92 protein-coding genes are annotated in these 86,616 nt (G+C 41.5%); 21 read left to right on the forward strand and 71 right to left on the reverse strand.

What is annotated here, in order from left to right; translation table 11 throughout:
* Nucleotides 1-186: 186 nt before the first annotated feature.
* From C5N92_RS10445 to C5N92_RS10535, 19 genes are all read right to left on the reverse strand, one after another.
* Complete coding sequence (locus C5N92_RS10445) at nt 187-1,680, reverse strand: PTS transporter subunit EIIC (RefSeq protein WP_111750788.1); 1,494 nt, start codon at nt 1,678-1,680, stop codon at nt 187-189.
* Nucleotides 1,681-1,790: 110 nt separating this feature from the next.
* Nucleotides 1,791-2,711 carry a ribokinase gene (rbsK, locus tag C5N92_RS10450; RefSeq protein ID WP_111750789.1) on the reverse strand — a complete coding sequence of 307 codons (921 nt, stop codon included), beginning with the start codon at nt 2,709-2,711 and terminating at the stop codon, nt 1,791-1,793.
* Between the two features lie 72 nt (nt 2,712-2,783).
* Nucleotides 2,784-3,656, reverse strand: coding sequence for a ribose ABC transporter substrate-binding protein RbsB (gene rbsB / locus C5N92_RS10455; RefSeq protein WP_111750790.1), 873 nt, complete (start codon nt 3,654-3,656; stop codon nt 2,784-2,786).
* A 40-nt stretch (nt 3,657-3,696) separates the two neighbouring features.
* A complete protein-coding gene (gene rbsC / locus C5N92_RS10460; protein WP_111750791.1) occupies nt 3,697-4,656 on the reverse strand; it encodes a ribose ABC transporter permease in 960 nt (319 codons plus the stop codon).
* A 20-nt stretch (nt 4,657-4,676) separates the two neighbouring features.
* Nucleotides 4,677-6,167, reverse strand: a complete 1,491-nt coding sequence (rbsA, locus tag C5N92_RS10465; RefSeq protein WP_111750792.1) for a ribose ABC transporter ATP-binding protein RbsA — start codon at nt 6,165-6,167, stop codon at nt 4,677-4,679.
* 8 nt (nt 6,168-6,175) lie between these two features.
* The gene (gene rbsD, locus C5N92_RS10470) at nt 6,176-6,595 is read right to left on the reverse strand and encodes a D-ribose pyranase (RefSeq protein WP_111750793.1); all 420 of its coding nucleotides are present in this window, start codon (nt 6,593-6,595) and stop codon (nt 6,176-6,178) included.
* Nucleotides 6,596-6,706: 111 nt separating this feature from the next.
* The gene (locus tag C5N92_RS10475; protein WP_111750794.1) at nt 6,707-7,696 is read right to left on the reverse strand and encodes a substrate-binding domain-containing protein; all 990 of its coding nucleotides are present in this window, start codon (nt 7,694-7,696) and stop codon (nt 6,707-6,709) included.
* Nucleotides 7,697-7,792: 96 nt separating this feature from the next.
* The gene (locus tag C5N92_RS10480) at nt 7,793-8,209 is read right to left on the reverse strand and encodes a F0F1 ATP synthase subunit epsilon (protein ID WP_111750795.1); all 417 of its coding nucleotides are present in this window, start codon (nt 8,207-8,209) and stop codon (nt 7,793-7,795) included.
* 26 nt (nt 8,210-8,235) lie between these two features.
* The gene (gene atpD, locus C5N92_RS10485; protein WP_111750796.1) at nt 8,236-9,609 is read right to left on the reverse strand and encodes a F0F1 ATP synthase subunit beta; all 1,374 of its coding nucleotides are present in this window, start codon (nt 9,607-9,609) and stop codon (nt 8,236-8,238) included.
* A gap of 20 nt (nt 9,610-9,629) precedes the next feature.
* Entirely contained in the window at nt 9,630-10,496 is an 867-nt protein-coding gene (gene atpG / locus C5N92_RS10490) for a F0F1 ATP synthase subunit gamma (RefSeq protein WP_111750797.1), read from the reverse strand.
* Nucleotides 10,497-10,518: 22 nt separating this feature from the next.
* On the reverse strand, nt 10,519-12,060 hold the full coding sequence (gene atpA / locus C5N92_RS10495; protein ID WP_111750798.1) for a F0F1 ATP synthase subunit alpha: 1,542 nt from the start codon (nt 12,058-12,060) through the stop codon (nt 10,519-10,521).
* Nucleotides 12,061-12,072: 12 nt separating this feature from the next.
* Complete coding sequence (gene atpH / locus C5N92_RS10500) at nt 12,073-12,606, reverse strand: F0F1 ATP synthase subunit delta (protein ID WP_111750799.1); 534 nt, start codon at nt 12,604-12,606, stop codon at nt 12,073-12,075.
* 13 nt (nt 12,607-12,619) lie between these two features.
* The gene (atpF, locus tag C5N92_RS10505) at nt 12,620-13,090 is read right to left on the reverse strand and encodes a F0F1 ATP synthase subunit B (RefSeq protein ID WP_005713636.1); all 471 of its coding nucleotides are present in this window, start codon (nt 13,088-13,090) and stop codon (nt 12,620-12,622) included.
* A 60-nt stretch (nt 13,091-13,150) separates the two neighbouring features.
* Nucleotides 13,151-13,405 carry a F0F1 ATP synthase subunit C gene (gene atpE / locus C5N92_RS10510; protein ID WP_005713637.1) on the reverse strand — a complete coding sequence of 85 codons (255 nt, stop codon included), beginning with the start codon at nt 13,403-13,405 and terminating at the stop codon, nt 13,151-13,153.
* A 138-nt stretch (nt 13,406-13,543) separates the two neighbouring features.
* Nucleotides 13,544-14,335 carry a F0F1 ATP synthase subunit A gene (gene atpB, locus C5N92_RS10515; protein WP_111750800.1) on the reverse strand — a complete coding sequence of 264 codons (792 nt, stop codon included), beginning with the start codon at nt 14,333-14,335 and terminating at the stop codon, nt 13,544-13,546.
* A 28-nt stretch (nt 14,336-14,363) separates the two neighbouring features.
* Complete coding sequence (locus C5N92_RS10520; RefSeq protein ID WP_111750801.1) at nt 14,364-14,750, reverse strand: ATP synthase subunit I; 387 nt, start codon at nt 14,748-14,750, stop codon at nt 14,364-14,366.
* 236 nt (nt 14,751-14,986) lie between these two features.
* Nucleotides 14,987-15,598, reverse strand: a complete 612-nt coding sequence (gene rsmG, locus C5N92_RS10525; protein WP_111750802.1) for a 16S rRNA (guanine(527)-N(7))-methyltransferase RsmG — start codon at nt 15,596-15,598, stop codon at nt 14,987-14,989.
* 1 nt (nt 15,599) lies between these two features.
* The gene (gene mnmG, locus C5N92_RS10530; protein WP_111750803.1) at nt 15,600-17,492 is read right to left on the reverse strand and encodes a tRNA uridine-5-carboxymethylaminomethyl(34) synthesis enzyme MnmG; all 1,893 of its coding nucleotides are present in this window, start codon (nt 17,490-17,492) and stop codon (nt 15,600-15,602) included.
* 388 nt (nt 17,493-17,880) lie between these two features.
* Nucleotides 17,881-18,120 carry a PTS sugar transporter subunit IIB gene (locus tag C5N92_RS10535; RefSeq protein ID WP_111750804.1) on the reverse strand — a complete coding sequence of 80 codons (240 nt, stop codon included), beginning with the start codon at nt 18,118-18,120 and terminating at the stop codon, nt 17,881-17,883.
* Between the two features lie 183 nt (nt 18,121-18,303).
* Between C5N92_RS10535 and C5N92_RS10540 the strand changes: the two genes are divergently transcribed.
* From C5N92_RS10540 to C5N92_RS10585, 10 genes are all read left to right on the forward strand, one after another.
* Entirely contained in the window at nt 18,304-19,050 is a 747-nt protein-coding gene (locus C5N92_RS10540; RefSeq protein ID WP_111750805.1) for a DeoR/GlpR family DNA-binding transcription regulator, read from the forward strand.
* 206 nt (nt 19,051-19,256) lie between these two features.
* Nucleotides 19,257-21,023: an L-fucose isomerase gene (gene fucI, locus C5N92_RS10545; RefSeq protein ID WP_111750806.1), complete on the forward strand. Its 1,767-nt coding sequence runs from the start codon at nt 19,257-19,259 to the stop codon at nt 21,021-21,023.
* A 141-nt stretch (nt 21,024-21,164) separates the two neighbouring features.
* Nucleotides 21,165-22,598 carry an L-fuculokinase gene (fucK, locus tag C5N92_RS10550; protein ID WP_111750807.1) on the forward strand — a complete coding sequence of 478 codons (1,434 nt, stop codon included), beginning with the start codon at nt 21,165-21,167 and terminating at the stop codon, nt 22,596-22,598.
* Nucleotides 22,599-22,737: 139 nt separating this feature from the next.
* The gene (fucU, locus tag C5N92_RS10555) at nt 22,738-23,178 is read left to right on the forward strand and encodes an L-fucose mutarotase (protein ID WP_111750808.1); all 441 of its coding nucleotides are present in this window, start codon (nt 22,738-22,740) and stop codon (nt 23,176-23,178) included.
* 9 nt (nt 23,179-23,187) lie between these two features.
* Nucleotides 23,188-23,841, forward strand: coding sequence for an L-fuculose-phosphate aldolase (gene fucA, locus C5N92_RS10560; protein ID WP_111750809.1), 654 nt, complete (start codon nt 23,188-23,190; stop codon nt 23,839-23,841).
* 307 nt (nt 23,842-24,148) lie between these two features.
* The gene (locus C5N92_RS10565) at nt 24,149-24,358 is read left to right on the forward strand and encodes a hypothetical protein (protein ID WP_133254063.1); all 210 of its coding nucleotides are present in this window, start codon (nt 24,149-24,151) and stop codon (nt 24,356-24,358) included.
* A gap of 35 nt (nt 24,359-24,393) precedes the next feature.
* Nucleotides 24,394-25,374, forward strand: a complete 981-nt coding sequence (locus tag C5N92_RS10570; protein ID WP_219819293.1) for a PD-(D/E)XK nuclease family protein — start codon at nt 24,394-24,396, stop codon at nt 25,372-25,374.
* 158 nt (nt 25,375-25,532) lie between these two features.
* Entirely contained in the window at nt 25,533-25,937 is a 405-nt protein-coding gene (locus C5N92_RS10575) for a hypothetical protein (RefSeq protein WP_119863512.1), read from the forward strand.
* Nucleotides 25,938-26,189: 252 nt separating this feature from the next.
* Complete coding sequence (locus tag C5N92_RS10580; protein WP_238138407.1) at nt 26,190-27,599, forward strand: sugar ABC transporter ATP-binding protein; 1,410 nt, start codon at nt 26,190-26,192, stop codon at nt 27,597-27,599.
* Nucleotides 27,600-27,750: 151 nt separating this feature from the next.
* Nucleotides 27,751-28,002, forward strand: coding sequence for a DinI-like family protein (locus C5N92_RS10585; RefSeq protein ID WP_111750813.1), 252 nt, complete (start codon nt 27,751-27,753; stop codon nt 28,000-28,002).
* Between the two features lie 39 nt (nt 28,003-28,041).
* On the opposite strand, the gene C5N92_RS10590 is transcribed toward C5N92_RS10585, so the two are convergent.
* The 47 genes from C5N92_RS10590 to C5N92_RS10810 all read right to left on the reverse strand — a co-directional run bounded on the left by C5N92_RS10590 (nt 28,042) and on the right by C5N92_RS10810 (nt 63,005).
* On the reverse strand, nt 28,042-28,869 hold the full coding sequence (locus C5N92_RS10590; RefSeq protein ID WP_111750814.1) for a DNA adenine methylase: 828 nt from the start codon (nt 28,867-28,869) through the stop codon (nt 28,042-28,044).
* A gap of 115 nt (nt 28,870-28,984) precedes the next feature.
* The gene (locus C5N92_RS10595) at nt 28,985-29,464 is read right to left on the reverse strand and encodes an enoyl-CoA hydratase (RefSeq protein WP_111750815.1); all 480 of its coding nucleotides are present in this window, start codon (nt 29,462-29,464) and stop codon (nt 28,985-28,987) included.
* The gene (locus C5N92_RS10600) at nt 29,457-29,942 is read right to left on the reverse strand and encodes a DUF4376 domain-containing protein (protein ID WP_245898320.1); all 486 of its coding nucleotides are present in this window, start codon (nt 29,940-29,942) and stop codon (nt 29,457-29,459) included. Before C5N92_RS10600 ends, C5N92_RS10595 begins: the two co-directional genes overlap by 8 nt.
* A 142-nt stretch (nt 29,943-30,084) precedes the next feature.
* Nucleotides 30,085-32,157 carry a gp53-like domain-containing protein gene (locus C5N92_RS11390; protein ID WP_238138405.1) on the reverse strand — a complete coding sequence of 691 codons (2,073 nt, stop codon included), beginning with the start codon at nt 32,155-32,157 and terminating at the stop codon, nt 30,085-30,087.
* Between the two features lie 6 nt (nt 32,158-32,163).
* Nucleotides 32,164-32,745 carry a YmfQ family protein gene (locus C5N92_RS10610; protein WP_111750817.1) on the reverse strand — a complete coding sequence of 194 codons (582 nt, stop codon included), beginning with the start codon at nt 32,743-32,745 and terminating at the stop codon, nt 32,164-32,166.
* A complete protein-coding gene (locus C5N92_RS10615; RefSeq protein ID WP_111750818.1) occupies nt 32,745-33,809 on the reverse strand; it encodes a baseplate J/gp47 family protein in 1,065 nt (354 codons plus the stop codon). The genes C5N92_RS10610 and C5N92_RS10615 overlap by 1 nt, the downstream gene beginning before the upstream one ends.
* An 11-nt stretch (nt 33,810-33,820) precedes the next feature.
* Entirely contained in the window at nt 33,821-34,171 is a 351-nt protein-coding gene (locus C5N92_RS10620; RefSeq protein ID WP_111750819.1) for a phage GP46 family protein, read from the reverse strand.
* A gap of 102 nt (nt 34,172-34,273) precedes the next feature.
* Nucleotides 34,274-34,924, reverse strand: coding sequence for a phage baseplate assembly protein V (locus C5N92_RS10625; protein ID WP_111750820.1), 651 nt, complete (start codon nt 34,922-34,924; stop codon nt 34,274-34,276).
* Nucleotides 34,917-36,044: a phage baseplate assembly protein gene (locus C5N92_RS10630; protein WP_111750821.1), complete on the reverse strand. Its 1,128-nt coding sequence runs from the start codon at nt 36,042-36,044 to the stop codon at nt 34,917-34,919. Before C5N92_RS10630 ends, C5N92_RS10625 begins: the two co-directional genes overlap by 8 nt.
* A gap of 6 nt (nt 36,045-36,050) precedes the next feature.
* A complete protein-coding gene (locus C5N92_RS10635) occupies nt 36,051-37,406 on the reverse strand; it encodes a DNA circularization protein (RefSeq protein WP_111750822.1) in 1,356 nt (451 codons plus the stop codon).
* A gap of 2 nt (nt 37,407-37,408) precedes the next feature.
* Nucleotides 37,409-39,958 carry a phage tail tape measure protein gene (locus C5N92_RS10640; protein ID WP_238138404.1) on the reverse strand — a complete coding sequence of 850 codons (2,550 nt, stop codon included), beginning with the start codon at nt 39,956-39,958 and terminating at the stop codon, nt 37,409-37,411.
* Nucleotides 39,959-40,004: 46 nt separating this feature from the next.
* Nucleotides 40,005-40,199: a hypothetical protein gene (locus C5N92_RS10645; protein WP_111750823.1), complete on the reverse strand. Its 195-nt coding sequence runs from the start codon at nt 40,197-40,199 to the stop codon at nt 40,005-40,007.
* Between the two features lie 29 nt (nt 40,200-40,228).
* Complete coding sequence (locus C5N92_RS10650; protein WP_111750824.1) at nt 40,229-40,588, reverse strand: hypothetical protein; 360 nt, start codon at nt 40,586-40,588, stop codon at nt 40,229-40,231.
* Nucleotides 40,588-40,962, reverse strand: coding sequence for a phage tail protein (locus C5N92_RS10655; RefSeq protein ID WP_111750825.1), 375 nt, complete (start codon nt 40,960-40,962; stop codon nt 40,588-40,590). Before C5N92_RS10655 ends, C5N92_RS10650 begins: the two co-directional genes overlap by 1 nt.
* Before the next feature lie 10 nt (nt 40,963-40,972).
* Entirely contained in the window at nt 40,973-42,388 is a 1,416-nt protein-coding gene (locus C5N92_RS10660; protein WP_111750826.1) for a phage tail sheath subtilisin-like domain-containing protein, read from the reverse strand.
* A complete protein-coding gene (locus tag C5N92_RS10665; RefSeq protein WP_111750827.1) occupies nt 42,381-42,569 on the reverse strand; it encodes a DUF2635 domain-containing protein in 189 nt (62 codons plus the stop codon). The genes C5N92_RS10660 and C5N92_RS10665 overlap by 8 nt, the downstream gene beginning before the upstream one ends.
* Complete coding sequence (locus C5N92_RS10670) at nt 42,553-43,206, reverse strand: DUF1834 family protein (protein ID WP_111750828.1); 654 nt, start codon at nt 43,204-43,206, stop codon at nt 42,553-42,555. Before C5N92_RS10670 ends, C5N92_RS10665 begins: the two co-directional genes overlap by 17 nt.
* Nucleotides 43,203-43,679, reverse strand: coding sequence for a gp436 family protein (locus tag C5N92_RS10675; protein WP_111750829.1), 477 nt, complete (start codon nt 43,677-43,679; stop codon nt 43,203-43,205). The genes C5N92_RS10670 and C5N92_RS10675 overlap by 4 nt, the downstream gene beginning before the upstream one ends.
* Before the next feature lie 2 nt (nt 43,680-43,681).
* Entirely contained in the window at nt 43,682-44,035 is a 354-nt protein-coding gene (locus C5N92_RS10680) for a transcriptional regulator (RefSeq protein ID WP_111750830.1), read from the reverse strand.
* A 55-nt stretch (nt 44,036-44,090) separates the two neighbouring features.
* Nucleotides 44,091-45,014 (reverse strand): Mu-like prophage major head subunit gpT family protein, encoded by a 924-nt coding sequence (locus C5N92_RS10685; RefSeq protein WP_111750831.1) that lies wholly within the window; start codon nt 45,012-45,014, stop codon nt 44,091-44,093.
* A complete protein-coding gene (locus C5N92_RS10690) occupies nt 45,014-46,090 on the reverse strand; it encodes a phage protease (RefSeq protein WP_111750832.1) in 1,077 nt (358 codons plus the stop codon). Before C5N92_RS10690 ends, C5N92_RS10685 begins: the two co-directional genes overlap by 1 nt.
* 288 nt (nt 46,091-46,378) lie before the next feature.
* Nucleotides 46,379-46,795 (reverse strand): phage virion morphogenesis protein, encoded by a 417-nt coding sequence (locus C5N92_RS10695; RefSeq protein WP_111750833.1) that lies wholly within the window; start codon nt 46,793-46,795, stop codon nt 46,379-46,381.
* A gap of 151 nt (nt 46,796-46,946) precedes the next feature.
* Nucleotides 46,947-48,215 carry a phage minor head protein gene (locus C5N92_RS10700; protein ID WP_111750834.1) on the reverse strand — a complete coding sequence of 423 codons (1,269 nt, stop codon included), beginning with the start codon at nt 48,213-48,215 and terminating at the stop codon, nt 46,947-46,949.
* On the reverse strand, nt 48,202-49,857 hold the full coding sequence (locus tag C5N92_RS10705; protein ID WP_111750835.1) for a DUF935 domain-containing protein: 1,656 nt from the start codon (nt 49,855-49,857) through the stop codon (nt 48,202-48,204). Before C5N92_RS10705 ends, C5N92_RS10700 begins: the two co-directional genes overlap by 14 nt.
* A 68-nt stretch (nt 49,858-49,925) precedes the next feature.
* A complete protein-coding gene (terL, locus tag C5N92_RS10710; RefSeq protein WP_111750836.1) occupies nt 49,926-51,551 on the reverse strand; it encodes a phage terminase large subunit in 1,626 nt (541 codons plus the stop codon).
* A 3-nt stretch (nt 51,552-51,554) separates the two neighbouring features.
* Nucleotides 51,555-51,701, reverse strand: a complete 147-nt coding sequence (locus tag C5N92_RS11275) for a hypothetical protein (protein ID WP_165827758.1) — start codon at nt 51,699-51,701, stop codon at nt 51,555-51,557.
* Entirely contained in the window at nt 51,701-52,201 is a 501-nt protein-coding gene (locus C5N92_RS10715; RefSeq protein WP_111750837.1) for a DUF1804 family protein, read from the reverse strand. The genes C5N92_RS11275 and C5N92_RS10715 overlap by 1 nt, the downstream gene beginning before the upstream one ends.
* Before the next feature lie 7 nt (nt 52,202-52,208).
* On the reverse strand, nt 52,209-52,463 hold the full coding sequence (locus tag C5N92_RS10720; RefSeq protein ID WP_111750838.1) for a hypothetical protein: 255 nt from the start codon (nt 52,461-52,463) through the stop codon (nt 52,209-52,211).
* Complete coding sequence (locus C5N92_RS10725) at nt 52,460-52,720, reverse strand: hypothetical protein (protein WP_016057764.1); 261 nt, start codon at nt 52,718-52,720, stop codon at nt 52,460-52,462. The genes C5N92_RS10720 and C5N92_RS10725 overlap by 4 nt, the downstream gene beginning before the upstream one ends.
* Nucleotides 52,713-52,871, reverse strand: a complete 159-nt coding sequence (locus C5N92_RS11280; RefSeq protein ID WP_165827757.1) for a hypothetical protein — start codon at nt 52,869-52,871, stop codon at nt 52,713-52,715. The genes C5N92_RS10725 and C5N92_RS11280 overlap by 8 nt, the downstream gene beginning before the upstream one ends.
* A gap of 11 nt (nt 52,872-52,882) precedes the next feature.
* Nucleotides 52,883-53,242 (reverse strand): DUF2681 domain-containing protein, encoded by a 360-nt coding sequence (locus C5N92_RS11450; protein ID WP_111750839.1) that lies wholly within the window; start codon nt 53,240-53,242, stop codon nt 52,883-52,885.
* On the reverse strand, nt 53,239-53,460 hold the full coding sequence (locus tag C5N92_RS10735) for a DUF2644 domain-containing protein (protein WP_111750840.1): 222 nt from the start codon (nt 53,458-53,460) through the stop codon (nt 53,239-53,241). Before C5N92_RS10735 ends, C5N92_RS11450 begins: the two co-directional genes overlap by 4 nt.
* Nucleotides 53,461-53,462: 2 nt before the next feature.
* On the reverse strand, nt 53,463-54,008 hold the full coding sequence (locus C5N92_RS10740; protein WP_111750841.1) for an N-acetylmuramoyl-L-alanine amidase: 546 nt from the start codon (nt 54,006-54,008) through the stop codon (nt 53,463-53,465).
* 78 nt (nt 54,009-54,086) lie between these two features.
* Complete coding sequence (locus C5N92_RS10745) at nt 54,087-54,515, reverse strand: Mor transcription activator family protein (RefSeq protein WP_161494264.1); 429 nt, start codon at nt 54,513-54,515, stop codon at nt 54,087-54,089.
* Nucleotides 54,516-55,320: 805 nt separating this feature from the next.
* Entirely contained in the window at nt 55,321-55,866 is a 546-nt protein-coding gene (locus tag C5N92_RS10750) for a hypothetical protein (protein WP_161494263.1), read from the reverse strand.
* 88 nt (nt 55,867-55,954) lie between these two features.
* Nucleotides 55,955-56,377, reverse strand: coding sequence for a gp16 family protein (locus C5N92_RS10755; RefSeq protein WP_038514644.1), 423 nt, complete (start codon nt 56,375-56,377; stop codon nt 55,955-55,957).
* Nucleotides 56,358-56,921, reverse strand: coding sequence for a hypothetical protein (locus C5N92_RS10760; RefSeq protein WP_111750844.1), 564 nt, complete (start codon nt 56,919-56,921; stop codon nt 56,358-56,360). The genes C5N92_RS10755 and C5N92_RS10760 overlap by 20 nt, the downstream gene beginning before the upstream one ends.
* Nucleotides 56,922-57,061: 140 nt before the next feature.
* The gene (locus C5N92_RS10765) at nt 57,062-57,382 is read right to left on the reverse strand and encodes a hypothetical protein (RefSeq protein ID WP_111750845.1); all 321 of its coding nucleotides are present in this window, start codon (nt 57,380-57,382) and stop codon (nt 57,062-57,064) included.
* A 16-nt stretch (nt 57,383-57,398) separates the two neighbouring features.
* Nucleotides 57,399-58,355 (reverse strand): hypothetical protein, encoded by a 957-nt coding sequence (locus C5N92_RS10770; protein WP_111750846.1) that lies wholly within the window; start codon nt 58,353-58,355, stop codon nt 57,399-57,401.
* 1 nt (nt 58,356) lies between these two features.
* On the reverse strand, nt 58,357-58,542 hold the full coding sequence (locus C5N92_RS10775) for a hypothetical protein (protein WP_111750847.1): 186 nt from the start codon (nt 58,540-58,542) through the stop codon (nt 58,357-58,359).
* 7 nt (nt 58,543-58,549) lie between these two features.
* Complete coding sequence (locus tag C5N92_RS10780; RefSeq protein ID WP_119863517.1) at nt 58,550-58,741, reverse strand: ANR family transcriptional regulator; 192 nt, start codon at nt 58,739-58,741, stop codon at nt 58,550-58,552.
* 73 nt (nt 58,742-58,814) lie between these two features.
* Nucleotides 58,815-59,336, reverse strand: coding sequence for a host-nuclease inhibitor Gam family protein (locus tag C5N92_RS10785; protein WP_111750849.1), 522 nt, complete (start codon nt 59,334-59,336; stop codon nt 58,815-58,817).
* 11 nt (nt 59,337-59,347) lie between these two features.
* A complete protein-coding gene (locus C5N92_RS10790) occupies nt 59,348-59,641 on the reverse strand; it encodes a hypothetical protein (protein WP_035494506.1) in 294 nt (97 codons plus the stop codon).
* Between the two features lies 1 nt (nt 59,642).
* Complete coding sequence (locus tag C5N92_RS10795; protein WP_005711959.1) at nt 59,643-59,834, reverse strand: hypothetical protein; 192 nt, start codon at nt 59,832-59,834, stop codon at nt 59,643-59,645.
* A 7-nt stretch (nt 59,835-59,841) separates the two neighbouring features.
* Nucleotides 59,842-60,723 (reverse strand): AAA family ATPase, encoded by an 882-nt coding sequence (locus tag C5N92_RS10800; protein ID WP_111750850.1) that lies wholly within the window; start codon nt 60,721-60,723, stop codon nt 59,842-59,844.
* A 3-nt stretch (nt 60,724-60,726) separates the two neighbouring features.
* Complete coding sequence (locus C5N92_RS10805; RefSeq protein ID WP_111750851.1) at nt 60,727-62,682, reverse strand: Mu transposase C-terminal domain-containing protein; 1,956 nt, start codon at nt 62,680-62,682, stop codon at nt 60,727-60,729.
* A 44-nt stretch (nt 62,683-62,726) separates the two neighbouring features.
* Nucleotides 62,727-63,005: a helix-turn-helix domain-containing protein gene (locus tag C5N92_RS10810; protein WP_021115413.1), complete on the reverse strand. Its 279-nt coding sequence runs from the start codon at nt 63,003-63,005 to the stop codon at nt 62,727-62,729.
* Nucleotides 63,006-63,181: 176 nt separating this feature from the next.
* On the opposite strand from C5N92_RS10810, the gene C5N92_RS10815 reads away from it, so the two are divergent.
* From C5N92_RS10815 to C5N92_RS10840, 6 genes are all read left to right on the forward strand, one after another.
* A complete protein-coding gene (locus tag C5N92_RS10815) occupies nt 63,182-63,892 on the forward strand; it encodes a LexA family transcriptional regulator (protein ID WP_111750852.1) in 711 nt (236 codons plus the stop codon).
* Between the two features lie 385 nt (nt 63,893-64,277).
* The gene (locus tag C5N92_RS10820) at nt 64,278-65,276 is read left to right on the forward strand and encodes an ABC transporter permease (protein ID WP_111750853.1); all 999 of its coding nucleotides are present in this window, start codon (nt 64,278-64,280) and stop codon (nt 65,274-65,276) included.
* A 20-nt stretch (nt 65,277-65,296) separates the two neighbouring features.
* A complete protein-coding gene (locus C5N92_RS10825) occupies nt 65,297-66,244 on the forward strand; it encodes an ABC transporter substrate-binding protein (RefSeq protein ID WP_111750854.1) in 948 nt (315 codons plus the stop codon).
* Between the two features lie 212 nt (nt 66,245-66,456).
* On the forward strand, nt 66,457-67,608 hold the full coding sequence (gene fucO, locus C5N92_RS10830; RefSeq protein ID WP_111750855.1) for a lactaldehyde reductase: 1,152 nt from the start codon (nt 66,457-66,459) through the stop codon (nt 67,606-67,608).
* 258 nt (nt 67,609-67,866) lie between these two features.
* Nucleotides 67,867-69,309, forward strand: coding sequence for an aldehyde dehydrogenase (aldA, locus tag C5N92_RS10835; protein WP_111750856.1), 1,443 nt, complete (start codon nt 67,867-67,869; stop codon nt 69,307-69,309).
* Between the two features lie 113 nt (nt 69,310-69,422).
* A complete protein-coding gene (locus tag C5N92_RS10840) occupies nt 69,423-70,868 on the forward strand; it encodes an NAD-dependent succinate-semialdehyde dehydrogenase (protein WP_111750857.1) in 1,446 nt (481 codons plus the stop codon).
* A gap of 66 nt (nt 70,869-70,934) precedes the next feature.
* On the opposite strand, the gene glpC is transcribed toward C5N92_RS10840, so the two are convergent.
* From glpC to glpA, 3 genes are read right to left on the reverse strand one after another with little or no spacing between them, the layout of a single operon-like run.
* Entirely contained in the window at nt 70,935-72,212 is a 1,278-nt protein-coding gene (gene glpC, locus C5N92_RS10845; protein ID WP_111750858.1) for an anaerobic glycerol-3-phosphate dehydrogenase subunit GlpC, read from the reverse strand.
* 4 nt (nt 72,213-72,216) lie between these two features.
* Nucleotides 72,217-73,497, reverse strand: a complete 1,281-nt coding sequence (gene glpB / locus C5N92_RS10850) for a glycerol-3-phosphate dehydrogenase subunit GlpB (RefSeq protein ID WP_111750859.1) — start codon at nt 73,495-73,497, stop codon at nt 72,217-72,219.
* Complete coding sequence (gene glpA / locus C5N92_RS10855) at nt 73,487-75,178, reverse strand: anaerobic glycerol-3-phosphate dehydrogenase subunit A (RefSeq protein ID WP_111750860.1); 1,692 nt, start codon at nt 75,176-75,178, stop codon at nt 73,487-73,489. The genes glpB and glpA overlap by 11 nt, the downstream gene beginning before the upstream one ends.
* A gap of 286 nt (nt 75,179-75,464) precedes the next feature.
* Between glpA and glpT the strand changes: the two genes are divergently transcribed.
* The 3 genes from glpT to glpQ all read left to right on the forward strand — a co-directional run bounded on the left by glpT (nt 75,465) and on the right by glpQ (nt 78,991).
* Nucleotides 75,465-76,910: a glycerol-3-phosphate transporter gene (gene glpT, locus C5N92_RS10860; RefSeq protein ID WP_111750861.1), complete on the forward strand. Its 1,446-nt coding sequence runs from the start codon at nt 75,465-75,467 to the stop codon at nt 76,908-76,910.
* A gap of 63 nt (nt 76,911-76,973) precedes the next feature.
* Nucleotides 76,974-77,885 carry a YncE family protein gene (locus tag C5N92_RS10865; RefSeq protein ID WP_111750862.1) on the forward strand — a complete coding sequence of 304 codons (912 nt, stop codon included), beginning with the start codon at nt 76,974-76,976 and terminating at the stop codon, nt 77,883-77,885.
* A 26-nt stretch (nt 77,886-77,911) separates the two neighbouring features.
* The gene (glpQ, locus tag C5N92_RS10870; protein WP_111750863.1) at nt 77,912-78,991 is read left to right on the forward strand and encodes a glycerophosphodiester phosphodiesterase; all 1,080 of its coding nucleotides are present in this window, start codon (nt 77,912-77,914) and stop codon (nt 78,989-78,991) included.
* A gap of 214 nt (nt 78,992-79,205) precedes the next feature.
* Here glpQ and C5N92_RS10875 read toward each other — a convergent pair whose 3' ends face one another.
* On the reverse strand, nt 79,206-79,949 hold the full coding sequence (locus tag C5N92_RS10875; protein WP_111750864.1) for an MIP/aquaporin family protein: 744 nt from the start codon (nt 79,947-79,949) through the stop codon (nt 79,206-79,208).
* A gap of 316 nt (nt 79,950-80,265) precedes the next feature.
* Here C5N92_RS10875 and glpK point away from each other — a divergent pair, with 316 nt between their 5' ends.
* Nucleotides 80,266-81,777, forward strand: a complete 1,512-nt coding sequence (glpK, locus tag C5N92_RS10880; protein WP_111750865.1) for a glycerol kinase GlpK — start codon at nt 80,266-80,268, stop codon at nt 81,775-81,777.
* 67 nt (nt 81,778-81,844) lie between these two features.
* Here glpK and C5N92_RS10885 read toward each other — a convergent pair whose 3' ends face one another.
* Entirely contained in the window at nt 81,845-82,798 is a 954-nt protein-coding gene (locus C5N92_RS10885) for a hypothetical protein (protein ID WP_133254065.1), read from the reverse strand.
* A gap of 453 nt (nt 82,799-83,251) precedes the next feature.
* Between C5N92_RS10885 and C5N92_RS10890 the strand changes: the two genes are divergently transcribed.
* Nucleotides 83,252-86,616: ESPR-type extended signal peptide-containing protein (locus tag C5N92_RS10890; protein WP_111750867.1), on the forward strand; the 3,365-nt coding region annotated here is incomplete at its 3' end.

Consider the following 86,616-nt stretch of genomic DNA (forward strand, 5'->3'; position numbering starts at 1 on the left):
AAAAAGAACGACGCACTGTAATCTTAACTGCTTCACAACAGTGCGTCGTTGTGTGGTGCGCATTATAGAGATTTTAGAAATACGTGCAAGTGTTTTTTGTAAAAAATTTGAAAAATCTTTCCGCTTGCTAATTTTTAAATCAAATTGTCTATTTCAGAAACCACTTTTGATTATCTTGTATCAGTTTTAGTCTTCTTTTCCTAAAATCTGATTTATCTCACTTTTATACAGTACTGCTTTAGCACCAAAAACGGCTTGAACACCGCCACCAACTTCTAACACATCAATGGCACCTAATGCTTTTAATTGTGATTTATTGACTTCTTTCACCGCTTTAACCGCCACACGCAATCGGGTGATACATGCATCAACGATTTCAATATTGCTTGCAGAACCTAACGCTTCAATAATTTTATGTGCATTTTCGGTTAATGATGTTGTTTGTTGTTCTACCACTTCTTCTTGATCGTCCCCCCGTCCTGGTGTCATTACATTAAACTTGCGGATTAAGAACAAGAAAGAGAAATAGTAGAGCATCGCCCACGGTATGCCAACGAATACTACACGGATCCAATGCGTATTTTCATTGCCTTGTAGGATACCGAATAATAAGAAATCAATGAAACCACCAGAGAAAGTATTACCAATAGACACATTAAGGAAATCAGCAATATAGAATGACACACCGTCTAAGAAGGCATGGAATACATAGAGCCACGGTGCAACGAATAAGAACATAAATTCAATCGGTTCAGTGATACCCGTAATAAACGAAGTCAATGCAGCGCCAAGGAACAAACCACCTATTGCTTTACGGCGATCTTTCGGTGCTGCATGATACATTGCCAAACAGGCTGCTGGTAAGCCAAACATCATCGTATCAAAACGACCAGCAAAGAAACGAGTTCCCTCAGTAAATAATCCTTGATGATTCGGATCGGCTAATTGTGCAAAAAAGATTTTTTGCGCACCAATAATGGTTTCACCATTCACAACTTCCGTTCCCCCCAATTCTGTATACCAGAAAAGCGGATAAATCATATGGTGTAAACCCACAGCGCCACTCAAACGCATTAAGAAACCGTAGAAGAATGTGCCGATTTCACCCATTGAAGATATACCTTCACCGGCTGAAACCAACCAATTTTGGAAGGTCGGCCAAATTAAAAAGAATACGGCACCAACAAAGATTGCCGCAAATGCCGTTACAATTGGCACAAAACGTGAACCGCCAAAGAACCCTAAAATCTGTGGCAATTGAATATTATGATATTTATTGTGCAGTTTAACCGTGATCAACCCCATCACTAATGAACCAATCACCCCAGTATCAATACCTTTGGTTTCTGGCGAGAAAATAGGGATTAATGCCGCAATCGTCCCGGTCATAATCAAATAACCAACTACAGCAGCTAGTGCCGCCACGCCTTTATCTCGCTTGGCTAAACCAATCCCCAAACCGATACAGAGCAACAACGCAAGATTGGCAAATACCACACTTCCGGCTGCCGCCATAATTTGAAAGATACCTTGCAACGTTGGATTATCCAACATTGGATAAGCTTGCACCGTTGCTTTGTTTGACAACGCACCGCCTATCCCCAATAACAAACCTGCCGCAGGTAATATTGCGATCGGAAGCATAAATGCTTTACCAACCTGTTGAAGTTGTTTAAACATAGTTTTTCTCCTTTTCCTTTTAAGAATAAGATAAGGATAAAACTATTTACTGTTTAAAAATGTGACTTTACTCGCAAAACTTTGTAAAGAGCGGAGTATAAATTCAATATTTACAATCCACATGACAAAAATTCTTCAATTTCAGACCTTTTAGGAATCGCCGTCTGCGCTCCCATTCTCGTTACCGAAATCGCTGCAGCCGCGTGAGCAAAGCGAATAGCATCAAAAGCGGATTTTCCTTCCAATAAGGCTGTAACAAAAGCACCATTAAAGGTATCACCTGCTGCAGTAGTATCTACTGCTTCGACTCTAAAGCCTTGAATAATTTCCCCCTGCCCTTGCTCGCTGTAATAGACGCCTTTTGAACCTAAGGTAATTAACACCGTACTGATTCCAAGCTGATGAAAATGGTTTGCTGCCAATGCGGCACTTTGCTCGTCAGTGACTTTAATACCCGTGAGAATTTCCGCTTCGGTTTCATTTGGGGTGATAATGTCTATTTGTGATAGCAAGGTTTCGGGCAAGGTTTGAGCCGGTGCGGGATTTAGCACAACTTTTACCCCTGCTGCTTTTGCTAATTTTGTGGCTAAAGTGACCGCTTGTAACGGGCTTTCCAACTGCATTAGCAAAATATCTGCTTGTTCGATATAGGCTTTATGCTGTTCAACCAACGCTTCCGACAAATCCGCATTAGCTCCTGCGGAAATCACAATGCTGTTTTCCCCTGAATCTGCCACCTGAATCATCGCCAAACCTGTTGATTGATTAGGAATTGTGCTGATCGCTGATGTATCAATCCCGTCTTGCTCAAAGGCTTGTTTCATTGTTTGACCGATTTGATCCGCCCCTATTACCCCAATAAAAGAAACATTCGCTCCCGCACGTGCCGCTGCTACCGCTTGATTCGCCCCTTTACCGCCATAGGCGATTTGATAGCCATAGCCACTTAATGTTTCGCCTGCTTTTGGAAAATAAGGAACTCGAATCACGTGATCGACATTGATACTGCCAAGTACACAAAGTTTTTTCATCTTTACCACCTATAAAAAAACAAGCGGTTAGTTTTTGCAAATTTTTTGCAAAAAACGACCGCTTGTTTAACATTATTTTGTAATCACTTTTAACGGCACAGGAATTTGTGCATCAACTTTTTCGCCTTTAAGCACTTTATCTGCAATTTCCACACCTAATTCACCGATTTTTTCTGGTTGTTGTGCAATGGTTGCGGCAAGTTGTCCGCCATTGACCGCTTTCACAGCATCATCGGTACCATCAAAGCCGACTACCAAGATATTTTTGCCTGAGGCTTTAATTGCACGCAATGCCCCTAATGCCATTTCATCGTTTTGAGCAAATACTGCTTTAGCTGAACCGTGGCTGGCAAGTAGATTTTCCATAACGTTTAAGCCTTTGGTACGGTCAAAATCAGCAGGTTGGCTAGCAAGTAATTCAAATTGATTTGCTTCCACCGCTTGTTTGAAACCTTCGCCGCGCTCACGGGCAGCGGACGTTCCTGCAATGCCTTCTAATTGAATCACTTTGGCATTTTTACCCACTTTTTCCGCAATAAAATCCCCAGCCATTTTACCGCCAGCGACGTTGTCTGATGCAATATGGCTGACAACAGTGCCTTTATTTGCACCACGGTCTAAAGTGATGACAGGAATGTTTTTCTTATTTGCAACTGCAACAGCTGTACCAACCGCTTCTGAATCCGTTGGGTTGATCAGCAGTACTTTTGCACCACGCACCGTCACATCTTCCACATTAGAAAGCTCTTTGGCAGGATCGTTTTGTGAATCCAATACCACCAAGTTATAACCCAATTCTTTTGCTTTTTGCTCCGCTCCCTCTTTTAAGGTCACGAAAAACGGGTTATCTAATGTTGAGATTGCCAGTGCAATCGTCTCTTTTGCCATTGCTGATGTGCTAAATGCCAAACCTAACGCAATTGCTAACGACGTTAATTTTTTCATAAGAGTCTCCTATGTGATGAAGAATGTTGAGAAAGAACTACTACACTTTTTTACGACCAATAAAGTTATCTAAGATAACCGCTGCTAAAATCACCAGTGCTTTTGCCACTAGCTGATAGTAAGAGTCAATGTCTAATAAATTCAAGGCATTACTCAAGAAACCGATAATCAAAGCACCAATTAACGTGCCGATAATTCGCCCTTTGCCGCCCATTAAGCTGGTTCCACCCACGACAACGGCGGCGATAGCGTCTAGCTCGTAGCCTGTTCCTGCGGTTGGTTGAGCTGAACCTAAACGAGAAGTCACAATCAACCCTGCGAGTGCGGCTAAAACGCCACTGACCGCAAACACGAACAGCTTCACTTTGTTTACATTAATGCCTGACAACGCCGTTGCTGATTCATTGCCGCCTAAAGCATAAATGTAACGACCGATTCGAGTTTGGGTGAGAATAAACCAGCCTAATGCAAATAAGCTGAACATCAACCACACTGGCACAGGAATACCGAGCCAAATTCCCGTACCGATTTCCGCAAAGGCATCAGCACTTTCAGAAAATCCCGTACTAATCGGGCGACCGCCCATATAAATCATCGTTACGCCACGTAATAACAACATCATAATCAACGTTGCCATAAAAGCCTGAACTTTGCCGAAAGCCACCAACGAACCATTCATCAAACCGATCAGTCCGCCGAAGATCAACACCAGCGGAACCACTAGATACACAGGCAGATCCATTCCAATCAATGTTGCCGCCACTGCCCCCGTGAGAGCCAATACCGAGCCGACCGACAAATCAATGCCAGCAATTAAAATCACAAAGGTCATTCCAATGGCAATAATCGCATTCACCGACGTTTGACGCAGAATATTGAGCAGGTTATCGGCGGTAAAAAAATCGGGATTTAAAAATGAGACCACCACAATCAACACTATCAACGCAATAATTGAACGTTGATCGATTAAAAATTTGGTTAAGTTAAATGATTTATTCATTTGCAAATTTCCTCTTAAATCTAACCGCTTGTTTTGCCAATGGCAGCCGCTAATAACTTCTCTTGTGTGGCTTCTTGACGAGAAAACTCACCGCTAATTTGCCCCTCTCGCATCACTAAAATGCGATCAGACATTCCCAACACTTCAGGCATATCGGACGACACCAAAATAATGCTCAACCCTTCGGCTTTAAATTTATTGATAAGTTGATAAATCTCTTTTTTTGCCCCCACATCAACGCCACGAGTTGGTTCATCTAAAATCAATACTGTTGGGCGAGTCATTAAGCCTTTGGCTATCGCGACTTTTTGTTGATTACCGCCCGACAATTCACCAATCACTTTATCGGCATTCGGCGTTTTGATATTGAACAGCTCGATAAAATCGTTGACCACCATTTGCTCTCGAATTTTGTCGATTCGTCCATAGTGGGAGAGATGTTCTAAAGCGGTGAGCGACATATTCTCTTTTACCGACATTCCCAGCACTAAACCATCGCCTTTACGATCTTCGGAAATATAGACAATGCCGTTGTCCAAGCCTTGCTGTGCTGTATGGTTATGAATCGGCTTGCCGTTTAACTTAACTTCGCCAGACGTTCTTGGCAAAGCACCATAAAGCACTTTCATCAATTCCGTTCGCCCTGCCCCCATTAGGCCCGACACCCCAAGAATTTCACCTTTTTTCAAGTTAAAAGAGACTTGCTGTACGCCACTGCCTGATAAATGATTCACTTCAAGGCAAACATCGCCTTGAGCCGTGTCGATATGCGGATATTGCTCTTCCAATTTCCGACCAACCATCATTTCAATCAGTTCATCTTCGGTTAAATCTGCCACCGCTTTTTCACCGATAAATTGCCCATCACGCAACACGGTTACATCATCACAAATTTGGAAAATTTCTTTAATACGGTGGGAAATATAGACAATGCCACGCCCTTCGGCTTTGAGCTCACGGATCACGGCAAACAGAGCTTCGGTTTCTGTATCGGTAAGTGCGTCGGTTGGCTCATCCATCACGATGACCTGCGATTCAAAACTCAAGGCTTTCGCAATTTCAACCATTTGCCGTTCACCAATCGAAAGCTCACTGGCAGGCAGTTTACTCGAATGGCGAACACCAAGACGAGCTAACAAGCGGTCGGATTCCGCATACATTTTACGCCAGTCAATGCCACCCCACGCATTAGTAAATTCACGCCCCAAAAAGATATTTTCCGCAATCGACAAATTCCCCAAGATATTTAGCTCTTGGTGAATAATGCTCAAGCCAGCCTCTTGCGAAGCCTTGGGGTTGGCAAATTTTACCGCTTTGCCGAGATATTCAATCGTGCCTGCATCTCGCTGATAAATGCCTGTTAGAATTTTCATTAAGGTCGATTTGCCTGCCCCATTTTCCCCCATTAACGCCATCGCTCTACCCGCATAAACTTTCAAACAAGCATTTTTCAAGGCTTGCACACCGGGGAAAGCTTTATCTATACCGCGAATATCAAGTAAGGTTTTCATTATTTCACCTAAAACGGAACGCCAGAATAGAGAATCACATTTGCATAAGGGCTACATTCGCCTGTTCGCACCACGCCTTTTGCTTGGTTGCTCTGTTGCTTAAATTCGCTGTGGGGGAGATAAACAATCTCAATGCTATTTTGTTGCTGTTCAGCCGTTTGCTGAATAATGGCGAGCAACTGCTGTTCAACCTGTGGATTAATAGTTTTGATCTCTTCGGCTAATACGATTTTTTCAACAAACAGCTCACTTAACACCGCTTGTAAGGTCGTTAGAAAATCAGGCACGCCTTTCGTGAGAGCAAGATCAACGCAATGCTGCTCGGTCGGAATCGGCAAGCCAGCATCGCAAATGGTTAACCCGTCTGTATGCCCCATTGTTGCAATCAAATGAGAAAGTTGAGCATTTAAAATTGTTGTCTTTTTCATCGCACACCGCCTTTTAAAATCATCGAAACGTTTCGATAGCAAAACAATAGATAAAAAATAACCAAAAGGCAATTAAGTTATATTAAAAATGTGAAGTGCTTCAAAAAATTGTTAGAAAGAGTCTCGTACGACTAATTCAGGCGTTAATTTGATCGTTTCAATCGCCGTTTCAGGCTGATGAATCCGCTGAATTAATTTTTCTACCGCCGCTTTCGCCAAGCGTGCTTTGGGCTGATGAATGGTAGAAAGGGGAGGATAGAGATATTGAGCCAACTCGATATTATCGTAGCCAATCAGGGCGATATCTTGCGGAATGCGTAAACCTGCACGGTAAATGGCTTGATATGCACCGATAGCGATGCTGTCGCTCATTGCAAATACGGCTTTTGGGAGATGATTTAACGCCAGTAGCTGATTCATTGCTTCTACACCTCCATCATAATGGAAATGGCTCTCAATAATCCATTCAGGGTGGATTGGCAAATTTTTCTCTAAAAGCGATCGCTTGTAGCCAGCTAATCGATTTGCGGCTAAAGGTTTGGTGAGTTCGCCAGTGATAACTGCAATATCGGTATAACCAGCTTCAATTAATGCATTTGTAGCAAGATAACCACCTAATTCTGAATTTTCATGAATAATATCGGCATTTAATAGTTGCTGCCACCAGTCGATTACAACCATAGGCAAAGTTAAGTCTGATATTACACTTAAATCAAAATCTTGCGGTTCAGCACACATCAGCAATAAACCATCGACTTGTTTAAGTAATAGCCGTTCTAAATGTTTCTGTAAATTTTGACTGTTACCATCAGTATTGACCAAAATAAGATGATAGTTGTGTCGTTCACAATAACGCTCTACGTGATGTACTACTTCTGCAAAAAAGGGATTATTACTCGTGGTAACAATCATTCCTATGGTGTTGGTTTCCTTTATTTTAAGGCTACGTGCAACTAACGATGGACGGTAATTGAGTTCTTCGATCACCTTTTTGACTTTCTGTGTAATCTCTTCACTCACAAAGCGTGAATTATTTACCACGTGAGAAACGGTGGAAAGTGAGACTCCAGCAATACGGGCAATATCCTTCATTGTTGCCATAACAAATACCTTTTACAAAAAAGAGACTAAATCTAACTGCTTGTAAAAAACAAAACGCCTTAATACCGAACATATTAAGGCGTTTTTAACTATGAATTAACGTCTATTCGCTAATTTTGTTTTCGTAAGTTCGTAAACACGCAGTTTTGCAATTTCTCTGGACAATTTAGCAGTTAAATCTGCTTCATTTGTCTTACTCATTGTTTCTTCTGCTTTGCGTTTTGCGGCAAGAATACGTTGTTCATCGAGTTCTTCACCACGAATTGCTACATCCGCAAGGACAGTAACAACCGTTGGTTGTACTTCAAGGAATCCGCCAGAAACATAGATATATTCTTCTTTGTTATCTTCCAAAGTGAATTTAACCATTCCTGGTTTAATCGCTGTTAATAGTGGAGTGTGTCCTGCATAGACACCTAACTCCCCATCTACCCCTGAAACGCGAACACTCGTGACTTGACCTTCAAAAATTTTACGCTCTGCACTTACGACAGTGAGTTCAAATGATGCCATTTTGTTCTCCTTTGTTCAAAGAACAATTACATCTTATTGGCTCTTTCAACCACTTCGTCAATTGAACCAGCCATATAGAACGCTTGTTCTGGAATATGGTCGTATTCGCCTGCTAAAATGCCTTTAAAGCCACGGATGGTTTCTTTTAATGGAACATATTTGCCTGGTGTACTGTTGAATACCTCTGCCACAAAGAATGGCTGAGATAGGAAGCGTTCAATTTTACGCGCACGAGCAACCACTAATTTGTCATCTTCTGATAACTCATCCATACCAAGAATTGCGATAATATCTTTCAACTCTTTGTAACGTTGAAGCGTTTTTTGTACGCCACGTGCAACATCATAATGCTCTTGACCAACAACGAGTGGGTCTAATTGACGTGATGTTGAATCAAGCGGGTCGATCGCAGGGTAAATACCTAAAGATGCGATGTTACGGCTTAATACAACCGTTGAGTCTAAGTGAGCAAAGGTTGTTGCTGGAGATGGGTCAGTTAAGTCATCCGCAGGAACGTAAACCGCTTGTACAGAGGTGATAGAACCTGTTTTGGTTGAAGTGATACGCTCTTGTAACACACCCATCTCTTCTGCAAGGGTTGGTTGATAACCTACCGCAGACGGCATACGACCTAATAACGCTGACACTTCCGTACCTGCAAGGGTATAACGGTAGATGTTATCTACGAAGAATAATACGTCACGACCTTCGTCACGGAATTTTTCTGCCATGGTTAAGCCAGTTAATGCCACACGTAAACGGTTACCCGGTGGCTCATTCATCTGACCATAAACCAGTGATACTTTGTCTAATACGTTAGAGTCTTTCATCTCGTGGTAGAAGTCGTTACCTTCACGGGTACGCTCACCAACGCCCGCAAACACTGAGTAACCTGAGTGTTCGATTGCGATGTTACGGATTAACTCCATCATATTTACGGTTTTACCTACGCCCGCACCACCGAACAAGCCAACTTTACCCCCTTTAGCAAACGGTGCAATCAAGTCGATAACTTTGATCCCTGTTTCTAAAAGTTCTGTACTGTTTGCTTGATCTTCGTAGCTTGGTGCTGCACGGTGAATCGTCCAACGCTCTTCTTCACCGATAGGACCCGCTTCGTCAATTGGCTCACCTAATACGTTCATAATACGACCAAGTGTTTTTGTACCAACTGGCACTTCAATCGCTTTGTTCGTATTTTCAACTTTTAAGCCACGTTTTAAACCATCAGATGTACCAAGAGCGATACAGCGTACTACGCCACCGCCTAATTGTTGTTGAACTTCAAGGGTTAATCCTGATTCAACTTTTAATGCATCATAAACTTTTGGTACTGCATCTTGTGGAAACTCAACATCGATTACCGCACCGATGATTTGTACAATTTTTCCCGTTGCCATTACCGTTCCTCTATTCTATGTTAAATTGCTGCGGCACCCGCGACAATTTCATTTAATTCATTCGTAATACTTGCTTGACGAGCTTTGTTATACACCAACTGTAACTCATTAATTAAATTACCTGCGTTATCTGTTGCTGCTTTCATCGCTACCATTCGAGCCGCCTGTTCAGAAGCGAGATTATCTACGATCGCTTGGTAAACTTGAGATTCTAAATAGCGTACAAGTAGGCTATCTAGCAAGACTTTTGGATTTGGCTCATAGAGATAATCCCACGAACCTTTGCTGTCCAAGTCATCATTTTCAAGTTCTGGCAATGGAAGTAATTTCTGCATTGTCGGTTTTTGAGACATTGTATTGACAAAACGGTTATAGACGATATGAACTTCATCCACCTCACCATTTCGATATGCCTCAACCATACCGTTGACAATACCAACTAAATCTTCCATTGCTGGGGTATCGCCTAAGCCTGTAACTTGCGCTTTGACATCAAGCCCCATTGATTGGAAAAATGATACAGCTTTATTTCCAACTAACCCTAAGCGAGCATCAATTCCTTTATCTTTGCGTGATTTTAATTCATTTAAAACTGTTTTAAACAAATTGATGTTTAAACCACCACATAAGCCACGATCCGTTGAAACTACTAAAAGCCCAACTTTTTTGACTTCACGCTCAGTTAAAAAAGGATGTTTATAATCAATACTTCCTTTGGCAATATGGCTAATTACCTTACGAATGGCATCTGAATAAGGACGTGATGCAGACATTCTTTCTTGCGTTTTACGCATTTTAGATGCCGCAACCATTTCCATCGCTTTGGTAATTTTCTGTGTATTACGAACACTTGCAATTTTGGTTCTTATCTCTTTAGCACCTGCCATATTTTTTCTCCGCTAAAGTAGATTACCAAGCACTATTCTTTTTGAAACTATCTAAAATTTCGATCAATTTTGCTTTGATAGTGTCATTGAAATCGCCTGATTTACTTAAATCTTTCATAAACTCTGCATAATTGCTGTTTGCATAAGCTAAAAGATTTGATTCAAACGAACCTACACGTTCAACTTCAACATCATCTAAGTAACCAAATTCTGCAGCCGCAAGAGATAAACCTAATTGCGCGACCGACATTGGTTCAAATTGTTTCTGTTTAAGTAATTCAGTTACTTTTTGACCGTGTGAAAGTTGTTTACGTGTTGCATCATCAAGATCAGATGCAAATTGCGCGAATGCAGCAAGTTCACGATACTGAGCTAGTGCAGTACGGATACCACCCGCTAATTTTTTAACCAGTTTAGTTTGCGCAGAACCACCTACACGAGAAACCGAAATACCTGGGTTTACCGCTGGACGAATACCGGCATTAAAGAAACTCGTTTCTAAGAAGATCTGACCATCAGTAATCGAAATTACGTTGGTTGGAACGAATGCAGAAACATCACCTGCTTGGGTTTCGATGATTGGTAATGCGGTTAATGAGCCTGTTTGACCTTTTACTGCACCGTTAGTGAAACGTTCAACATAGTCTGCATTTACACGCGCTGCACGTTCAAGTAAGCGAGAGTGTAGGTAGAACACATCACCTGGATACGCTTCACGACCTGGTGGACGACGTAATAACAATGAAATTTGACGGTAAGCAACTGCTTGCTTAGATAAATCATCATAAACGATTAGCGCATCTTCACCACGATCACGGAAGTATTCACCCATCGCACAACCTGCGTAAGGTGCAAGGTATTGTAATGCTGCAGACTCAGATGCAGAAGCAACAACCACAATAGTGTTCGCTAACGCACCGTGCTCTTCTAATTTACGCACAACGTTAGAGATTGTTGATGCTTTTTGACCAATCGCCACGTAGATACATTTAATACCTGAATCACGTTGGTTGATGATCGCATCGATTGCTAATGCCGTTTTACCAGTTTGACGGTCACCGATGATCAACTCACGCTGACCACGACCGATTGGCACCATTGAGTCAACCGCTTTATAACCAGTTTGAACTGGTTGATCAACAGATTGACGGTCGATAACGCCTGGCGCAATCACTTCGATTGGCGAGAAGCCATCGTTTTCGATTTCGCCTTTACCATCAATTGGCTGACCTAAGGTATTTACCACACGACCTAATAAACCACGGCCTACTGGCACTTCTAAAATACGCCCCGTGCATTTAACTTCCATACCTTCCGCTAAATCTGCGTACGGACCCATTACCACGGCACCAACTGAATCTCTTTCTAAGTTAAGAGCAATCGCATAACGATTACCCGGTAATGCAATCATTTCACCTTGCATTACATCAGCAAGCCCGTGGATACGAATAACCCCGTCGCTTACTGAAACGATTGTACCAGTGCTTTGTGCTTCACTCACCACATTGAACTGTGCAATACGTTTTTTAATCAATTCACTAATTTCTGTAGAATTTAGTTGCATTTTCTATTCCTCTTACAAGCACAACTCTTGGCTCAAACGATTTAACTGACCACGGCTACTACCATCAATCACAATATCATCATAACGGATGATCACACCTGCAATTAACGAAGCATCCACATTCGCCGTAATTCGCACTTCACTATTTAGCTTCTGTTTCATCGCCTTAGCGATTTTCTCTTCCTGTGCTTTGGTTAATTGTGTTGCAGATGTAACAAACACATCTTTAACTGATTCATATTCTGCACGGATTTGATTAAAACTAGCTAAAACTGAAGGTAACGCCGAAAGACGCTTATTCTCAGCCATAACTCGAATGAAATTTTGCCCATATTGATCGAGTTGATCACCACAAATTGCGATAAACGTATCGGCAATTTGAGTGGCTGCAGAAGATGAATGAATAAAGTGTTGTACATCTTCATTTTCAGCAACCAATGCAGAAAACTGTAACATTTCCTGCCATTTATCTAACTGACCTTGTTCTAAAGCAAAATCAAAAGCTGCTTTAGCATAGGGGCGAGCTACTGTTGTTAATTGTGACATCTGCCCCCCTCAATTATAATTCTGCAACTAGCTTATCAATGATGTCATTGTTTGCCGCTGCATCAACAGAACGACCCACAATTTTCTCTGCACCCGCAACTGCCAATGCAGCGACTTTCTGACGAAGCTCTTCTTGAACACGTCTGCGTTCGTTTTCCACTTCAGCATAACCTTGTTCAATAATTTTCGCTTTTTCTGCTTCAGCTTCTGCTTGTACAGATTCTAAAATTTCATTGCGACGTTTTGTTGCTAAATCAATGATATGTTGCGCTTCCTCACGAGCTTTAGCGAGCTCTTGCTCAACTAAAACTTTAGTATCCGCTTGTTCTTGTTTCGCTTTTTCAGCGCTTGCAAGCGCATCTGCAATGTTAGCTTGACGCGTTTCAATCGCTTTGATAAGCGGTGGCCACACAAACTTCATACAGAACCACACAAACAGTGCGAATGCAATCAGTTGGCCTATTAGTGTTGCATTTAAGTTCACAACGCCCTCCTTAAGTCGGCTAAGTTACATAAAAGTAACTACGGTTAAAACAAATCCGACTTATTTCAATAAATCAATGAACGGGTTTGCGAAGATGAAAAGTAAAGAGATACCTACTGCAATCATTGCAATCGCATCTAAAAGACCTGCAACGATAAACATTTTAGTTTGTAAGCTGCTTGCTAATTCAGGCTGACGAGCAGAAGATTCTAAGAATTTACCACCTAAAATCGCAAAGCCGATTGCTGTACCAAGTGCAGCAAAAGCAAGTAGGATTGATGCGCCAATAATAGTTGCTGTAATTACAGTTTCCATAATGTTCTCCATAAAGTAAGGAAGTTAGCCTAACGGCTAGGGTTAATAAAAAAGTTAAATTAATATGATCGGGCTTCACAAGCGGTCAGATTTTTGTAAAATTTTACAAGAAAGCAACCGCTTACTAATCCAATTTGTTTAGTGGTCTGCTTTATTATAAGCAATACTCAAGTAAACAATCGTTAGCATCATAAAGATAAATGCCTGTAGCGTAATCACAAGAATATGGAAAATCGCCCAAGCTAAATGTAACGGCAAACCTAATGCTTGAAGCAAGAAGTTATCCGCCATATACATCACGGCAATCAGGATAAAGATTAACTCACCTGCATACATATTACCGAATAAACGGAATGCCAAAGAAATCGGTTTCGCCAATAACGTCACGATCTCAAGCACAAAGTTTACAGGAATAAACGCCCAATGATTAAATGGGTGAAGCGTGTACTCTTTAACGAAACCAGAAAAACCTTTCGATTTAATCGTATAAAAAATGATTAAACAGAAAACACAAATTGCCATACCTAAGGTTGCACTAATGTCTGCTGTTGGCACAGCGCGCAAATAGTCAATGCCTAAAAGTGAAGCAAATTGTGGTGGATAATCCACAGGAATTAAGTCGATAGCATTCATCACGAACACCCAGCAGAAGACCGTCAAAGCTAAAGGAGCAACCACTTCACGACTACCGTGAAAGTTCTCTTTAACCAAACCATCAACCCACTCGACAATCATTTCAACAAAACATTGAAACTTACCTGGTACGCCATCGGTCGCATTCTTCGCCACACGAGAGAAGAAAAACAGGAAAATTGCACCCGCTACTAAGGAAAAAAACAAAGTATCTAAATGCACATTCCAAAAACCGTCCCCTGTTTTCAAGAACGATAAGTGGTGACCAATATAGTCAGCCGTTGTTTGACCAGCCATAGTTTATCCTTTTGAAATTAAAAGAAATTTATTTTGAAAGCGATTTCAATATAATAGGCAAAAGACTATTACAAAGCAGTATAAAAAAGAACCCACAAAAAAACGAAAAATAGTGCATCGCACCATAACTTTTCAACGCCACCACAATCACCACGATTGCCGTAAGCCATTTCAGCCCTTCCCCACGATAAAAAGCGGTCATTTTATGGGGATAATTTACCGATTGGCGAAAAAAGACCCAATAAACAAACACACAATGTGGAAGCAACGCCGCCACTTCCCCCAACAACACCGAAATCGAACGCTCGATCCCCAACCCTACACCGACAACAGCGGTAACTGCAACCAGCAAAATACACTCTATTACAAGCGTTTTTTTATAAAGTTGTTTCGTTTGTTTAAGAACTGCAGACATTGTTTAGCCAAAACCAAATTAAAAAGTAAACGATTTTTTTGTGTAAACTAATCTAAAGTTACGCAATCAAAATCTTTTGAATTATACGCAGATTGACGAAAATTTCCAACCTGTTAACCAAGTAAAAATGTGTGTTAGTTAACATTTTTTATAAAAAAATTAACATTTCATTATTAAAAAATAAAAAGACATCCCTAAGCAGAGATGTCTAAAAAACATATGTTACAAAAGAATAACTAAGGTCTTAACACAACTAAATGTCTCTCGCCCACTAACTCTGGCACATTTAGTTTAATTACTTCAACTAACTTAATCGACTTACTCACTTCCGCCAGCTCTTCTTGTTGATATTGCCCTTTTAACGCATAAAAATGACCGCTTGCATTCGGCAAGTGATAGCACCAATTAACCATATCATTCAGCGATGCAAAGGCTCGGCTTAATACGCCGTCAAATTGTTGCTCTTGATACTCTTCCACACGGCTTAACACTGGGGTAACGTTAGTCAGTTTTAGCTCTCGCACGGCGTTTTTGATAAAAGTAATACGTTTACCCAAGCTATCCAACAGCACAAACTGCTTATCAGGATTTGCAATCGCAAGGGGAATGCCCGGCAACCCCGGACCTGTTCCCACATCAATAAACTGCTTCCCTTGTAAATGCTGACTAACCACAAGGCTGTCCATAATATGTTTCACCAACATTTCATCAGGATTACGCACTGAAGTCAGGTTATATGCCTTATTCCATTTATCTAACAATTTCACAAAATCAACCAGCTGTTGTTTTTGTTGATCGGTCAAAGAAATCTCCGCTTGGGTGAGCAAGCGGTCTAATTTGGCTAACATTTTACAACTCGCCCCTTTTCAACATTCCCTGTTTTTTCAAATTTACGAGCAAAATTGAAATCGCCGCTGGTGTGATACCTGAAATGCGGCTGGCTTGTCCGATTGATACAGGGCGGTGTTGCATTAACTTCGCACGTACTTCATTGGACAGGCTTTCCACTTTGTCGTAATCAAATTCTGCTGGAATTTGGGTGTTTTCGTGGCGTTTGTGGCGTTCAATCTCTTGTTGTTGATGTTCGATATAGCCTTGATATTTAATCGAAATTTCCACTTGCTCAGCAGCTTCTTTGTCTTCAATCGCTGGAGCAAAAGGCTCAATTTGCGTTAAGGCTTGGTAAGTTACTTCAGGACGGCGGATCAGATCTTCACCACAGGCTTCACGAGCTAATGGGCTGTTGAGCAATGCATTCACTTCTGCCAAGTTTGCCATTTGTAAGTGAGCCCATGTCTGTTTTAAGCGCGCTTTCTCTTTTTCGATGTTTTCCATTTTCTCGTTAAAACGAGCCCAACGTGCTTCGTCAATTAAGCCAAATTGCTGAGCAATCGGGGTTAAACGAGCGTCTGCGTTGTCTTCACGCAATAACAAGCGGTATTCGGCACGAGATGTGAAGACACGGTACGGCTCTTTCGTTCCAAGAGTGCAAAGATCGTCCACCAACACGCCGGTGTAAGCTAAATCACGGGTTGGGAACCAAGCGTCTTTACCCTGCACTTGCAAGCCAGCGTTAATCCCTGCTAATAAACCTTGAGCAGCCGCTTCTTCGTAGCCTGTGGTACCGTTGATCTGCCCAGCAAAGAACAAGCCGTCAATGGCTTTGGTTTCTAAGGTTGGTTTTAAATCACGCGGATCGAAATAATCATACTCAATAGCATAGCCCGGTTTGATAATGCGGGTGTTTTCCAAACCTTTCATTGAGTTCACAATCCCCATTTGCACATCAAACGGCAAACTGGTTGAAATACCGTTCGGATAGACTTCAATGGTGGTCAAGCCTTCTGGCTCAAGGTAGATCTGATGGCTGTTACGATCACTAAAACGCATTACTTTATCTTCAATTGACGGGCAGTAGCGTGGACCGATCCCTTCGATAATCCCCGTGTACATCGGGCTACGATCTAAACTATTGCGGATCAAATCGTGAGTTTGTTCGTTAGTGTGCGTGATATAGCACGGAATTTGACGTGGATGCTGCTCGACCGATCCCATAAAGGACATCACAGGTAACACATCATCACCGTGCTGTTTGGCTAACACATCGAAATTGATGGTACGAGCGTCTAAACGTGGTGGCGTACCTGTTTTAAGGCGATCCACACACAAATTGAGATCACGCAAGCGATCAGCAAGCATTGTAGCCGCTGGATCACCTGCACGTCCACCTGCATAGTTATCCAAACCAATATGGATCTTGCCCGCTAAGAAGGTTCCCGCAGTTAAAATCACCGCTTTGGCTTTAAAGGTTAAACCCATTTTGGTCACTGCACCGACCGCACGGTTATTTTCAACCAAAATATCCACCACTTCTTGTTGGAAAATATCTAAATTCGGTTGATTTTCTAATGCAGTACGCACAGCTTGACGATAAAGTACGCGGTCTGCTTGAGCTCGAGTTGCGCGTACCGCTGGGCCTTTAGAACTGTTTAAGGTACGGAATTGGATCCCTGCTTTATCGGTTGCCGTTGCCATTAAACCGCCCATTGCATCGATCTCTTTGACCAAATGCCCTTTGCCGATCCCACCAATCGCTGGGTTGCAAGACATTTGCCCTAATGTATCTACATTATGGGTAAGAAGTAAAGTTTTAATCCCCATACGAGCAGGGGCAAGTGCCGCTTCGGTGCCAGCGTGTCCGCCACCGACCACAATCACATCGTATATTTCACGATAAATCATTTTATTGCCTTGAATACTGTTTGAAAAAAGTTATCTATTCTACCTGAAAAAAGAGCGATCTGAAAAAAGGTTTTGTGGATCTCAAAAAAGATCGAGAAGAAAGTCGAAGATCCTTAAAAGAAAAGATCTATTTATATAAAGATCTTTATTGTTGTTTTTATTAAGGCTTATGTATAAAGTGAATAAGTTAAAAAAACACAATAAGATCAATAAAATAGGAAAGATCAAAAGTTGTCATGATCCTGAAAAGAATAGGGATCTTAATTGTGGATAAGTAGTTAAGTTATCCACAATTTAACTTTTTTTAGAAGTTATTCAAGAATAGATCTCAAGATAAATACAAGAAAAAAGAAAGTTATCCACAGAACGGAGTGGGTTGCAAAATAATCTATTTGACCAAAATTTGGTTGATTTCATCACGGTATTGAGATGCTTTGGTTCCCAAAATAATATGAATATTTTGGTTGACTTCTAATACATCTAATGCACCTAACTCAATAAGAGTCGATTTATTAATCTGGTTAAGATCTTTTACTGCAACACGTAAACGTGTCATACAAGCTTCCGCAGAAATGATGTTTTCAATAGAACCTAAAGCGTTAACGATTTTATTGATATGTTCTGACATAAATTAATCTCCTATAGATATAAAATTAAACATAGATAGTCTAATCACTCTTAGTTAAAGCGCTAGATGATTTTGATAGATTTACATAATCTGTGATTTAATTCACAAATCTAAAGGAGATCTGTTTCTTTTTATGAAGAATGCCATACAATTTTATATAGCATATTACAAGGAAGAACGAGCATGCAACATCGGCAAAAACTAATATTACAGTATATAGAAACTTATCATGAAGCTTCGGTTCAAGAGCTATCTGACCATCTTAATGTTTCCTTAGAGACGATTCGCCGTGATCTCAATAAAATGGCAAAAGCAGGTTTACTATACCGTACCCATGGAGGGGCGGTGAGTCATAAAAATCGGGATATTGGACGCTCTTTTGATGCTCGCCGCCGAATGAATAGTGTGGTGAAAAAATCCATTGCGGAAAATGCATTAGATCACTTTTTTGAAGGGGCGGTAATTGGTTTAGATGCTAGCTCAAGCAGTTGGAACTTCGCCCAATTATTGCCCGATGTGCCTTGTACGGTAGTTACAAGCTCAATGCACAATATCCGTGCCTTAGCCAATAAAACCAGCATTGAAATTATCGCAACAGGCGGTGTTTATTCCGCCAAATATGATGCCTTTTATGGCTCGTTGTCAGGGCATTTACTCTCCCGTTTAAATATCGATATGGCAATTTTCTCTTGTACAGGCATTGCAGACGGAGTGGTTTGGGAATCCAATGAAATGAATGCGATTGCCAAACGAAAAATGTTGGCGGCAAGTAAAAAGGTTTTTTTATTGGCGGATCATACTAAATTTGATCGTAAAGATCTGATTCAACTTTGTGATCTTTCAACCATTCATCATCTATTTACAGATAGAACGCCCCCTGCATCAATTCAACAAATTTGTCAGCAACATCAAATTAGCATCACGCTTTAATGGCTTTTGCCCGATTTTCCTTTTTCCCTACTAAATCGGGCAAATAATTTGCAAAAAAATCATACAATCTCACCGCTTGTTGCTCGCTTTTTGTGAGCAAATTCACAAAATCCACACAAACTTCGTAAATAATCTTTTTTCACTGTTAATTAACGGCAAAATATTCTCGTCAGTTATATTTCAACCAATCAGTCAAGGGGATTTTTATGACACAGCTTAAATCAACTCCAGTAAAAATTGGTATCCGCCCAACCATTGATGGTCGCCGTCTTGGTGTGCGTGAATCGTTAGAAGATCAAACAATGAATATGGCGAAAGCCGTTGCGAAACTTATTAGCCAAGAAGTTCGCCACACCAACGGGGATTTTGTTGAGTGTGTGATTGCCGATACTTGTATCGGTGGCGTGTTTGAAGCGGCGGCGTGTGCTGAAAAATTCAAACGTGAAAATGTCGGTGCGGTGATTACTGTGACACCTTGCTGGTGCTACGGTTCTGAAACTATCGATATGGATCCGCATATGCCAAAAGCGATTTGGGGCTTTAACGGTACAGAGCGTCCGGGAGCAGTTTATTTGGCGGCTTCCCTTGCAGGACACAACCAAATGGGCTTGCCGGCGTTCTCTATTTACGGCACCGAAGTGCAAGAAGCCAGCGATCAATCTATCCCTGCTGACGTGCGTGAAAAATTATTGCGTTTTGCCCGTGCAGGTTTAGCGGTAGCGACCTTGCGTGGTAAGTCTTATCTCTCTATCGGCTCAGTTTCAATGGGGATTGCAGGCTCTATCGTCAATCAAGAGTTCTTCCAAGACTACTTGGGTATGCGTAACGAATATGTGGATATGTCTGAACTCACACGCCGTATGGAACGTGGCATTTACGACAAAGAAGAGTATGAATTAGCACTCAAATGGGCAAATGAGTTCTGCATTGAAGGCGTGGACGTGAACGCACCTGAAAACCAAATGAATGCCGAAGAAAAAGCCAAATTGCGTGAAACCTTAGTGAAAATGACCATTATCACCCGTGATTTGATGGTTGGTAATCCAAAATTAGCGAAACTGAACTTTGGCGAAGAAGCACTCGGACACAATGCGATTGCCGCTGGTTTCCAAGGACAACGCCACTGGACCGATCACAGCCCGAACGGCGACTTTATGGAAGCATTGCTCAACTCCACTTACGACTGGAACGGCGTGCGTCCTCCATACATTCTTGCCACCGAAAACGACTCGCTCAATGCGGTCAATATGTTGTTCGGTAATCTCTTAACGGGACAAGCTCAAATCTTTGCTGACGTGCGTACCTACTGGAGCCAAGACTCTGTTGAACGTGTAACAGGCTGGCGACCAGAAAGTGGCTTTATCCACTTAATCAACTCAGGTTCAGCAGCGTTAGACGGCACAGGTCAGCACACCGACAAAGACGGCAACCCAGTGATTAAACCAGCTTGGGAAGTCACCGAAGCGGACGGCAAACGTTGCTTAGAAAACACCCGTTGGTGTCCAGCGGTGTACGAATACTTCCGTGGCGGCGGTTTATCATCTCAATACTTAACCAAAGGCGGAATGCCGTTCACTATGCACCGCATTAACTTAGTGAAAGGCGTTGGCCCTGTGTTACAAATTGCAGAAGGTTGGTCTATCGACTTACCAGAGAATGTTCACGATATTCTCAATAAACGCACCAATGAAACTTGGCCAACCACGTGGTTCGTGCCACGTTTAACCGGCGAAGGTGCATTCACGGACGTTTACTCTGTGATGGCAAACTGGGGTGCAAACCACTGTGTCGCCACTTACGGACACGTTGGTGCAGACTTAATCACTCTTGCGTCAATGTTGCGTATTCCAGTCAATATGCACAACGTGGCGGATAAAGACGTGTTCCGCCCAAGTGCGTGGAGTATGTTCGGACAAGACAAAGAAGGTCAAGATTACCGTGCTTGTGCGAACTTCGGGCCACTTTATCGTTAATTCATTCTTTCCAACAAACACTTCCCCCTTTGAAAAAGGGGGATTGAGGGGGATTTAAAGATCGTTGCGTTTCATCGCTCTATTTAACCCCCCCCAGCCCCCCTTTTTCAAAGGGGGGAACAAAGATAAAAAGGAGGCTCTATGCCAATCGCATTTATCTTCGATTGTGGTGCGACCAACTTACGCACCGTGGCAATGGATCATCACGGCAAATTGCTGGCGGTACATCATATTGCCAACAACACCCAACAGGGTGAAGAAGCTGACGATTATCACATTTGGGATATTGATGAAATCTGGTCAAAATTGATGACCTGTGCCAAACAGACCCTTGCTCAACTAACAGATGCACAACGGCAAGATATTGTCGGTATTTCTGTTACCACCTTTGGCGTGGACGGGGCGATTTTCGACAAACAGGGCAAACAGCTCTACCCGATTATCTCGTGGAAATGCCCACGCACCCAGCCGATTATGCAATCGCTCGGCGACTATCTCGATGTGGAAAAACTCTACCAACGCAACGGCGTAGGGCATTACAGCTTTAATACCTTGTTCAAACTACTTTGGTTGAAACAACACAAACCTGAACTTTACGCACAAGCGGACAGTTTCTTGTTTATTTCTTCCATTCTCACCTACCGCTTAACTGGCGTACAAAGTACCGATAGAACAATGGCTGGCACATCAATGATGACCAACATTGCAAGCGACTCGTGGGATAGCGAAGTGTTGCAACTGTTAGGCTTGAGCGAAAACCACTTCCCACCAATGAAAAGTGCAGGGGAGAAAATCGGTACACTCTTGCCACAACTTGCTCAAGAGTTAGGTTTATCGGCAAACATTCCCGTGCTTTCTTGTGGACACGATACCCAATTTGCCATTTTCGGCTCGGGAGCAGGTTACAACCAACCTGTTTTAAGCTCAGGCACTTGGGAAATTCTAATGGCTCGCACCCAACAGGCAAAACCAGAATGGCAATATGTCAAAGACGGCTTAACCATTGAGTTCGACAGTCAGGCAGGTTATTTCAACCCGGGTGTGCAATGGGTTAGTTCAGGCATTATGGAATGGTTCGGAAAACGCTTCTTTAGCGATGTGGCGGGCACAAAAGATTACTACCCAACAATGATCGGCGAAGGTTCTACCGTTCCAGCTGGTTGTAACGGCGTGAAACTGGTCGGCAATTTTGACGGCACTAGCCAACAAACAGGCTCAATCGAAGGGCTTTCAATGCACACCCAACGGGGAGAAATCTACCGTGCAGGTTTGGAATATATGGCTCACCGCCTAAAAGCAGGGCTAGATGTATTACAAAAAGTCGGTAACTTCAACGCCGAAAGCATTATCTGCGTTGGCGGCGGCTCGAAAAACGGCTTATGGAACCAAATCCGTGCCGATGTGTTAAACCGCCCGATTGATGTAGTCGATATGTCCGAAACCACCGTATTAGGTGCAGCAATGTTTACGCTCACTGGTGCTGGTGTATTTGACAGTGTCGAACAAGCCCAACAAGCGATGAAACCTGCATTTAAACGGGTTGAGCCGAGTAGAAATGTGGAATTTTATCAATAACACCGAAAAATAAGTAGGGACGCCACGCTTGGCGTCCGCAACAAGCGGTTGTATTTCGATAAAAATTTGCAAATTGCGAATGATTGAAACGGGCGCCAGCGTGGCGTCCCTACAAAGAAATATAGGAGATACCGATTATATGTTAAAAGGCATTCACCCTGCACTTTCCCCTGAATTGCTGAAAGTGCTGGCAGAAATGGGACACGGCGATGAAATCGTGCTGTCTGATGCCCATTTTCCTGCACATCAACTACATCACAAGGTGATCCGTGCTGATGGCATTCAAATTGCCACCTTACTTGAAGCGATCACCCCATTATTTGAATATGACCAATATGTCGAACGTCCTTTAGCGATGATGCAAGCAGTTCCGGGCGACAGCCTTGATCCTGAGGTAGAAGAGCGTTATCTCGCCGCCATTGCAAAAATCAACGGCAAAGCACCGCTTGTTGAGCGTGTTGAACGCTTTGCGTTTTATGACAGAGCCAAAACCGCTTACGCCGTAGTGATCACCGGCGAACTTGCCAAATATGGCAACATCATCTTGAAAAAAGGCGTAACCCCAGTTTTAACAGATTAGGAGGAGTGTATGAACCGTCAAACTTTAGCTAGAAAAATTATCGACACCTGTTTAGAAATGACCCGTTTGGGCTTAAATCAAGGCACCGCAGGCAACATCAGCGTCCGTTATCAAGACGGAATGTTGATCACCCCGTCTGGTATGCCTTATGAAAAAATGACCGAAGATGACATCGTTTATGTGGATAACGAAGGTAACTTTGAAGCAGGCAAATTGCCGTCAAGCGAATGGCAGTTCCACCTTGCCGTCTATCAAACTCGCCCAGAGTTAAATGCGGTGGTGCATAACCACGCCATTAACTGCACCGGCGTATCTATCCTAAACAAAGATATTCCAGCCATTCACTATATGATTGCCGTTGGCGGCACAAACCATATCCCGTGTGTTCCTTATGCCACATTCGGTACTTGGCAGTTGGCGGAATATGTCAAACAAGGCATTGCGAAAAGTAAGGCGATTTTGTTGCAACATCACGGAATGATCGCCGCCGAAGTCAATCTCGACAAAGCATTATGGGTTGCCCACGAAGTAGAAGTGTTAGCCGCACTTTATCTCAAACTGCTTGCCACAACGCCAAATGTGCCAGTTCTTTCTGATGAAGAAATCAAAGTAGTGCTAGGCAAGTTCTCTACTTATGGGTTGAGAGTGGAAGAGAAGCATTAATCAAAAATATACACAAGCGGTCACATTTGTAAACCTTGTTACAAATGTGACCGCTTTTTTTGTAAGCATAATAAATATATTTTCTAACTATAAATATACTCTTCAATTAGTATATGTTTATACGCAGTCTACGGTTATATTTTTTACTGTAGTTATTGTATTAACTTGTTTGAATAATCACCATTTAGCTTGCTTGTAAGGTTATGTTTTGTTGATAAAATAGACAAAGAAAGAATAGGGTTATTTTCTATATGATATATTATAAGAAAATAGATAAATTATATTTAAATGATTAATGATGGGTTATATGACTATTAATGATGGATTATCTGTGTTACTTAAAGAGTGGCAACAATTTAATATTGATATTGAAAATAAAACGATAGAGCAAGATAGTAAAATAGCACTTAATTTCACGCCATTTAAATTTATTTGGACAAATGAAGATGGTATCTCTGAGATTATTGCTTATTTATTAGATCCAAGAGAAAAACATTCTCAAAAAACTTATTTTTAAATCAATTTCTTAAGGTAGTTGGAAAGCAACCTATATTGGATACGGATAGAGTTTATGTTGATATTCATAAAGCAACTTATCAAAACCGTTATCACGATATTTTTATTCAGATTTATGGTGACAATGCACCTAATCCAAAACTGATTATTTCTATTGAAAGTAAATTAAGATGGGCAAGTGATCAACCCAGACAAGTTAGTCATTATATTGATGATATAAAGAAATATAATCCAGATGATTACTTAATGCTTTATCTCATTCCTAAAGGAAATACCCCCCCAACAGAAAATTCCATTTCTAGAATAGAATGGGATAAAGAAGCTAAAATAGAAAAAGCAAAAGTAATTTGTATTGCGAATTTAATTGAATGGTTAGAAGAAAGTAAACCTAAAGCAAATAATGTTCAAGTTTTTGTAGAACATTTTATTCATTTTTTTAAACAGGAATATATTATGACAGAGAAACAAGATAAAAAAATTGATGTGATTGCTGAATTTTTAACAAATCAACAAACGTCAGAACTTGAATCTTTATTCAATATTATTGAATCAAAAGAGATGATTTATTCAGTAGCAAAAGAGAGAATTATTAATAAATTCAACGACAAACTTAATGAATTTTATAAAAAAACAGATATAGCATTGGATGATCAGTGGAGTATTGATGATAGTAAATCAATTTCATCAAAGGGGTATATTTCTCCTATATACTTTACTAATAAGATTGTTAACTTCGTGATTTGTATTGAAGGTACTAAAAATAGTGCCTATTGGGGAATTAAAAGAGAAGATCAAAATAGCGATGAAGAAATATTAAATATCCTTAAAACAGGAATAAAATCTTCATCGCCAACAGATAAATACCCTCTATGGAACTATATTAACTCAGATTTTGATAGTCCAAGATGTTGGGCTGATTTTGTGACGAAAGACAGTTATATTTTTGAATCTATTTGGAATAATATAGAAAAAATACTAAATGTATATCATGGTTTATCAGTAGCTATCGAAACATAACTAAAAATTTATATTAGTATATAAATTATATTTAAAATCAATGAGCCCTTAATTTAATTATTAAGGGCTTTATTTTTATGCGATACAATTTATCGAAATGAGTGTTAAAGTTACCATTGTAGAATAAATTTTTTATGAAGTGGAGAAGTGTTATACCAATGATTATCTGGAATATCAGCGATTATTTTTATCATAAAAAACGTGATCTATATTTTATTCGTTTTCACAATACAAATATTGAAAATGATTATGAGCAACTACCAGAAAGGGAAATGCTTTTAACATGGTTTAAAGATCATTTACCGAACGTGGAAGTAAGACCTATTGCTCTTTTTTATATGGACAGTGGGATCTTATCTGGATTCTATGATGGATCAATTAGTATAGATTTTGATGAAGAATCACTAAAAAAATTCTGTGATCATTGGGAAGATGGTAATAATAAATCACTAGATGACCGCTTTCAATGTCACTGGATTACTTTGGAATTTTATAAACAGCAGAATAATGGGAAAATTCCAAACCCTAATGAGTACTATGATTCCTGCTGGGCAGATGAGTAATATTAGAAATAGAATCTCTTAAAAAGGGTTACATCCTATATGCGATATTTGCTGTTCTGCCCGATTTTCTTAAAAAATCCACAAAATCGGGCAAATCAAATTGTTCTAAATTTCATCATTTACTGTTTTTTTTGTGACAACTCTCACAAAATTAAAAGTTCAATGTAAATCCACTTTGAAAACAGTCAGCTTTGTACAAATATGATTTCCGTTACTTAGGTAAACCATTTTTATATCCTAATGGAGGCAGAGATGACCGCAGTCAATAGCAATACGCCGTTACTCTCAATGAAGAACATCAGTAAATCCTTTGTGGGGGTTCAAGCGTTGAAAAATGTTCAACTTGAGCTACATAAAGGAGAAGCTCATGCTTTAATGGGAGAGAACGGAGCTGGCAAATCAACCTTAATGAAATGCTTGATCGGGGTTCATCAAGCAGATGAAGGGGAGATCATCTATAAAGGAAAAGCCGTTAAGTACAGTTCTGTGTTAGAAGCGCAGAAAGAAGGCATTAGTATGATTTTCCAAGAGTTGAACCTCATACCTCATTTAACCGTGGCAGAAAATATCTTCTTTGCCCGTGAGCCTCATAAATTTGGCATTGTCGATAAAGCCAAAATGAACAAAGATGCGGCGGACTTGCTCAATATGTTTGATATTGATGTAAAACCGACCGACCTAGTTAAAGACCTTTCCGTTGCTCGTCAGCAAATGGTGGAAATCGCCAAAGCTCTTTCTTTTGATGTGGAAGTGTTGATTATGGACGAACCCACTTCTGCTCTGACCGAAAAAGAGATCGAAAAACTGTTTGAACTTGTTCGCCGTTTAAAAGAAAAAGGGGTATGTATCGTTTACATCTCTCACCGTATGGACGAACTCAAACAGATCTGCGACCGCATTACCATTTTCCGTGATGGTACCTATGTGTCTAGCCACCGTTTTGATGAAATTACGATGGACGAAATCATTACCAAAATGGTTGGTCGTACCCTTGATAACCACTTCCCACCGAAAACTGCTCAAATCAGCGATGAGCTACTGCTTTCAGTCATGAATGCTGAACGTAAAGGGGTGTTTGAGCCGTTGAACTTTGACCTGTTAAAAGGCGAAGTGTTAGGCATTACTGGCTTAGTGGGAGCGAAACGTACCGAACTTGCCCGTGCGATTTTCGGGGCTGACCCACTTGACGGCGGTGAGATTTATGTTCGCAATAAGAAAGTGGTCATTCGTGACCCAAGCGACTCAATCAAAGCAGGGATTGCCTATCTGTCTGAAGACCGCAAGCTTAACGGTGTTGCGGTGCGAATGAGTATTCGTGAAAACATCACGATGGCATCAATGGATAAAGTCTGCGATCAGCTTGGCATTATTTCTCACAATGAAGAAGTTAAAGCCAGCGACACTTTCATTAAGAAAATGGAAATTAAAACGCCAACCCCAGAGCAGTTAGTCAATAACTTAAGCGGTGGTAACCAACAGAAAGTGGTTATTGGTAAATGGTTGTTCCGTGATGCAAACGTGATGATTTTCGATGAGCCAACTCGTGGTATTGATGTGGGGGCAAAATATGCGATTTATCAGCTAATTGATGAACTTGCCGCAAATGGTGTAGGTGTAATTGTGATTTCATCAGAACTCCCTGAAATTCTTGGTATTATGTAAAGGCGTAATTTTTTTTGCATAGTTTAACAGAATTATTTGCACAACCTAGCAATTAAAAACTATGCAAATAATTTTGTAATACTGTATATATTGACATTTCTGCAATAGATTTATTATACTGGGTTTATGAACAGTAAAATAAGGAGTCTATATGAAAGTTGTTGATATACGCTTTGTCAAAGAAAGAGATAGCAAAAAACTTGCTGAGCAAGAGAAAACTATGCAGAAATTAGCTCGTCGAATCCCTGAAAGAATAGCAGCAAAATTCAGTGATATTGAAGTTAAAGTTAGGTTTTCAAGCTCTTCTGGGATTGATGTATCGGGCTTTAAGGGTAATGAAAAAGAAAAATTTATGTCATTCTTGGAAGAATTATGGGAAGACCCTTTTTTGCTTGATGACTGATTTAAACGCCCTTTAAACTAATTTTAAAGGGCGTTTTTCTTAGAATTTATACACCATATTATCTTCGTATTTTTTGTCACAACTTACAGAAGCACTCACCACAATCCGTTCCACCCCATCAAAAGCCTGCCAATTATCCACTTTATCTTCCTGCATATATTCAATAAATCGAATAAACTCCGATTCCTTTGAGCTGAAGAAGATATAAGGTGGTTTGGTAATATTGATTAGGCGTAGAAAATCAATTAAATCAAAATACTTCTCTTGCCTATAACTCTCTTGTCTTGTACAAAGATATGGCGGGTCAAGGACAAGTAACACTTTTTCTTTCCCTGAGAAGCGTGGCACTAATTGATGGAACGACTCACAAACAATTTCCACGCCATCAAGATAACCCTCCGCACTTGGATAGTTACTCTGACGTAAACAATGCCAGAAATTATGTTTATACAAATCTTCAATGTTTTTTACTTGTTCTCCGCTAAATAATAACCATGAGCATAAAACATGAAGGTCTTTATATCCCTTAAACGCCTCAATAATCCCAATTAGTTGCAATTTTTTCGCCTTATCCAATCGTTTACCTTTGGGATAATCAGCAAGAGCAACCGCTAATTGTTGGCGTAGTTGATTAATGTCAGGGATATGTCGTAAACGCTCAGCATAGTTGTCAAAATCATTGTAAATCACCCTTGCCTGTGGCTTGAGTTGTTTGGCGGTATGAGATAATAAACCGCTACCACCAAACACATCTACAATCGTCCACCCTTCGCCGTCACCGTCGATATTATCATTTAAGATCTGACTAAAATGTTTCAAAAACATTCTTTTTTGCCCAATAAATGGGAGTGGAGCTTGCTTAAACATAGCACACTCCTTTACACTCACTTTGCTTGCTTGCTTGCTTGCTTGCTTGCTTGCTTGCTTGCTTGCTTGCTTGCTTGCTTGCTTGCTTGCTTACCAGTATTTTGCTCTTTTTCCATTATCGCAACATCTCCTTTTTATTTAAAATCACAGCCAACTGATTCGGACTAAACCGCCAGCCTTGCTTACTATTAAACATCGCATTAAAGCACCATTCGGAACAAAAGAACCGCTCTCCACGTTGCTTAAATCCAAGCACTACACCCAATGCTCCCCAAAGGTCATATTTCTTGCCTTTGGTCTGCTCAAAATAGGCTTTCACTTGTGTTTCTGTCACATTTTGTAACTCAACCAAATCCCACTTAGAGCGGTCAGATACATTGATAATTTTGCAACGCACACCACCATCACGGGGGCTTGAGCTATAACACTCAAACCACTCGTGATAGCTGTAATGTCCTACAACACGAGCTTTACTTACTGCAATCTCGCAATGCGAGTATTGCCCTTTGGTTACTTTTCTAATCAACCAATCTTCAAGCCGTTCACGCCAGTTTTTTGCGTTGCCTTTATATAAAGCAAGGTAGATTTTATTCATTCGCAGCTCCTGCAAAATCCTCATAAGTCTGCGTCCACCCACCCGAATAATCATACTCCAACGGGTTTTCTACTTGCTCCACCATCGCCTTATGCTTCAAGGCATTAGCGTGATTGCCAGTCTTGGCTTCCATCAACACCTGCCAAATAACCAACAATTTTTCTTTATTGATCATCGCAACGGAATTATCCGCAAAAGTCCAAGGGATTTCCTGGTCGCCAAACAGGTCAAAAGTCGCTTTGACTGACAAGATATTGCGTTCTGCGGTGGCGTCTGTGTCAATCCACTTATCAATCGCTGGCACATAAACACCGCCGTTGATTTTCTTATCTCGCAGGGCGTTGATGGCTTCACGAACTCGTTGGCGTTGTGACCCTAATAAGACAAGATGTTTTTCTGGTGAAAGTATCCATTCTTGTCCATTCCATTCATGAGCTGATGTTGGTCGTCGAGATGTCAAAGTAAGAGTTCCATTCATTACAATAATCTCTTTTCCTTTGTTTCGACCATCAATAAAAAAGTTAAATTCTGATTCTTTAACTGGGATAGCATTTTCAGGGATGTGATTGTGCACCCCTTCAACTAAAAATACTTGATTGTCAATATCGTAAAAATACATTTTAAATTCCTATAGCTACATAATATGTGCGACCAACATCACCTGTTGCAAAAGACGAGAATCCTGTACTGGAGACATTTGCGACTCTTGTGTCTCTACCTGCCCCTGTTTTAGAATGAGAAAGCATAAAAATCTTAGATGGAAATGCTATTGGAAACTTAACAGTTTGCGAGTCCGACCATCCCCATTGTAGAATCAGTCCATTCGGCAATTTAGTCCAACCGTTATCAGACAACGACTGTGTATAACCTTGCTCACCAGCATTCGGCCATCTAGTCGCTGTTGCAGGAACCCCTGTCACCTGACTCCATGGATGACTGTGCGTTGATGGTGTAAAGGTTGCTGGCTTATTTCTCACTTCACTCCAATCTGCCCCGTCAATGCGTTTCCAAGCAGTCCACGCACTATTCAAACGTCCCCGCACATACTTATTTTTACTTCCGTAAGTTGTATATTCTTGTTGTACCCCATAGGCAGACAGAGACACAATTAGAGAACCAGATTGTGCTTCTGGATAATTCCTTGCAGATGTCGCATTAATATCAGCGTTTTGCCCATAAATCCCTGGAATCATGACATCATTTAGATTAGATGTAGCTAATAATTTCTGGCAGAAATTTTCAACGCCTTCTTTCAATCCCAACCAAGTTCTAATAGCAGCTGGATTGTTACAATATCGAGTATAATTGTCATTTGAGTTATTCACCCTAAAGGCAATTGCCCCTTGAATACGTGTTTCGTCTTGATAAGTTGCTCGAAATAATCGTCCAAGAACATCACCTGCAGCATCACGTTTAACGTACGTATTTGCCGTTGCATCAACTGCACCATCTGTATCAAGTACCACTGTGCCCGCTTTTGCAGGGATATACACATCAAATGCACCTTGCGTCCAAAACTTCCATCTTTTATCAGGTAAAGCTTCAAGGCGGCTGTCCCAGTTACCCGCACTACCTTGACGTTTAATGTTAATACCCCCATAACCATTGTTAGAAACGGACACGCCTAAATATTGACCATTGAACGTTAAAATAGAACCTGCTAAGGTTAAAGGGTTGTTTCTAATATCTTGCCAATCTGCTCCGTCAATCCGAATCCAAGGTTTAATGGAATTACCACTATAATAGTTACGCAAATACATCTGATTAGCGTGCGTAAAGATTAATTGAGCATGAGCATGATGCGATTTAAGCGATAAAACTGTACCATAAGAATATGCACCAGCAGGTAGCTGTTCCCCTGTTTTATTATGATAAGAGGCGACACTGTTTCCTGTTGTCAACAGGCTATCAATCTGGTCAGCATTTTTACCAACATTATCCACAACGATGCTGTCGTTATCTAATAATAGAGTTCCGTCTTTTCTAGGTACTAAAACACGACGTACAACTCTCTCACCAGTATCAGCTAAAACAATAGCTGCCATGTGGTTTTCTGACGTTGGAGCGGTCTCCCAGCGTACACTTTCACCCGTGTTGTTGTATGTTCGAACGCTAGAATAACCACCACTTTTAATTAAGAGATTACCCGTCATCGTATCGCCTGACTTCGATACACGACTATTTGCGTTATCATTCGCTTGATTAGCCGTCCGTTGAGCCGCATCTGCTGCACTCTTTGCTTCAACGCCTTTGTCGTAGGCTGTTTTTGCTGCTTTTGAAGATGCTACGGTCGTCTGCGAAGTAGAATCAACGGCATCGCTAATACTGGTTTTATCAACTTTTTTGTTTAGACCATTTGTGATATCTAACTTATTTTGAGCAACCTGCTGAGCAAGAACCTTAGCACCAGCCGCACTAAATGCTAAATTAGCCGAACCAATGCCAGTATCTGCGGTCAACCGAGATTGGAAGTAAGCCTTTATCGCTTCAGACAATTGATTTGTTGCAGATGGATTAGGTTGCATATTTGCCAATGCAAGTATCTGTTTATGCTCTTCAAATGTTGATTGCAATATATCTTGCACATCATTTAACCATACAGCGGTGACAACAGTTCCTAAAGTACCTGTTGCAGGATTACCGTCTTGGAATCGTCCGCTATTGGACGCAATATTTGGTAGTTTTTGTCTCATATCTTTCTACTTATAAGCAAAATAACAATAAGTGTGGGCTGGTTTTAAATCTTTAAAAAATTCTTCAAGAATACGATCACCGAAGTCCGTTAACCGCTCTCCAGCACATGATTGCCCAGCGCGAAAACGAGTGATATTGTCATCGGCATTTGTGACAGTTACACGCCACATATACCCCAAATGTTCTCTAGGGGAATTTTGAATAGGAATATCACCCGCATTCGGAAGGTCATTTTGAAGATGGGAAAATTCTTTAATTTCAATGCGATAGCCAATAGATTCAGCAATTTGTTTAAAATAAGGAATAGAAAGTCCGCCTATTGCATTGAGCTGTATAATCACTTTTCTAACTCTATCGCTGTAACTTTTGCTCAAGTCAGTGGTTATGCCACAGATTCTCTCCCAATCTGCAAGCATACTTCCTGATTTTTCAGGTTCAATCACATTTAACACTTGCTCTGCACTGCGTTGTAATACTTCAAAGACATTCCCATCTACTTCACATTGCGCTACAAAACGTTCACCATTGCGGTCATACGAAATAGGTGGATATAAATTCTTTAAAACATCAGAATAAGATTTATTCATTATGGCATTTCCGTGACATTCACATTCCCTAAACGAAACCACTCAATATTACGAACAATATCAGCTTGCAGATTAGTACTTGGGGATAAAATATTTCTATCAACAACACCAATAAGGTCACTGACAATAGCTTCACATTGAGAAATAATTAAAGGATCTGCTGGTGAAATCTGATTAAAGTAATGTGTCAATGCAGCTTTAATTTCTGTGGTGATTGAACTTAAACTTGCACCCCTAAGCTTTACTTTTATTTCAAAATCAACTCGTCGAGCAGTTGGTTTCACTACCTTAGCTTCTCTTGCTGTGACAGGTCTCACATCATCAATATATGCTTGAGCTCTAGCTACCGTCTCATCACTAGGCAAATCACCATTACTTGTTACTGCAATATCAACTGTTCCTAATCCACGACGCAAGGGATAAACAAATGCGGCTTCAACGCCATCAACATCTAATGCCCATTCTTTATAATCATACCTATTCCCACCTGCTGGCGGTCGTCGAATACGATTTAGTAGTCTCTCCAATAGAGAAGCATCCGTCTCCGCATCAGTTCCACCAACAATATCCCTTAAAACACAACTCGTTTTAACACCCACAGGTGCAGACATAAAGTTGGCATTTTGTGGCTGAATAATATTATATTTTGCCCCTGTCGATAGCGCTTTTACTCGTAAAACAAGGCTATCATTGCTTGAAATACGACCTTCATTGATTATCTCGTAGAAGCGACCATCATCAGTAACAACTTGAGCTCCGCTTTTAATCACAGAACCGACTTGTCCAAAAATCTGCAATCCCAAACCACTTGCGTAAGTTGCTTGGCGACGTCGAATACCTCGTAACGCCGCGTGCTTCTCTAAAAATTCTGTATCTGCAGTATCTGGGAAAAATTGCTTAATAATCCATTTTTGATGTGCATATAACCCTTCGGCAGCAGCAGCTAAACTACTGGCTCGGGCATAGTTATCAGAATCGACAGAAATGTCCGCATCAGGTTGAAATGACACAACATCCCTTAAAATAGCTTGCCTGATCTCATTTAATGATGGTGTTAAAAACATTTAAACCCCTTTTAAATCACTTTTACCGCATGTTCAAACGAGAATGTCTCTCCCCGAGCATCTGTAACATGAATATGTAAAATAAGAGAGCCATTTTTAGGTTGTGTATACTCAACGCGAATGGATTCAGCTCGTCCATCGTCAACTAGGGGTTGTAACGCTTCTTCTGCATACTGCTGAGCCAAAAAACCTACACGGCTTAAATCTTTCTCACGTGTAATAAGATGGAGTAGAGAGCCTACACGCCCGTCTGCCCACCACGAGCCTAAAGGAGTTGTAAGTCTGATATACACCGCATTTTGCAAGGTGTGAATGTGTTCACTTGTGTAGTCCCGAGTGAGCGGGCTGATCTCTCTATCCATAATCCAATAATAGAGAGAAAAGAGAAAGGAATAGAGTGGCAAGACTTCAACGTTGCGAGCGGTTCAATAAGACAATTTTTTGTCATATCTCACCGCTATTTATTAAACATTCGGCATCCCGCGTCCATCATTTTGATGTGTATGATTTTTCAGTGATACAGTACCTGCTTTCACATCACCATCAGTCGAAAAACTCCCACCAGATTGAATAACAGAGCCACTAAAACTTGCACCATCACCGCCTTGAACAGCCATACCGCCATTACCATTGATTTTCCCTTGAGCAGTAAAGACTTGATCGGTTTCAAGTTTTGGCGTCTTAAAACTTGCTCCATGACTTGCCGAAACTTCATAGGTTTGACAGTTTATTTTAAGGGTATCACAGTCAATTTCAACTAAACGACCATTTTTTAAAATAATGGTTGAGCCACTTGAATCATAAATTGCGACTTCACCATCGTTCAGCCCTTTAACTCTAAAAGTCCCATTCTCTGTCGCAATAACAATAGCATGGCTTGTTTTACCCCCTAAAGGCAAAATAACCGCTTGAGTGCCACTAGGTGGGACAGAAGTGTAGCCAAATTGCTGTATTAATTCCGCATCTTGTAGGGTTTCATCAGCCAACCCAGAAACCTGAACAAGCTGAATGTTTGGTGTACTTTTCACCAGATTTAATACCCCCCTAAATGCTGAACGAGCACTTTGTTGAGCATTCTCAATAACCTGTTTAGTTTGTTTAGCTAATTTACGCATCATCTAACTCCCAAGAACCTACAATTTCAGCTTCCTGTTTACGCCCTTTACTTTTTTTACCTTTTCGCTTACGTGCTTTTTCTGCTTTTGCTTTATAAGCATCAGGTGTCCAGATACCATCTTGTTTAAGTCGTAATTCTGTTTGCGTACCACCATGGCGACTTAACATAAATCGACGCCCCATTAAAAAGAAAATGGCATCAATATCATACTCTTCGCAAATCACATGTATACGTTGCCCTGGTTGCCATAAGATACCATCTCGCGTTTTATGGTCGGGCACAGTAATTGACAAATCAAAGGACTCCAACTGCCAATCGGAGATCTGCTTCTTCGCTTGCTTTTTCAAGGACGCCAAATCATCAACATCACTTAACACTACCGTTTTTGGCTTATAAAGATTTAACTCAGGATTTTTATAAACCCACTTAAAATCATGTTTAGCATCATCAATATCTCTTCCATGTTTTTGAGCTAAGAAAGTGACTTCAGAATAACTTTGTGATACATCAAAAGACAAAGATGCTTCAGTAAAATTATTTCGACTATCATCACTAACTTGCACGCATAATGTCGCCACAGGTGGGCTAGAATAATCTGCACCACCTACAATTAATGTGCCATTAGGTTCAAACCAACAATGCAACCCAGCAGAGTTTGCGCAACGAATAATGGCATCCCAAGCTGTTTCCCCCACATCAATATCAACTTTATCTAGTTTAGGATTATTTTCGGCTTTGAGTGTGATCTCTTTTATGCCTAAAGGTGTGGCGATTTTCTTAACAGCATCTAATACCGAAAGCCCCTTAACATTTGTAATAGGCGCAGAGCAATCTAATAATACAGATGCTAAATCTCGCCCGTTTAAAGTATAAGAACGCCCACCCTTACTGATTCTATGCTGAGTTGTATCCACAATGCCTGTTAAGACAACTTGTCCATTGATTTTCACCAAGGCTTTTTTTCCCGAAAAGTTAGGTAAGACTTGCATTTCACTTGATTTACCTAAATCAAATGAAAAGCTATCCGCAGGAATTAAAAAATCGCTATCAATATCGTAGCTTTTCCAGTTTTTATGCTGTTTCCCATCAATTTCAACGATAATCTCATTTTCAATCATAGCTGCTTATCTCGAATAACAGTTTAGTAAAGTGCCCGAAGCAATAAAATTGCTATTACGGATTTGTGGATTTAACCGCAGCAACTCATCATAGCGAGTATGATCGCCATAGAAATCATGCGCAATTTGCTGAAGCGTTCCGTTAAAGCCAACTTCTTTAATAATTAATGGTGGTTTTTGATTGATTGCAGTAATTGCAATCTGCATGAGTTCTCCTGCCATATTTCGTAGACTTTCGCCTAATTGATAGGTTGCAGTATAAAGCCCGTTATTTGGAGCACTCACTAACGCTTCTAACTGTTCAGCGTTTTCCAAGGCTCGAATCTCATTTAAACTCTCAACAATCATTAAACGAGACTGTTGTGTGATAAATTCAATTTCATTTGGCGTTAAATCGTGCGAGAACGATTCAATAATATCCACCGCGACTTTAGTAATAGTAGCGCACGCAAGCAGATGTAAGACACACTTAAGACTTTGTACATCTCTTGTAGATAAACGAGTCGCAATAGCAGAGCCTTGTCTCTCTTTAACCGCAAAAAACTGAGACGCAGATTTAATCCGCTGAGCTTGACCCGTAGTCAGCATTTTCGGAATGCTTAAGACCTGTTGGAGCTCACGTTTAATTTCACTGAATTCGGCTTTAATACCCAGTACGGAGTGAAATCTTTTTTTTGTCACATAATCATCAATTAAAGACTTAAATAAATTTAATGCAGATAAATTTTGAGATTTAAAATCATCCAGCGTAACACCAAGTGGTAAGTAATGGTTTTGCGGATCAAATTCAAAAATCGCGCCTAATTGCTCAAAACAACCAAAGACAGCGCCCCATTGAGCCAAAATACGTGATTTTTTATGACGAGATGCCGCAATAACATCCATAATTTGCCCCCACCAATCCAGCATATTGGCAATAAATGAGTCCAGCAAAATAAAAAATTGGTCCAGTTTTGACAATAAACTATGCTCAAACACAAAAATAGGCTGCATAGGCGTTGATTCTGAAAATGTTAAATCTAAGGTAACGTAATTCACATTTTCTGCATCATGGCGCAAATTTGCCGAAACTAACAACATATTCGGCATACGCCCGCGAATAGGATGAACTAATACATCAGCCCCTTTTTGCTGAATGACCGCCAGTAATTTCTGATAATCCGCGTAATAATTTCGACCAAAACAAATCGCTTGTAACTTAACCGACTGGGCATTAATACCCATATCTTCTAAATCTGCACCATTCACAAAAGGATAGTCATGTTGGACAATGGCACGATCAAAGACATCATCCACACTAATCACATCAAAGAGAACGCCTTTGTACATAGCTTGCTGTACAGGTATAGCCCAATTATTCATGATCACCCCATTCTTTTATTAAAACTAAATAATCTCTCAGAAACCTGCTCGGTTAACATCCTGCCATCAACTTCGACGACTATATGATTCGCAATCGTATGAGATTGAGATGCAAGCCCCATCTCTAATGCACTAGAAATGGATTGCCCAAACGCCGCAAAATCTGCTTGATAAGTCGCAAGCACATTTTCTACCGCATTCACCTTAGGTTTTAATTCACCTGAAATAACACCTTGCAAATTCATCCCCATATCCATAACCGACTTCATTGCTTGGCTTGCAAAACTATGCTGCTTAGATGTCTCTGTACTAGGTGGCAAAGGTTGTCTGAATTCAGATGCATACTTAGGTGGTAAGACATTAGGTAGTAACGGTTGCTTAATTTGAGGTACACGCTTAGAAGCAATATCAGGTCTTGAAGCTTCTTGAATAAGCGTTTCATTCCTGCTTATACGCTGCTGAGCTTGGGAAGGGCTTAATGTCCCTTGCTTTTCTCTTTCCTGTGCAATCTTGTTGTCATTCAAACGATCTGCAATCACATAAGCACCATGATAATTATGCTGTGGCTTAATCCCACCCATTGCTGTATTGCCGTAGGTAAATACCGAAGGCTTATAACTATGTTGCTGCTCTCTAAATTTTTTCTCTGCATCCGCTCGCTTTTCTTTCTCAGCTTCCTGCCTTGCCATATAAGGCACAAAACCTTCTGCTGCACCGTATAAACCTAAACCGACACTCGCTAAAGAACCAAAACTCAATGCTCTAGCAGCAACACTTCCCCCTGTGGATACACCAGCAGCACTTGTCGTTGCAGTGGTTGTTGTTTTAAAGATATTCTTAGCGAAATTCCCAAGCCCTTTTGGATTTTTACCTGCCAACAAATCAAGCACGCTTGAAGCAGCCAATGCAGCTCCAAAAGCAAAAACAGCATCTTTTGCACCGACTAAAAATTGGGTTAAATTTGGATATTCGTTTCCATATTTAACAAGCTGTTCGCTTAATGCCCCTAACACATCATTGACTTTCTCAAAATTCTGCATTTGAGCAAACTCAGTAGTATTTTTTAGTGATTCAACTTTATGAGCCGCCGTATCTCGTACGACAGCATGGGATGTTTCTGTTGCACCTTCACTTTCGTCAATACTTTTTTCTACCTTGTCTCCAAGCGCAATATTATTGCGCATAGCAACAAGAGCCATCACGGCTTGTCTATCGGAAATAACTTGCCCAATAGCAGATGCTTCAATTAAATCTGTCATCTGATTTAATAGCTTTTGTTGCTCTTCGCCTTTAGCATTTTTGATACGCTCTTGCAACCCTTTGTACTTGTCATTGTTGCCCACCGTATCTTCAATTACCGACATGAACGCTTCAAGCGAGTTTTGTCCCTTACCCTTGTAATGCTCCATGGACTTCATATAGTCAATTTTACGGGTCTTACCATCTTTGCCTTTATATTCAAGCCCTTCTATCCGTTTGGTTGTTTCGGTAGCAGTAATTTTACCCAACAGGTTAACAAGGTTATTTCCTGCTTCATCACTTGTTCCAGCAGTAACTCGCGCCTGTTGGTTAGCGACAAGTAAAGTCTTAAAACCGTCTAATCCAGTCAAACCGATAGACTTTGCCGCAGCCATTTGTTGTGGTAACCAACGAGCCATATCTGCAAGTTCAAAATTTCCCGCTTGCCCTGCGGCAACAGCCATATCTAATACTCGACCAATATCGCCTTCTGCAATGCCAAACTGTTGCATGGCAGAAATCGCAATTTGTGCCATATCTTCAGGCGTTGCGCCTGTTGCGACAGAGCCTTTTTGCAATGTAGGTAAGAGATTCATCGCGGTTTCTGTCGAGACTGCTCCAGATGCAAGCAATTTGTCCAAGGATGCAAGGGCATCTTCTTTTGTTCCACCACCAACTGTCACCGCTTTTTGCACCGCGTCGAACAACTCTTTTTTGCCCGAAATTCGACCTTGAACATCACGATCCGAAAACGCTGTATTTGACACCATAGCTAGACGACGGTCGAAATCCATTTGATTACGAGCAGGTTCTCTCACCACCATTGCCCCAGCAGCAACACCAGCCCCAACGCTCATCAAACCACGACCAACACTTGCAGCCTTATCCCCAAAGCTAGATTTTCCAAGCTCCGCATTTAACTCTTTGATACGTTGTTTTGTTTGCTCAGAGGCACGACGTAGCTCATTTTGTGATGCCACACCAGACCGTTTCAACTGCTCATAAGCCGCACGAGTTTGACCAATTTCCTGCTGTATCGCATTTTCCGAACGAACCCCCAAGGTTTCTCTTGCTCTTGCTACATCAGTTGCAGTCTTCCTTGCATTGCGGTAAGCCTGTTCGATTCGTTTTTGTGAGGATTGTGTAGCCGTTGCGACTTTTTCAGCCGCATTAACCTGAGCTTGACTGCTACTTTGCGCAGATTGCTCAGCATCTTTAAACGCCTTCTCGGTTGCTTTTCCAACCTTACTAATCACTTGACTTGCATTATCTTTCGCATTGAGTTCAAGCTGAACCTTCATCTCTTTTGCCATATTTAAACTCGTTTTAAACCTTATTTAATACCAATAAAAAAGGGGCTTACGCCCCAATTTTTCCACGTCGAGTAAAAATAAAACTCTCTTGTTTTACACTATTATCAGGGCTATGGCTGGATTTTTGTGGTTGTTTTACCCCTTCAAACTCCAAATAACTCTCAATCCAAGCCGATAACTCAATCAGCGACATTTGCCACACACGATCTGCAGAGATTGCAAATTTTGCGAACAAAATCACCGCTTGTCGGTACTGTTTAAAGGCATCCGCTACGCCAAACCGTCCTGACTGTTGCTTAGATTGTCTTGGCTCACCCCACTTTCGATACGCTTTTTTTTAAGCATTAACGTCGCTTCAATTAACTGCCAATAGTCATCCGTGGTTAAATGCTCAAATAAAAATTGTGCATCAACGTTTTCCTCGGGAATACCGTCAATAGTGATTTGCTGAGAAAGATAAGCCATATCCACTAAAGTTTTCTCTTTGTGACTGGCGTTATCTTCATCAATCCCTAATACATCAATCATCTCAAGGGCAGAGCATTGTCCACCCATAGTAAGTAAACGTACGTGTACTTGCTTATAAAGCTGATGATTAAATTCAATGCCCAAACCCAGTTCAATTCTCATTATTCATACACCTTACGTAATGCACCAAGCTGAATGTCACGTACAGACTCATTATCGACCGTATATGAGCTACCTACTTCCGTAGAGAAACAACCTAGGTAAGAAGTGCGTTTATCTGACTTATTGAGAGGATAGAGCGTTAATTTCGCATTTTTAATGTTATCCCAATCAACGAAAGTGCCATCTTCAGGTTCAACCGCAGTCACGCTAATCGTATATTCTGCAATGCCTTGCATATAACCTTTAGCTCGCCCCTGACTATTCATTGTTTTAACAACTTTTCGCCCTGTTACCGTTTTGGTATCAATTTTAGTAATATCAATTTCAACACCATCTACTTCCAATACACAGGAGCCTTCATAAACTTGAGCCATTATTTACCCCCTATAAAATTAATGTGATTTTATTGCGAATGACATGTAAACCATTCACAACATCCGCAGGAATATCTAAATCTAAATAAGTCGGATCTAACGCATTTTTGACAACCACTAAACGATCTTTCCAACCATCTACATTTTCGATAATCTCTTGCCCTTCGAGCTGATAAAGCACATCAAGCACTTCAGAACGAACCTTCGCAGGCATCCGTGGCGAGTTTTTCGCACGTGGAAAACGCAAGCGTTGACGTGTTTGAATTGCTTTGCGCACATAATCTAAGGTTCTTGGTGTTGTCAAATCCAAATAGCTAGGATCATCTGTGTTTGTGACTGACTTGGTATACGTCGTAATTGCGCGTGTAATCTGGACACGATTTACAACCACTTCAAGCGGGCTCAAACCATTGAATAACGCTTGGTTAACTTCCGAGAATAACGGTTTTTCAGAATCATCGACCAACGTTAATCCTTTCACTTCCAACGTATTCAACGGACGAGCAGGATCTTCTTCAGCAGCAATCACCGCGCCATAGCCCGCTGCAATAATGGCATTTGGCTCAACCGCCCCCTTATACCAACCGACTGTGATACGTTCAGAATTAAGATTAGATGTAAAAGTAGTACCCGTTGAGAACGTACCACGCCACCCCATGACACCAATACCTGGTTTATCTTCAATAGGGCTTGCCATAGTTTCCAAATGCTCACGTAACGCTGTTGCATTTTCATCGTCCGAAAAAGCAGAAATAATCACGTTATAATGCGTACCTGCAACACTTGCCAGAGCATCGGCAATTTGTGCATTTCGTTGCCCACCCGAAATAGCAGTAACCTGAGCATTTAACCCCTGAGCGTTATTTTTAACAGACAAGGCAATTTCATTACCAATTTCGCCTTTACCTTTCGCCGTCAGTTTTAATTTGCCACTTTCTTCTGTACTGGCAATTACAGGGCTATAACGAGATCTATTAATAACAGCGGCAAGACGATTATTCACCACACTTGCTTCTTCGCCTTTAGCAACAGACGTGTCATAAACTTGTCCTGCAATAACAACGCTAATCACACCATTACTACTTGCTGTGCCTGATAAGGTGACATTCCCAACAGCAGCAACGCCAGATAAATGGTCTTTCAAACCAATCACAGTTAAACGAATGGTAGGGTTATTTTTAATCGCTTGTCTTACCATGAGATGAGCTAACGAACCTTCACCAAAATATTTCTCGGCTTCCACATCGCTGAATAATTTAATCGGTTTGGTAAAAGCTTGGTTATATTCTGCGGTCATTGGAGCAATAATTAAGACTTCCTGCTCATTCGTTGGCAAGGTAGTTACTGCATCTTTATTGTTATACTCGGTATAAACCCCAGGTTTACGTAAACTATTAGGAATTTGCTCAAAATCAACCTTAGTCATGATTCACCACCTTTTCTTTTTTAGTATTAACTTGCGTAACCACAATCAGGTCACCATCAGCAATACGACGTTGATAATAAATAGAGCTCTCAATCTCTACCGACTCTTGCTCAATATAACGATGCGGATAACCTTCAACAGGCACTCGCACCCCTTTAGCTGCTTTAACTTTTAACTTCATCTTTATCCTCCGCTTCGACTTTAAATGCTGTTTTGGCATTATTTGTCGGATCAAAAATTACACCTTGTACACCATTAAAATCCCCAAAAGGCTCATCTAATTTGCCACGGTATTGTTTAAAAACCTTCTCAAGACCATCAACACCGACAGGGAATCGCCCATCTTCTAAAAAGCCGTTTTCGGCATAGCTCATTTCAAACTCAATCGCAAAAGCAGAGATTTTCTCTTTTTTCACTTCCGCATTATTCCAAATAGTGCGGATTCGCTTGGGTTGGATAGGTGACACCAATCCCCCTAAAGTTTGATTAATCAGCAAATACTTCACCGCACCAAGCAACAGATTTACACCGACTTCTTGAGATGTTACGCCACCCACACGCCCCGCAACGGCGGAACGCATAGAGCGAGCCATCACCAACACAACAAAGGTCTCTGTCGCAACATACCGTTTTCCACGAGCGTTAAGAGAACGTGAATCAAAATCAGAGCCAGCGTAAGAAACTAAACAAGCAGGCAAACGGCGTACATCAAGCTGACTATCGTCAATTTCGCCAGAATAACTCCCGACCGAATACACCATCTTGCCAAGCCCAAGTCGCAACCGCTCAATCAATGCTTGCTCAATTTTAGTAATCATCGTTGGTCACGCCCCCAAATACGATTACCGCCATTAAAAAACTGCACACTATTGTCGCCATTAGATAAATCTTCAACAGAAGACTCATCAAGCCCAAGTGACACAATCCCTTTTGAGATACTCTCAAGCTCTTTTAAGCAAAATTTATAGCGATTTTCGACTTCTTCGGTCATTGTTACCGATGATTTACTGGTCAGATGATAACGAGCCAAATCACAACAAATGCGTCTCAGATTTTGTGGTACAGACCCCAAAGGCAAGCGATAACGCCCACTCAAATAACCGTCAATTTGACTAGATGAATCTTTTAGAGCAACAACCAATAAGGCTTCATCAACAACGCCAAGCCCATCACGATCAGTCAGCTCTATTGATTCCCGTTCACCAATACGGACGACAAAATCTTCAACATCAGCATAAAGTGATGTTTTATCGCCAAGCGCAGAAACCACACTTTTAATGTCGGCATACATCGCTAGTTCTCACAAATTGGCACAAGCTCAAGATAAGGATCTTGCGAAAGTGCAATAATCTGCTCACCCGTTAAGGCATCAAACGGAATTTCCACCGCTTTATCTTTGGTAAAGCGATAACCGCAACGCCCATAGCTTGCTTGTGGGTGAATCGCCTTTAAGGTGATTTCAAAGGCAATTGGCTGAATTACCGCACCATCTGCTTTTGCATCTGCCACTTTTTCATCTGTTGCATTAGCTGAATCCGCAGAATCTGACTGTAACGAGTTCCCCGCTGTATCTTTGGTTTCATCTGCACCGCCTTTTTCTAACTCAGCGGTTAGCTTTTCTTTTTTTGCTTTTGCTTTTTTAGCCATACTTACCTCAGATTTAAGATTTATAAAGGGTGGGAAGCTCCCCACCCCACAATAACTACTCAACAATTTGAGCGCTCACGGCTACTTTTAATACGCCTTTTAACGGATTGCTTGTACCATTAATCACATCGGCTTCAAATAGCTGACGAGCTTTGTACTCAAGTGACGGCGGAACAAGGATCACACTTGGACGGATATTCAAGAGCTTGTCACCATCGCCTTTTAACATACGCATCTTCGCCAACACATCCATCACCACATCAGCGGTTAAGTCAGACGATTCCACACGGTGAATCAGTTGCCAGAAACCAAAGCCAGCATTACCACGAGCACGCACACCCCACAAATACACATCTTCCATAAAGACTTTGTCGGATTTAGACGGATCAAACTTCGCTTCAATTTCAGGCTTAGTGCGTTCTTGCCAAATCAACGGCTTAATCGCATTAGTATCATCTAAAATATAAAATGCAGGTTTGCCTGATGCTGAGCCAGTGGTGACATTACTTTGCTGTTTCGCCACGCCAGTACCGTCCACATTCGGATAAACAGGGTGGTCAGTGTCAAAAAAGTTCTGCCCGTCATAACAAAGGGTAGATTTACCTTTTTTAAGCAACCCAAACACCAAATCATCAGGTAACTCCGCAGCACTTTGTCCAGCTTGTTGCACCACTGGCGTAAATAATCCCACTTGATCGTCTTCGATATCTGTGCGTTTAATGCCAACCGTCGATTCAAATAACTTGTTTTCAATGGTCATACCTTGAGCTTGCATCTTCTGGATTTGACGCTCACCCACCCATTCACGCATTTTCGGGAACGCACCTAACCAAGCATAAGTATTGGTCGCAGTTGATGATGCAATACGCATTGCAAGCATTTCCCACTGCGGTTTAATTAGACTTAAACCTGCTTTAAATTCTGTTTTAAATGCCGTATCTAATGCATTTAACAACTCTGATTTTTTAAATTTATCCATTACGCACCTGCCTTTTTATATTTTTCAATGTACTCTTCAGGAGTTAAACCTAACGCTTTTGCCCCAGCCATTTCCGCATCCGACAACGCAACTTGCTTCGTCTGCTCGTTCGGGTCTTTACCCCCAGTCTGCGTCCCCGCAAGAGCAGGGTTAGGCGATACCGTTGCCAAATAATCTGATAACGCCACCAGATTTTCTTTACCTAATTTTTCCGCCCACGCTTTCTGTGCAGGCAACAAACGTCCATCAGATAATGCAGATTGAATTAACGCATCACGTTCTTTATCGTTCATTTGCTGCTTAATCTGGTTAAGCTCAGTTTGCACCGCTTGCAAATCGCTTAACGCCACAAATTTTGCAGGATCGGGATTGTTTACCTTCGCAGTCAAAGCCACGACTTGCCCTTGCTCTTTGGCAAGTTCGGCATACACATCGCTTAATGCCACTGAGCTATCGCCTTTCGCTGCCGACAATGCCGTCAGCTTAGTTGTAATTTCATCGTCCGTTGCTTGAGCCGACAAGCCAAACAACTTAATCAAAAGTTCTTTCATTTTGGTTTTATCCTCGTTAGGTTCTAAAAAGTGAGAAAACTGAGCAGACATTGCGACCGCTTCCGCCAAATTGTGTAATGCAGGGCGGTTGGTTAAAGCAGCATTTAACACCTTAATCACCGTACCCGACGCATCAGCCAAGAACAGCGGTGAAATATAGCGATAAATCCCATCTTTAATTTCAGCCACCGCCTTAGATGTCCAACGCACATCAGCAAACAAGCCTTCGCCTGAAATATATTCCGCTCTCACAATCCAGCCTGCCGCAGGATTGCCTTTACCGTTTTCTGCAATAAAGAGAGTTTGATGCTCATAATCAATCATCAGCTCAATGCTTAACTGATTGATCTCATCTGCTAATTGATAGCCGTTAGAATCTCCTACATAAAACGCCCCCTCACGTCCATCTTGCGGATGAAACCAACCAAACGGAAAAAGCTGAATACGCCCATTGACCGCGTTAGCAAGTTCAAAACTGCAAGCTATCGGATTAAGTTTGAATTTACGCTTCACAACGCACCTCATACAAAATAATGAGACTAGAGAATAAGAGATTGATTAAAAGGAATAGAGTGGCAAGACTTCAACGTTTAACGTTTTTTTCAGAAATTATCTTGCAAGAGAATAAAGTAAGAAAGGAAACCCATTTTAAAACGTTTTAAAACCGTTTTAAATTGTTTTAAAAATTTTTGAACGATAAATCATACCAATAAAAATAAAATCGCCACTACGGGCGATTTAGAGCGTTTTCACAGCCCCAGCAGGGCTGACCTATGCTTAACCTAGTACGGCTTTGCCGTGCTAGGCAGAAAACTAACGTAAAATCTTCTGCCAATAGTCCTGAACATCTTGCAAAATATCTTTCTCGTCCTGCGGTGTAAGCATTAAAAACGGACGAGCAGGAATATCCACCTTACGCCCACGACCAGCCCTTCCGCCAAATTGATGAATAGCCGCATAGGCTTCATTTGTGCCGACAATCGCAACATCTTTGTCATAATCACTGGTAATACTGCTCATCAAATTTTCAGTATCAACAAGCGGAGAACCATCACGATATTTAATACCCAACCAACGAGGACGACCACCAACATCAAAGTTAGTTAATACCGCAGACTCCATTGTGCCAGCGATATTTCGCATTAAACTCGCATTATTTTCCGTTTTGGAAGCTAATAGTTTTAAAGTTTTGATAATCTCGTCAATACCGTTGATTTGGATCTCAATCATTTTTTAATCTCAATTCTGTTGCTTTATAAAGCAAAGGGGTATATATTCGCCTAAGTACGCTATGTGTCGCAGGAAATCTTGGAAACTGCTAAACGAAGGCTATTGGAGCTGGGAAACATTCGTGGGGACACCGAGTCCCACCCATAGCGTATTAATCCATTCTAAAGGATTGCATATATATCTCTTTAAATTCTTCTAAAACCTTAATCACCGCCATATAACGCCGACCATTAATTGTCTTATACAATTCAAAATGTTTGCCTTTTTTACTCTTAATCTCTTCAGGTGAATGTAAAATTTCAGGTAATAAATTATATTCTTCTACACCAAATTGACCTTCACGATGAGCAATTTGTTTTATCAATGAATCGTCAGATAGCCAAACAGTTTTTAATTCTGTACCTAATACTGCTCTTGTTTCAGCGGTTAATACTCCAGCTGCAAATTTAAAATTCTGCTCTAGACCGTCTCTTAAGCGTTGCAAATAAGCTTCTCGTTCCGTTCTATTAAGAGCTTTATACTCAGACAATACAGGTTTAATTTGCTTTTCTAATCGATTAAAAGCCTGCCTAAACTCTCCCCCCACCATCTCCGCTTTCGCAAACTGATGTGCCAACTTTTCAGGGTACAAATCCAAATTTGGCTTATAACTCAAACGCCCCACATTATAGTCAAAACCTTTATCAGCGACTCGCACAGTACCATCAGGTAGTTTAAAACCAATGGTTTCTTCTTGATTACCTAATTTATCTTTCGGGCGTTTAGCTTTTACTAACAACGCTTCACTAGAGCCTACCTGTTCAATGCCTTTCCGTTTTAAATCACGCTCACTTAACGCAATCACCGTACAACGACAATTAAAACCATTTGGCGGATAAAATGTCGCCCAAAACGGATCGTCATAACGATAAATTTTCCCATTTAACGCTTGATGTGCAGGGCGAGTACGTTTATCACCCACAGCGGAATACTGCCAATATGGTCGATTATCCACATTATCCATATACCGCTGATAGCGAGCTGCAGAATATGCCTGTTGCATATTCGTGCGATAAATCGTATTTAAACGACGGGGTGTACCAAAATGTTCACCCGTTTTCGGATCAGCCAATAATTTACCATCAACACCACGACTAATCGCTTTATCGTGACCATAAACCCAGCCTTTCCGCTCTAAGTCGTCCACAAGCGTTTTTTTCCACGCGTTAAATGATTTACCTTCACGCCGAGCCTTTTCCATTGAACCATAAATATCACGAGTAATATCCAACTCCGTCAATTTGCTGATTGTCACCGCACGAGCCAACGCACTGTCATACAACTCTTTTTTAAACACCTTTGAAGCCAATAACTTCTTTTGGTGTAAATACTCAATCGCCGCTTTTGGTTCAAGCCCTAGCAGAAAACTAGCCTTCGGCATTTGCTGCCCCCAATAAATCTGCTAAAAAGAGTGCATTTGCTAAATATCGCTCTTGCTCTCCGCTTGTTAAATTCGGATAGGCTTCCGCTAATTTTTCCGCAGCTTCATCATAAGAGCTACACGCCATCACCACCGCAACTGCTTTCTTCACCACAGCATCTAATTGTCGATTAAAATCAGGTTCTACTAAGGCTTCATCCACCATTTCATCTAATGCATCTTGCTCTTTGATCCCTGTTTTAAACTGAGCTGAAAAGGAATGCACTCGCCCCCCACACCCACAAGGACAATCATCTTCCCCCCTTTGAAAAAGGGGGGCTAGGGGAGATTTTACAACCCTATCCGACAATCCGACCGCTTGTGTCGGCTGTGCTGCACGCCCCAACACCGCTTCACCCTCTTGAGCTTCAGGAATACCTAACTTATCCCTTGCCCAATTTGCAGGGATTTGTAGCCCAATATCCACCAACTTCGGTAAACTCTCGGCAAACAACGCCAAATCTGCAGGTTCTTTGGTGTCAAATTCAAACGTCGGAATACGAGTAGGATCGACATTCGGGAAATTAATCAACAAATACGGCAAAATAATTTGCTGAGTAAATGTCTGCCCCAATTGCTTCACATCTGAAACTAACAAATCTCGTCGCACTTCATTGTGTACATTACCAAGGGCATTCGTTGAGCTTTTACCGTCCGCCCCACTGGTTAAGGTTTGCCCCAAAATCAAACGAGCGATAGATTTTTCACACCAATCCACCATTTGCAAAAACGGATTATTGCCCGATGCTCCCCCAGCATTTGCCGCATTATGCAACTCAATACTCATCGACTCAGGCATAATGCCTGCCGCATTATGTCCGATTTCAGCTAACGCACGCTTGAGCGTTTGCTTCTCGTCTTTGGTTGCCCCTGCACCATATTTACCAATGCGAATCGGCATTCCATATAACTCTAAAAACTCTGCAAAGTCGTGGATAGAGTAGTGCTTAAACATATACAGCCACGCAAGCGTACGGAACAAGTTATTGCGTGCCGACTGTGTCGAGCGAGATTTGTGCGTATGAACCACCCACCCATAAGGGCGTAATGGTTCGCCAGTTTGATTTTGTGGGGTTTTAAGCAGTAAATTGTCTAACTTATCCCATTTAAACCACGACTGCGGACGGTGTATAAATGCATTCGGATACCACACCTTGCCATTAAATGCCCATTCAATTTCCAAAGCAGAAAAACCGTGACCGACAGCGTCCATACAGTCAATAATCAAGTCTTCAAGATTGCCGATCTGATAAAACAACTCATCAACTTCATCACGCAGTTTTTCTTCCGCAGGTGTCGCATTGCGTGGAGCTTGAATAAACCAATCTACCCCCAACGCCGCACGCTTACGAGTTTGAATATTCGCAAAAATTGCCGAGTCACGCTCTTCAATATCCATAAATAACTCGTGCTGGGCAGTAATATCCCCATTTTCCGCATCATCAAAAATCTGCTTCATCTTCGCAGGGGTAATAAAATTGCTAGGGTGATCAGACAACACCCGCCCTGTCGCTGTAATTTCGGCTAAATTGGTTTGTAATATCTCATTTTTAACGTGATTTAACTCTGTTTTAACTGGTTTATTTTTCTTACGCTTTGCCATATTCGCTACCTTCAAAAACAGCCCCGACGGGGCTGACTTATGCTTAACCTAGGGTGTAAGCCCTAGGATCAATGTCGCCACTTACTCCGATATTCCCAATCTTCATCATCTATCGACTCCCACTCAATCGGGGCAGACGCTGTTACCGCATTACGCCACAACATCTCTAAAGCATCAGGGCCGTCATCGTGATCCGCTTTTGGAAAATGTCTAAGCTGGCTCTCAAGGGTAGAGTGCGAGCGGTGGATTAAAATCAAACCGTTAGCGATATGCGGTTGTAAGCTCTCAATCCGCAACATTTTGTCGGTGTTAGGCTTAACCGCCATAGCTGGCACAGGTTTTCCACGTTGTGCCGAGCGTTTAACCAGCTCCGTCTGTAAAAATTCCTGAAACTGCACCGTTTCTACAAACCATTTATGGCAGTGGTATTGCGTATGTAGCCTAATCACATCTTCGATAATCAAATCAGGCAAACGCTTTTTAATTTGGGCTTCGACCACATATAACTTACCGCTTGCACGGTGATACCCCCCAACCAAAATCGCCGACGGGTCACGGCTTGCCCCTGCTTTCCCCATAGACGGGTCTAACGCCCCAAAATAAATCAAGTCATCAGGCAACTCCGTCCAGTATTGCAAGCTGTTGGCAAAAATCGCATCATCACCGCTTACAGGGTCGTTTTGATATTCCGAGTCAAATGCCGAGTGACCGTCTGATGCACGGATTTTCATCAATGCCAAAATCGGTCGAGCAAGCCACGAGACGACAGCACCTTTATCCATTTCCGCTTTATGTTGCTGGTAAAATAAGTCAGATAATGTGTCATCATCGCCCTCTTCTGAGAGGTAGATGTTCTCCCACTCGTCCCATAAAACCATATTATCTGGGTAACGCAAGATGGCTTTAAATCGGGCTTTACGCCAGCCTTTGGTACTTAAAACCCTATTTAATACGCTGTCGTAATGGAGGATGGTACCAACATAGATAACGTCAAACTTTTCGCCTGCAGCTCCAAGTTTTAACACTGCTTTTAAAATCCAATCGTGTAATTTATTGCGTTGCTCTGGCGTTTGTACTGACTCATCATTCTCAATATCGTCTAAAACAACCAAATCAGGGCGATAAGCACCATGACGACGACCACGGAGTTTTTGCCCCGCACCGACAGCCTCAACCTTTTGATTTTTACTGGTCAGAATAGCACCTGCACGCCACACCTTGCCCGCACTAAGTTCTGGGAAATCAATGCGTAAGCGTGGATTTGATTCAATCTCAACCTTAATCGCCTCAAGCATGCCATAAGCCTGTTCTTTTGTGTCCATGGCAATGATAATGTATCGTTTTTGGTCGGTGACCATGCACCAAAGCGGGAATAATTGAGTACAAATAGTGGATTTCGCCTCACCACGGGGAGCAGCAATGGCTTGGCGAACAGATTTATCCAAATCTACTACGGAGTCAGGTAACTGCTTAAACAGGTAGTCGTGTAGCTGAGATTTATGCTTAGATCGTACATAGTGTGGAAAATAGGCTTGTACAAAGTATTCAAACCCATAAATAGGATCTAAAACCTTTTGACGACGTTCGCAAATAGATTGTGGTTTATCGTCCCACCCTTCAAAACTAGCTTCTATGTTTTGTTGTAACTGTCGTCGTAACTCTTCTAGCTCTTTTTCAAATTCTTTAATTTTCATGGGCTATACACAAATTGCGATAAATAATAACCAACCCCAACCGTCTGCACCGCTGAGCATTAGTTTTATTGCACCAACAATACAAGCAAGTTGCACAATCCAACGGAAATAGTAATGTTTATGCACGATAACTTGTTTTTCTTCGCTCATTACTTAAACTCCTTTTTAAACTGTATTTCTAGCTCGTCTAACATTTCTAAAAAGTCTGGCAATAAATGTGGCTTCTTGGTCTTGACGATATTTGCCATCATCTCAATCGCACGCATAGCGGTTGCTATCGCACTCGTTTCAGGCAATAACTTTTTACTCGATGCCGTCATTTTGGCAAACGAATCAGCCAGAGCAGATAATGCTTCAACCTTTTCAGCTGTTGTCATCTCTTGATTTTGCTCAAGCTCAGTCATCAAGGCTCGGTACTTAATCAAAAAACCAGCTAACAAGCCTTGAGCGATACTCTCAATGCCACCACTTGCCATAACTTGCACATCACGGGCTTTATCCCAATTGTCTCCGTTCTTCTCGGCATTGGCTTTCCAGCGGCGAGCCGTTCCGAACGACACACCAGCACGCTCTGCAGCCATTTCAAGGCTTAATCGGTCAAATACATAAGCCTGTCTAACCGTTTTTTGTACTTCAACATCGTGTGCCATACACCCTCTACATACCAAATTTCAAGCGTAGTAACTCAAAACCAACAGCGATAATGCCACCACCCACACCGCCAGCAATCACTGCATCACGGCGATTTTTACGAGCCATATCATCAACTAACTTTTTCGTAGCGTGGACTTCTTTCTGCAAGGCATCAATTCGCTCATTTTGCGAGTCAATCTTCTCATTTGCTGACGTAACCGCTTCTAAAATCAGGTCTAATTTTTCAGAATCTGTCTGTTTTTGCTTTCTGCGACTCATTGTTTGTCCGCCTTTTTATCTAATTTTTGATTAACTTCTTTTAGCCCTTCCAAAATATCATCCAGCTTCTCTTTTAAGCCCTTATTGACTTCTTGAGCCAGCTCCTTAGATTGATATTTCTGCTCAATTTCTTGCTTCAACTCTTTAATGTTTTGTTCATTGCGGCTAATTCTGTCAAAAATCACCTTGGCACTAAAAGCAACAAGGGGAGCAACCACAAAAGAGACCAACATCTGAAACAGCTTCTCATCAATCATAACGCCCCCGTTTTGCTCGACCGACAGGGGACTGATTGCCTTGCTTAACTGCCATTTTTAACAAATCACGACGAGTAGCAACGGCTGGTTTCTGTTTTCTAAAAACACGCTCACACCACCAGCTACGGAGCTTTTTGAATAGTTTTACCATTACAAATCTCCTCATAGGTCAGATTGTGAGCCAGCACTTGACGCTTCGTCTCCGTCGTATCTTGACGACTTGGGTAAATCAGCCCGAATGCCGTGCAACCTGTCGTCGTCACGGAAGTAACCGTGGGCGTGCAACCGCTGATCAACAGTGGAAGCATTGCTACGCTTAACATCATCTTGATTTTTCTGCTTAATTTGTACATTTTTGATCTCCGTTTTTTGAGCCTGAATTTCTGCCTGTTTTTGGGCGTTTTCTGCGGTGAGTTGCGCATTTTTCTTACGCTCTCTCGACACTTGCCAACTTTTATAACCAACAAAAGAGACAACTGAGCCTGCAAGTACGGCTAACGGAATAATCTGGTCAACAATCATTCTTTACCTCCACGATTTAACGCATTGGCAAAGCCTTTTGTCGCCACGCCACCACCGCAAAATAAAGCAAATACTGTAAACAGCTCCGCCACATTGGCACGGTCTAAATAAACCGAATAAGCCAAAATCCCTGCCATGAGCAACGCCCCGAAAAACTGGATAAACGCCGTTGTGGATAAGCGTCCGTTATCGTTTGTGATTAATTCTTTAAATTTCATCTTTACCCCTTAAATAAATGTTCTATATTCACAACTTCTTCACTATCCAACCACGCCCACACATCAAAGCAAGGGCAATCTTTCACCCACTCATTCGGGGCAATAGTGCCATCACCATTACGATCAGGACTTAAATCCCGATGTCCATAAATCTTCGCATTCGGGTATTTCGCTTCAAGATCACGCAGTAAACGGTGTAATGCGTGCCATTGTGCTTCGGTAAATTCAGCGTGATTTTTGCCACTTGCCGTAATACCACCTACCACACAAATCCCGATAGAGTGGAGATTGTGACCTTTAACGTGAGCGCCCATTTCGCCAACTTGACGACCTGTTTCAACAGTTCCGTCCACATCAATCACAAAGTGATAACCAAGGTGTTCAAGGTGAGAATTAAAGGTTTTCACCGCCCCCGCCAATCGTTTAAAGCCTCGTGGCTTATGCCAACTGTCAATCACTTCAGCAGATGATTTGCCCGATTGATTTAAACTTTTACCATTACGAGTAGCTGAACAATGGATTACGATTTTTCTAATAGGAAAGGTCATAAAAAAAGCCTCTTTAAGCGATACTTAAAGAGACTTTAAAGGATTTATCCTTGTGTTGAGAGTGGCAAGCCTTCAACGCTAGAATAGCGTGGCTTGTGATGATTGCTGTTCTTTTATCTTTGCCTGCCGCACAATTTCCCACCCTGTTCGCCATGTAATATCAAACTGCGGACAAAGCTCTACCATTGCCATTCGCCCACTAATATTACGAGACTGCATTTCACAAAATGCTGCATAAAAACGCTGATTACGTAAAACTTTTAATGCCTTATCACAACGCGGAATATAAATCTCATCTCGTCCATAGTGATGTAGCAACTGATTTGCAAGATCTTCCCCAACAACATTTTTCACTTTTTCAAAATATCGCGTGGATTCCCCTGCCAACCAAAACGAGCCACCACCCAATTTACGCACAAGCTTCTCAGTCGCAGGCATGCCAATAATATCCACCATTTCAATCATGCTCTGTGGTAAATAATCAACAACTTGTTCAAATTCACTCATATTGTCCCCCCATAAAGATTTCCCCATATTGTCAGGCACTTTTTTCAAAAGAGTGAACATTTTGCAAAAAAATTTAGAAAAAGACCACTTGCCAGGGAAGCCTAACAAGCGGTCTTAAAGTTATGAATGTTTACAAGAACATTGTGGAATAGGGAATGGGCGTTTTTTCGCTTTCACAACCACCCCAGTATCAGCGTGCTTGAAAGACCAGCGAAAAATAATAGGACAAACCATCCCACAATGAGAACATATGGTTGTAGCCATAGGTATTTCCCTATAAAAATGGGCTTTACCTAAACTTTAGTCTTTACTTAAAGTGAAAAAATAGTTACTATTTAGCCACTTTCTATGCCAAGAAAGACTAAAGAGAACCAATAAGCCCTTTAAAATGGCTCTTTTGTTCCATTTAAGCCCTAAAGGTTGCAGCCTTTGGGGCTTTTGTTTTGATATAGCATCAAAACAAAATCATTCTACGATCAAATTTCAAACAAATCAAGAAATTGATCGTCAAAACCTATCATAAAACGCCCAGAATAGCCCATAGTTGCATTTTTATCAAAATTTAATGTTTAGCTTAAGCTAAAGGAATAACTCGCTTAAAATCGCTTAAATTTGCAAATTATTTTGCATAACTATTTTTTGAACAACGTTCTTTTTTCGTCTTTTTTCGTCTTTTGCACCATAAATAGCATAATTATTCAAATTTAAAGCATAAAAAAAGAGCCACGGCGTGGCTCAATTATGCGCAACCCCGTACGCTTGCGTGCGGGGGATAAAAAGATCGGCAGTTAAGCAACCTTCAAATTTAGAATGGAAGTAATCTTACTTGGTATTTACCATTTTGTTCATCTATTACATATTTAATAGCGGTTGGAAATGGAAATTTATCGGGAATAGAGTGCATCTCTACTTGAGCTTGACAAAATCTCATATTCTTTTCTTGCTGATAGCCAATTTCAGAAATATAAGTCAAACCTAATATATCAAATTTTCCTGCATAGATTTCCGCATTCATTTTAGTAACCATTTCAACTGTCTGTTTACTATCACACTTAGGAAGTCCAAAAAAATCTTTACCCCATTGAGACCACGCCATATAACCCAAAAACGTAAGCCAAATAAGTAATTTACCAAATGCAGTCCAATTAAAAGTTGAAACCTGAACACTCTCCTCCTTCGTTTCACCTTCAGGCTGAGGAACAGTATCAACAACAATAGATTGCTCAATTTCTGTAGGCTTAACAGCTTCTTCTGTAGCATTATTTTGTTGTTTTCTTTGTTCATTTTCTTCAATCATCTTAGACACATTTTCTTGATGATTTTGAATTTTCTTAAAAATAGACGAGAACATTGTAAATACTCCTATCTTAAAAACTATCTGGAAGACTACCACAAAAAAGCCCCGAATGATCGGGGCTATGCAAAAAATTTTGTAAATATCAGGTTCTTCGCCCATTTCGATGGGCATTAACCGCCAACATCTGCACAATTTTAAAAATCTGGTCTGTCGTACACCATTGCAAACGCTCAATACCAAACGACCGCTTGCAGATAGCGTGGACATAATGCCAAGACTTACCACTACTAGCGATAAAGGCTTCAATCTTTCTAATATAACTTTGACGCACCTCATCTGCATTACTGGCTGTCGGGCGTTTACCATATTGTTTCGATTTCACCTTAAACCCTTTGGCACGCATACCTTGCAACACAATCATCAACTCAGAATCCGTCATCATTGAGCAACTAGGCTTATCCACCAACTCCATTAAAAAGAGCTTATAGGCTTCATCACTCATCTTCAGCTCATTCTTCCCAATATGGATTTTCTGTATCATCTGTTTACGCGTTTGTGCGTACATTCTCTTTCTCCTGTTGCCACTGTTTCCAATCCGCAAAGCCGTGTAAATTCACACATTCACCTTCGCCCCTTAACCGAACCAAGCGATCAATGTACTGAATATTCGCTGTCCGATTATCGCTTTTTGCCCTTTCCTGTGCTTCTTCACCCGAAAGCACCTGATTATTTTCTTCCGTTCTAACCACCGCAAACTGAGGCTTCACGCTTTCATACACTTTTTTCAGGTAATTATGATTGCTCAACGGCTCAAATTTGCCATTCTCACGACGATTGCGTCGCACCTGCTCAACCGTATCTGCCAACGCTTTTGCCAAAACATTAGAGCAAGGGTAAAGCTCCAACAAACTTTGCAAAATCCGCAACGCACGCCCATTGCTCAAACTACTTTTTGCAGGTTTAAATAGCCCCAAATATGCCACCGCAGGACGACCACAACCAGCGGTCATTTCGGTGATCGTTTTAAGTAACTCTCGCCCCGCATCATCTTCAACTAACGCCTCCAGCGTTAAATCTGAGTGACAAATCGGGCAACGACACAATTTCATTTTGTACCTCCCTAAGAAAACAGAGATAAACGCTGTCGTTTATCTCTATTCTCTCAACCACCGCCCCAAGTGCTTTTACGATTTTATTTAGGCTCTGCCGATAAATATTGAGTGGGGCGGTGTGAGTGGTTTTTTAGTGGTTACATAGATTCCTCCTTGTCTTTCAAATCATCTTCGTCAAAAATAAGGGAACTCTCAGTATCAAACCGATAGCAAACACTAACCCAGTAAACTTCAAAGGATTTACTACCTTTCTCTCTTATCGCAAGGCAAACTCCTTCATCTTCTTCATAAATCTCCCAACTAGAATAATTCTCCGCTAGGATCTCTTCAGCGACAAAATCAAGCACAGTATGAATACTTTCAAAGTCTTCCCATTTTTCATCTTGGTTCTGCTCAAATATTTCTTCTTTACTTGGATCATCATCGCAATCCAGCTTAATGTATTCGTATTTATGCATACTATTTCCCCACCACTTAAACAAAACTCTCTAACTTCGTTTCCCCTGTAAACTCCAGCACTGTAGCACTTGCAATTTTGAGTAAGGCATTAAGCTGACCTTCAAGGTATTCCGTTAAAATAGCGTGCTTATGTGCTTCTCTTGTACCGTTTAACTGACGAGCAATATCGGCATATTCGGTAAAACGCATTGAACGAATTTTTAAATGTTCGTCCAACTTAAAATTTACAATAAACGCTTCTTCGCTTTCGTAACGCATCGCCATAGATTGCACACGAAAACCATTTTGTAACGCCCCTAACGCTTTTTCCTTGCCGTCTAACGTATCCAAATGGCGACAAGTCAAAAACTCTTCATTGTCGTTTGCTAACTTACGCAAGGTCGCTTCGTGCTGAAAATGTAGATATTTAAAAAGCGGTTCACCTTTTTCCAAAAATTTAGTCAATTTAGTGTTTAAGCCCAGCTTTTCATCCGACACAACAATGCTTTTAAAACCTGCAAGTTCAAACAATTTAATCAAATGGTTCAACGCTAAACGACTATGCTTAGAGCGGTTATTTGTAAAAAGTAGCTCTTTTTCAGGGCAGTAAAACACATTGACTAATTCACTCGAAAATGGCACAACTTGCAGTAAATGAGCTTCGGCAGTTTGTCGCCACTCTTTATCAGTATTCGGTACAATCTTCGGCAGTCTTTCATCTCGAAGTGATTCTGATTTTTTCAGCTCATAAATTTTGGCTGAAAGTAACTCTTTAGTAACTTTTTTAAAGGTTGTCCGCAAAGTAAAGAACAACCCATTATCCAGTTCTAACACTTTCGTATTTGTCATCGGATTTTTGACTAATTCAACGGTGGTATAGCTGTCCGCAGGCTCAAAAGTTGCGCTTTCTAACACTTCTTTCACATTGTCCACAGGGAACTTAATGCTGTGAATGTTGCATTGTGTCATCTGAATAAAATCACTGTTTTTCATTTTAGTTTTCCTCTTGGTTAGTTGATAATCTAAGCTTCACTCTCTGGATTTGCCCAGCTACGTCCATCAAAACCACGCCAGCCAGTGCAAAATCGTCCATTTCGACTAATTCCGTCGCCCCTTGTAGCTTTTCAATCAAGTCATACAAGCGATCTTTTATTTGCCATTTTTCGCTATCGGTCATCATTTGCCCCTTAAGCTCTTTTCTCGCAGAACTCGTAACGGCTTTCACACCATTTTTGGTTAAGTGGATTAGTCGCAAACTTTAACGCCTTATCCCACGCATCACTCGCCTGTAAATACTTGCCTTCACGCTCAAGCTCCGAAGCAAGCTCGCTAAAATACTTAAACCGCTCACGTTGGAGTGCATTTGGTTTCTTTTTCATTTCTTTCCCCTTATGGTTAAAACACATTATGAACGCCCCTTAAAATCGGGTTTAAAGAGCGTTTAAATGGGTTTTAAGCGACCTGCTCAAACGGCTTAATCACAAAATCTTCCACGCCTTGCTTAATCGTCACCCCAGCAATCCCTTTGGCGACTTCAGGCTCAAGCAGTAGGGCTTCTTTGTTGATCTCGTTTTTGGTACGAATAAAGCGGTCAAAGCCCATACGTTGCATAAACTCAAGCACCGCATCTGCACCACGAATTGCCACCGACGGCGGACGTTGTCGCCATTGCACTTCGCCTGTCACAAAGTTAGCGGTTTTACTCTTGCCGTTTTCCGTCAATTCATCACGGTGAGCTTCACAGTATTCCTGCACCGCTTGCTGTAACGGCTCAATCTCTGCCTGTAAGCGTTTCAACTCAGGGGCGTAACGCTCACTGGTTTCGCCGATAATATCGTTCATCTCCGTGGTTAAACGGGTATGTTCACGACTTAAATCGCCGATCTCTTTAATTGCACTTTGCACTTGCTCTTCCGTGGTAAAACGCAGTTTTGCTGGTTGTTTTACTCGGGTTTTTGTTGGTTGTTTTGCCATTTTCTTAACTCCTAAACTTTCGCTTCCCACCACACTCTAATCCCTTCGATCATCGTGTAGTAACCTTTCCATCTACCTAAATCTTCGCTATGCCCTTGGGCATACCAGTTTGCTTTTCTTGACTCAATTAACGCTCTTGCCACCCCCTCATTACCTGCAATATCCACTTTGATTCGTGGTTTAATCTTCGTAAAATCAATCATCAACACCGTAAACCCTAACGCATTGATATGCCCAATCGCCTTTTGCGTTTGACGTAAATACTTCACCGCCATCTGATTTGCTCTATTAATTGTGCGTGCCATCTCACACCACCTTTTCTTTTCCCAACTTCACAACGATCACCCGTTGCCCTTTATTTCTTCGGTGATAGCTCGGCGTTGACCACTTTCGCACCGTTTTTGCTGTCACCCCTAACTTGATTGCTAACTCTTCGGCTGTACCGTCAGCCACATTCTCTTCGCCACGATACGCCGCATAGATCTGACGGTATCTCATTTGCCACCTAGCTAATTAACATCTTGGCGTAACGCTCAACCAACTCCGCACTAATTGCCGTGCCACTAATCTCACTTGACCGCACCACACCACGCATCAGTTTGCTTAATCGGCGAGCATTACCCCGACACGCCTTTAACAGCGGTGCATTAAACTCATCCGTGCCTAAAGCAGACTCCGCCAATAACGCCAAATCATCATCAGGCAGGGCATTACCCAAATCACAGGCAAACGCCACTCGGCTGTAAAGCTGGGCAAGCTCATTATTTTTACCTTTAAGATTGACGATTAAGCGGGGCATACCTGCCAACACCACGCCAATCCCCGTCAAGTCGTGGATACGGCGTACAAACTCAAGAGAGCGAGTGGAAAGCAACTCCGCTTCATCAATCATCAATAACCGCTCAGAGCCTTTTAACTTACTCACAATGCCATCAAGAACATCATTGTTATTACCCCGTGCATTTGCTCCAACTGCTTCTGCAACCTTGCGAAGTAACACTTTAGGCGAACAACTAGGATCGATTTCAAGCAAAATCGCCGAGCTGTTTTCACGGGCGTACTGCTTCATCATCTGCGTTTTACCCAAGCCAGCCGCACCAAAAATCACATTAATTTCGCCTTCAACGTGTGCAAATTGCATTACTTCCATTCCCCGTCGTGCCGCCAACGTTGGCACAAATTTAGCGTTATACTTAGCTTCCACCACTTTCGCCTTATGGCGTTCAAGTAGCTCATCTACTTTGCGGTCAAGGCTCTCTGTATCACCTTGATATTTACCGTTTAAATACTGGCTCACCGCAGCAACGGACACCCCAAACGCATTTGCCACTTGTTTTTGCCCTAGCCCTTGGGCTTTCATAAATTCATTAAGCTGTTGGTTTTTCATCGTTTAGCCTCCTACTGCTAACTTTTTTTCGTACTCATCTCTATCTGCCTGTGTAAAAAAGATCGGCACAGGCTCTTTTTTCGGTTTTTTGGTTGCCAATAAGCTAAAATCAGGCTTATGTTCAATCGTCACCACAGGGGTTAACTCTGCGTGAATGTCTGCAAGTTGTTGCTCTTTCAAACTTGCTCGACGTTTATGTCTTGCTTTACGTTGCTGTTCAACCATCGCAACAGGGAAGGCTTCTTTGGTATTACCATTCCAAACTGCATCGCAAACAAACCTACCTTCTTTGGTTCGCACCTGAATACTTTCAGCGTTGTGAATATCAATCCCAATCACTAACTCTTCACCGTCAAAATCCAACAACTTGAGATTAAAGTAGTTATTGCTATTCCAACTAATCCACCCCCGTTGCGGTATGCGGATAAATTCTGGGCGACTCATATCCCGTAATTCAATCTCGGTCAGCATCACCACATCTTCATCATGTAATAACTGCTGATATTTATTCGCAGGCGTACTCCTAATTTCAGAGTGCACATGCTCGTTGTTGTACCAATCGACCGCTTGTTGCACCACATCAAGCAACTGTTGCCAGCTGGGTAACTTTCCCTGCGCCTTTTTCTGTATCGGGGTCAGCTCAGAGCCTTTGGCATTAGCCAGTGAATTAACCCCATACAACACTTTGCGAACCGTTTCAGGATCTGCCCCTGAACCGTAGTAAGTCTCAAATTGACGAGCAATAAACAAACCTAAGGTTTTATTTAATCGCTCAATAATCCCACGCCCTTGCGGATTTCCTGCGATACCTGTCTCATGACGGATACCTAAGCGGGGCAACATCCCTGTAATTTCTGCATCTAAAAATTTATTCTTCTCACCGCCACCATTATCTGAGTAATAAATAGCGGGGACACCGTGAGTAGAAATGGCGTGTCGTAATGCATCAGCCACCGCAAAGGCGTTTTCTGCGAGAGCCATAGACCAGCCAACCACCTTGCGACCTGCCCCATCAATAATCAGCGTTAATTCAGGGGTAAATGGCTTCCCATGTATCGGATGAGCCACTTTTAACTTCATCGCATGACCGTCGCCAATCCATACATCATTAGCACGCAATGCCGACCAATCTCTTTTCACATAACTCAACAACGTTTTGTAATGTGAGCCAGTCCGTCTGCCATACTCTTTTACATATAAAGGCAACTTCGCCATCGCACGTTGCACCTTACTCAAACTCGGCAATGCACCTAAAAGGGTAGGATTTTCGCTATATCGCTCAACCCATTCCGTCTCAAAAGCCCGATAAGCTTCCGATAAACAAATGCCATTTTTTTGACGATAAACACCTAAAAAAGACGTCAGCCACCAAATTTCTTCAGGTTTCACTTCCTGTCTTACCTGCGGAGCAAGGAGCTTCAAACGTTGCTCAGCATTTTCAGCCTTACAATAATCAATGACCCATTGATTGAGCGTTCTGACTGATAATGTTCTGCTTGCAGATTTTTTTGCGTTCGCAATATCAACCAGCTGGTTTAAGTGCGAAGGCAAATTCCCTTCTTTTGCAAGATTGCACAAATAAGTCACCGCTTTAATCCGACTCATAGAGCCTTCAAGCTCAAGCACATACTGGATAAGTACCATTCTTGCATCAGCAATCTCACGCTGTTTGGTGGTCAAGTTCGCCAAATCCACATCGGCTTTCACCGCAGGTAATTTTTTCGGCTTACTTTCCACCACCGCCACCGCAAAACGTGAGCGGATTTCGGTTTGGACGGCTTCGGGCATTGAGATGAGTTCGTACTCTAAGCCACCACCTTTACTTTTACGTTTTTGTGCTATCCAGTTTTCCCTTTTAGCTTTTTCTAAAACGTTTTTATGAGCACTTGGCAGACTAGATAACTTAAAACTTAATAGTTCTGCGACTGAATAGTGCGTTTTTAAACTTAATTCACTCATAAACGTTCCTTTAATCTATCTTTTACGTTAAAGATCATTTATGATTAAAACTTATTAGTTAAAATCGGTCGTTTATTACGTTCTATGCGTTCTGCATTGCGACCTGCCCATATCACTTCAGGGGCAACACCAATCGCATTTGCGATTAGGCGTTCCATTTTGGGATAAGGCTTATCTAGTGCAGATTTAAGGGTGTTGTAACTCACGTTCCCTTCTGTTGCTAAAGAACGAAGTGTCCAACCGTTTTTGCGAAGTCCCGCCAGAATATCGGCTCGATGCCAATCACTCTGAGCGGTTTTTTTAACGTCGCTAAATACACTCATTTGATACACTCCTTTTTATCTATCTGATGTGTGTATTTAACCGTAAAACTTTAAATAAATTAACCGTAAAACATAATATTTTTTAAAATATTTTTGCTTTATTCATATTTTATTTATAAATCAATGGTTTAGCTATATGTTTTACGAGTAAAACTTAAATATCGGAAACGTAAAAGATGAGTAAACCAAACATTTACGATGAAAAGTTTTCAGAAAGAATGAAAATGATTGCTGAAAAATGTTTTAAGAGTAATTACAGTGAATTTTCTAGAGCTGTTGGAGTTGCTCAGGCATCATTAGCTCGTTGGGTAAAAGGTGAAGCGGATCCTTCTCGCTCAAATTTAGTGAAAATAGCTGAAGTATCGAATGTAAATCTTTTGTGGCTTGCCACAGGGCAAGGGCAGAGAGATGAAACAAGTGAAGAAACGCCTGCAAGTAACACCATACGGGAAAAGCTAAAAGATAACATTTCAATGATTATCAGCTATGAAGGCATTAATGTATCAGCAGGCTTTGGCAGTTTTAACGAAGGCACAACCGAGCCTGATGGGGAAGAGCCTTATTCAGATGAACTCTTGGCACGTTTAGGCGTAAAAGCCCACCATTGCGCCGTATTTTGGGCAAATGGCAACTCAATGAGCCCAACCATAGAAAGTGGCGACCAAATGCTTGTAGATTTAAGTAAAAAGGAAATTCAAGGCAACAAAATCTATCTAGTACAAAATGGCGAAAGTGTGTGGGTTAAGCGTGTAAAAATAGAGTGGGATAGCGTAGAGCTAATTAGCGACAACAAAGAAGAATACCGCCCAATCAGAATATCAGCAGATGAAGCCCAGAACCTGCAAATTATCGGGCAAGTGGTTCATATCGGACACAGCCTAATTTAAAAATTTAAAATGGGTTTTAAAATTTCTTAAACCCATTTTAAAAACCGATCAAACTTGCCCAAACCTATGCAAAAAATATTGCAAAAACTGCCCATTTTCAACCATTTTTGCCCATTTTACTTTTTGCATAACTCCCCCCAACAAAAAATGCGGTAAGCCCCATCACACAAAGCCCCACCGCATTTTTTCAGCCCAAATTTTTTTCTTTCTTCCTATGCAAAAATAGTCAGTACCCCACAATTACCGACCGTGTGATTGTAATGCGTGAGGGCAGAATGACAGGAATGTTGGAAACCAAGAAAACCAACCAAGAAGAGATTATGCAATATGCCACTGGCGTAAAAAATATGTTCAAAAACGAATATAAAAACTAAGGAGCTTTAAAATGAGTGATAAATATAAAGATCTGCTTCGCAAAATGGCGGCATTGGCAGGGTTAATTCTATTAGTTATCTTCTTCAGCGTAACGAATGAATTTTTCTTCACTTCTAACAACATTATGACCGTTGGCTTACAAACATCGACCATTGCCTTAATCGGTATCGGTGCAACTTGCGTAATCCTAACAGGCGGTATCGACTTAAGTACAGGTTCGGTCGTTGCTCTATCAGGTGTTGCTGCAGCAATGATTGTTAATGCAGGTGTGCCAGTGCCACTCGGTATGGTGTTAGGGATTTTAGTGGGTGGTGCTTGTGGTTTAGTAAACGGCATTTTAGTTACCCAAATGAAACTCCCACCGTTTATCGCAACACTCGGTATGATGATGGTGGCGCGTGGCTTGGCTCTTTATGTCACTAACGCTGCTCCAGTATCAGGTATGCCTGAAAGCTTTGCTGCATTAGGTAACGGTGCCTTATTTAAAATTGTAGAAGAAGGTCCAAATGGTTTACCGAAAGTGGTCTTTGCAGGTATTCCATACCCTGTGATTATCATGATCTTCATTACTGTATTATTCACCTTCGCTTTAACTAAACTCAAAGTTGGTCGTTATATCTACGCTATCGGCTCAAATGAAGAAGCCGCACGCTTATCAGGTATCAAAACCAACGTGGTCAAAATTTATGCTTATGTTGCCAGTGGTTTACTCTCTGGTTTAACAGGCGTAATTCTTGCTTCTCGCTTAGTCACTGCACAGCCAAACGGCGGTGTAGCGTATGAGTTAGATGCAATCGCAAGTGCAGTAGTCGGGGGAACATCGTTGATGGGCGGTGTCGGTACCATCCCTGGCACATTAATCGGGTCATTCATTATCGGTGTACTCCGTAATGGTTTGAATATGAATGGCGTATCATCGTTTGTGCAAATGATTGTTATCGGTTTGGTGATTATCGTAGCCGTATCTTTAGACCAGCTACGTCAATCTAAAAAACTCGGTAAAAAATAAACTCTAGAGGAGATTTAACTATGAAAAAATTAGCAATCGTAACCGCAACTGTATTAGGTTTATCAACCCTTTTCGCAGGTTCAGCGTGGGCAAAATCAGACGAAATCGCAGTCATCGTAAAATCGGCAAACTCAACTTTCTGGCAAAACGTGCGTAAAGGTGCGGAAACAGCAGGAACAGATTTAGGCGGTAAATACAAAGTGACTTTCCAAGGTCCTGAAGCAGAAACCGCGATTGACGCACAGGTGAATATGGTGGACAACGCCGTAAACCGTGGTGTAGCAGGTATCGTGCTTGCAGCATCTGACCCGAAAGCCCTTGTTCCAGCGGTGAAAAAAGCCTATGAAGCAGGTATTCCAGTAGTATTAATCGACTCAGGCTTAGACAGTGATGGTAAATACTATCAATCATTCCTTGCAACTGATAACCGTGCCGCAGGTAAATTAGCCGCTGAAAAATTACTGGCTAAAGTAAAAGGCGGTAAAGTAGCAGTAATGTCATTCACGCAAGGTGCAGCTTCTGCGATTGAACGTACTGGCGGCTTTATTGATGAAGTCAAAGCAAAAGCAGACTACAAAATTGTCGGTCCATACTACTCAAATTCAGAAATGGTAACGGCATTAAACCAAACTGAAGACGTATTAGGTTCTAACCCAGATATCGCAGCAATCTTCGGTGCAAACGAACCAACTGCGGTTGGTATGGCTCGTGCCGTGAAACAAAAAGGCTTCGCAGGTAAAATCGTTGCAGTCGGCTTTGATGGTAACTCAGACCTTCAAAACTTCGTTCGTGACGGAACTTTAGACGGTATCGTAGTGCAATCTTCATACCAAATGGGTTACAAAGGTGTAGATACTATCGGCAAAATCATCAAAGGTGAAAAAGTCGAAAAAGTTATCGATACCGGTGTAGTTTACGTCACTAAAGAAAACATCGATTCTGAAGAAGCGAAAGCGGTTCTTTACTAGGTTCTTAATTGTCAAATTTTGACGTGTAGGGGTGGGGTTTATCCCCACCCACTAAATGTGGGTATTATTTCGGGCGGGGATAAACCCCGCCCCTACGATGATAACCAAACAATACCGAGAGGGATCAAGCGGTATGTTTTTCCTTAAATTTTACGCTTTCACCCTCTCAAATAGAGTGTGATTTTATTTTGTAAATTTAAGAGGAAAACATTATGGCAAATCGTCTTATTCTCAACGAAACCAGCTATCACGGCAAAGGTGCAATTCAACACATTGTTCACGAAGTAAAAAGCCGTAGTTTCACCAAAGCGTTAATCGTTACCGACAAAGATCTCGTTCGTTATAACGTGGTCGCCAAAGTTACCAACTTACTTGACGAAGCAGGCCTACCTTATGAAATTTTTGATGAAGTCAAAGCTAACCCAGCAGTTTGCGTCATCAAAAAGGGGGTAGAAAAATTTAAAGCGTCAGGTGCAGATTATATGATCGCTATCGGTGGTGGTTCACCGATTGATAGTGCCAAAGGTATCGGTATTATCATCAACAACCCTGAATTTAGCGACGTACTTTCTCTTGAGGGCGTTGCACCAACCCACCAAAAATGCGTGCCGATTATTGCCGTACCAACCACCGCAGGCACCGCTGCAGAAGTCACGATCAACTACGTTATCACGGACGAAGAGAAAAAACGTAAATTCGTTTGTGTGGATGTTCACGACGTACCAGCCGTAGCAGTAGTCGATCCTGATATGATGTCATCAATGCCAAAAGGCTTAACAGCGGCAACAGGTATGGATGCACTTACTCACGCAATTGAGGGCTACATTACTAAAGCGGCTTGGGAACTTACCGACGCTCTTCACTTAAAAGCGATTGAAATTATCGCTCGCTCACTGCGTGGTGCGGTAGAAAACGACCCAGCCGGACGTGAGGGAATGGCGTTAGGTCAATATATCGCAGGTATGGGCTTCTCTAACGTGGGCTTAGGCGTGGTTCACAGTATGGCTCACCCACTTTCAGCCTACTACGACACCCCACACGGCATCGCTAATGCGGTATTACTCCCGTATGTGATGGAATTTAACAAAGAATACACCGGCGAAAAATACCGTGAAATCGCTCGTGCAATGGGGGTAAAAGGCGTGGATGCAATGACTCAAGAAGAGTATCGTAATGCGGCAATTAAAGCAGTACAACAACTTTCAACCGATGTTGGTATTCCACCAAAACTTTCTCAAATTGGTGTGAAAGAAGAAGATTTACCTGCACTTTCTATTGATGCGTTAAACGATGTTTGTACAGGAGGCAACCCGCGTGACTGTACTGCAGAAGAACTATTAGAAGTGTATAAAATCGCATTCTAAGTTTATTTGTAAAAAAATTAAAATCTAACCGCTTGTGACTAAACAAGCGGTTTTTTGTTTTATAGATGCCCGACTTTTTTATATTTTAGAAAAATCGGGCATCGTCATTTCTCTAAATAGACTTCCAAGCGGTGAGTTTTGTGATTTATTTCACAAAAAATTAACAAAAATATAAAAAATATTTATCTTTTTCATTTATTGATGAAAAATGAACTAAACCATGTTGGTTTATTCATCAACTCATATAAGGGGAAACTCATGAAGACATTACCAATGTACATCAACGGCGAATTTGTGATTTCAAATAGCGGTAAAACATTCGAAGTGCTCAATCCTGCCACAGAAGAAGTGATTGCGGTAATCACTAAAGGGACTGTTGAAGATGCGCGTACCGCCATTGATGCGGCAGAAGCCGCACAAGATGCTTGGGCGGCATTACCGGCGATTCAACGTGCTGGCTATTTACGTAAAATTGCTGATGGTATTCGTGCACGTTCAGAAGAAATCGCCAAAGTCATCTCTTCTGAAATGGGTAAAGTATTACCGCTTGCGCGTGTAGAAGTGAACTTCACGGCTGATTATATGGATTATATGTCTGAATGGGCTCGCCGTTATGAAGGCGAAATTATCCAAAGCGATCGCCCGAATGAGCATATCTTCCTTTACAAAAAACCAATCGGTGTAACAACAGGGATCTTACCTTGGAACTTCCCGTTCTTCTTAATCGCTCGCAAAATGGCACCAGCATTGGTAACGGGTAACACCATTGTATTAAAACCGAGCGTGGACTCGCCAATCAATGCGGTGCTTTTCTCTGAAGTCGTACACAGTGTTGGCTTACCAAAAGGCGTATTCAACGTGGTTCATGGTTCAGGCTCTGATGTAGGTAACGAATTAGCGGCAAATCCAAAAGTGGGCTTAATTTCCTTAACCGGCAGTGAGCCAGCAGGTCGTAAAGTGATGGAAGCGGCAAGCCAAAATATCACTAAAGTGAACCTTGAATTAGGCGGTAAAGCCCCTGCCATCGTTTTTGCGGATGCGGATTTAGATTTAGCGGCAAATGCGATCGTGGCTTCTCGTGTGATTAACTCAGGACAAGTCTGTAACTGTGCAGAACGTGTTTACGTTCAACGTGAAGTGAAAGATCAATTCATCGCCAAATTGGTTGAACGTATGCAGAAAGTCCGTTCAGGTAACCCATTAGAAGATGAAACCTTAGATATGGGACCAATGGTTAACAAACAAGGGGTCGATCACGCTCAAGCAATGGTTGATGCGGCTGTGAAAGCCGGCGGACGTGTCTTAACTGGCGGTAAAGCAGTGGAAGGAAAAGGCTACTACTTCGAGCCAACGGTAATTGATAATGTGGATAACAGTATGGATATTCTCCGTTCTGAAATCTTTGGTCCAGTAATTCCTGTGGCAACCTTCGACACTACCGATGAAGTCATTGCGTTAGCCAACGACTGCGAATACGGCTTAACATCGTCTGTTTATACCCAAAACATCAACAAAGCGATGAAAATTGTTTCACGCTTAAAATTCGGCGAAACCTACGTTAACCGTGAAAACTTTGAAGCCATGCAAGGTTTCCACGCAGGCTGGCGTAAGTCGGGTATTGGCGGTGCGGACGGTAAACACGGTTTAGAAGAATATCTCCAAACTCACGTGGTTTATCTCCAATATGACGATAAAATCTAATCACACAAGCGGTTAGATTTTACGAAAAATATCTAAATAGGCTTAACTATGATGGTTAAGCCTGTTTTGTTTATAATAAACATATTCTGTGACCATGTTATATGGAGCCTCCTATGCAAAACTCCTCTCTTCTCAAAAAACAAGCTTATATCAATGGCGAATATGTTAATGCAGATAATGGCAAAACCTTTGCGGTCATTAACCCTGCAACCCTTAAAGAGATCTGCCAAGTCGCAGATATAGGGGAAAACGAAGCGAAACAAGCCATTCTTTCAGCAGAAAAAGCTCAAAAGGTATGGGCGAAAGTGCTACCCAAAGAACGAGCCAATATTTTACGCCGTTGGTTTGAGTTGGTTATGCAACATCAAGAAGAATTGGCTCAATTACTGAGTTTAGAGCAGGGTAAACCTATCGCAGAAAGCCGTGGTGAGATTGCCTATGGTGCTAGTTTTATTGAATGGTTTGCGGAAGAAGCAAAACGCATTTATGGTGATATATTGCCATCGGATAAAGCAAATCATCGTTTAATGGTGATCAAACAGCCGATTGGTGTAGTAGCAGCGATTACACCTTGGAATTTCCCCAATGCGATGATTACCCGCAAAGCCGCTCCTGCATTAGCGGCAGGCTGCGCTGTAGTTATCAAACCTGCGGTAGAAACTCCTCTTTCCGCACTTGCTCTAGCAGAACTTGCCCATCAAGCAGGTTTACCGAAGGGCGTATTAAATATTGTTACTAGCAGTGATGCGGTGGCAATAGGTAAAGTCTTTACCGAAAGTACTATTGTTCGTAAGGTAACTTTCACAGGCTCAACACGGGTTGGAAAAATTTTGATGGAACAATCCGCTTGTACGGTGAAAAAACTCGCATTAGAACTGGGCGGCAATGCGCCTGCAATTGTGTTTGACGATGCCGATTTAGAGACAGCTGTAGAGGGTGTATTTGTCTCTAAATTTCGTAATAGCGGGCAAACCTGCGTGTGTACTAATCGCATTTATGTACAAGCGGGTATTTATGAGCAATTTCTTGCAAAATTCCAGCAAAAGATGGCACAAATCAAATTAGGTGGTGCAAATGAACAAGATGTGACGATGGGGCCTTTAATTAGCCAAAATGCTGTGAGCAAAGTGCAACGCCATATTGAAGATGCTATCCAAAAAGGTGCAACTGTTGTGACTGGAGGGGAACCAAGTTCATTAGGAGGAACTTTCTTTGAGCCAACTTTGTTAAGAGATGTAACACAGTCTATGTTAGTTGCTCATGAAGAAACCTTTGCACCACTGGCTCCAATCTTCAAATTTGGAACGGAAGATGAAGTGATTCAAATGGCAAATGATACTGAATTTGGCTTGGCATCTTACCTTTTCACCCAAGATATCAGCCGAATTTGGCGAGTATCTGAAGCCTTAGAATATGGTATGGTTGGGATTAATGAAGGTTTGATTAGCAATGAAATTGCCCCTTTTGGTGGAGTCAAAGAATCGGGTTTAGGCAGAGAAGGCTCTAAATACGGGATTGAAGAGTTTTTAGAGATGAAATATCTCTGTTTGAAGATTTAATTCAACATATAAGCGGTGAGATTTTGCAAAAAATTTGCAAGATCTTACCGCTTGCTGATTTTATGCCTATCTCTCCAACGCCATTGCCAACAACGTAATCGGGTGGAGGCAGGTGAGGTTGGTGGACATATCGATTTGCCATTTGCACGTTTCACATTCGGAAACTACATAGTCGAAACCGCCGTTGTTGATGTGTTGGAACAACGGGTTGCCGATAGCTTGGGAGGTTTCGTAGTTTTCGGATTTGAAGCCGTAAGTCCCTGCGATACCGCAACATTGAGACGGCAACATCACCACTTCAACCCCCGGGATTTGCTTAATCACTTCAAGGGTGTAAGGCGCCCAGCCTGCTTTATCCACGTGGCAAGCGGTGTGATAGGCGATGCGTAATGGCGTATGTTTAAAGGTCGGTTTTTTGCCTTGTCTAAACAGTTCGTAGAGATATTTGGTGACAATGTGGGTATGCGGACGCACAATGGCGTTGTCCATTCCCAAAACGTGATGATATTCGTCACGCAAGTTCATTGTGCAACTTGACGATGTGCCGACCACATCAAGCTCCCGTTTCATCACCACTTTTTCAAGTTCTACAAGGTTGAATTTGGCGAGCTGTTTGGCTCTTTCTGGGAAACCATTGACCGCCAACGGCAAGCCACAACATTTCTCTTTTTCCAACAAGACCACGCCAATATCCATTGCGTTAAACACGTCAATCAGCTCTTTGCCTAATTGTGGGTTGTTGTAGTTCACATAACAGCCGTGATAGTACGCCACTTTCTCTCGGTATAAGGCTTGGCGTTCCTGCTCTTTTTTCATATACCAGTTACGAAACGAGCCAAAAGCGTATTTCGGCAAAGTGCGGTGGCGACTGACGTTGATTGTTTTTTCCAATAAGAAACGGGTCGCTTTTAAGCCTGTGATAGTGTTTACTATCGGGGCTAATGGGGTGTTCATTTTGCCCATTAGGTCGGTATTGCTCAAAATGGCATCACGCAATTTGTGCATTAGCGGTTTGTTTTGGCGATCTAAATGGCGATTTCTCGCTCGCACGATGATGTCGCCGATTTTTACATCGGACGGGCAAGCCACTTCGCACCGCTTGCAGTTGGTGCAGTATTTGAGTGCTTCATCATAAAGTTCAGGGCTTTTTAAGCGTAAACGCTCACCGTCAGGCCCCGATTGTTTTGGGCCGGGATAGCTCGGGTTGTTGCGAGACACTGGGCAAACGGCGGTACAAGCGGTGCATTTGATACAGCTTTCAAAGGACTCATCAAAGCCGTGATGTACCACAGCGGAATGGCTCTGTTGTTGAGCTTGTTCAATTAAACGTTGAATGTTGTTCATTATTTCACCCCACAATTTCATCAGCGACAGCCAACGCCGTCACCACCGCCACGCCCGATCCGCAACCTAATTCAAGGCAGTTAAAACCGCCGATCACATTGCCGATAGCATATAGATTTTGCATAAATTCGCCTGCTTTGCGGACTTGGCATTTGTGGTTGATTGCCACCCCTGCCGATTGATAAGGCTGTGGCGAACTAAAGCGGTTAGCCGTCCACGACAAGCGGTCGGTTTCGCTGAAATTTTTGCAACCGATAATGTCAGCATCAAACACAGGTTCAAAAATGCGATCAAACTCGGCTTTTAAACCGTTGCTAAAATAGCTGCCTGTAGCGAGAACAAAATGGTCGGCGGAAATCGCATTCTCTTGGTGCAGTTGAGTGAAAATCCGTTGCACCTTGCCATTTTCAATCTCCGCTCTTAAGGCACGGTCACCATTTAACATCAAGCCCCCTAAGCGTTCAAAACGGTGGCGGAGCTGTTTGTGCTGGCGAATACCAAGTAGAGACGGCGGTAGGGTCGGCAGTTCAAAAATCGTTGCGTCTAGTGCTTGTTGCAGTTGGTTGAAGAAACTTTGATCGTCTAGTCCAAAGCAAGCAGGCAAGAAGATCGCACTTGCCCCGTTGGACGCAGATTTGATTTCAGCCACAAGATCACGGAAAGCCAGTTTGTGTTCCAACACTTGAGCGATATTGACACTGCGAAACTCTCGGGCGTTGTTGCGTAACTGGTCGAGTTCGGGAATGTTCAAAAAGCCCGTACTTAATTCGCAATGGGCAAACTGCGGATTTTGTTTTAGGTTATCCGCCAACAGTTGCGGTTGGAAATCGTGATAGCCTTCAATACCAAGTATCGCAATGGTTTGATGTGCAAAAGGTTCGCTACCTTGCACGGTCGGCACGCTGTTTGGCGAGAGCCAGCTGTTACGCAAGCCCCCTAACGGCGTTACACGCAAATGGTTTTGAGCCGTTGAACCGATCAAATCTAACTTGAGCGATGTGGCTAACTGTTCAAACTGATGTGCTTTGGCAAGCACTTGAGCCTTGCCGAGTAAGCTGTAAGGGTGTTGTGGCAACTGTTCGGCGAAGCGGTCGTAGGCATTGCAAAAATCTGCCACTAACTCACCGCTTGGTAAACGGCTGAGTAAGTCCATTGAGCCTGACGAAAAGTCTATCGCCGCTTGTCCGTTGTTGATGATCACACAACGTTTACCTTGTTCTTGTAGGGCAACGCCACAGGTTAAGCCTGCAAGACCGCCACCGATAATCACGACATCAAAATTCATTGCTATCTGTCCCCTGTTGAGCTTGCTCGGCAAGCGGTTGCACATCATTTAGACCTAACAAACTGTAGTAGATCCAGCTGGTAAAATCGGCTTCACGCAAGGCATCACCCCACGCTATCGGCTCAATGCCACGCCAACGTTCTTCCATAAAGGAAGCGAGTTGAGTGGTCGATTGACGTGGCGTTGCCACTTCAAAACGGGTCATCAAACCAGCCGCTCGGCAAGCACAGAGTTCCGCTTGGCAAGTCCCCATTCCGACACGGGTACGGCGGCGTAAATCCACTAAGTTATTCACGCTCAATTCGTCCACTGCATAGCGAACTTCGCCTGCGGTAACTGCTTCACATTCACACACCAGTGAGCGATCTAGCCGTTCTTTATCCAGCAGACGAGTAGCACGAGAGCCGTGTCGATAAACGGCGGAGTAGCGAATGGTGCTAGGCAGGGAAATAACTTTGCTGTTGGTTTCTGCTCGGCTTTCGCTTGAGCCAGGTAGGGCTTTTTCAGCGGTAACACAGCGGACGGATTTGTTCAATTTTTTGCAAACGAGATCTGTCGCCCACTCCGCCATTAAGCGATAGGTCATCAACTTACCGCCCGTAATGGTGATAAATCCGTCTAAGCCGTCTCGCTCTTGGTGGTCGAGTAGCACAATACCACGACTGACGTTGCGTCCTGACGGATCATCGTCCGTTGCCACAAGCGGACGCACGCCTGCATAAGCACGCAACACACGAGTATGTCTTAAACTTGGGGCGAGTTTTTCCCCTTCTCTGAACAAAATATCAACTTCTTCAGGGGTAACGACCATATTGTCGATTTGGTCGTAAGGAATACGGCTTGACGTTGTTCCAATAACACTGATCGTGTCACCTGGCACAAGAATATCGGCATCGGCAGGTTTACGGCAACGGTTGATCACCATTTTGTTAATGCGATGACCCATAACCAACAACGCACCTTTGGCTGGGAACATTCGGATTTTGAGATCGGCATATTCCGCAATTCCTTGCCCCCAAATTCCCCCTGCATTTACCACCACATTCGCAAAGAATTGACGTTCCACTTTGTTTTTATGGTCGAAAACGCTCACGCCGATCACTTTTCCGCCTTCACGGATTAAGCCTTTCACTTCGCAATAGGTGAACACTTTCGCCCCGTTTTCTGTGGCATCTAACATATTTGATGCCGTTAAACGAAACGGATCGATAGAACCGTCAGGCACAACCACCGCTCCGACAAGAGCAGGATTGACTGACGGCTCCAACTGCATTGCAAGTTTTGGGTCAATAGCGACCGCTTCAATGCCCGATTCAGTACAGGCTTGAATAAAGGTTTTTTGATAGGCTAAATCATCTTCAGGCAAGGTAATAAACAGCCCTTCTGTTTCATCAATACAGTGTCGAGCAATACGGCGTAAAATTTTATTCTCTTCAATACACTCTGTCGCCGACTCTCGATCATTAACTGCATATCTCGCCCCACTGTGCAACAAGCCGTGATTACGCCCCGTTGCCCCTGTCGCAATATCACGGCGTTCTAGCAAAATACAATCAATGCCACGCAACGCACAATCTCTAGCAATCCCTGCCCCCGTTGCACCGCCACCGATAATAATCACTTCTGCCGTTAAGGGTGAAAAATCCGCCACATTTTTATACATACGAGGTGATATATTCATCGCAACCCCCACAAAAACAAACAAAAAATAAATTAAGTTGTTGTGATTCTATCCCAAACAAACATTTTCAAACAAGAAAATGAGTGAAAAAGAAATTAAATTTGTGATAAGGCTCACATTTATTAAATGTTTCGATCATATTTTGTGAAATAGCTCACAAAATGAAGAAATACGCCTTTTTTCTTTTATGAAAGGCTATATCATTAACAGTGTCTAGGTCTGCTGATGTTATTCAAAACAGAAACAGACCTTATTTGTCTATAATTATATTATTGTTGGAGGCTCTATGTTTGGTCCTTTTAAACCCGCTCCACATATTGCGGAGCTACCAAAAGAGAAGATAGATTCCACTTATAAACGCTTGCGTTGGCAAGTGTTTGCAGGGATCTTCTTCGGTTATGCAGCGTACTATTTCGTGCGTGCGAATTTCGATTTAGCTCAAAAAGGCTTAATTGAAGCAGGCTTATATAACAAAGCGGAACTCGGTATCATCGGTACAGGGGCAGGCTTAGCGTACGGTTTATCTAAATTCGTGATGGCATGGATGTCAGACCGTTCAAATCCGAAAGTCTTTTTACCATTCGGTTTATTGTTATCTGGTTTGTGTATGACCATGATGGGCTTAATGCCGTGGGCAACGTCAGGTATTGCGGTGATGTTCGTGATGATCTTCTTAAACAGTTGGTTCCAAGGTATGGGTTGGCCACCGTGCGGACGTACCATGGTTCACTGGTGGTCGAAATCTGAACGCGGTACGATTGTTTCTATTTGGAACTGTGCGCATAACGTAGGGGGTATGGTACCGGGCTTGATGGTCATTCTTGCTGGTGCAATCTACTTCAACACCTACGGCGTAGAAGCAACCGCAAAAGATGTATGGCAACAAGCGCTTTACTATCCAGGTATTGCAGCGATGATTGCGGCGATTCCAATCTACTTTGTGATGAAAGATACTCCACAATCTTACGGTTTACCGTCCATTGAAAAATGGCGTAACGATTACCCAGATGATTACGATGAGAAAAAATCTGAAACGGAATTAACCACCAAAGAGATTTTATTCAAATACGTATTAAAAAATAAACTCTTATGGTACATCGCTATCGCAAACGTCTTTGTTTACTTAATCCGTTATGGCGTATTGAAATGGTCACCAGTGTATTTGGGCGAAGTCAAACACTTTAATATCAAAGGCACAGCATCTGCATACATTATCTATGAGCTTGCTGCAATTCCAGGCACATTACTCTGTGGTTGGGTATCTGACAAAATCTTCAAAGGTAAACGTGGTTTAACTGGCTTCGTGTTTATGATTTTAACCACAGCGGCTGTGGTCGCATTATGGCTAAACCCAGCAACACCAGAAGCAGAATTAGCTCAATACGCTGGCAAAGCGTGGTATGAAAACCCATATCAATTAATGGACTTCATCTTGATGACCACGATCGGCTTCTTAATCTATGGCCCAGTAATGCTCATCGGCTTACACGCCCTTGAACTTGCACCGAAAAAAGCAGCAGGTACATCAGCAGGTTTCACTGGCTTGTTTGGTTACTTAGGTGGTACGGTTTCTGCATCAGCGGTTGTTGGTTGGGCAGCAGAATACTACGGCTGGGACGGCGGTTTCTATGTGATGATCACTGGTGGCGTATTAGCCGTACTTCTAATGCTTATCGTGATGCTTGAAGAAGGTAAACACAAAGCTAAATTAGAAGATAGCTATGGTAAATAGTTGATATTGAAAGGAAGAACTTGGTTCTTCCTTTTTTATTCACTATAAAAGAGGATAAATGCAATGAAACTAAATATGCTTGCAGTTTCAATCGGACTTCTGTTGTCAACATCAGCAGTGTACGCAAATGAAACTTGCCAAACACCTTATCGTGAAGCTCTTCCTGAATACACTTATCAACTCAATAAAATAATGGAAGTTAATGGTCGGCAAGGTATCACAACCGACGGTAAATATCTCTATGTATCGGGTAGCGCTAGTTTAGCGAAGTATGATTTAAACGGTAAATTGCTTATTGAAAATAAACAACCTTTTGTTGGATATCAAAAAGAAGCAAATCATATTGGCGATATAGATATTCATAACAATGAACTTTATATCTCTTCTGAGTGGTTTGCTGATGGAGTAGGTAAAAATATTCAAATTGCGATTCACGATCCAGACACACTTGCGCTAAAACGTTCAGTGGATTTCAACCCTGATTCAGGGCAAGTTGAAGTTTCAGGAATTGCTGTCGATACCGTAAATAATAGTGTATGGATGGCATCTTGGGTGGGAGAAGAAAGTGGACGTTATCTCTATGAATATGATCTCACTACGGGAAAATATAAACGTAAAGTTCACTTACAGCCTGTTCCACAATGGATTCAAGGTATTTATGCATTTGAAGGAAAACTCTATCTTACTGCAGATGATGGTACTGCGGATGAAAAAGAGCACGATCATTTGTACCGTGTTGAGATTTCCGATAAACATAATCAAGGTCGAGTAGTATTAGAAAGAGAACTTTCAGATGTTAGAGATTATGGGGAAATCGAGGGGCTTGTAGTAAATCCTGAAACAAAACAGATGATTATTCATTCAAACCGAGGCAAACAGATTGTTTTGGGTATGCCAAAAGGTTTCTACCCTGGTTATGACCGTGAAATTAGCGAACTCTATTTTTATGAAATGACCCCTAGATGTAAAAAATAACTCACTAATATAAAGAGGAAAAAACAATGAAACTCACAAAATTTGCATTAGGCTTAGTAGCGGCTGCGGTATTAGCAGGCTGTTCTACATCAACACCTGTAACAACTCAATCAGACAAACTGATTATTGCTCACCGTGGGGCGAGTGGTTATTTACCTGAACATACTTTAGAAAGTAAAGCCCTTGCATTTGGGCAACAAGCGGATTATTTAGAGCAAGATCTTGCAATGACTAAAGATAATCGTTTGGTGGTTATCCACGACCATTTCCTTGATGGTTTGACCGATGTGGCGAAAAAATTCCCAAATCGTGCTAGAAAAGATGGTCGCTACTATGTGGCGGATTTCACTTTAAAAGAGATCCAAACCCTTGAAATGACTGAAAATTTCAGCGTTGAAAATGGTAAACAGACACAAGTTTATCCGAACCGTTTCCCGATGTGGAAATCCGATTTCAAAATTCATACCTTTGAAGATGAAATCGAATTTATTCAAGGTTTAGAAAAATCTACCGGCAAAAAAATTGGTATCTACCCTGAAATTAAAGCTCCTTGGCTACACCACAAAGAAGGCAAAGATATTGCCCTTGAAACCTTAAAAGTGCTGAAAAAATATGGCTATGACCAAAAATCAGACTTAGTTTATCTGCAAACCTTTGACTTCAATGAGTTAAAACGCATTAAAACCGAATTGCTGCCAAAACTCGGTATGGACGTGAAATTAGTACAACTTGTCGCCTACACCGACTGGCACGAAACGGAAGAAAAAGATAAATCAGGTAAATGGGTAAACTATAATTATGATTGGATGTTCAAACCAGGTGCAATGGCGGAAGTGGCGAAATACGCTGACGGCGTAGGACCAGGCTGGTATATGTTGATCGACAAAGAGAAATCGAAGGTCGGCAATATTGTTTACACACCATTAGTTAAAGAGCTTGCACAATACAAAATGGAACTTCATCCATACACCGTGCGTAAAGATGCCTTGCCTGATTTCTTCACTAACATTGACGAAATGTACGATGCTTTATTAAATAAAGCAGGGGCAACTGGTGTATTTACTGATTTCCCTGATACAGGCGTAGAGTTCTTAAAGAAAAAATAATTAACTAAAAGAGATTAGCGGTAGGATTTGTGAATTATTTTGCAAATCCTACCGCTTGTTATTTTTTACGGTATTATGTAGCAGTTGCTACAAGCTTTTCTGAGTTTTGTGCAACTGCTACATAATATCGATTTTTTATTTAATATAAAAATTAAAAATAGAAAACCCCAAGCATTTATATTTACTTAGGGTTTATTTGTATTTAAATAACGGGTTACATAATTACATTATAAACAATTGCTGCTAACACACCGCCAGTAATTGGACCTAATACAGGGACCCAACTATATTCCCAATCTGCACGTGTTTTTAATACACCGCCTAATATTATGCCAAGCGTAATACGAGGACCTAAGTCACGAGCAGGGTTTAAAGCGTAACCTGTAGTACCACCAAGACTCAAACCTAATGCCCAAATTAAGATAGCAACAGGAATTGCACCAACTGAACCTAACCCAATTGGCGTAGCTTCTGTAGCACCTGGCATTGTAATTTCTGCCCCTGTAATATAGAAAATCACAAAGAGTAATACGAAGGTTGCAATCGCTTCGCTGATAAAGTTATTACGGTAATTTCTTATCGCAGGCTCAGTACAGAAACAAGCTCGTTTGGTACCTTCATCTTCTGTTGCAGAGAAGTGATCTTTATAAGAAAGATAAACAAGTAATGCACCAACAATGGCTCCTGCGAATTGAGCACCAATGTAGCCGACAACCATACTCCACTCAAATGCCCCCTTCACTGCAAGCGCTAATGTTACTGCTGGGTTAAAGTGTGCGCCACTATAAGGACCTGCAATTACAACGGCAACATAAACTGCAAATGCCCAAGCGGTGGTAATCACGATCCAACCAGAATTTTGTCCTTTAGTTTTATTTAGACATACATTAGCAACTACGCCATTACCCATCAAAATTAAAATGGCTGTACCAATAAATTCTGCAAGATAAGCATTCATAAGAATCTCTCCTAACAATTGATTATAATAAAGTTTGAATGATTGATTGCGCAATTTTGTTCATTTTCTATTGGGCTACTTTCCTAAAAACTCAAAAGTAACTTAATTTAGCATTATCTGATGATGTGTTTTTTATTCAACAATAATTTTGCTTAAATGTTAAGCGGATCACAAAATTAAGTTTCGTTTGAAAATTTTATGTGATCTATTTCAAAAAAATAATACGTGATTGTTTTTTTTCGAATATGTTTGGGGTAATGTATTTCAAGCAATTTGTTCATTTATTTCATGTTCCAAACAATTAAAAGGAAATGCTATGTCTAACAAAGAATACATCATTGCCTTAGATCAAGGCACAACAAGCTCTCGTGCGGTGTTATTAGACAAAAATGCCAACATTGTCGAAGTGGCACAACGTGAATTTACCCAAATCTATCCACAAGCAGGTTGGGTTGAGCATAATCCGATGGAAATTTGGGCAAGTCAAAGCTCAACGCTTAACGAAGTGGTGGCGAAAGCGGGTATTAAAGCGGATCAAATTGCGGCGATTGGTATTACTAACCAACGTGAAACCACAATCGTTTGGGAAAAAGAGACAGGTAAACCGATTTACAATGCGATTGTGTGGCAATGTCGTCGTACATCAGCATTCTGCGATGAACTGAAAAAAGCAGGCCACGCAGACTATATCCGTAAAACCACAGGGTTAGTGGTCGATCCTTACTTCTCAGGCACGAAAGTTAAATGGATTTTGGATAACGTAGAAGGTGCAAGAGAGCGTGCGAAAAAAGGCGAACTCTTATTCGGAACGGTCGATACTTGGTTAGTATGGAAACTGACGCAAGGCAGAACTCACGTTACCGATTACACCAACGCATCTCGCACAATGTTGTTCAACATTCATACAAAACAGTGGGACGACAAAATGCTCGAATTGCTCGATATTCCACGTGAAATGTTGCCAGAAGTGAAAAATTCATCTGAAATCTATGGTCAAACCAACATCGGCGGAATGGGCGGTGTGCGTATTCCAGTAGCAGGTATTGCAGGCGACCAACAAGCAGCACTTTACGGACACCTTTGCGTTGAAGCTGGTCAAGCGAAAAATACCTACGGCACAGGTTGCTTTATGTTGATGAACACAGGCGATCAAGCGGTCGAATCACAAAACGGTTTACTCACCACCATTGCGTGTAATGCAAAAGGCGAACCTTGCTATGCGTTGGAAGGCTCAATCTTTATGGCAGGTGCGTCAATTCAATGGTTGCGTGATGAACTCAAAATCATTCACGACGCACGTGATTCTGAATACTTTGCGACCAAAGTAGATAGCACCAACGGCGTGTACGTTGTGCCAGCCTTTACAGGCTTAGGTGCGCCATATTGGGATCCGTATGCACGTGGAGCTATTGTCGGCTTATCTCGTGGGGCAAACCGCAATCATATTGTGCGTGCTACCCTTGAATCTATCGCTTACCAAACCCGTGAAGTGCTAGACGCAATGCAAGCAGACAGCGGAGCTAAACTTGAAACCTTGCGTGTTGATGGCGGTGCGGTAGCAAATAACTTCTTAATGCAATTCCAATCCGATATTCTCAACGCCAAAGTCGAACGCCCGAAAGTGTTAGAAGTAACGGCGTTAGGTGCGGCTTACCTTGCTGGTTTAGCGACAGGTTTCTGGGGCAGCTTAGAAGAGTTGCGTGGTAAAGCGGAAGTGGAAAAAACCTTCTTACCAGATAATGACGAAGAAAAACGTGCAAGACGCTACAAAGGCTGGAAACGTGCGGTGAAACGTTCGTTAGAATGGGCGAAAGAAGACGCTGAGTAGTTTTCTTCTCTTTCTACAAGCGGTCGCTTGTGGTAATAAATTTACCATAACCGACCGCTTGCTTGTTTTAGAAAATGGCTTCAAATCTAAAAAATGCGCCTAAGTGATGTTTTTTATCAAGTGATTTATTATTGTAATAATGTAACTCAGGTTGAATAAATAACCATTCTCTCCATATAGGCTGCCGCCAGTTTATAAATGGACCATAGTAATTGATCTCGACTTTTTTTGACTGAATTTTTCCCCCTACAAATAAGCCATAGTTTAATCGTTTATATCCTGTAAAATCATATTGTTTATATAGACTATTACCCCAGAAAATATCTTCATTAATATCATGTCTATATTCAAGAAAGGTGTGATTATTAAGAAAAGATTGAGTTGTTTGCATCAGTTTATTTTCAACATTTATTCTTAGGTAATGTTTGCTATTAATACCATAACGATAAATTTGTTCTAAACGTGTAGAAAATAGATCTGTATGTTGCCAAGTTTTTTCTAATTTAAAGCGTAAAAATATATCTGCCCCAGAGCGAATTCCTAAATCTAAATCTGTCTCAATCCCTAATTTTTGGACTTGTTGCGACCAACGTAATGCTAAAGATGCATTATCATCTCTGCTCTGTTTACTATCATATTTTTTATCTTGTTCTAGCGGAATTTTATAGTTTCTATGAAGTTGGTTTTTATCGCAAGATTGGTTATCTAAGTCTTCATCTCCAAAGACTAAACTTAAGTGTTGTTTAAGCGTTGGAAGTTTTATTTTACCACGGACACGGGGCTTAATAGAGTAACCATCGTAATGGTTCCATTCATTATCTAACATGATACGGATACTTGCTGAAGCTGGTTTAGACGGATCAGGTGTACCAAGCCAGTGATCAATCTGGTTAGACCAATGATGTAAGGTTTCTTTGATACTGATATGTTGCTTATCTACCCAAGTAGTATTTGCTTGTACATAGGGTGCTAAGCATACCAAGACTGTAGCGCACGAAATCATACAATAGGAATGTCTCATTCTTCTCTCCCCCTTATCAAAATTTTTCAGAATAATAGCGTAAATTGTCAATTTTTGGTTACAACTTGAACAGTTTTTGAGTAAATTTTTGTAAATATAACATTACTGCTCACTTATATGAAAACTTGACAAATTTGTGTTTTTGTGATCCAAAAATGATTTTTACCCATGGTATATGCCTGTTTTTTAAACGCAAACGATTGGTTGTTCGTTTTTAATAGGTTTTTTTATCAAAAAATATCACTTTTGAGAAAATTTTTATTATAAATATTCTTTTGTTTTCTTTACATTTGATCTTTTTGTGAAATTTTTTGACCATATTTGGATTGTTTGGTGATCATTGTGAGTTTGAAAAGTGATCGATTGTGTTGATAAAATGAAATACAACAATAAATGCTGTTAATTGTACGTTTTATAAACATTGATTTAAATTTTATTTTTTAGGGGTATGTCATGAATAAGATCTTCAAAGTGATTTGGAATCACTCTACGCAAAGACTTGAAGTTGTATCAGAATTAGCGAGATCTCACGGAAAATCTTCATCAAAAACAGATAAAAGGGTTGCTTTAGGAACAATGGCATTAGCAATTGGCGTTGCAACAGGTAGTTTTGTGAGTGGAGAAAGTGCAGCTGCAACATCAAATGCGGCATGGTCTAGCTACTGCCTTCAACAAGGCGGAGTAACTACATCATGCGCTAATCATCCTCTTCAATCTAATGGTGGCTCTGTACATGTTCAAGCAGCAGGGACTTATGCTGGGTTAGGTGCAAATTCAAATCCAAGTGAGTGGGGGACATCTATTGGTGCAAACTCCACGACAGGGAATGGTGGTTCTGCGGTTGGTTTCAATACTAAGGCTACAGGAGGAGAAAGTTCTGCGCTTGGTGCAAATGCAGTAGCTAGCGGTACTAGGGCTATTGCTATTGGTGGAGCAAACAACCCTACTAATGCGGCAGAAGCGATTGGTGATAGAAGTATTGCTATTGGTATGAATTCGTCAACGACGGGAGAAAACGCTACGGCACTTGGTACTAGTGCAACAGCAACTGGTACATCTTCTATGGCGTTGGGTCGTAATACGACAGCAACCAAGGCTGGTGCAACAGCATTAGGTAATGAAGCTGATGCTACAGCTGATTTTGCAACAGCACTTGGTCATGAATCAAATGCAACAATTGCTGGTTCTGTAGCACTAGGATCGGGTTCAGCAACAGGTGCTGTCGTTAGTACACCAAGTGCTGTTATTCGTGGCACAACATATAACTTTGCAGGTGCGAGCGCTTATTCAACAGTGAGTGTTGGCAATGACTCCCAAAAACGTACGATCACTAATATGGCAGCAGGTCGTATCAGTTCAGACTCAACGGATGCGATTAATGGTTCTCAATTATTTGGTGTAATTACTGAACTAAATAAAATATCAGAAACAGCAAACCCAGATACTTATTTCCATGTTAATGAAAATAATCCATCTCAGGGAGAAGGGAATGCTCAAACTAACTTAGGTAAAATTAGAGATAAAGCAGGCGCTAGAGGGGCATATTCATTAACGGCAGGAGTTAATGCAAAAGCGACTGTTGGGAATTCTACATCAATTGGTTATAACTCAAATGCATCAGCATTAAATGCGACAGCATTAGGTGTCTTAGCACATGCTGCAAATAATAATACTATTTCTATTGGTCCTTCCGCAACAGCTCTTGCAGCTCAATCTATTGCTATTGGTCGTCATGCAAATGTAACAGTAGAAGGCGCATCAATGTCTATTGCAATTGGTGACCATGCACATACTAGTGGCGCTGATTCTATTGCTTTAGGTCAAAATGCTGGTGCTTCGAACTCTAATGCTTATGCAATTGGTTCAAACGCAGTTGCCACAAACGTTTCATCTATTGCTTTAGGTTATACCGCTAACTCTTCAGGTCGTAGAGCATTAGCTTTAGGTGCAGGCTCTGTATCAAGTGGCTTTAGTGCTGTGGCGCTAGGTCAATTATCGCAAGCAACAGCCGATAATGCTACATCGATTGGTTCAACTGCTGTTGCTCGTGGTAACGGTTCTGTTGCGGTGGGTAATAGTACTGCGGTTGGTGAAAGAGCGCATGGCTCTGTAGCATTGGGTAACGACTCCCATATTGCTATGGATGCTACCAATTCAACAATTGTAGGTTCTGGTTCTAATATTCAGCCTAATTTAGTTAATACTCACAGTTTTGGTACAAATAATACGCTAGCCGCATCTCATGCTGGCGTAGTAGGTAATAATAACCAGCTTCAAAATGGTGCAACTAATACCTTTATTATGGGTAACAATATTACCGCAACAGCAGCAAACAACGTGATTTTAGGTGCAAATAGTAGTGAATCTTCTGTAACAACAGCTAAAGGTGTTCCAAGTACTATTGGTGATGCGAAAGTGGGAAATATCACTTATAGCAGTTCAAACTTTGCAGGTCTAAATGCAGCAGGAATCGTTTCTGTTGGTGCTCAAGATGCTGTACGTCGTATTATCAATGTAGCTGCAGGTAACATCTCTTCAACTTCAACAGATGCTATCAATGGTTCACAGTTATATTTTATTGCGCACAAGCTTGATTCTGAGAAAGCAGATGTCACTAGAAAATATACTTATTCTATCCGCAATGAAGCAAATGCTTTACAAAATACAAATGGTGAAGCTGATATTTGGACGCTTAAGGGTGATGATAGCCTAAGTTTTGGTGCAACCAATGCATTGAAAGTGACTACAGATGCAGCAGGTAATATTGTTTATGATCTTAGTGATAGTACTAAAGCAAACATTACCAAAGCGAAAACAACCGTTGAATCAGGTCGAAATACAACCGTAAAAAGTGGTACAAATCCGGATGGCTCTACTAACTATGTAATTAATGCAGAATCTCCATTTGAATATGTAACAGAGAATGGTGAAAAATTAGTCTTAATTGATGGTAAGTTCTATAAGGAAGATCAATTAGAAGCGGATGGATCATTAAAAAATAATGCAGTTGCTTACACGGGTAATACCAAAATTTATGCACGTAATAACGGCAACACAAAACAAGTTGTCGGTAATATCGCTAATGGCAACATTGCAAATGGATCAGATCATGCTGTAACAGGCGATCAGCTATTTAACTATGTGAATGTCAATGGTACGGCAGCAACCAATTCAACAGGCAAAGTGAATTTTGTCAATGGCACTAACACGCAAGTGTCAGTAGATAACAATGGTAACATTGCTTATAACGTTTTAAATACAACATTAAATATTCACTCATCAAGTACTGGTGGGAATATTGGTAGTGTTCAAGTTCCTACAGGTACGAATGCAAATAATTTTGTGAATGCACTTGATATTGCCAATATTATTAACAGTAGTGGGTGGCGTATTACTGCAGATAAGACAACAGGGACAAACACTGGCACAAATACCGAGGAATTAATCAACCCAGGTGATTTAGTGAAATTGATCGCTGGTGATAATATCGACATCAAACAAGAAAATGGTAATTTCACGATTTCAACAACAGCAGCAAAAAATGGTGTAAATGGTAAAGATGGTGTTACGTTAACTAGCATTACCAAAGAAAATGGCGTGACTACAGTGACTTTCTCAGATGGTAAAACATTTGAGATCCGTGATGGTGTAGATGGTGCTGCTGGTGCTAAGGGTGATACTGGTGCAGCAGGTAAAGACGGTAAAAATGCTACTGCAAGTGTTGTAGATAACCAAGACGGCACACATACGATCACAGTCACAGATGGTAATGGTCAAACATCAACAACGACAGTACGTAATGGTGTGGATGGTAAAGA

This window comes from Glaesserella australis (assembly GCF_003260095.1).
GTDB classification, from domain to species: domain Bacteria; phylum Pseudomonadota; class Gammaproteobacteria; order Enterobacterales; family Pasteurellaceae; genus Glaesserella; species Glaesserella australis.

What these genes read in the sequence shown, in the direction of transcription:
- rsmG (WP_111750802.1), bottom strand. Translation starts at nt 15,598, where the DNA reads ATGTTAGCCAAATTAGACCGCTTGCTCACCCAAGCGGAGATTTCTTTG.
- C5N92_RS10625 (WP_111750820.1), bottom strand. Translation starts at nt 34,924, where the DNA reads ATGCGTAAATTAGCTAAACAAACTAAACAGGTTATTGAGAATGCTCAA.
- mnmG (WP_111750803.1), bottom strand. Translation starts at nt 17,492, where the DNA reads ATGATTTATCGTGAAATATACGATGTGATTGTGGTCGGTGGCGGACAC.
- C5N92_RS11280 (WP_165827757.1), bottom strand. Translation starts at nt 52,871, where the DNA reads ATGGTAAAACTATTCAAAAAGCTCCGTAGCTGGTGGTGTGAGCGTGTT.
- C5N92_RS10735 (WP_111750840.1), bottom strand. Translation starts at nt 53,460, where the DNA reads ATGAAATTTAAAGAATTAATCACAAACGATAACGGACGCTTATCCACA.
- C5N92_RS10720 (WP_111750838.1), bottom strand. Translation starts at nt 52,463, where the DNA reads ATGAGTCGCAGAAAGCAAAAACAGACAGATTCTGAAAAATTAGACCTG.
- C5N92_RS10785 (WP_111750849.1), bottom strand. Translation starts at nt 59,336, where the DNA reads ATGGCAAAACAACCAACAAAAACCCGAGTAAAACAACCAGCAAAACTG.
- fucK (WP_111750807.1), top strand. Translation starts at nt 21,165, where the DNA reads ATGCCAATCGCATTTATCTTCGATTGTGGTGCGACCAACTTACGCACC.
- C5N92_RS10700 (WP_111750834.1), bottom strand. Translation starts at nt 48,215, where the DNA reads ATGCCGAAGGCTAGTTTTCTGCTAGGGCTTGAACCAAAAGCGGCGATT.
- C5N92_RS10840 (WP_111750857.1), top strand. Translation starts at nt 69,423, where the DNA reads ATGCAAAACTCCTCTCTTCTCAAAAAACAAGCTTATATCAATGGCGAA.
- C5N92_RS10600 (WP_245898320.1), bottom strand. Translation starts at nt 29,942, where the DNA reads ATGAATGGAACTCTTACTTTGACATCTCGACGACCAACATCAGCTCAT.
- C5N92_RS11390 (WP_238138405.1), bottom strand. Translation starts at nt 32,157, where the DNA reads ATGAGACAAAAACTACCAAATATTGCGTCCAATAGCGGACGATTCCAA.
- C5N92_RS10725 (WP_016057764.1), bottom strand. Translation starts at nt 52,720, where the DNA reads ATGATTGATGAGAAGCTGTTTCAGATGTTGGTCTCTTTTGTGGTTGCT.
- C5N92_RS10690 (WP_111750832.1), bottom strand. Translation starts at nt 46,090, where the DNA reads ATGAGGTGCGTTGTGAAGCGTAAATTCAAACTTAATCCGATAGCTTGC.
- C5N92_RS10820 (WP_111750853.1), top strand. Translation starts at nt 64,278, where the DNA reads ATGAGTGATAAATATAAAGATCTGCTTCGCAAAATGGCGGCATTGGCA.
- atpB (WP_111750800.1), bottom strand. Translation starts at nt 14,335, where the DNA reads ATGGCTGGTCAAACAACGGCTGACTATATTGGTCACCACTTATCGTTC.
- atpH (WP_111750799.1), bottom strand. Translation starts at nt 12,606, where the DNA reads ATGTCACAATTAACAACAGTAGCTCGCCCCTATGCTAAAGCAGCTTTT.
- glpK (WP_111750865.1), top strand. Translation starts at nt 80,266, where the DNA reads ATGTCTAACAAAGAATACATCATTGCCTTAGATCAAGGCACAACAAGC.
- C5N92_RS10885 (WP_133254065.1), bottom strand. Translation starts at nt 82,798, where the DNA reads ATGAGACATTCCTATTGTATGATTTCGTGCGCTACAGTCTTGGTATGC.
- C5N92_RS10575 (WP_119863512.1), top strand. Translation starts at nt 25,533, where the DNA reads ATGATTATCTGGAATATCAGCGATTATTTTTATCATAAAAAACGTGAT.
- glpT (WP_111750861.1), top strand. Translation starts at nt 75,465, where the DNA reads ATGTTTGGTCCTTTTAAACCCGCTCCACATATTGCGGAGCTACCAAAA.
- C5N92_RS10475 (WP_111750794.1), bottom strand. Translation starts at nt 7,696, where the DNA reads ATGGCAACAATGAAGGATATTGCCCGTATTGCTGGAGTCTCACTTTCC.
- C5N92_RS10580 (WP_238138407.1), top strand. Translation starts at nt 26,190, where the DNA reads ATGACCGCAGTCAATAGCAATACGCCGTTACTCTCAATGAAGAACATC.
- C5N92_RS10610 (WP_111750817.1), bottom strand. Translation starts at nt 32,745, where the DNA reads ATGAATAAATCTTATTCTGATGTTTTAAAGAATTTATATCCACCTATT.
- C5N92_RS10675 (WP_111750829.1), bottom strand. Translation starts at nt 43,679, where the DNA reads ATGTATGCCGACATTAAAAGTGTGGTTTCTGCGCTTGGCGATAAAACA.
- rbsA (WP_111750792.1), bottom strand. Translation starts at nt 6,167, where the DNA reads ATGAAAACCTTACTTGATATTCGCGGTATAGATAAAGCTTTCCCCGGT.
- glpQ (WP_111750863.1), top strand. Translation starts at nt 77,912, where the DNA reads ATGAAACTCACAAAATTTGCATTAGGCTTAGTAGCGGCTGCGGTATTA.
- C5N92_RS10665 (WP_111750827.1), bottom strand. Translation starts at nt 42,569, where the DNA reads ATGAAGTTAAAAGTTAAAGCAGCTAAAGGGGTGCGAGTGCCTGTTGAA.
- rbsC (WP_111750791.1), bottom strand. Translation starts at nt 4,656, where the DNA reads ATGAATAAATCATTTAACTTAACCAAATTTTTAATCGATCAACGTTCA.
- C5N92_RS10740 (WP_111750841.1), bottom strand. Translation starts at nt 54,008, where the DNA reads ATGACCTTTCCTATTAGAAAAATCGTAATCCATTGTTCAGCTACTCGT.
- C5N92_RS10805 (WP_111750851.1), bottom strand. Translation starts at nt 62,682, where the DNA reads ATGAGTGAATTAAGTTTAAAAACGCACTATTCAGTCGCAGAACTATTA.
- C5N92_RS10595 (WP_111750815.1), bottom strand. Translation starts at nt 29,464, where the DNA reads ATGAATAAAATCTACCTTGCTTTATATAAAGGCAACGCAAAAAACTGG.
- C5N92_RS10790 (WP_035494506.1), bottom strand. Translation starts at nt 59,641, where the DNA reads ATGGCACGCACAATTAATAGAGCAAATCAGATGGCGGTGAAGTATTTA.
- C5N92_RS10865 (WP_111750862.1), top strand. Translation starts at nt 76,974, where the DNA reads ATGAAACTAAATATGCTTGCAGTTTCAATCGGACTTCTGTTGTCAACA.
- C5N92_RS10810 (WP_021115413.1), bottom strand. Translation starts at nt 63,005, where the DNA reads ATGAGTGTATTTAGCGACGTTAAAAAAACCGCTCAGAGTGATTGGCAT.
- C5N92_RS10705 (WP_111750835.1), bottom strand. Translation starts at nt 49,857, where the DNA reads ATGGCAAAGCGTAAGAAAAATAAACCAGTTAAAACAGAGTTAAATCAC.
- rbsB (WP_111750790.1), bottom strand. Translation starts at nt 3,656, where the DNA reads ATGAAAAAATTAACGTCGTTAGCAATTGCGTTAGGTTTGGCATTTAGC.
- C5N92_RS10445 (WP_111750788.1), bottom strand. Translation starts at nt 1,680, where the DNA reads ATGTTTAAACAACTTCAACAGGTTGGTAAAGCATTTATGCTTCCGATC.
- fucA (WP_111750809.1), top strand. Translation starts at nt 23,188, where the DNA reads ATGAACCGTCAAACTTTAGCTAGAAAAATTATCGACACCTGTTTAGAA.
- fucO (WP_111750855.1), top strand. Translation starts at nt 66,457, where the DNA reads ATGGCAAATCGTCTTATTCTCAACGAAACCAGCTATCACGGCAAAGGT.
- C5N92_RS10695 (WP_111750833.1), bottom strand. Translation starts at nt 46,795, where the DNA reads ATGATTGAGATCCAAATCAACGGTATTGACGAGATTATCAAAACTTTA.
- fucI (WP_111750806.1), top strand. Translation starts at nt 19,257, where the DNA reads ATGACACAGCTTAAATCAACTCCAGTAAAAATTGGTATCCGCCCAACC.
- C5N92_RS10680 (WP_111750830.1), bottom strand. Translation starts at nt 44,035, where the DNA reads ATGGCTAAAAAAGCAAAAGCAAAAAAAGAAAAGCTAACCGCTGAGTTA.
- C5N92_RS10655 (WP_111750825.1), bottom strand. Translation starts at nt 40,962, where the DNA reads ATGGCTCAAGTTTATGAAGGCTCCTGTGTATTGGAAGTAGATGGTGTT.
- C5N92_RS11275 (WP_165827758.1), bottom strand. Translation starts at nt 51,701, where the DNA reads ATGAGCGAAGAAAAACAAGTTATCGTGCATAAACATTACTATTTCCGT.
- fucU (WP_111750808.1), top strand. Translation starts at nt 22,738, where the DNA reads ATGTTAAAAGGCATTCACCCTGCACTTTCCCCTGAATTGCTGAAAGTG.
- C5N92_RS10630 (WP_111750821.1), bottom strand. Translation starts at nt 36,044, where the DNA reads ATGATTGAAAATGAGATTATCGTTGAAATTGATGGGAAACAGCATAAA.
- terL (WP_111750836.1), bottom strand. Translation starts at nt 51,551, where the DNA reads ATGAAAATTAAAGAATTTGAAAAAGAGCTAGAAGAGTTACGACGACAG.
- C5N92_RS10760 (WP_111750844.1), bottom strand. Translation starts at nt 56,921, where the DNA reads ATGAAATTGTGTCGTTGCCCGATTTGTCACTCAGATTTAACGCTGGAG.
- C5N92_RS10620 (WP_111750819.1), bottom strand. Translation starts at nt 34,171, where the DNA reads ATGGATAGAGAGATCAGCCCGCTCACTCGGGACTACACAAGTGAACAC.
- atpD (WP_111750796.1), bottom strand. Translation starts at nt 9,609, where the DNA reads ATGGCAACGGGAAAAATTGTACAAATCATCGGTGCGGTAATCGATGTT.
- C5N92_RS10770 (WP_111750846.1), bottom strand. Translation starts at nt 58,355, where the DNA reads ATGAAAAACAGTGATTTTATTCAGATGACACAATGCAACATTCACAGC.
- C5N92_RS10650 (WP_111750824.1), bottom strand. Translation starts at nt 40,588, where the DNA reads ATGAGAATTGAACTGGGTTTGGGCATTGAATTTAATCATCAGCTTTAT.
- C5N92_RS10685 (WP_111750831.1), bottom strand. Translation starts at nt 45,014, where the DNA reads ATGGATAAATTTAAAAAATCAGAGTTGTTAAATGCATTAGATACGGCA.
- rbsK (WP_111750789.1), bottom strand. Translation starts at nt 2,711, where the DNA reads ATGAAAAAACTTTGTGTACTTGGCAGTATCAATGTCGATCACGTGATT.
- C5N92_RS10635 (WP_111750822.1), bottom strand. Translation starts at nt 37,406, where the DNA reads ATGAATAATTGGGCTATACCTGTACAGCAAGCTATGTACAAAGGCGTT.
- C5N92_RS10815 (WP_111750852.1), top strand. Translation starts at nt 63,182, where the DNA reads ATGAGTAAACCAAACATTTACGATGAAAAGTTTTCAGAAAGAATGAAA.
- aldA (WP_111750856.1), top strand. Translation starts at nt 67,867, where the DNA reads ATGAAGACATTACCAATGTACATCAACGGCGAATTTGTGATTTCAAAT.
- C5N92_RS10875 (WP_111750864.1), bottom strand. Translation starts at nt 79,949, where the DNA reads ATGAATGCTTATCTTGCAGAATTTATTGGTACAGCCATTTTAATTTTG.
- C5N92_RS10750 (WP_161494263.1), bottom strand. Translation starts at nt 55,866, where the DNA reads ATGTTCTCGTCTATTTTTAAGAAAATTCAAAATCATCAAGAAAATGTG.
- C5N92_RS10755 (WP_038514644.1), bottom strand. Translation starts at nt 56,377, where the DNA reads ATGTACGCACAAACGCGTAAACAGATGATACAGAAAATCCATATTGGG.
- C5N92_RS10660 (WP_111750826.1), bottom strand. Translation starts at nt 42,388, where the DNA reads ATGACTAAGGTTGATTTTGAGCAAATTCCTAATAGTTTACGTAAACCT.
- C5N92_RS10640 (WP_238138404.1), bottom strand. Translation starts at nt 39,958, where the DNA reads ATGGCAAAAGAGATGAAGGTTCAGCTTGAACTCAATGCGAAAGATAAT.
- C5N92_RS10535 (WP_111750804.1), bottom strand. Translation starts at nt 18,120, where the DNA reads ATGTCAGAACATATCAATAAAATCGTTAACGCTTTAGGTTCTATTGAA.
- C5N92_RS10565 (WP_133254063.1), top strand. Translation starts at nt 24,149, where the DNA reads ATGACTATTAATGATGGATTATCTGTGTTACTTAAAGAGTGGCAACAA.
- C5N92_RS10780 (WP_119863517.1), bottom strand. Translation starts at nt 58,741, where the DNA reads ATGAAAAAGAAACCAAATGCACTCCAACGTGAGCGGTTTAAGTATTTT.
- C5N92_RS10765 (WP_111750845.1), bottom strand. Translation starts at nt 57,382, where the DNA reads ATGCATAAATACGAATACATTAAGCTGGATTGCGATGATGATCCAAGT.
- C5N92_RS11450 (WP_111750839.1), bottom strand. Translation starts at nt 53,242, where the DNA reads ATGATTGTTGACCAGATTATTCCGTTAGCCGTACTTGCAGGCTCAGTT.
- atpE (WP_005713637.1), bottom strand. Translation starts at nt 13,405, where the DNA reads ATGGAAACTGTAATTACAGCAACTATTATTGGCGCATCAATCCTACTT.
- C5N92_RS10585 (WP_111750813.1), top strand. Translation starts at nt 27,751, where the DNA reads ATGAAAGTTGTTGATATACGCTTTGTCAAAGAAAGAGATAGCAAAAAA.
- atpG (WP_111750797.1), bottom strand. Translation starts at nt 10,496, where the DNA reads ATGGCAGGTGCTAAAGAGATAAGAACCAAAATTGCAAGTGTTCGTAAT.
- C5N92_RS10590 (WP_111750814.1), bottom strand. Translation starts at nt 28,869, where the DNA reads ATGTTTAAGCAAGCTCCACTCCCATTTATTGGGCAAAAAAGAATGTTT.
- C5N92_RS10745 (WP_161494264.1), bottom strand. Translation starts at nt 54,515, where the DNA reads ATGAGTGAATTTGAACAAGTTGTTGATTATTTACCACAGAGCATGATT.
- glpC (WP_111750858.1), bottom strand. Translation starts at nt 72,212, where the DNA reads ATGAACAACATTCAACGTTTAATTGAACAAGCTCAACAACAGAGCCAT.
- C5N92_RS10800 (WP_111750850.1), bottom strand. Translation starts at nt 60,723, where the DNA reads ATGAAAAACCAACAGCTTAATGAATTTATGAAAGCCCAAGGGCTAGGG.
- C5N92_RS10825 (WP_111750854.1), top strand. Translation starts at nt 65,297, where the DNA reads ATGAAAAAATTAGCAATCGTAACCGCAACTGTATTAGGTTTATCAACC.
- rbsD (WP_111750793.1), bottom strand. Translation starts at nt 6,595, where the DNA reads ATGAAAAAGACAACAATTTTAAATGCTCAACTTTCTCATTTGATTGCA.
- C5N92_RS10615 (WP_111750818.1), bottom strand. Translation starts at nt 33,809, where the DNA reads ATGTTTTTAACACCATCATTAAATGAGATCAGGCAAGCTATTTTAAGG.
- C5N92_RS10775 (WP_111750847.1), bottom strand. Translation starts at nt 58,542, where the DNA reads ATGATGACCGATAGCGAAAAATGGCAAATAAAAGATCGCTTGTATGAC.
- atpA (WP_111750798.1), bottom strand. Translation starts at nt 12,060, where the DNA reads ATGCAACTAAATTCTACAGAAATTAGTGAATTGATTAAAAAACGTATT.
- C5N92_RS10715 (WP_111750837.1), bottom strand. Translation starts at nt 52,201, where the DNA reads ATGGCACACGATGTTGAAGTACAAAAAACGGTTAGACAGGCTTATGTA.
- C5N92_RS10520 (WP_111750801.1), bottom strand. Translation starts at nt 14,750, where the DNA reads ATGTCTGCAGTTCTTAAACAAACGAAACAACTTTATAAAAAAACGCTT.
- glpB (WP_111750859.1), bottom strand. Translation starts at nt 73,497, where the DNA reads ATGAATTTTGATGTCGTGATTATCGGTGGCGGTCTTGCAGGCTTAACC.
- C5N92_RS10540 (WP_111750805.1), top strand. Translation starts at nt 18,304, where the DNA reads ATGCAACATCGGCAAAAACTAATATTACAGTATATAGAAACTTATCAT.
- C5N92_RS10670 (WP_111750828.1), bottom strand. Translation starts at nt 43,206, where the DNA reads ATGATTACTAAAATTGAGCAAGCATTGATTGAGCGGTTGCGACTTGGG.
- glpA (WP_111750860.1), bottom strand. Translation starts at nt 75,178, where the DNA reads ATGAATATATCACCTCGTATGTATAAAAATGTGGCGGATTTTTCACCC.
- C5N92_RS10795 (WP_005711959.1), bottom strand. Translation starts at nt 59,834, where the DNA reads ATGAGATACCGTCAGATCTATGCGGCGTATCGTGGCGAAGAGAATGTG.
- C5N92_RS10480 (WP_111750795.1), bottom strand. Translation starts at nt 8,209, where the DNA reads ATGGCATCATTTGAACTCACTGTCGTAAGTGCAGAGCGTAAAATTTTT.